Below are 103,673 nucleotides of genomic sequence, written 5' to 3' on the forward strand. Positions count from 1 at the left end.
ATCACCTTCGGTGACCGCTGGCCGGCCGCCGAAACCTACTAACCGAAAGCCGAAAACACCGATCTTGGTACGGACCCGCATCCGGCCGGCACTCATCCACGTGATCGAGGGGGCATGACGTGGATGGGCGCCGGCTGGGAACGCAGGCCGTGGGCAGGGCGCCGGGCGGTCAGGGCAGCGCGGAGCGGATGGCTTCGGCGGTGACCTCGGTGGTCACCGCGCGCAGAAGGTCCAGGTCCGCATCGGCGCCGGACTCGCCGGTGGCGAGGGCCACCACGGCATCGCCGTCGAAACGGGAGTGGGCGGGATGCAGGGCGCGGGCGTAGCCGGTGTGGCCGCTCTGCGCCAGCAGGAAGCAGTCGTTCTTGGTGAGCCCGGCGTCGGTGAGGACCACGGCGATCGTGGTGTTCTCCATTCCGGACGGCTTGCTGAATGTCGCGGGCACCCCGTCCGACGGAACCCCGGGCCGGACTGACCGGTCTGGCCCGTCGCCGGTCAGGGGACGGCCGTCCGGGCCGAGCACGTCGCCCCAGGCGTTGACGACGGCGACCACCGCGACCTGGGCGCCGCCGGCGCTGCCGGTGGCCCAGCCGAGCCCGCCGCCCGCGCTCAGGCCGCGCCATTTGCCGGTGGTGGCGCCGGTGCCGGCACCGACCGTACCCCGGAAGAAAAGATCTCCCCGCAGCGCAGCGAGGGCTGCCTGGCGCCCGGCCTCGGCACCGGGCGGGGTCGTGGCCACCGACCCGTCGAAGATCGACATCCCGACGACGATCGGTACCGGACCGGCCGGTGTCGGAAAGCCGAGGCCGCGTTCGCGCAGCAGGGTCATCACGCCGTCGGCCGCGGAGAGCCCGAAGGCGGAGCCGCCGGAGAGCACCACCGCGTCCACCCGGTCGACCAGCCGCACCGGGTCGAGAAGCGCGAACTCGCGGGTGGCCGGGGCGCCGCCGCGGACCTCCCCCGACCCGACCGTCCCCGGGGGCGGGAGGATCACGGTCACTCCGGTGCCCGCACCGGTCCAGTGCCCGGCGTAGGCCGACAGCAGTTGCGGCGTGCTCATGCCCGAAACGCTACGCGCGCCTTCCGGACCGCCCGTTCCCACCACAACCAACCGCTTGCGTGGGGACTTCGGGCGCGAACCGCACCCGAACTCCCCACCCTCGGGCTGCACAGGAACTGCGTGGGGACTTCGGGCGCGCACCGCACCCGAAGTCCCCACGCTGGGGTAGGAGCCGGCGCGGCGGGGCTGCGCCGCGCCGGCTGTGCGGGCGAGGGGTTTCCGGTCAGGCGGCGAGGGCGGTCTTGTCGGACGACGAGCTGCCCTCGATCACGGGCGCACCGCCCGTGGTGATCTCGATGCGGCGCGGCTTGGCGGCCTCGGCGACCGGGATGGTCAGCGTCAGCACGCCGTCCTGCCAGGTGGCGGCTATGCGGTCCAGGTCGAGGCCGTCGCCGAGGGTGAGGCGCCGTTCGAAGGTTCCGGTGAGGCGCTCACGCCGGACCCACTGGACGTCGGCGTCGGTGCGGGCGGAGCGCTCGGCCCGGATGGTCAGCACGCGGCCGTCGACGTCGACGTTGACCGAGCCCGGGTCGATACCGGCCAGGTCGCAGTGCAGCACGAAGTGGTCACCGGACCGGTACAGGTCCATCGGCATCGCCGTGGTGGCGGCGCCGGCGGCGCCGGGGGCGGCGAACATCTGACCGGCCAGGCGGTCGAATTCGCGGAAAGGATCGAAAGTCAGCACCACGGATGCACCTCCTCCAAGCAGCCACCGGCCTTTCCGGCGGCTCGTGGCGCTCGGCTCACAATCTCGCCGAGGTCGCTCCCCAGAGCTCTGAACTGGGGAGACACTTGTTTATTTAGCACTGTCGGCGGGCGAGTGCCAGCCCTTTCGCCAAGATTTTTCGGGCGTCGCGAGGACGTCATCGCCGGTAGTCACAGCCGTCCGGGAGCATGCGACCGGATGCGCGCGTCCCCCGGTCGTGTGCACCCTCTTACGTATGTGAGGATGCACGATTGGATGCACGTGCAGACGGGTACCGCCCCAGTTGAGTCGACTGCCATGACCGGGAGGACTCTTGACGCCGGCCTTCTCCGACGACCGCGGTGGCCCCACTGCCCTACGCATGCGGGTCGGAGCACACCTGCGCCGGTACCGGGTCGCCCGGCAGGTCACCCGCGAGGACGCCGGCTGGCACATCAGGGCGTCCGAATCCAAGATCAGCCGGATGGAGCTGGGGCGGGTCCCCTTCAAGGAACGCGACATCGCCGACCTGCTCACCCTCTACGGCGTGGACAGTGACGAGCGGCAGAGTCTGCTGGCCCTGGTCCGGGAGGCGAACACCCCCGCGTGGTGGCAGCCGCTGTCCGACGTCGTACCGCCGTGGCTGACTTCGTATCTCGGGCTCGAGCAGGCCGCCTCGATGATCCGCACGTACGACCTGCACTTCGTCCCGGACCTGCTGCAGATCCCCGACTACACCCGGGCGCTGCTGGAACTCTCCAGCACCTCGTCCCCGGCGGAGCTGGACCGGCGCGTCCAGCTGCGGCAGGGCCGGCAGCGCGTGCTGCACGGCGAGAGCCCGCCGATGCTGTGGGCCGTGGTGGACGAGACGGCACTGCATCGTGAGCTGGGCGGCCCGGAGGTCATGCGCCGCCAGCTGGAGGCGCTCGCCGACGCCAGCCGGTCACCGAACGTCCGCCTGCACATCGGCTCGTTCCAGCCGGACGCACTGGCCACGGCCGGGCTGCCGTTCACCATCCTGCGCTTCGCCGAGCCGGAGCTGCCGGACATGGTCTACGCCGAGCAGCCGACCGGTGCCACCTATCTCGACCGGCCGTTCGACGTCGAGCAGTACACCCTCGCCCTGGACCGCGCGAGTGCCGCGGCCGCGCCTCCGGGGCGCGCGGCTTCGGTGATACGGGACGTCATGCGGTCGTACGCCGTCGCGTAGTCGTCATGAAGTGGCGGAGCGGCCGCGGGAGTGCCGCCGAGGCGTAGCTGGAGCGGGGTCAGCCGATCGGCGGTCCGCCACATCCGATCTTCCAATTCGGGCCCGTCGTGCATATGCACGTGCATGAGCACTTGATTCCGCTAGTGCAGACGCACATTCTGGGGAGCAGCAGAAGCCGGCTCGACGATGGGATACGGCCATGGACAGAAACCGCGGTCCCGAGCGGCCGGTCAGCCAGTTCGACGAGGAGGACTACTGCTTCGGCAGCGGACCGCTCCGGCTACGCGTCGAACGCGTCCGCTGGGACAGCCCGGTCGACTACCACGACGACCTCTGGTACGAGGTCGACGGCGTCGAGGTCAGCTCCACCGGCCAGGAGATCGGGCGCCGGCGCGTGCTGATCCGCGCCCGCTGCCTGACGCGGTTGCCGTCCAACCGCCGGACCTGACCGGCCGCGGCCGATGAAGATCGCCCGATGGCGAGGATCATGGGTCTGCACTGGTACGCACCCTGATCAGCGCATCGCGCAGGTCGATGAGCATGGACTTCTCGTCCTCGTTGCCGGTGGCCTTGTCGTACTCCACAAGGTTGAGCGCCCTGTTCGCGAGCGCATGGATGGCGGTGGCGATGTCGCGCCTGCCGCGGAACAGCGGCTCGTCGACCGGCCACTCGCTGTGGTCGTTTTCCTCGCCGCCGAAGTTGAACACCACGGTGGGGGCGAACATCTGGCCGGCCAGCCCGTGAGCATTCGCCACCAGGTCGACCAGGAGCTGTCGCAGCGTGCGCCCGTCGGCCTTCTTCGCCTCGGGGCGGCCGCCGTGCGGATGCGCTCGAAGGTGAGCGGCGGGTCGTGCTCGGCACAGATCTTGGAGATGGTGCGCCCGGGCTGTAGGCAGAATCATGCCGCGGCCAGTGGCAACAATGACCGACTCAGCGTCAAGGCTGGGCGATCCTCGGTTCACCCTTTGCCTGCCTCGTTTCCCCGAACCCCAGGCACCTCGCGCCGCGCCGCGACCGATCCTTGTGAGGCCTTCCCACCCCGAAGCCCTCCGAACACTGCGAAGGCCGCCACAACAACGCTGATCACGTTCAGAGCCATCTCAGCGGCGCCTGCCATCCCGGGCGGCAGGAAACGGATAGCAACAAACACGCCAGTGACCAAACCCATCGCCACACCGACAAGTAGAGCGAAGTAGCGGTGCTTGGCGGACGCCCGAGCCAGCTGGCGCCCTCCTCGCGCGACGATGCCCCGCAGCCGGATGTTACCGACCCGGCCGACTGCACCTAGGAAGAAGCGGCCGGCCGCGAACAGCTTGGTTAGCTTGCCGGGAGCATCATCTACAACGGCCTGCCACTCCTCTGCATATGTGGCTTCCACATCGGGATCCCCTACCGACCAAAGGCCTGCTGCCCGTCGGACGAGACGCTTGGCCAGCCATGGAGCAACTTCGCAGGTCTCGTTCACGATCAGCCCGAAGACCACCGAGACCGTGACGCCGATCCAGAAGTCCTTCACAGGTGCCCGCCGCCGAACGCCGGTCGTATACGACGAGCAGGCTCCAGGGTGGCCGCAGGACGCCGGTCCGCGAGAACGGTCTTTGCTCGGCTCATGCCATCGGCAGTCAGCCGGTAGTAGCGCCTTCGCGGCTTATTCGGTTCCGCCGGCGCGTCGTCCCACCTCGCAGTCGCCCAACCCATTTCCGTCAGGCGCTCAAGGATCTTGTAAACGGTTGGCCCGCCCCGCTTCGATCTGCTGATAATTGCCCAACCGTGGAGCTCGTCTCGTGGGGAGTCCAGGAACACCTCAAGAACATCAAGGAAGGGCGCTGTGATTCGCTTCGGCCCGTCGGTCATCTCGTAATGTACTAGGTCAGATAAATCTAGGTGAAATAAGGTCACGCGGTGAATGGCGCCCGTGGCGCACCGGCGCACCGAGCTGGGCGTGACGCCCTGGCTGACGTGCTCGGCCACCTCGGCCGCAGTGCCCCACCACTCCCCCGCTACTCGATCGCGCCGCGGTGCTCCTCACCGCCGCGGTCCAGGCCCACGCCTCGCCGCAGCTGGTGCACTCCACCACCCTGCGCTCCAGCGGTGGCGCGAGCCGCAGGACCAGGGCGACCGCATCGCACGCCGGGCACGGGGCGCACGGGACCAGCTGGCGGTCCGGGGCGAGCTTCAGCAGCCGGCGGTCGAGCCTGATGGGGAGTCCTGGTTGCCCCAGCGTTTCCCCGAATCCGGCCGGGACAAGTCAGTCCCAGGACCCGAGGGGTAGTCGGCGGCGGGGATGGCGGCTCGGGCCGGTGTTCGGCCGATGAAGATCACCCAATGGCCGGGACCGGATCGCCGAGTCGATAGATTAAGGCGCATGAGCATGCGTTTCGGGGTTTTCGTGCCGCAGGGCTGGCGGATGGATCTGACCGAGATCGCCGACCCGGTCGAACAGTATGAGGCGATGACCGCGGTGGCGCGGCTGGCGGACGCCGGGCCGTGGGACTCGGTCTGGGTGTACGACCACTTCCACACCACGCCCGAGCCGACGATGAACACGACCTTCGAGGCGTGGACGGTCTCGGCGACGCTGGCCCGGGACACCACGCGGGTCAACATCGGGCAGATGGTCGGATGCAACGGCTACCGGCACCCGTCGCTGTACGCCAAGATCGCCTCCACGGTGGACGTGGCGAGCAACGGCCGGCTCTACGCGGGCATCGGCGCCGGGTGGTACGAGCACGAGTGGAAGGCGTACGGCTACGAGTGGGCCGAGGTCCCGGAGCGGATGGCGGCGTTCCGCGAGGGTGTCCAGATCGTGCACAAGATGTGGACCGAGGACCGGCCCGTCTTCGAGGGCCGGCACTACCGGATCGACCAGCCGATCAACGAGCCCAAGGGCGTACGCAAGCCGCATCCGTCGTTCTGGATCGGCGGCGGTGGCGAGAAGGTGACGCTGAAGCTGGTCGCGCAGTACGCGGACGGCGCCAACTTCGGCAACGGCGATCCGGCCGTCATCCGGGAGAAGCTGGCGATTCTGCGGGCGCACTGCGAGCGGCAGGAGCGCGACTACGACCCGATCATCAAGTCGACCAGCTTCAACGTCGACCTGGCCGATCCGACCGCGACCAACATCGCCAAGCTGGAGCGGATCGCCGAGGCGGGGGCCGACTACGCGATCGTCTACTTCCCGCGGGTGGCCTACGACCACGAGCCGCTGCTGCGCTTCCAGCAGGAGGTCATTCCCCAGTTCTCCTGATCGGGCCGGGACGTGGCATGATTTCGATGCCGGGCCCGAAACTTCCGATCAGCCGGCCCGGCGGTAAGGAGCGCTCCCATGGCCGTGGCCAGGCAACGCGTGACGATCGCGGCCATCGCGGAGGCGGCCGGCGTGTCCGTCCCCACGGTGTCCCGGGTGCTCAACGGACGTTCCGACGTGTCACCCGGCACGCGGGAGTTGATCGAGCGGCTGCTGCGTGAGCACGACTATCGGCCCCGCAACTCTCGGCATTCCGGGCGGGCCCGCCTGGTCGACCTGGTTTTCAACGACCTGGACAGCCCCTGGGCGCTCGAGCTGATCAGGGGTGTCGAGGACGTGGCGCACGCGTCCGGGGTGGGCACCGTGGTCTCGCAGGTGCACCGGCGGACCACGGCCACCCGGCAGTGGCTGCAGAATCTGCGGGCCCGGGCCTCCGACGGGGTCATCTTCGTGACCTCGGACGTGGCCGAGCCGGTGCACAACGAGCTGCACCGGCTCAAGGTCCCGGTGGTGATCATCGATCCGGCCGGCGGCGCCGCGTCCGACGTGCCGACGATCGGCGCGACGAACTGGTCCGGCGGCCGGACCGCGACCGACCATCTGCTGTCGCTGGGGCACCGGCGGATCGGGTTCATCGCCGGGCCGAAGAACCTGCTGTGCAGCCGGGCGCGGCTGGACGGTTACCGGGCGGCGCTGGAGGCGGCCGGCATGCGGGCCGAGGACGCGCTGATCGAGACCGGCGACTTCCGGCACGAGTCCGGGTTCGTGGCCGGGTGCCGGCTGCTCGACCTGCCGGACCCGCCGACCGCGATCTTCGCCTCCAGCGACCTGATGGCGCTCGGCGCGTGCGAGGCGGCCCGGCGGCGCGGCATGCGGGTGCCGGAGCAGCTGAGCGTGGTCGGTTTCGACGACCTGCCGGAGTCGCGGTGGGCCTCTCCCCCGCTGACCACCGTGCGCCAGCCGCTCGCCGAGATGGGGGCGCTCGCCGCCCGGACCGTGCTGCGGCTGTCGCGTGGCGAGACCATCGAAACACCCCGGGTGGAGCTGGTCACCAAGCTGATGGTGCGGGAGAGCACCGCACCGGCGTGACACCGTGCGTGGGGATTTCGGGTGCGCTGCGCACCTCAAGTCCCCACGCGAGCAGAGCACGACGCAACCGTGCGTGGTGACCTGGGACGCGCTGGGCGCCCGGAGTCACCACGCACGGGTTGGCGTTACTTGCTGAAGCCGGCGGTCAGGCCGCTGACCAGCTGACGGCGGCCGATCGCATAGAGCAGCACGATCGGGACCGTGGTGAGCGTGACCGACGCGGCGACCGCCGGCACGTTCACCCCGAACTGGGTCTGGAACGACGCCAGCGCCAGCGGGATGGTCGCCTGTTCGGGGCTCTGGGTGAGGATCAGCGGCAGCAGGAAGCCGTTCCAGATGCCCACCGCGTTGTAGATCACGACGGTGACCAGGGCCGGCCGGGTGAGCGGGAAGGCCAGCCGCCACAGCGTCCCCCACTCGGTGGCGCCGTCCATCCGCATCGACTCGAAGAGCTCCTTCGGGACGTCGCGGATGAAGTTGGCCAGCACCAGCACCGACAGCGGGATGGCGAACGCGATGGAGGGCAGGATGATCGCCTGGAGCGTGTCGTACAGCTCCATCTTGATGATGATCAGATAGACCGGGATGATCACCGCCTGGAGCGGGATCGCCAGGCCCATCAGGAAGATCCCGTTGACCGTCTTGAGGAACCGGTTGCCGGCGCCGCGGACGATCGCGTAGGCCGCCATGAACGAGATCAGCGTGGCCGGCAGGATCGCGCCGACGGTGACGATGACGCTGTTCATGAAGAACCGGACGAAGTTGCTCTCGATCACCAGCTGGTAGTTCTCCAGGGTGAACTCCGCCGGCGGCTTCAGCGGGTTGCTGAGGAAGTAGTTCGCCTGGGTCTTGAAGCTGGTGATGACCAGCCAGTAGAGCGGCACCATCACCACGATCAGCCAGAGCCAGCCGAAGCCGCCGCCGATCAGGTTGAGCTCGCGCAGCCGGCGGCCGGCCGACGGACGCCGGGCGTGCGACGCCGGTGGCCGGTCGGCCTGCTTGCGGGCCGTGGTGGGAGTCATCGTCGCCATCTCAGGCTCCTTCCAGCTGACTCTCGTCGGCCCGCCCGCCCAGCCGCCGCAGCAGCAGGGAGAGGCCGAGTCCGACAAGGACCAGGATGACCGCGATGGCACTCGCCGGGCCCATCAGGCTGCCCTGGAAGCCGAGCTGGTACATCTGGACCGCGAGGGCGCGGGTGGCGTCGCCGGGACCGCCGGCGGTCAGCACCCAGATCAGGTCGAAGAAGGTCAGCGATCCGACCACCATCAGCGTCGACGACGTGATGATCGTGTACTTGAGCTGCGGCAGCGTGATGCCGAAGAACTGCCGGATCCGCCCGGCGCCGTCGATCTGGGCCGCCTCGTACATCGAGCGCGGGATCTGCCGGACCGCGCCCTGGTAGATCAGCGAGTGGAACGGGATGAACTGCCAGGACACCACGAAGATCAGGGTGCCGATGGCCAGGCCGGCCCTACCGAGCCAGTCCTGGTTCAGCGCCTCGATCCCGAGGCCGGCGCCGAGCCCGAAGTTCGGGTCCAGCAGCGATTTGTACGTGATCGCGATGGCCGCGGAGCTGAGCAGCAGGGGGATGAAGTAGAGCACCGCGAGGAAGCTGCGGTACCGGGTCTGTGCGGCCATGAAGACGCCGAGCAGGATCGAGATCGGGGTCTGCACCAGCCAGGAGAGAGCCATGATCAGGAAGGTGACCCACAGCGCGTTGGGCAGGCCCGGGTCGGTGAGGGCCGCGCGCCAGCTGGTCAGGCCGGAGTACGTGATCTCCGGCGAGATGCCGTTCCAGGTGGCGAAGCTGAGCGCGATGACGCCGAGCAACGGGATGATCCCGAAGAACACGAACATCACGAACGCGGGCAGGGCCATCCAGACGACGGAGCCGCTCCGCCCGCCGCTGGATCGGGTGGGCTCCTGACCTCGGATGACGGGCGGAGCGAGCGTCGTCATTTACCGATGACCCCGTTCATGGCGTCGACCCACTGCTGCGGGCTGACCTGCAGCTGGAAGAGCTTGGCGATGTTGTCCAGCAGGACCTCGGCCGCGGTCGGGCTCAGCGCCTGGTCCCACGACTGCGCGAAGGTCTTGGCGTTGGACGCGATGGTCGACATGTCCTTGAGGAACTGCGCCTCGTCGCCGGAGTAGAGGCTCTCGCTGTCCTTCAGCACCGGCACACCACCGGACTTGACCCAGTTGGCCTTCTCCTCCTCGTCCACCAGCGTGGTGGAGAAGAACTTCTTCGCGGTCTCCTTGGCCTCGGGCGTCGCCTTGGAGGAGATCGACAGGTACTGGCCGGGGTTGCCGACGGTGTTGGTCGGGTCGCCCTTGCCGCCCTCGATCGGCGGGAAGTTCATCCAGCCCAGGCCGCCGTCGGCGACGAACTTGCCGCCGTTGGCCTTCTGGATGCCGTACGACCAGGAGCCGTGCAGCATCATCGCGGCCTTGCCGGTGTAGAGCAGGGCCTGGTCGGCGTTGGTGTCGGCCGACGTGGAGGCGAAGCCCTTCTGGAAGGCGTTGCCCTTCACCAGGTCCTGGACCTTCGTCAGCATGTCCAGCACGGCCGGGTCGGACCAGGCGCCCGCCTTGCCGGCGAACACGTTGTCGAAGACCTCGGAGCCGGCGTTGCGGTCGAGCATGAACTCGAGCCACATCATGTTCGTCCACCGGGACTGGCCGGCGAGCGAGAACGGCGCGATGCCCTTGGCGTTGAACTTGGGGATCAGCGCGAGGATGTCGCCGTAGCTCTGCGGGGGCTGCACGCCGACCTGGTCGAAGACCTTCTTGTTGTAGTACAGCACGATCGGCTGGACCGTCTCGACCGGCATCGCGTAGATCTTGCCGTTGACCGTGGCGGCACCGAACGAGGACGGCAGGATCTTGTCCTTGGCCGCGGAGTTCTGGGCGAAGAAGTCGGTCAGGTCCTCGACCAGACCGGCATCGACGTAGCTCTTCAGACCGCCGCCGCCCCAGCCCCAGATCATGGTCGGGGCCTGGTTGGCGCCCATCGCCGTCTTGATCTTCTGCTTGTACGCGTCGTTCTGGAACAGCGTCGGAGTGATCTTGCTGTCCGGGTTGGCCTTGTTGAACCGGTCGACGGCCGCCTTGCGGGGCGGCTCGCCCGGCGCGCCGCTGAGCGACCAGTAGCTGGCCGCGCCGGCACCGCTGCCGCTCCCGCCGCCACTCTCGGAGCCGCCGGGGCCTTCGTTGCCGCAGGCGGCGAGCGCGGCGCCGGCACCCACGCCGGCGGAGAGGGTGAGGAAACTCCTGCGTTTCACGCTGATCTCCGTACTCGAAGAAGCCGCCGGGGCGGCTTGAGATATGGCAAAGTGTCCCGTCGCCGATCTTCCCGAACCGGTTAAGTTCTCGAAAGTTTCGATCGGCGGCTGCAAATTAACGCGAGGTTTCGTAAACGTAGGGTTTCGCTGTGACGAGTGTCAAGACCCTTGCCGTAACAGTGCTCAGGGCGCGAGAGTAAGCGCAGCAAAACGCCTGTAACCGCACTCCGGGTGGCCCCGGAAGTTTCGGAAACTATCGGAGGTACCGTTGACCACAGAACACGCGCCCCGCCCGTGGCGCGACCCGAGCCTTCCGGTACCTGACCGGGTCGAGTCACTGCTCGCCGAGATGACCCTCGAGGAGAAGGTGGCCCAGCTCGGGAGCCGTTGGCTCGGCAAGGACAAGGGTGCCACCGGCGCCGCCGGCCCGGAGCCGGAGGAGAGTCACAACGTCGCGCCGATGGAGGACGAGTTCTCCGGCGCGCCGGCCCTCGAGGAGGCGAGCCGGCACGGCCTCGGGCACCTGACCCGGGTGTACGGCAGTTACCCGCTGACCGTGGCCGAGGGTGCCGCCGAGCTGGTCCGCCAGCAGCGGATCGTGATGGCCTCGTCACGGCTCGGCATCCCCGCGATCGTGCACGAGGAGTGCCTGACCGGTTTCACCGCCCATGGCGCGACGGTATACCCGTCGGCGACCGCCTGGGGCGCTACCTTCGATCCCGACCTGATCGAGCGGATGGCCGCCGCGATCGGCCGCGACATGGCGGCGCTCGGCGTGCACCAGGGCCTGTCCCCGGTGCTGGACGTGGTGCGCGACTACCGGTGGGGGCGCGTCGAGGAGGCGATCGGCGAGGACCCGTACCTGGTGTCGCGGATCGCCGCCGCCTACGTGCGGGGGCTGCAGAGCGCCGGGGTGATCGCCACCCTCAAGCACTTCGCGGGATATTCGGCCTCCCGCGGCGCGCGCAACCACGGCCCGGTCCCGATGGGCCACCGGGAGATGCTCGACGTGATCCTGCCGCCGTTCGAGACCGCGGTCCTGGAGGCCGGGGCCCGCTCGGTGATGAACTCGTACGCCGACGTGGACGGCGTCCCGGCCGGCGCCGACCCGTGGCTGCTCACCGAGCTGCTGCGCGACGAGTGGGGCTTCACCGGCACGGTGGTCTCGGACTACTGGGCGGTGCCGTTCCTGGCCGGCAACCACGGGGTGGCCGCCGACGCCGGTGACGCCGGCGCCCTGGCCCTGGTCGCGGGCATCGACGTCGAGCTGCCGGACACCATCGGCTTCGGCGAGAACCTGGTCGGCCGGGTGCGCCGCGGCGAGGTGGACGAGGCGTACGTGGACCGCGCGGCGCGCCGGCTGCTCACCCAGAAGGCCGAGCTGGGCCTGCTCGACGAGGGCTGGACCCCGGAGGGCACGGTGACCGGGGCGGCCGAGGTCGACCTGGACTCCGCCGGCAACCGGGCGCTCGCCCGGGAGATGGCCGAGCGCTCGGTCGTGCTGCTCGACGCCGGCACCGCGCTCCCGCTGTCCGGCGCGGGCCGGATCGCGGTGGTCGGCCCGTGCGCGGCCGACGCCCGCACGTTCCTCGGCTGCTACGCCTTCCCCAACCACGTGCTGCCCCGTTACCCGGGCATCGACGACGGCATCGAGCTGCCGGACGCGGTCACCGCGCTGCGCGCCGAGCTGCCCGGCACCGAGATCGTCCACGAGGCCGGCTGCGAGGTCAGCGGCGCCGACCGCTCCGGGTTCGCCGCCGCGGTGGCCGCCGCCGAGTCCGCGGACGTGTGCCTGGCCTTCGTCGGCGACCTGGCCGGGCTGTTCGGCAAGGGCACCTCGGGCGAGGGCTGCGACGCCGAGGACCTGCGCCTGCCCGGTGTGCAGGCGGAGCTCGTCGAAGCGCTTCTCGCGACCGGCAAACCGGTCGTCGTGGTGGTGGTCTCCGGCCGCCCGTACGCGCTGGGCGACATCGCCGGCCGCGCGGCCGGGCTGGTGCAGGCCTTCATGCCGGGCGAGGAGGGCGGTGCCGCGATCGCCGGCGTGCTCTCCGGACGGGTCCAGCCCTCCGGCCGCCTACCGGTGCAGATCCCCCGGCACCCGGGCGGGCAGCCGGGCACGTACCTTCAGCCCCGGCTCGGCGCCGTGCACCTCGGGGTCAGCAACCTCGACCCCACCGCGCTGTACGCGTTCGGCCACGGCCGCTCGTACACCACGTTCGCCATCGAGGACCTGCGTCTGAGTGCGACGTCGGTGCCGACCGACGGCGAGTTCACCGCCACCGTGCGGGTCACCAACACCGGCGGCCGGGACGGCGCCGAGGTGGTCCAGCTCTACCTGAGCGATCCGGTCGCCGAGGTCACCCGTCCGGTGATTCAGCTGACCGGATTCCACCGGGTGGAGCTCGCCGCGGGCGCCGCCGCGGACGTGACATTCCGGGTGCACACCGACCGCGCCGCCTACACCGGCCGCCGGATGCGCCGCATCGTCGAGCCCGGCGAGCTGCGGATATCCGTCGGTTCGTCGGCCGCCGACCTGCCGTGCACCGGCTCGGTCACCCTCATCGGCCCGGTCCGCGAGGCCGGTTCCACCCGGACGCTGGTCACCCCGGTGGAGGTGAGTGCGGCAGGCTCCGGCCACTAGGCTCGGACCGTGCCCGGCATCAATGACGACGAGCGCCTGCGCAGGCTCGAAGCGATCAGTGATGCCGCGTTGTCCCGTCTCGACGTCTCCGTTCTCCTCGACGAGTTGCTCGATCTTGTCGAGGAGACGGCCGGGGCCGCCGGGCGGGCCCGCTCCGACCGGGTCGGCCAGGCGGCCGCGCTGGCGCTGCAGCGGAGTCTGCTGCCGGCGCGGCTGCCCGAGGTCCCCGGGGTCGAGCTGGCCGCCCGGTACGTGCCCGGGCACGCGGTCGGCATCGGCGGCGACTGGTACGACGTCTTCGCGCTGCCGTCCGGTTGGCTCGGCGTGGTGATCGGCGACGTGGCGGGACACGGGCTCGCCTCGGCCGTCGTGATGGGGCGGGTCCGCAGCGCGCTCCGGGCGTACGCCATCATCTGCGACGACCCGGCGCAGGCCCTCACGATGTTGGACCGCAAGGTCCGGCATTTCGAGGCCGGCAGCATGACCACCGCCCTCTACGCCATGATCAGCCCGGATCGCCGCCGCGTGCTGCTCTCCTCGGCCGGTCACCTGCGGCCGGTGCTGGCCGAGCCGGGCCGCCCGGCGGGCCTGGCCGGGTGCGCGGTGGACCCGCCACTCGGCACCGGCCCGGCGATCGGGTTGCGGCGCACCACGGCGCTGTCGTTCCCGCCCGGCTCGGTGCTGCTCTGTTACACCGACGGGCTGGTGGAGCGCCGCGCCCAGATCATCGACGTGGGCCTGACCCGTCTGATCAACGCGGTGCGCCCGGGCCCGGCGGAGGCCGTCTGCGTCACCGTGATGGCGGGCGCGGGCGTGGAGCAGCCCGCCGACGACGTGGCGGTGCTGGCGGTCCGGGGATCCTGAACCGCGTTACAGCTGCGGAAAATCGTCCCTGCCCTCTTGTTCGCCACGGATTCAGCGGAAAAGATGAGCCCGCAGGTACTGATCCCATGGCTGGAGGCCGGATGACCGCCAAGACGGCACTGCACAACTTCGTCGACGGCGAGGCGGTCGCGCCCGCCGGCGGACGCTACGCGGACCTGATCGACCCGGCCACCGGCGAGGTGTTCGCCACCGCGCCGGTCTCCGGCGCCGAGGACGTCGACCGCGCCATGCGGGCCGCCGCCGGCGCGTTCGAGCAGTGGCGCGACACCACCCCGGGCGACCGGCAGCGCGCCCTGCTGAAGTTCGCCGACGCGATCGAGGCCCGCTCGGACGAGCTGGTCGCCGCCGAGTCGCAGAACACCGGCAAGCCGCTGGGCCTCACCGCCAGCGAGGAGCTGCCGCCCGCCATCGACCATCTGCGCTTCTTCGCCGGCGCCGCCCGGGTCCTGGAGGGCCGCTCGGCGGGGCAGTACATGAACGGCTACGAGAGCTACGTGCGGCGCGAGCCGATCGGCGTGTGCGCCCAGGTCACGCCGTGGAACTATCCCCTGCTGATGGCGATGTGGAAGATCGCCCCGGCGCTCGCCGCGGGCAACGCCGTGGTGCTCAAGCCGTCGGACACCACCCCGGTCACCAGCGTGCTGCTCGCCGAGATCGCCGCCGAGTTCCTGCCGGCCGGCCTGTTCAACGTGGTCCTCGGCGACCGGGACACCGGACGCGCCCTGGTCACGCACCCCACCCCGCGGATGGTGTCGATCACCGGCTCGGTGCGCGCCGGCATGGAGGTGGCCGGCAGCGCCGCGGCCGACCTCAAGCGCACCCACCTCGAGCTGGGCGGCAAGGCGCCGGTCGTGGTCTTCGACGACGCCGACGTGGAGGCGGCGGCCGCCGCGATCGCCGAGGCCGGTTACTTCAACGCGGGGCAGGACTGCACGGCCGCGACCCGGGTCCTCGCCGCGCCCGGCATTCACGACGACTTCGTGGCCGCCCTGGCCGAGCAGGCCCGCAACACGCGGACCGGCGCGCCGGACGACGAGGACGTGCTCTACGGCCCGGTGAACAACGCCGGCCAGCTGGCCCGGGTCAGTGGCTTCATCGATCGGCTCCCCGACCACGCCGTGCTCCAGGCGGGTGGCGCCCGGGTCGGCGACCGCGGCTACTTCTACTCCCCCACCGTCGTCTCCGGCCTCCGCCAGGACGACGAGATCATCCAGAACGAGGTGTTCGGCCCGGTCATCACCGTGCAGAGGTTCACCGACGAGGACGAGGCGGTCCGCTACGCCAACGGCGTGGAGTACGCGCTCGCCTCCAGCGTCTGGACCCGCGACCACGGCACCGCGATGCGGATGACCCAGCGCCTCGACTTCGGCTGCGTCTGGGTGAACTGCCACATCCCGCTGGTGGCGGAGATGCCGCACGGCGGTTTCAAGCACTCCGGGCACGGCAAGGACCTGTCGGTGTACGGGTTCGAGGACTACACCCGGATCAAGCACGTCATGCACCACGTGGGCGCCTGATGACGTCGTCGGAGGAACTGCACAAGCGCCGGGTGGCCGCTGTCGCCCGGGGCGTCGGCTCGACCATCTCGTCGTACGTGGGACACGCGAGCGGCGGCACCCTGACCGACGTCGACGGCCGGGAGTGGATCGACTTCGCCTCCGGCATCGCGGTCACCAACGTGGGCAACTCCGCGCCGCGAGTCGTGGCGGCGGTCCGGGCCCAGGTGGAGAAGTTCACCCACACCTGCTTCATGGTCGCGCCGTACGAGAGCTACGTCGCCGTCTGCGAGCAGCTGATCGAGCTGACCCCCGGCACGTACGAGAAGCGGGCGGCCCTGTTCAACTCCGGCGCCGAGGCGGTGGAGAACGCGGTCAAGATTGCGCGACACGCCACCGGGCGGCCGGCGGTCGTGGTGTTCGACCACGCGTACCACGGCCGGACCAACCTGACCATGGCGCTGACCGCGAAGAACATGCCGTACAAGCACCGGTTCGGGCCGTTCGCGCCGGAGGTCTACCGGGTGCCTATGTCGTACCCGCTGCGCGACGGCGGGCTCAGCGGCGACGAGGCGGCCCGCCGGGCGATCGACGTGATCGAGAAGCAGGTCGGCGCCGGCAACGTGGCGGCCGTGCTGATCGAGCCGATCCAGGGTGAGGGCGGCTTCATCGTGCCGGCGCCGGGATTCCTGCCGGCGATCGCGGCGTGGGCCGCGGAAGCCGGTGCGGTGTTCGTCGCGGACGAGATCCAGACCGGGTTCTGCCGCACCGGGCAGTGGTTCGCCACCGAGCACGAGCACCTCGAGCCGGACCTGATCACCACGGCCAAGGGGATGGGCGGCGGGCTGCCGATCGCCGGGGTCGTCGGGCGGGCCGAGCTGATGGACGCCGTGCACGCGGGCGGGCTCGGGGGGACCTACGGCGGCAATCCGGTGGCCTGCGCCGCCGCCCTCGCCGCCGTCGAGACCATGCGGGAGCTGGACCTGGCCGCCGCCGCGCGGCACATCGAAGGCATCCTGAAGCCGGCTCTGTCGCAGATGGCGGAGGGGGCCGAGGTCCGCGGGCGCGGCGCCATGCTCGCCGTCGAGATCAACAAACCGGGCGGCCTCGACCCCGACCCGGTCCGGACGGCCGCGATCTCCAAGGCCTGCCACGACCGGGGACTCCTCACGCTGACCTGCGGCACCTACGGCAACGTGCTGCGCCTGCTCCCGCCACTGGTCATCTCCGACGAGGACCTCCACCGGGGCGTCGCCCTCCTGCGTGCTGCGTTCCAGTGACGACGTGGGGAAGAATCGCGGCGTGACGGAAACGGCGCTGGACGAGGTCAACAAGCAGATCATCGATCACCTGCAACGGGACGGCCGGATGTCGTACGCGACGCTGGCCAAGACGATCGGGCTGTCCGAGGCGGCGGTGCGCCAGCGCGTGCAGCGCCTCCTCGACAACGGCCTGATGCAGATCGTCGCCGTGACCGACCCGCTGACCCTGGGCTTCGCCCGGCAGGCCATGGTCGGCCTGCGGGTCAACGGTGACCTCCGGGGGATCGCCGACGAGATCGCGGCGATCCCCGAGGTCGACTACGTGGTGATCTGCGCCGGCCGGTACGACCTGCTGGTGGAGCTGGTCTGCACCGACGACGAGCACCTGCTGGACCTGCTCAACGAGAAGGTCCGCTCGGTGCCGGGGGTCACCGCCACCGACACCTTCATGTACCTCAAGCTCGCCAAACAGACCTACGCCTGGGGAACCCGATAACGATGAACGCGCCGTCCTTCTGGCTGTCCGCCCTCGGCCCGATCGACAGGCGCCCCCCGCTGCCCGGTGACACCCTCACGGACGTGGCGATCGTGGGCGGCGGCTACACCGGCCTCTGGACCGCGTACTACCTGGCCGAGGCGGCACCCGAGCTGCGGATCGTGGTGCTGGAGGCGGAGTACTGCGGGTACGGCGCCTCCGGCCGCAACGGCGGCTGGGCGTCCGGCCTCTTCCCCGTCCCCGAGGCCACCCTCACCCGGCGGTACGGCGCGGAGCGTGCCGCCGCCATGCACCGTGCCCTGGAGGGGGCGGTCGACGAGGTGGGCCGGGCGGCCGCCGCCGAGGGCATCGACTGCGACTACGCCAAGGGCGGCACCATCTCGCTGGTCCGCTCCCCCGCCCAGCTGCGCCGGGTCCGATCCGCTCCGGGCTTCCTGGACGCGCCCGCCGCGACGGCCGTCTGCAACGCGGCCGGCGTCCTCGGCGGCCTCTACAGCGAGCACTGCGCCGCCCTGCACCCGGCCAAACTGGTCCGCGGCCTCGCCGGCGCGGTCGAGCGCCGCGGTGTCACCGTCCACGAGGGCACCCGCGTCCGGCGCCTGGAGCGCGGCCGGGTGGTCACCGACCACGGCACGGTGCGGGCCACCACGGTCGTGCGGGCGCTCGAGGGCTACACCGCCGGCCTGCCCGGCCATCGCCGCGTCCTGGCGCCCGTCTACTCACTGATGATCGCCACCGAGCCGCTGCCGGCCGACGTCTGGGAGCGGATCGGGCTGGCCCGCCGGGAGACCTTCACCGACGAGCGCCGCATGATCATTTACGGCCAGCGGACCGCCGACGACCGGCTCGCCTTCGGTGGCCGGGGCGCGCCCTATCACTTCGGCTCCCGCGTCCGCCCGGAGTACGACCTGGTGCCGGGGGTTTTCGAGGCGTTGCGTCGTACCCTCATCGAGCTCTTCGGCATCGACCCGCCGATCGCGCACCGCTGGGGTGGCCCGCTCGGCATCCCCCGCGACTGGATGCCGTCGGTCGGCCTGGCCGACGGGGTGGCCTGGGCCGGCGGGTACGTGGGCGACGGCGTGGCCGCGGCCAACCTGGCCGGGCGCACCCTTGCCGATCTGATCACGGCCCGGGAGTCCGGGCTGACCGGCCTGCCCTGGGTCGGCCACCGGTCCCGCCGCTGGGAGCCGGAGCCGGCCCGCTGGCTCGGCATCAACACCGCGCTGCGCGGCACCGCCCTCCTGGACGCCTGGGACCGGCGCCGCTCCGCATGACGCCCCCGCGACCGCCGGGACCGGGAAGGGCGTCAGGGGATCTGCGGCGGCGGGCCGGCCAGCGGCAGGCGCACGCACACGACGGTCCCGGTGGGCCGGTTCTCGTCGAGGCGGATCGTGCCGCCGTGCAGCAGCACGATCGCCCGGGCCAGGCTCAGGCCCAGCCCGCTGCCGTTCATACCCTGGTGGCGGATGTTGCTGCCGCGGAAGAAGCGGTCGAAGACCCGGGCCCGTTCGGTCTCCGGCGTGCCGATGCCGCAGTCGGCGATGGCGAGCTCGGCGAACGCCTCGTCCGCCCGGAGGGTGAGGTGGACCGGGGCGCCCGGCGGGCTGTAGCGGATCGCGTTGGACAGCAGATCGTCGATCACCTGGCGCAACCGGCCGGCGTCGGCGGGCAGGTGCAGCTCGGCCGGAAGCTCGGTGACCAGGGTGAGCCGGTCGCCGGAGCGGCGGGCCGCGGCGGCCGCCTCCGCGACGAGGCCGGCCAGGTCGACCCGGCGGACGTCCAGCACCAGATGGCCGGAATCCAGGCCGGCGAGGTCCAGCAGGGTGTCGGCCAGGCTCTGCAGAGCGGTCGCGTTGCGCGCGATCGTGCGGGCCATCGCGCGGCAGTCCGGGTCGAGGTCGGCGGTCTCCTCGGCGAGGAGGGTGGCGTTCGCGGTGATCGAGGTGAGCGGGGTGCGCAGCTCGTGGCCGATCAGGTCGACGAAGTCGCCCTGGGCGCGGGCCAGCTGACGGGCGAGCTCCTCGCAGCGGCGCTGGGCGACGAAGACGCCGATCTGCGCGGCCACCCCGTCCAGCAGCACGGTGAGCAGCTCCGGCTCGTACTCCTGGGTGCCGGCGTAGCAGGTGAGCACACCGAGCAGGGTGTTGCCGTCGCGGACCGGGACGGCCAGGGCGGTGCGCACGCCCCGGCGCAGGCAGACCTCGACGCGCTCGCGTTCGTGTGCGGTGCGCAGGTCGCGGCTGAGCGTGAGGTCGGGCACCCAGATCGCCCGGCCGGTGTCCCAGACCCGCCCGGTGATGCCCTGCCCGCGGACCGGGGTGTGCCCGAAGAAGCCGTCCGGGTCGAGCCCGGAGGCGTCCCAGTGGCCGACCGACTGCAGCCCACCGGTCGCCTCGTCGATCAGGAACAGCTCCGCGGACGGCCAGCCGAGCGTGCCGGTGACCGCCCGGAGCACCTGCGGCGACGCCTCGGCCGCCGAGCTCGCGGTCTTCAGCACGTGCTCGACGGCGATGTGGCAGGCGCGGAAGCGCTCCGCCCGGCGCAGCGCGGTGACCTCGTGCCCGACCGCCACCGCGCCGAGCAGGCGGCCGCCGGAGCCGTGGATGGGGCGCGCCGTGGTGTCGAAGACCCGGCTCCGGTGGCCGGGAACCTGCACGTACACGTCTTCCACCAGGATGTGCCCGCCGCGCAGGGCCCGGATCAGCGGTGTCTCCTCCCAGCGCAGCGGCCGCTGGTCGGGGCCACGCAGGACGACGCCGCCGTGCCGCTCGTAATCGGCCGGGATCGGTTCGTCGGGCGTCAGGCCGCGGGCCTCCCGCAGCGCCCGGTTGATGAACACCACGCGCCCGGACTCGTCGCAGGCGACCACCCCGGCCTCCATGCTCTCCAGCAGCGCCGCGAGGAACGCGCCGTTGTCCGCGGGGAGCGGTGTCGAGAGCTTCGGCGGGTCGGTGGTGGGCGACGGCGCGAGCAGGGTGTCCGCGACGGTGCCGAGGGTGGCGGCCTGCGTGTCGGTCCAGTCCCGGGGCCGCCGGTCCAGCACGGTGAGCGCGCCGAGCGGCCGGTCGTCGCCGTCGCGGACCGGGACGCCGAGGAAGGACCGGATGCCGTGTTCCACGACGAGCGGGTGCCGCCCGACAGCCTCGTCGGGATGGCTGCTCATGTCACCGCAGTGCACCGGGCGGCCGGCACAGACCACGAACGTGCCGGCCGAGTACGCCAGCGCGGTCCGGCCGGCTCCGGCCAGGCGCTCCGGCAGGGCGTGCGAGCCGAGCAGGAACTCCTCCTCGTCGCCGACCAGGGTCACGGCCGCCATCGGGGACTCCAGCAGCCGGGCCGCGAGCGTGGCCGCCCGGTCGCACCCGCCGGCCCGCCCGGGGAGGGTGCGTAAAGCTCCGTGGACGGCCTCCAGGCGGACGGGGTTGCCGAGCACCGCCCGGTCCAGCACCACCATGACGCGCCCCGATTCTCCCGGCCGCTGCCCGCGGCGACGGGCACGCGACCGCATTACCCCGTTTCTGTAGATTTCATCCAGATACCGGGATCAGCGCGATGCAGGAATCGGGAACGTCGTGCCCGTGCGGCCCGGCCTCCAGCAGGCTCTGCACGGTCGCGAGGAGGCGGTCGTTGGGACACGGTTTGAGCAGGGTCGCGCAGACCTTCGCCGATCCGGGCTGCGGGTCGCCCGGCCGCAGGTGACCGCTGAGGATGGCGATCGGCGTGTTCCGTACTGCCGGATCGGGGTGGGCGCGCACCGCCTCGATCAGCTGCCAGCCGTCCATCCGGGGCATGCCGAGGTCGGTCAGCACCGCGTCGGGGCGCGCCTCGGCGATCAGGTCGACGGCCGCCTGCCCGTCGCAGGCCCGCAGCACCGTCATCCCGGCTCGCTTGAACACCCTGATCAGGACCAGGGCGATGTCCTCGTCGTCTTCGGCGATCAGCAGAACGGCCATTGTCAGCTCCGTCGGAAGGCTCACTCCCAGGATGCCTCCCGGGACGGTTTTCGTCAGGCACACTCGCAGGATCGGCGCCCGGCGGAGAGGGCGCGGTACGGGGGGCGGAAACGGGATGAGGCGCTGGCCGGGACTTCTGGCAGTCGCGATGGTCGCCGCGCTGCTGCCCGTCCCCGCGACCGGCCCCGGGCAGACCGGCCGGACCACCGGGCGGGCGCTCTACCTCGACGCCGGGCAGCCGGTCGAGCGCCGGGTCGACGACCTGCTGCGCCGGATGACCCTGGACGACAAGGTCGGGCAGATGACGCAGGCCGAGCGCAAAGCGGTCGCCCCCGACCCGGGCCGGGTGACCGCCTGGCGGCTCGGATCGGTGCTCTCCGGTGGCGGCTCGGTGCCCGACCCGAACACCCCGCGGGCCTGGGTCGACCTGGTGAACACGCTGCAGCGGGCGGCCCTGGCGACCCCGCTGCGGATCCCGCTGCTCTACGGGATCGACGCGGTGCACGGGCACGGCAACGTGCACGGGGCGACCGTCTTCCCGCACAACGTCGGCCTCGGCGCGAGCCGGGACCCCGCCCTGGTGCGACGGGTCTACCGGGCCACCGGCGACGAGATGCGGGCCACCGGCATCCGGTGGGACTTCGCGCCCTGCGTCTGCGTGACCCGCGACGACCGGTGGGGGCGCACCTTCGAGAGCTTCGGCGAGGACCCGGCACTGGTGACCCGGATGACCACCGCGGCCGGCGGGCTGCGCGACGCCGGCGTGCTGGCCACCGCCAAGCACTTCGGCGGCGACGGCGACACCGAGTACGGCACCGGGGACAGCGGCTTCACGATCGACCAGGGCGTGACCGTCACCGACCGGGCCACGCTGGACCGGATCGACCTGGCGCCGTACGTCGCCGCGATCGACGAGCACGGCGTGCGCAGCGTGATGCCCTCCTACTCCAGCATCGACTGGACCGAGGACGGCCCGGGCGGCGCGACCAAGGTGCACGCCAGCGCGGAACTGATCACCGGGCGGCTCAAGGACGACCTGGGTTTCGACGGGTTCGTGATCAGCGACTTCGCGGCGATCCACCAGATCCCGGACCCGGACGCGCCCACCGGCGCCGTCCCGCCGACCGCCGGCCAGGTCCGCCTGGGGGTCAACGCGGGCGTGGACATGTTCATGGAACCGGCCACCGCGCCCGCGTTCCAGGCGCTGCTGAAGGCGGAGGTGGCCGCCGGGCGGGTCAGCCGGTCCCGGATCGACGACGCGGTGCGCCGGATCCTGCGGGTGAAGTTCGCGCTGGGACTGTTCGAGAACCCGTATGCCCCGGCCGACCGTCTGGGTGAGGTGGGCAGCACCGCGCACCGGGCCCTGGCGCGCGAGGCCGTCGCCCGCTCCCAGGTGCTGTTGAAGAACGCCGGCGGCGTGCTGCCGCTGCGGCCCGGCGCGCGGCTCTACGTGGCCGGGCGCACCGCCGACGACATCGGCAACCAGGCCGGCGGCTGGACCATCGACTGGCAGGGCCGGTCCGGCGACGTCATCCCCGGCACGACGATCCTGGACGGGCTCCGGTCGGCCGCCTCCTCGGTGGTCTTCAGCGCCGACGCGTCCGCCCCTGTCTCCCCCGGCGACGTCGGCGTGGTGGTCGTCGGCGAGACGCCCTACGCCGAGGGCTACGGTGACGTGGGCAGCCCGGTCTGCCCGTGGTGCCCGGCCACGCAGAAGGAGCCGAAGTCGCTGACCCTGCGCCCGGCCGACCGCGCCGTGGTCGGCAAGGTCTGCGCGGCGGCGGCGACCTGCGTGGTCCTGCTGGTCTCCGGCCGCCCGCAGGTGATCACCGACCAGCTCGGCGGGATCGACGCGCTGGTGGCGTCCTGGCTGCCGGGCAGCGAGGGCACGGGCGTCGCGGACGTGCTGTTCGGCCGGCAGCCGTTCACCGGGCGCCTGCCGCTGAGCTGGCCGGCCACGGTCACCCAGGTGCCGATCAACGTCGGTGACACCGCATACCGACCCCTGTTCCCGTACGGCTGGGGCCTGCGCACAACAGCCGGGCCGGGTCCGCTCGCCGAGGCCCGGGCGGCCGCGCACACCACAGCGGCCTCCGGGGCGGCCCCGGGATGGCAGAAGTCGATCGCCGAGGCGTCGCTCGCCGAGGAGGCCGGCCGCACCGAGCAGGCGACCACGCTCTACCGCCGCGTGACCCCCGCCTGAACCACCGTGTGAACTTCCGGCTCGATCCGCACCCCAACTTCACACACAAGAACCGGCGCCGAGACCAGCGTGTGAAGTTGCGGTCCGATTCGCACCGCAACTTCACACACAGTGGTGTCGCGCGGGCGGGGCGGGCGCGCGGGTCGGAGGCGGCGGGTGCGGGAGCGGCGCCGGGGTCAGAGGTGGTTGGCCGCCTCGGTCAGCACCCCGCGCAGGATCTGCTCGATCTCGGCGAACTGGGTCTCCGTCGCGGTCAGCGGCGGCGCCAGCTGGATCACCGGGTCGCCACGGTCGTCGGCGCGGCAGTAGAGCCCGGCCTCGAACAGGGCACCGGAGAGGAAGCCGCGCAGCAGGCGCTCCGACTCGTCCTCGTTGAACGTCTCGCGGGTGGCCTTGTCCTTGACCAGCTCGATGCCGAAGAAATAGCCGTCGCCGCGGACGTCGCCGACGATCGGCAGGTCGAGGAGCCGCTCCAGGTAGGACCGGAACAGCGGGCTGTTGTCGCGGACGTGCTGGTTGAGGTTCTCCCGCTCCATGATGTCGATGTTGGCCATCGCGACCGCGGCGCCGACCGGGTGGCCGCCGTAGGTGATGCCGTGGGCGAACCAGTTGGTGCCGGTGAGGAACGGCTCGGCCAGGCGCTCGGAGGCGATCATCGCGCCGAGCGGGACGTACCCGGAGGTGAGGCCCTTCGCGACGGTGATGATGTCGGGCTGGTAGCCGTACCGGTCGGCGCCGAAGAACTCGCCGAGCCGGCCGAAGGCGCAGATCACCTCGTCGGAGACGAGCAGCACGTCGTGGCGGTCGCAGATCTCGCGGACGCGCTGGAAGTACCCGGGCGGCGGCGGGAAGCAGCCGCCGGCGTTCTGCACCGGCTCGAGGTAGACGGCGGCGACGGTGTCCGGGCCTTCGAAGAGGATGGCCTCCTCGATCCGGTCGGCGGCCCAGACACCGAACTGCTCGGGCGTCATGTTCTGGTCGGGCCGGCGGTAGTAGTTGGTGTTGGGCACCCGCACGGTGCTCGGCACGAGCGGCTCGAAGTCCTGTTTGAGTGCCGGGATGCCGGTGATGGACAGGGCGCCCATCGAGGTGCCGTGGTACGCGATGGCGCGGGAGATCACCTTTGTCTTGAGCGGCTTGCCGGTGCGCCGGTAGAAGGAGCGGGCCAGTTTCCACGCGGACTCGACGGCCTCGGAGCCGCCGGTGGTGAAGAAGACCCGGTTCAGGTCGCCGGGGGCCAGATCGGACAGCCGGCCGGCCAGCTCGATCGCCTTGGGGTGCGCGTACGACCAGATCGGGAAGTACGCCAGCTCGCCGGCCTGTTTGGCGGCCGCCTCGGCGAGTTCCTGCCGGCCGTGACCGGTCTGGACGACGAACAACGCGGAGAGACCGTCGAGGTAGCGGCGTCCGGTGGAGTCCCAGATGTAGCAGCCGTCGCCCCGGGTGATCACCGGAACGGGAGCGTCCTGATAGGCCGAGAGCCGGGTGAAGTGCATCCACAGGTGGTCACGGGCGGTCGCGGAGAGGGCGTCCACGTCGGCGGGCTGATGGTCGGTCACGGCTATCTCTCCTACGAGTTCTGCGGTTGATCCTGATCCTGCCCACGGATTCCGTTGCTGACAACCCCAGCAGCAACTATTTCCTCATGAATCAAATCCCACGCCGAGCGCGTCGAGGAGCTTGAGCCAGAGGTTGCGGCGCCCCTGACGGGCGTCGGCGCGGGCGATCGACCAGCGGGTCAGCTGGACGACCGCGGACCGCAGCGGCTCGGGTGGGAACGGCACCGGTTTGCGGCGCACCAGCTTCAGCCGGGTCAGCTCGGTGGGCCGGCCGCCGAGCAGGTCCAGCATCACCTCGGCCCCGAAGCGGGAGGCGCCCACGCCCAGGCCGGTGTATCCGGCCGCGTAGGCCAGACGGCCCCGGTAGGCCGTACCGAAGAAGGCGCTGAACCGGCTGCACGTGTCGATCACGCCGCCCCATTTGTGGGTGAATCGCACCCGCGTCAACTGGGGGAACGTGGTGAAGAAGTGATCAGCCAGGAGATCGAAGGTCTCCTCCCGGAGGTCGTTCTTCGCCTCGATCCGCCCGCCGCGGTGATAGACGGCGTCGTAACCGCCCCAGAGGATCCGGTTGTCGGCGGTGAGCCGGTAGTAGTGGAACTGGTTGCCGGCGTCCCCGACGCCCTGCCGGTTGCGCCAGCCGATCTCGGCCAGCCGCTCCGCGCTGAGCGGCTCGGTGACCAGCACGTAGTCGTAGACCGGGATGACCCGGTGCCGGAGCCGGCGCAGCAGCCGCCCGTGTGCGCCGGTGGCCAGCGCGACCCCCGCTGCCTCGACCCGCCCGCCCGCGCTGTGCAGCACCAGCCCGGTCGCGCCGCGGCTGATCCGGTCGACCGGGGTGTTCTCATGGATCCGGACGCCGAGCTCCAGGCAGGCCCGGCGCAGACCCCGGACGAGGCCGGCCGGGTCGAGGATCGCCGCGCCGCCCGGCTCCCAGATGCCACCCAGATAGGTGGGCGAGTCGATCTCGGCACGGACCGCTTCGCGGTCCAGCAGACGCACGTCCAGACCACGGACAAGAGCCTCCCGGTGGTACGACCTGAGCTCCCGCCACTGCCACTCCTCGGTGGCGACGATCAGTTCGCCGCTCCGCCGGAAGTCGCAGTCGATGCCGTACCGGTGGACCGCCCGTTCGATCGCGTCGAGGTTGTCCCGGCCGAGCCGCTCCAGCAGGTCGATCTCGTCCGGGAAGCGGCTGCGGCCGTTGTCGTACCCGTGGGTGAGGCTGGCGTCGCAGAACCCGCCGTTGCGCCCGGAGGCGGCCCAGCCGGCGGTGTTCGCCTCCAGCACGACCACGTCCCGGCCGGGCTCGCGTTCCTTGGCCAGCAGGGCGGTCCAGAGGCCGCTGTAACCGGCACCGATCACCGCCAGATCGGTTGTCGTGTCGCTGGTCAGCGGGGGTTCGGGTGGCGGGGCGCCGTCCTGGCCGAGCCAGAACGGCACCGGTATGGCGTGGGCTGTCGAGGGGTCGCCCATGAGTTATCAGTCCCGTGTCTTGCGTGGCCTTGCCCGGAGGTTGGCGAGCACCGCGATCAGCACGCCCACCGCGAAGATCAGCGTGCCCATGACGTTGACCTGCGGCGGCAGGCCGACGCGGGTGGAGCCCCAGATCCACAGCGGGAACGTCTGCACGTTGCCGGCGGTGAAGTTGGTGATCACGAAGTCGTCGATGGAGAGCGCGAACGCCAGCATCACGCCGGAGAAGATCGCCGGGAACAGGATCGGGAAGGTGATCTTCCAGAATGCCGTCCAGGCGGTGGCGCCGAGGTCGGCGGCGGCCTCCTCGACGGACCGGTCCAGGGTGAGCACCCGGGCCCGGACCACGATCGCGACGAATGAGATGGAGAACATCACGTGAGCGATGGTGAGGGTCGCCCAGCCGGGGCCGACGCCCATCGAGACGAAGAGGGTGAGCAGCGAGGCGCCCATCACCAGCTCCGGCGAGGAGATCGCGGCGAACATGATCAGGTTGGTGCCGCCGGCGCCGCGGAAGCGGTACCGGCCGAGCGCGTACCCGATGCCGGTGCCGAGCGCGCCGGAGAGCAGCGAGCTGACCACCGCGACCACCAGCGAGGCGATCAGGGCGTCGGTCAGGTCGGGGATCGCGAACAGCTCGCGGTAGTTGCGCAGGGTGAAGCCCTGCCAGGTCTGGTTGTACCGGCCCTGCGTGTCGTTGAAACCGAACAGGATCATGACCGCGATCGGCAGGATCAGCCAGGCGATGAGCAGCCAGGTGCAGAAGTGCAGCGTCCGGGATCTCTTCATCGGGCCGCCACCTTCATGACGTCCTCGGTGCCCAGTGCCCGGGCGTAGGAGAAGACGCCGATCAGCAGCACCGCCATCAGGGTGAAGGCGAGCGCCGAGGCGGTCGGATAGTCGGAGCTGGTCAGGAACTTGCTCTGCACGACCTGGCCGATCATCGTGGTCCCGGTGCCGCCGAGCAGCTCCGAGTTCACGTAGTCCGAGCTGGCCGGCACGAAGGTCATCAGCACGCCGGCGAAGACCCCGGGCAGCGCCAGCGGGAAGATCACCCGCCGGAACGCGGTGGCCGGCGTGGCGTAGAGGTCGCGGGCGGCCTCGACCACCCGCGGGTCGATGCGCTCCAGCGCCACGTAGATCGGCAGCACCATGAACGGCAAGAAGTTGTAGACCAGGCCGCCGATCACCGCGACCGGGGTGCCGAGGATGTGGAAGCCGGCCGAGAGCAGGCCGGCCTCCTTCAGCGGGTGCAGCAGGATGCCGTCGTCGGTCAGGATCATCCGCCACGAGATGGTGCGCAGGACGAACGAGACGAAGAACGGCAGCAGGATCAGGAACAGGTAGATCGTCTTCTTCCGGCCGCCGTAGAAGGCGATCCAGTACGCGACCGGGAACGCCAGCACGATCAGGATCAGCGACGTGACGGCGCCGTACACCAGCGAGCGGATCAACTGGGTCCGGTAATCCGAGATCGCCTCCACGTAGGTCTGCCAGTGACCCGTGAAGACGTACCCGTTGACGATGTCGCCCTCCTGCAGCGACAGCGACAGCATGGCCGCCATCGGCACCACGAAGAACAGCAGGAGCCACAGCCCGCCGGGCAGGACCAGCAGGTAGGGCGCGAGGGTACGTTTCACCCGGTTCATCGCATCGACCTCAGCCCAGGACGATCGGCTCGAACACGCGGGTGAAGTCCTGCTGCTCCTCGGCGGTGCTGAAGTCCACGTAGTAGTGCAGCTTGGCGTAGTCGGCCTCGCCCGGGAACACCAGCGGGCTGGCGGCGATCGAGGTCAGCAGCTCCTTGTCGTCGCCGCTGAGCGCGGCGGCCCGCTTGGTCATGTCGGCCTGCGCGGCCGGCACCGGGCAGACGTAGTTGATGTACTCGGCGAGCGTGCTGGCGTTCTCCACCTCGTAGAAGAAGTCCATCAACATGATCGCGTCGACCGGGTTGGCCGCGGTGACCGGGATGCTCATGTTGTCGGTCCAGATCGTGCCGCCCTCCTCCGGGATCACGAACTTGAAGTTCGTGCCTTCGGAGACGTTCTTCTGGAAGATGTCGCCGGACCAGGCCTGGGTGATCCAGACCTCGCCCTTGCCGAGCGCGTCGACGTAGCTCTGGTCGTAGTAGTTGCGGACGATGCCCGCGTCCTTCTGCTCCTTGAGCTTGGCGGCGCCCTTCTTCCAGTCCGCCTCCGCCGACTCGCCCGGCACCAGGCCGGCCGCGAGCAGGCCGAAGTTGCCGAGCTCCTGCACGTCGCGGAACATGCCGACCTTGCCCTTGAACGCCGGGTCCCACAGATCGGCGAGCTTGGTGATCGGCCGGCCGGTCTTCGACTCGTCGTAGGCGATGCCGGTGATGCCGGACGCCCACGGGATGCTGAAGACGTTACCGGGGTCGTAGGCCGACCGGGCGTACGACTTGGCGGCGTTGGCGGCGTAGTTGGGCAGCTTGGAGTGGTCCAGCGGCGCCAGGAAGTTGGAGTCCCGGAACTGGCCGAACTGGATCGAGTTGGTGATGACCATCAGGTCGTACCCGATCGACTGCCCCGCCGACAGCTGCGGCTGGACCTTGGCGAACCAGGGCCCCATCTCCTGGATGACCTCGTCGTACTTGACGGCGATGCCGGTCTTGGAGGTGAACTTCGCGAGCTCCGGCTTCTTCGGGTCCATGTAGAGCGGCCAGTTCGCGAAATCGAGCCGGCCGTTCTTGGCCTTGCCGGCCCAGAACTTGGCGACCGCGTCGGGGGCCACGGAGGCCGACGGCTTGCCCTTGCCCTCCACGCCGCAGGCGGCGAGGAACGCGCCCATCACCGGCAACCCACCGAGGCGCAGGGCGTCACGACGGCCGAGGCGGCGCTGCGTCATGCCGCGGAGGAGGGAGGGGTCCGGCTTATCGGTGGAGAACAACTTCAGACTCCGATCGGGTACGAGTGCTGGGGGGCCCAGGTGAGGAAGACGCGCTCGCCACGGGAGGCGACGTCCTCGGCGTCGTGCGCGTTCTGATCGAACACCACGAAGTCCGATCCGGCGGAGGTCCGCACGGTGTAGTTGGTCGATGTCCCGTGGTAGACGACCTCGGTCACCACCCCGGAGAGCACGCTGATCCCGCTCGACTCCGGCGTCGTACGATGCAGGTCGATCTTCTCCGGCCGGACCGACACCTCGAGCTCGCGCCCGGGCTGGACGGCGCCGGTGACCGGCACCAGGACCCGCTCGCCGGGCGCCGGCTCGAGCACGGCCACGCCGCCGTCGACGAAGCCGACCCGCCCCTCGACCAGGTTCGAGGTGCCGATGAAGCCGGCCACGAACCGGCTCGCCGGCCGCTCGTAGATCTCCCGCGGCGAGCCGAGCTGCTCCATCCGCCCGGCGTTCATCACGGCGATCCGGTCCGACATGGTCAGCGCCTCACCCTGGTCGTGGGTGACGTAGACGAACGTGATGCCGACCTCGCGCTGGATCCGCTTCAGCTCGACCTGCATCTGCTGGCGCAGCTTGAGGTCCAGGGCGCCGAGCGGCTCGTCCAGCAGCAGCGCGCGCGGGTGGTTGACCAGCGCCCGGGCCAGCGCGACCCGCTGCTGCTGGCCGCCGGACATCTCCCTCGGCTGCCGCTTCTCCATGCCGGTCAGCGAGACGATCTCCAGCATCTCGGCCACCCGCCGCTTGATCTCGTTCTTCGCGATCCGCTTGCGCTCCAGCCCGAAGGCGACGTTCTGCGCGACGTTCAGGTGCGGGAACAGCGCGTACGACTGGAAGACCATGTTGACGTCACGCTTGTTCGGGGTGACGCCGGTGACGTCCTTGCCGGCGAGGTGGACCTTGCCGGCGGTGGGGTCCTCGAAGCCGGCGATCATCCGCATCGTGGTGGTCTTGCCGCAGCCCGAGGGCCCGAGCAGCGAGAAGAACTCGCCCTGTCCGATCGCCAGGTCCAGCGTCTTGACGGCGGGCACCGTCTCGCCGTGCGAGAGGTAGTCCTTGCGCACACCGACGAGTTCGATCGCCGGATGTGCGTCCGCGGCTGTGGTCATCTATCACCTCGTTGTCGACGGATCAGCCGTTGTAGCTCATGACGTGCTTGATCCGGGTGTACTCCTCGAACCCGTAAATCGAAAGGTCCTTGCCGTAGCCGGAGTGACCGTAGCCGCCGTGCGGCATCTCGGACACGAACGGCAGGTGCGTATTGATCCACACCGCACCGAAATCGAGGCGGCGGGAGACCCGCATGGCACGCCCGTGGTTCTGTGTCCAGACGCTGGCGCTGAGCCCGTACCGGACGTCGTTGGCGTGCCGGACCGCCTCGGCCTCGTCGCCGAACGTCTGCACCGTGATGACCGGGCCGAAGATCTCGTCCTGGATCATCTCGTCCTGCTGGCGCAGGCCGCTGACCACGGTCGGCTCGAAGAAGTAGCCGCGGTCACCGATCCGGTGGCCGCCGGCGACCACCTCGGCGTGGCCGGGCGCCCGCCGCAGGAAACCGGCCACCCGGTCCAGCTGGCCGGCGTTGTTGACCGGCCCGAAGTACGCGCCGGGGTCGGACGGCGCGCCGACCCGGGTGCCCTTGGCGGCCTCGGCGAGCGCCGCGGTGAGATCGGCGGCGATCCGCTCGTGCACCAGCACCCGGGTCGCCGCGGTGCAGTCCTGCCCGGCGTTGAAGTAACCGGCGCCGGCGATCGCGGCCGCGGTCGCCGCCACGTCCACGTCGTCGAAGACCACGGCCGGCGCTTTGCCGCCCAGCTCCAGGTGCACCCGCTTGAGGTCGGGAGCGGCGGCCGCGGCCACCTCCGCCCCGGCCCGGGTGGACCCGGTGATCGAGACGAGCTGCGGGACCGGGTGCGCGACCAGGGAGCGGCCGGTGTCCCGGTCCCCGCAGACCACGTTGAGCACGCCCGGCGGCAGGAACTCCGCGGCGATCTCGGCGAGCAGCAGGCTGGTCACCGGCGTGGTGTCCGACGGCTTGAGCACGACCGCGTTGCCGGCCGCGATCGCCGGGGCGAGCTTCCAGACGCCCATCACCATCGGGTAGTTCCACGGCGTGATCTGGGCGCAGACGCCGATCGGCTCGCGCCGGACGAACGAGGTGTGGTCCCGCAGGTACTCCCCGGCGGAGCGGCCCTCGAGGATCCGCGCGGCGCCGGCGAAGAAGCGCAGCTCGTCGAGGATCGGGCCGAGTTCCTCCTGGCGGGTCGCCTCGACCGGCTTGCCGGTGTTGCGGCACTCGGCGGCCACCAGCTCCTCGCCGCGCGCCTCGACGGCGTCGGCGATCCGCAGCAACGCCCGCTGCCGCTCGGCCGGGGTGCTGTCCCGCCAGACCTCGAACCCGTCGGCGGCGGCCGCCACCGCCGCCTCGACGTCGGTCGCTGAAGAGACCGGCGCCTGCGCGTAGGCCTCCCCGGTGCTGGGGTCGACGACCGGCGCGGTGATTCCGTCCACGGTGCCGGTGTACGACCCGTTGACGAAGTTGCGCAGCACGTTCACGTGTCGGCCTTCCGGTCGGGGCTGGGTGGGAGGTTGTCACACGATCGACAAGACGGGCAAGGGAATCCGAAGTAATTTCCAAGCACGAAACGGAATCAGAACTTCAGCACCGGTTCAGACGACGCAATCCAAGGTTTCACCCGGTGTAATAGCTGTCCGCGACAGTCAGCGCCTCGTCCAGGATCGACAGGCCCGCACGCACCTCGTAGACCGAGATCGTGCAGGGCGGCGCCACGTGCACCCGGTTGAAGTGCGTGAACGGCCAGAGGCCCCGCTCCTTGCAGGCCGCGGCCACCCGGTTCATCGGCGCGGCGGCCGCGCCGGCGGCGTTGAACGGCACGAGCGGCTCCTTCGAGGCCCGGTCGGTGACCAGCTCGACCGCCCAGAAGACGCCCAGGCCGCGCACCTCCCCCACGCTCGGGTGGCGGTCGGCCAGCTCGGCGAGCGCCGGACCGATCACGTCGTCGCCGAGCATCCGGGCGTGCTCGACGATGCCCTCCTCCTTGAAGATCCGCATCGACGCCACCGCGGAGGCGCAGGCGAGCGGGTGCCCGGAATAGGTCAGCCCACCCGGGTACGGCCGCTCGCCGAACGTCGCCGCGATGCCGTCGGAGATGATCACACCGCCCAGCGGCAGATAACCGGAGTTGACGCCCTTGGCGAAGGTGATCAGGTCGGGCGCGACCCCCCAGCGGTCGACGGCGAACCACTCGCCGCACCGGCCGAACCCGGCCATCACCTCGTCGGCGATGAACACGATGCCGAACTCGTCGCAGATCTCCCGGACACCGGCCAGATAGCCGGGCGGCGGGACCAGGATCCCGTTGGTGCCGACCACGGTCTCCAGGAGCACCGCGGCGATCGTCCCGGCCCCCTCGAAGACGATGGTGTCCCGCAGGTGCCGCAACGCCCGCTGCGCCTCCTGCTCCGGGCTGTCCGAGTGGAACGGCGACCGGTACGGGTACGGCCCCCAGAAGTGCACCACCCCGACGGCTACCGGCTCGTTCGGCCAGCGGCGCGGGTCGCCGGTCGCGGTGATCGCGGTGGCGGTCGAGCCGTGGTAGCTGCGGTAGGTGGACAGCACCTTGTGCCGGCCGGTGTGCAGGCGGGCCATCCGGATCGCGTTCTCGTTGGCCTCGGCGCCGCCGTTGGTGAAGAACACCTTGTTCAGCGGTGCGGGCGCGAGCTCGGCGATCATCCGGGCCGCCTCGCCGCGCTTGTCGTTGGCGAAGGCCGGCTGGATCGTACACAGCTTGGCGGCCTGTTCCTGGATCGCGGCGATCATGCCCGGGTGCTGGTGCCCGATGTTGACGTTGACCAGCTGCGAGGCGAAGTCCAGATATCTCCGGTCCTGGTCGTCCCAGAACCAGCTGCCCAGCGCGCGCTCGACCGGCAGCGAGTCGATCAGGTCCTGGGCGGACCAGGAGTGGAAGACGTGGGCGCGGTCGTCCGCGCGGACCTGGCTCATCGGGTCGGCGTCGCTCATCGGGTCGGCGTCGCTCATCGGGTCTGGGGGAAGCCCAGGTCGACCGACGACGTGCCGGGATCCGGCCATCGCGAGGTGACGACCTTGCTGCGGGTGTAGAAGTGGATGCCGTCCGGGCCGTACATGTGCGTGTCGCCGAACAGCGACGCCTTCCATCCGCCGAACGAGTAGTAGGCGACCGGCACCGGGATCGGCACGTTCACGCCGACCATGCCGGCGTTCACGTCGAACTGGAACTGCCGCGCCGCCCCGCCGTCCCGGGTGAAGATCGCGGTGCCGTTGCCGTACTCGTTGTCGTTGACCAGGGCGAGGGCCTCCTGGTAGGTCTCCACCCGGACCACCGACAGCACCGGCCCGAAGATCTCGTCGGTGTACACAGTCATCGACGGCGTCACGTTGTCGAGCAACGTGGCCCCCAGGAAGAACCCCCGCTCGGGAAGATTGCCCGTTCTACGACCGTCGGCAACGACGGTCGCGCCCGCCTTCTCGCCCGCGGTGACATAGTCCGCCACCTTGTCGCGGTGCTGCGCGCTGATCAGCGGCCCCATCTCCGACGCCGGATCCGACCCGTCCCCGATCCGCACCTTCGGCAGCCGCGCCGCGATGGCCTCGACCAGCGGGTCCGCGACGTCGCCCACGGCCACCACCACGGAGATCGCCATGCACCGCTCGCCCGCGGCCCCGTACCCCGCGCTGATCGCGGCGTCCGCCGCCGCATCCAGCTCGGCGTCCGGCAGCACGATCATGTGGTTCTTGGCCCCGCCGAGAGCCTGCACCCGCTTGCCGTGCGAGGTGCCGGTCTCGTAGATGTAGCGCGCGATCGGCGTCGAGCCGACGAAGCTGACCGCCGCCACGTCGGGGTGGGCCAGGATCGCGTCGACCGCCTCCTTGTCGCCGTGCACGACGTTGAAGACACCGTCCGGCAGGCCGGCCTCCTGCCACAGCCGTGCCAGGAACAGCGAGGCCGACGGGTCCTTCTCGCTGGGCTTCAGGATGAACGTGTTGCCGGCGGCGATCGCGGTGGCGCACATCCAGAGCGGCACCATCGCCGGGAAGTTGAACGGGGTGATCCCGGCGACCACGCCGAGCGGCTGGCGGATCGAGTACACGTCCACGCCGGTCGCGGCCTGCTCCGAGTAGGAGCCCTTCATCAGGTTCGGGATGCCGGTGGCGAACTCGACGTTCTCCAGGCCGCGAGCCACCTCACCGGCCGCGTCGGCAAGCACCTTGCCGTGCTCGGTGGTGACGATCGCGGCCAGCTCGCCGGACCGCTCGGCGAGCAGCTCGCGGAACTTGAAGAGCACCGCGGCGCGCCGGGACAGTGAGGCGGAACGCCACTCGCGGGCGGCGCCGGCCGCGACCGCGACGGCCTCGCCCACCTCGGCGGCCGACGCCAGGCCGACGGAGGCGATCTGCTCGCCGGTGGCGGGGTTGAAGACCGGGCCCACCCGGCCGGAGGTGCCGGCGCGCTCGGCGCCGCCGATCCAGTGCGCAAGGGATCTCATGCCGCCGACATTATGTGACACCTATGGACCGAACAATGCCATCATTGTACTGTCACAAAATGCTGGACCCGGTTCGCGAGCGACTCCTCGACCCCAGCGCGCGGGGCCTCGCCGAGGCGGTCAGCCGGGCGGTCGGCGACGGCCGCCTCCCCGGCGGCGCGAAACTCCCGCCGGTCCGGCGGGTCGCCACCGAGCTGCGACTTTCCCCCAGCACCGTCAACGCAGCCTGGCAGCTCCTGCGCCGCGCCGGCACCATCCGCACGGACGGCAGACGCGGCACGGTCGTCGCCACCCCCGGCGCCGGCGGCCCCGGGCGGTACCGCGCGGCCCTGCGCCGCACCGCCGGCTTCCGGCTCGACCTCTCCACCGGCGTCCCCGACCCACGCCTGCTGCCACCCGTCCCGGCGCTGCACGGCCTCTCGCCGACCCCGACCAGCTACCTCGACGAGCCGGTCCTGCCGGCGCTCGCCCAGCTCCTGCGCGCCCAATGGCCGTACCCGACCGAGCGCCTGGCGGTCTTCGACGGCGCGATGGACGCGATCGACCAGGTCTCCTCCGCCCTGCTGCGCCTCGGCGACCTGGCGATCGTCGAGAACCCGTGTTTCCCGCCGCTGCTCGACCTCCTCGAGGTGCTCGGCGTGTCGGTGATCGGCGTCGGCACCGACGCCGACGGCATGCTGCCGGACCAGCTCGCCGCGGCCCTCGCCCGGCGGCCCGCCGCCGTCTTCCTGCAACCCCGCGCCCTCAACCCCACCGGCGCGTCGTGGTCACCCGGCCGGGCCCACGCCCTCTCCCAGGTCCTCCAGGACCACCCGCAGGTGTACGTCCTGGAAGACGACTCCGCAGGCGAACTGGCCGTGGGCCCGCGGTGCTCGCTGGGCGCCCACCTGCCACGGCAGGTGGTGCACGTCCGCAGCTTCTCCAAGTCCCACGGTCCCGACCTGCGACTGGCCGCGGTCAGCGGGCCGGCGACGATCCTCGACCCGATCCTGGAACGGCGTCTCCTCGGCCAGGGCTGGACCAGCCGCCTCCTGCAACACCTGCTGCTCACCCTGCTGACCGACCCGGCGTCGGTCGCCGCGGTCGCCGCCGCGCGCGACGAGTACGCCCGCCGCCGCCGTCTGATCACCTCCGGACTGGCGGCGGCGGGCATCGTCCTGCCGCCGGGCGAGGGCCTGAACATCTGGCTCCCGGTCGCCGACGAGCAGGCCGCGCTGCTGAGCCTGGCCAGCGCCGGCATCGGCGCGGCGGCCGGAACCGCGTTCGCGGTGGGCCCGGGCACGGCACCGCACCTGCGGCTCACGGTCGGCCTGGTGGCCGACGACCACGCCGCCGTCGCGGACCGGCTGGCCACCGCGGCCCGAGCCGCCGCGGCACCCATCCCCCGTTGACCATGACAGGTAGGCATGCGACGGCGGGCACATGGGCGCATCCGGCACTCTGACCATGACCAAGGCCTCCCTCGAGGATCACTCCGGTCCCTGGACCGAGGACGAGTTCCTCGCGCTCGATGAATCCGGACATCGCATCGAGCTGTTCGAGGGAGGGTTTTGGGCGACCCCGAAACCCATCGCACCACGTCAAGATCCACGCGAACCAGTTGCTCGACATCCGGCAGAAGGGTTCGGCCTGATCAGCTTGCGGGGCGGAAGCTCTTGAAGATCAGATCAAGGTCCTTGCGGGCGGCGTCCCACTCGGAGTCGCGGGTCTGCCAGTAAAAGCCGTACGCCTTGCGGTCGGACACCACCACACCGCGGTTGTTGACGTGCTGGCGCCCGTTGCGGTTGAAGGTGAACTCCCAGTCCGCGGCCTTGCGGTAGTAATCCACCGACTCGATCTTGATCTCGTCGTAAGCGGGGAAGTCGCCCCTGGACACCCGGTAATCGGCCTGGCTGCGCCAGTCGGCCACCGGGTTCGACTTCGGCCGGTTGGTCTGGTCGATACCGAGGACCCGACCGTCACCGCGGAAGTAGACCATCGTCCCCTCCCGGCTGCGTTCCCAGTCGGACGGCACATAGACCGAGAACCCGGTCGAGTCCCGGTAATCCCGCCACCCGGGCGGCAACGCCGGCCGCGCACCGGAAGCCGGACTGCTCGGCGGCGGGTTGCTGGGCGCGGCGCTGGACGGCGCCGCACTGCTCGGCGCGGCACTGCCGGGTGCGGCGGCCGGATCGGTGGCCGGGGGCACCTGGCCGCCGGCCGCGGGCTGCGACCCGGTCCCGCTGGACGGCGTACTCCCGGTCGAGACTGGCTTCGGGTTCTCCGCCTGCGGATCCGTCCGGTCGCGCGACGACATCAGCCAGGCCACACCGGTAGCGATCAGTACGAGCAGCACCACGGCGCCGACGAGCAGCCGCCGCCGGGCGTTGCCGGCGACCGCCACCTCCCTGGAGCCGGTCGGCACCGCGGCGACCCCGGCGTGCTCACCGGGCCGGCGATCCGGCACCGCAACGGGGTCCGCATCCACGGCGAGGTCCGGCTCCACACGCGTTTGCGAAGGCTCGGCTCGTGGCCCCACCGCGCCCGCCGGCCCGGCGACCTCCTTCGCCGGCTCCTCGGCCTCGGCGACCTCGGACCCGGCGGACTCATCGCGCCGGGAATCCGCCTCAACCTCGGGGGCCTCTGCCTCGGCAGGCGCAACAACCTCAGCAGGGGCAGCGGCTCCCACGGACTCGGCGGCCGAGCCGGCTTCCGGGGAGTCGCCGGCCTTTTCGCCGGCTTCCTGGTCGGCGTTGTTGCCAGCCTTGTCGTCGGCGTTGCTGCCCGCCTTGTCGTCGGCGTTGTTGCCAGCCTTGTCGTCGGCGTTGCTGCCCGCCTTGTCGTCGGCGTTGTTGGCAGCCTTGTCGTCGGCGTTGTTGTCAGCCTTGTTCGCCGCGCCGAAGCCGAGCCCCGCCTTCGCGGAGGCGATCCAGCCGGCGCCGAAGGTGCGGGACGGCTTGTCGGCACCCGGTCCGGTGCGCTGGCGTGGTATCCGCGCCGGGCCCCCGGCGCCGTCGGCCAGGTCGGCGACGACCAGCCGGAGCTGGGCCTCCGCGTCCTCGGCACCGAGCCGTCGCGCCGGGTCCTTCTGCAGCAGCCCGTCCAGCACCGGGCGCAGTTCGCCGGCCTGCTTCGGCGGCGGCACGTCCTCGGTGGTCAGCGCCGTGAGGGTGGCCATCGTCGAGGTGCGCTCGAACGGCGGGTGCCCCTCGACGGCCGCATAGAGGGTGGCGCCCAGCGACCAGAGGTCACCCTCCACGCCGGTGGCGCCCGTCTTCGCCCGTTCCGGCGCCATGAACTGCGGCGAGCCGACCACCACGTCGGACCGGCTGATCACGCCGTCGTCGTCCACCGCCGCGATGCCGAAGTCGGTGAGCAGCACCCGCCCGTCGTCGGCGAGCAGCACGTTCGCCGGTTTGACGTCCCGGTGCTGCACGCCCGCCCGGTGCGCGGCCTGCAGCGCCCCGAGGAGGTCCAGGCCGATCCGGGCGACACGCTCGATCGGCAGCGTCCCCTCCTCGATGATCGCCTGGCGCAGCGAGCGGGACGGCACGTACTCCATGACGATCCAGGTGCGCCCGTCCACTTGCAGGACGTCGTAGACCTGCACCACGTTGGGGTGGTTGAGCCGCGCGGACGCCCGGGCCTCCCGCAGCGTGCGCCGGGCCGCGGCGTCGTCCTCGGCGCCCGGGGGCGGGTCGATCGCCTTGATCGCGACGTCCCGTTGCAGGACCTCGTCGCGGGCCAGTCGCACCTCACCCATGCCGCCGCGGCCGAGCGAGACGCCCAGCCGGTAGCGTTCGGCGAGCAGCGGCGGCGCATCGGGCATGGGCACCGTTATACCCGTCTGACTCAACCGTCACTCCGACCCGGTGCCTCATACTCGCGCCAACCGATCAGCTATGGCGCAGCGTGTGAACTTCGGGCGCGCTCGGCACCCCAACTCCCCACACAACGTTCCGCCCGCCGGGGGAAGTCGGGCCGCGAAACCAGTGTGTGAAGTTAGGGCGCGCTCCGCACCGCAACTTCACACACTGGTTCGGGCGGCCTGGGACTTGGGGTGCGCGCGGCACCTCAAGTCCCACGCGGGGTCAGCGGGCGGCGGCCGGTGAGCGGATCAGGCGCAGGGCGGGCAGCGCCGCCGCACCGACCGCGAGCACCAGGCAGGCCAGGACCGTGCCCCCGGTGACCGGCCAGGAGATCAGGACCGGTACGTGCGCCCCGACCTGCGCCCCCAGCGACCGGGCCGAGCCCGCCACCGCGACCAGCCCCGCCGCACCGCCCAGCAGCGACCCGATCACCACGGCCAGCCCGGATTCGAGCGCCGCCGCGCGGATCACCTGCCCGCCGGTCGCACCGGACAGCCGCAGCACCCGATAGTCGGTGCGCCGCCCCCGCGCGGTCATCAGCAGCGTGTTGACCACCGCCAGCGCGCCGGCCCCGGCCGACACCACGAGCAGCAGAAGGGTGAACGTCGCGACCAGCCGGTCGTCCTCGGCGTCGGCCTGCCGGGCGAGGTCGGCCGGGTCCGCTTTGCGGGCGCCGATCCCGGCCGCACCGTCGGGGGCCGGGTAGACGCCGGGGGCCAGCGCGGACGGGTCGTGCTGCCGCACGGTGTCGCGGGCGAGCATCAGGTCGGCGGCGAACGGCCCGCCGGCTGCCGCGCCGGTCACCCGCAGCTGTTCGGTCGCGCCGTCGGCGAACGTCACGGTCACCGTGGGACCGAACCGCTCGGCGGCCGCGGCGGAGACCTCGGCGGTGCCCGGTGCGACCTGCCCGGCGCCGATCGCCAGCAGCGCCGCTCCGCCGACGTAGACGGTGCTGTCCAGCGCCGCCCCGGCGGCCACCGCGTCGTGCAGGCCCGGCGTCCGGTCCGGGACCAGCACCTGCCCCGGCGGCACGGCGGCGGTGCGCCGGGCGTCGAAGGCGGCGGTCGAGGTGCGGACGGTGCCGGTGACGAAGACCGCGAACGCGACGGTGAACAGCACCGGCGCGGCGGTGGAGGCGGTCCGGCGCACGGCCGCACGGGCGCTCTCCCGGGCCAGCATCGAGGTGATCCCGGTGAACGGCGCGAGCAACACCCGGATCAGGGCGGGCACCACCGCCGGGGCGAGCAGGGCCGCGGCCACGATCAGCGCCATCGCACCGAGGAGGGCGTACGACCCGAGGCCGCGTACCCCCTCGGCAGCCGCGGCCGCGACGCCGGCAGCCACCGCGCCGGCCACCGCGACCAGGCCGGTCACCCACCGCGCGCGGCTCATCGCGCGCGGCTCGACCTCGGCCGTGCGCAGCGCCTCCATCGGGCCGATCCGGGTCACCCGGCGGGCTGCCGTGACCGCGCCGGCGAGCGCCACCAGCGGCCCGGCCACGAACGCCGCGACCAGCACCCACGGCTCCCAGTGCACACCGAAGCCGGCCGGTTCCAGTCCGGCCCGCACCATCGCCGGGGCCAGGACCAGCGCGGCGAGGGCGCCGAGGGCCACCCCGGCCACGGCGGCCCGCGCGCCGAGCAGCAGCGCCGACCGGTAGAGCATCCCTCGGACCTGACGCGGCGCGGCGCCGACCGCCCGCAGCAGACCGATCTCGCGGCGTGCCTGGTCGACCGCGTAGGCAGAGGTGGTCGCCACCAGGAACAGGCAGCCGAACACGGCGACCGCGGCGGTGGCGCTGAGCACCTGCATGCCGATCCAGCGGACCCGGGCGTCAGCGCGCGGCTCCGCGAGCCCCCGATCGGTTCCGGTCAGCACGGTTCCGGCGGCACCGACCGCGGCCCGCAGCGCGTCCGGGTCGGCGGTTCCGGTCACGCCGAGCGCGCGGACGCCCGGAGACAGCCGGGCGGCGTCCTTCTCCGGCAGGTGCACGCCGGCCCACCCGGTGTGCCCGCTGACCCGCCGGGTCTCCGGACCGGCGCCGGTGAGCAGCGTGACCGAGGCGCCGACCGGGATGCCGAGGCCGCGGTCCACCACCATCTCGCCGGGGCCGGGCGCGACCCCGGCGGCGAGCGGGGCGCCGGCCGGCCACGCATGTCCGGCGATGGCCTCCTCGACCGGGCCGCCGTCGTACACCGGCTGGGCGTAGAAGGTGCGGTCGACCACCACGGACGACACCCCCGCGACGGTACGAAGACGCGCGGCCAGTGACTCGGCGGTCTCCGCGGTCCACGGCACCGGCTCGGCGAAATCGTCCGCCCCGTTGCCCGCGGCCGGGCTCTGCACGATCGCGGCATGGCTCGCCAGCCGCTCCGGGACCCGGGGCCGTGCCGACGTCAGCAGCACCAGGAACGTGGTGACCAGGGCGGTGCCGACCAGCACCGCGACGAACGTGCCGATCCGGTCGCGGCTCAGCACGACCGCTCCAGCGAGGTCATCCGGTCGGCGACGCCGGCCGCGTCCACGCCGGTCAGCTCGTCGATGACGCGGCCGTCGACCAGCAGCACCACCCGGTCGGCCACGGCGGCCGCCACCGGGTCGTGGGTGACCATCACGACGGTTCGGCCGTGCCGGTCCACCAGCCCGCGGAGCAGGGCGAGAACCTGCTGCGACGTCCGGTTGTCGAGCGCGCCGGTCGGCTCGTCGGCGAACAGCACGTCCGGCCGGCTGAACAGCGCGCGGGCGATCGCGACCCGTTGCTGCTGCCCGCCGGAGAGCTCCCGCGGGCGGTGCCCGGCCCGGTCTGCGAGGTCCACCTCGGACAGCGCGGCCAGCACTTCGGACCGGTTCGCCCGGCGCCCGGCCAGTCGCAGCGGCAGCGCCACGTTCTGCTCGGCGGTCAGCGACGACACCAGGTTGAAGTCCTGGAAGACGAATCCGAGACGGTCGCGCCGCAGCCGGGTCAGGGCGGTCTCGTTCAGGTCGCCGACACGGGTCCCGGCGATCGTCACGGTGCCGCTGGTCGCCGGCTCGAGCCCGGCGGCGCAGTGCAGCAGGGTCGACTTGCCCGAGCCGGACGGTCCCATCACCGCGGTGAAGGTGGCCTCGGGGAACCCCACGGTCAGGCCGTCCAGGGCGGTCACCTCCCCGGCCCCGCCGGCATAGCGTTTGGTCACGTCGTGCAGCTCGACTGTCATGCGGTGCGTCCTCCTCGGCGGGCCCTCGGTGCGGCGCCCGGTGCTGCCATCACGATCTCGTTCCGGCACCCCGCCCGTCGTCGCGCCGGGGGATGCTTTCCGGCGTCGGCTCCGGGGCCGACGGGCGGGCGCCGCGTCATCCCCGGGGATGACGGCGCGGCACCACCCGTGGGCTGACGCACGAGGACGCCGGGCATCGATACGCTCGCCGGGTGCCCGTACCATCGCTGTTCGTTGATCGGCTCGGCCCTGCCTCGCGCCGGGTCATCGACCTGCTGCTGGCCGCCGCGGCCGCCCTGCTGTGCGGATACGCGGCCGCGGAGACGCAGCCCGTCGTGCTCCCCGAGCCGGCCTGGCTGAGCGTGATCGCCGCGGCCTTCGCCGGTGTCCCCCTGCTCGTCCGCCGGCACCGGCCGGTGCTCAGCGCCGTCACCGTCGGGGTGGTGTCCGGCGTGCTGCTGGCCACCGGCATCGTCCCCGACTACGCCTCACCCGCCCTGGTGAGCGTCGTGGCCGTCGCGCTCTACCCGGTGGGCCGGCTGGTCCCCGGCCGGCGCGGCGTGATCGCGGCGCTCGCGGCCACCGTGCCGCTGCTCGCCGGTCCGGGCATCGCCGCGCTCGCCGGGACCGGGTCCGGTGTCTCCGGTGACGCGCCCGGCCCGGCCGGGACCGCTTTCGCCGCGCTGGTGTGCGGGGCGGCGTGGGCGGTCGGCTGGGCGCTGCGCGAGCGGCGCCGGCATGCCGAGCTGACCGCGGCGGAGAGCACCGCGCGGGCGGTGACCGAGGAACGGCTGCGGATCGCGCGGGAGATGCACGACGCGGTCGGGCACAGTCTGAGTCTGATCACGGTGCAGGCGTCCGTCGCGCATCACGTCGCCCAGCAGCGCCCGGAGGAGGCCGTCGCGGCGCTCGCGGTGATCGAGGAGGCGGGCCGCGCCGCCCTCACCGAGCTGCGGCGTGCGGTGGGTGCCCTGCGCACCGAGCCGGATTATCAGGTGCCGCCCACGCTGGGCGATCTCGGGCGGCTCACCGGCCAGGCAGAGGCTGCCGGGGTGGCGGTGCGACTCGACGTCCGCGGCGGCGAGGGCGTGCCGGAGGGCGTCGCGCTGGCGGCGTACCGGATCGTGCAGGAATCGCTGACCAACGTGGTGCGGCACGCCGCACCGGCCGCCTGCCGGGTGGCCGTCGAGCGGGTGGCGGGAGAGTTGCGCATCGAGGTCACCGACGACGGCACCCGCCGGCCGGCACCGGCCGCGGACGGCACCGGGCTCGCCGGCATGCGCGAGCGGGTGGCCGCGTTCGGCGGCACGTTCAGCGCCGGGCCGCGCGACGGCGGGGGCTTCGCGGTCGTGGCCACGCTGCCCTGCGGAGCGTCGCGATGAGCGAGGCCGAGCGCCCCGTGCGGGTGCTGATCGCGGACGACCAGGCGCTGCTGCGGGCCAGCTTCCGCCTGCTGATCGACACCACCCCGAATCTGGTCGCCGTCGGCGAGGCGGGCACCGGCGTGGAGGCCGTCACCCTCGCCCGGCGGGAGCAGCCGGACGTCATCCTGATGGACATCCGGATGCCGGAGATGGACGGCATCGAGGCCACCCGGCGGATCTGCGGCGCGGCCGAGACGCCGGACACCCGGGTGCTGATCCTGACCACGTTCGACTACGACGAGTACGTGTTCGCCGCCCTGCGCGCCGGCGCCAGCGGCTTCCTGCTCAAGGACGCCGGTGCCGGGGATCTGATCGCCGCGGTGCGGGTGGTGGCCGGCGGCGACGCGCTGCTCGCCCCGCCGATCACCCGTCGGCTGATCGCCCACTTCGCCACCCGGCCGGAACCGGCCACGAGCCCGGCCCGCGGCCTGGAGAACGTCACCGAGCGGGAGCGGGAGGTGCTGACCCTGATCGCCTCCGGGCTCTCCAACACCGAGATCGCCGATCACCTGCACGTCAGCCTGGCCACCGCGAAGACCCACGTCGGGCGGCTGCTGGCCAAGCTGCACGCCCGGGACCGCGCCCAGCTGGTGATCGTCGCGTACGAGACCGGCCTGGTGGCGCCGGCTCGGTAAGGTGCCGCACATGCAAGATCATGAATTGGCGATCGAGGCCGCACGGGCCGGCGCCACGGTGGTCCGGGAACGGTACGGGACCGCGCTCGGCCGGGTGGACAAGGGCGGCGGGGACTTCGCCACCGAGGCCGACATCGCCGCGGAACGGGCGATCGTCGAGGTGCTCCGGCGGCACCGGCCGCAGGACGCGGTGATCGGTGAGGAGTCCGGCACCACCGGGCCGGCCGGCTCGCGACGGCGGTGGCTGGTCGATCCGCTGTGCGGGACGCTGAACTACGCCGTGCGTACCCCACTGGTCGCCACGAACGTAGCTCTGCAGATCGGCGACGAGGTCGCGGCAGCCGCCGCGGCCGACCCCTTCGCCCGCGAGATCTTCTGGACCGACGGCGTGGTCGCCCGCGTCCGCCGCGAGGGCGGGGCCGACGAGCCGCTCGTCCCGTCCGCCGCGTCCGCGCTGGTCGACGTCAACCTCGATCCGCCGTACCCCCGGCACCCCGCGCTGCTGATCGCCGCGCCCGGTTTCACCGAGCGGTTCCGGCCGCGCGTGCTCTCCACGACGCTGGCCCTGCTGTGGGTCGCCGACGGGCGACGGGCGGCCTATGTGACGTACGGCGATCTGCGGGACAGCGTGCATTTCACGGCCGGCATCGCCATCTGCCGGGCGGCCGGATGCGTGGTCACGGGCATCGATGGACAACCTCTGCACACCGGCGCCCTCGGGTTGATCGCCGCGGCTGACCAGGAGAGTCACACCGCGCTTTGCGCGATTAGTCAGGTTTGACAGGGGTACGTGTTCCTCCGGACACCCGTGCAGAACGGAGGGGACGATGACCCATACAGACGCACGCGCCGATCAGGATTCGACCGCGCACCTGGTCAGCCGGCTCAGTGAGCAGGTGACCACGCTCGTCCGGGACGAGCTGGCCCTGGCCCGCATCGAGATGATGGAGAAGGGCAAGAAAGCCGGGAAGGGCGCCGGGCTGCTGGGCGGGGCCGGTGTGATCGCCCTGTACGGCCTGGGCGCCCTGTTCGTCACCATCGGCGCAGCCCTGTCGCTGGTCATGCCCGTGTGGGCGGCGGCGCTGATCGTGACAGTGGTGCTGTTCGCCGCGGCCGGCATCGCCGCGCTGATCGGCAAGAAGCAGGTCAAGCAGGCCGTGCCGCCCGCGCCCGAGGCCGCCATGGCCAGCGGCCGGCGTGACGTCGACACGCTGATGACCGCCGCCAAGCGCGGGAGGCAGTCGTGAGCGACAGCGCCACCCCGAAGCCCGGCCCCGGACCGCAGAAGCGGGCCGCCGGCCAGGCGGCCCCGGACCGGGCCCGGACCGAGGCGAAACCGGCGCCGCCGGGCCGCAACCGCACCGACTCGCGGCCCTCGCCGTCCGGCCAGAAGAGTTCCGGCCCGGGCCCGGCGAAACCGAACCGCGACCAGGCCGCCCGGACGTCGCCCGCCAACGACCCGGCACAGGGCGCGAAGCCGGCCACGTCGACCCCGACGACCCACGTGACGGTGGGGGGCACCGGGCAGGCGCCCACCAACACGCCGCCGCACACCTCGACGTCGTCGACCACGCAGGGCGCCACGCCGACCGCCTCGTCGTCGACCAGGGCCGGCACCCCGATCGGCAGCTCGACCCCGACCGGGGCTCTGAGTTCGGCCGGCACGTCGGCGGCCACCAAGGCCTCCTCGTCGACCGGGAGCCACGCGGCACCGGGCACCGCCTCGCACACCGGCGACCACGCTCCCCAGCACATCGCGCCCGGGACGGCCGGCAGCCACACCACGCCGGCGAGCGGCCTGAGCGGTCCGGCGCCGCGTCACGTCGGCGGCGTTCCGAACAACGAGGCTTCGGCCGGCGCCACGACGACGTCGAACACCAGGCCTACGCCGAGCACCACGCCTACGCCCAGCACCACGTCTACGCCCAGCACCAGGTCTACGCCCAGCACCACGCCGACGCCCAGCGTCGCACCGGCGCTGAAGAGCACCGGCACGACCGGCATCACTGCGGCCACCACCGCTGCGAAGACGGCCGGCGCGACGTCCAGCAGTTCCAGCTCGCCCTCTCCGGCCACCGGCAAGGTCACGCCGAGCACGCCGCCGCCGGGGTCGGCCGAGAGCCGCACGGCCCAGGCCGACCCGGCTCTCAAGCGCAGCCCCGACGTCACCAGCACCACGCCGGCCCAGACCCGGAGCACCACGAGCCAGAGCAGCGCCACCCGGAGCGCCGCGAGCGAGAGCAGCACGGACCAGGGCAGCACGAACCGGGATTCCGCGGTGCGGGCCGGCACGGATCACACTCCCCCGGACAACGCCGAGGCTCTGAAGGCGGAGATCGCCCAGACCCGTCAGGAGATGGGCGAAACGGTGGCCGCGCTGGCCGCCAAGGCCGACGTTCCCGGCCGCATCAAGCAGTCCGCCGCGCAGACCAGGACGCGCCTCGCCGAGTCGGCGGCCGACACCGCCGGGCGCGCCGGCCAGGCGGTCAGTTCGCTGCCGCGCCGCGTCTCCGACGACCCCCGGCGCTACGCCATGATCGGGGCCGCGCTGGCTGCCGCAGCGGCCGGCGTCGTCTTCATCCGCCGCCGGCGCTGAGAACCCGGCCTATCACCCTCAGCCGCGGGGGTACGGCCGGACGGCCTCACCGGGAGCACACGATCAACTGATCGTGTGCTCCTTTTTCGGCCCATTCCGTTGAAACGTCTCACTCACCATCGCACCCTCATCAGGCGCACGGCAGGACGAGGCTGAACGACAGCTAAGACTCACCTCTTGACCCTGCGCTAATGGGATCGTAACGTGAGTCACACCCCCTATAGAACGTTTCAAGAGACCCTTAACAGGAGGCGTCATGCGCCCTCGCTTCGCTGCCGCCGTCGCGCTCACCGCGACGGCCGCCATAGCTCTCACCGGCTGCACCAAGAAGAACGACACCGACACCGCTGCCGGTGGCGGTGACACCGGCAGCAAGACCTACAAGGTGGCCTTCGTCCCGAAGCTGCAGGGCGTCCCCTACTTCGAGGCGATGAACGCCGGCGGCAAGGAGGCGGCCGCCGCCCTCGGCAACGTCGAGTGGCTCTACCAGGGCCCGACCCAGGCCGACGCCGCCGCGCAGGCCGACATCGTCCGTTCCTACATCCAGCAGAAGGTCGACGCGCTGATCGTCGCGCCGAACGACCCGGACAGCATGGCCCCGTTGCTCCAGCAGGCCAAGGACGCCGGCATCCACGTGGCCACCGCCGACACCGACGCGCCGAGCAGCGTGCGTGAGGTCTTCGTCAACCAGGCCACCGCCGAGGGCATCGGCCAGGGCCTGACCGACGCTCTGCTGGGCGCGATGGGCGGCAAGGGGAAGTACGCGATCGTCTCCTGCGGCCAGACCGCCGAGAACCTCAACTCCTGGATCGAGGTGCAGAAGTCGTACACCGAGGAGAAGTACCCGGACGCCGAGATCGTCGACATCGTCTACGCCGGTGAGGACCAGGCCCGGGCGACCCAGATGGCGACCGACCTGATGAACGCCCACCCGGATCTGACCGGTCTGGTCGGCGAGTGCACGTCGAGCGCGCCCGGTGTCGCGCAGGCGGTCAAGGACGCCGGCAAGATCGGCAAGGTCTTCACCGTCGGCCTCGGCACGCCGCAGGCCATGAAGCCGTACCTGCAGGACAAGTCGTCGACCGCGGCGATCCTCTGGGACGTGGAGAATCTGGGTTACCTGACCGCGTGGGCGGGCGCCCAGATCGCGCAGGGCAAGCCGTTCTCGGCCACCAACAACGTCTCCTCCGAGCTGTCGGCCGTCACCTACGACGACGCGAGCAAGATGCTGCTGCTCGGCCCGGCGCTCGCGATCACCGACCAGAACGTCGACCAGTTCAACTACTGATGACCATTGATGACGAAGCCCCGCGGCTGCGCCTGACCGCTGTCTCCAAGCGGTTCGGCGCGGTCCGGGCCATCCAGCACGGCGACTTCACCGTCCGGGCGGGCCGGGTGCACGCCCTGGTCGGGGAGAACGGCGCCGGCAAGTCCACCATGATCAAGATCGTGGCCGGGGCGGAGCAGGCCGACAGCGGCGCGATCGAGTGGGAGGGCCGGCCGGTCCGGATCGGCTCCACCACCGACGCCATCGCGCTCGGCATCGCCACCGTCTATCAGGAGCCTCAGCTCTTCGCCGAGCTCACCGTCGCGGAGAACATCTTCCTCGGCCGCGAGATGAGGAAGCGGGGAACTGTCGACTGGACCGCGCAGAACGAGCGCGTCGTCGAGCTGCTCGAGCTGCTCGGCCTGCCGGCGAAGTACGCGACCGCCGCGGTCGGTGACCTCTCGATCGCCGAGCAGCAGCAGGTCTCGATCGCCAAGGCCCTGGCGGGTGACGCGAAGGTGCTGATTCTCGACGAGCCGTCGGCGATCCTGACCGACGCCGAGATCGAGGTGCTGTTCGAGGTCGTGCGGCGGCTCACCGCCTCCGGCGTCTCCGTCGTCTACATCTCGCACCGTCTCGACGAGCTCTTCCGGATCGCGGACGAGGTCACCGTCATGCGCGACGGCAGGACGATCGGAACGTACCCGATGAAGGATCTGAGCGTGCGGCAGATCGCTCACCTGATGGTCGGCGAGGACCTCTCCGACACCCGGCCGCACCGGGAGGTCCCGCAGGGGCCGGCCGTGCTGGAACTGCGCGGCCTGAGCCGGGCCGGAAAGTTCCAGGACGTCGACGTGCGGGTCCGGGCCGGCGAGATCGTCGCGCTGTACGGCCTGGTCGGCAGCGGCGTCTCGGAGATCGCCGCCTGCGTCTACGGCATCGACCGCAGCACCGGCGGGGAGCTGCTGCTCAACGACCGGCGCGTCCAGGTCCGCAGCCCGCAGCACGCCCAGCGGCTGGGCATCGCGCTGCTGCCGGCGAACCGCAAGGTGGAGGGCATGTTCGGCTTCCAGTCGATCGCCTTCAACATCTCGGCAGGCCACCTGCGGCTGCTGTCCCGGCTGGGCGTCTTCGTCGACCGGGCGCGGGAGAGCACGGTCGCCGGCGGGCTGATCAAGCGGCTCGCGGTGAAGACCCCGAGCGAGCGGCAGCCGGTCAACGCGATGTCCGGCGGCAACGCGCAGAAGGTGGTGCTGGCCCGGCAGCTGGTGGAGCGCCCGAAGGTGCTGGTGCTCGCCGAGCCGACCCAGGGCGTCGACGTGGGCGCCAAGGAGGAGATCCATCGGATCATCACCGAGCTGGCCGAGGAGGGCACCGCGGTGCTGGTGGTGACCTCGGACCTGCCGGAGGCGCTGCGCATCGCCGACCGCATCCAGGTGGTGCGGGGCGGGACGACGACCGACGAGTTCGGTCCGGACGCCAGCCAGGTCGATCTCCTGGCGGCGGCCGCGGGAGGCAGAGAATGACCGCGGTGGCGCAGAAGCTCCGGAGCCGGGTCCTTCCGGCGCCGGTCACCGGGCAGGAGATCGTGCTGATCGGCGTGATCGCGGTGGTCTGGGCCGTGCTCGCGGTGAGCACCCCGGCGTTCCTGACCGCCGGCTCGATCCAGCCGCTGCTGGTGGCCACCGCGCCGATCGCGCTGGTGGGCGTCGGCATGACCATCGTGATCATCACCGGTGGCATCGACGTCTCGGTCGGCGGCGCCATCATGGTCTGCTCGGTGATCACCGCGAAACTGCTGGTCGACGCCGAGGTCAACCTCGGTGTCGCGGTGCTGGTGCCGGTCGCGGTGGGCGGCCTGCTCGGGCTGGTCAACGGCGTGCTCATCGCGTACGGGCGGGTGCACGCGATCATCATCACCTTCGGTACGGCGAACCTGTTCCTCTTCGCCGGCCTGCAGATCTTCGGTTCCGGCACGGTCAACGGGATCCCCGGCACCCTGGGTTTCTTCGGGCGCGGGCCGGACGGGCGCACCCTGGGCATCCCGCACGCCTTCCTGATCACGGTGCTGATCACCGCGCTGGCCTGGTGGTACCTGCGGCACACCGCGGGTGGCCGGCACTTCTTCGCGATCGGCGGGGACGCGCAGGCGGCCCGGCTGGCAGGCGTCCGCGTGCAGCGCCGGGTCCTGCTCGCCTACGTGCTCACCGGCCTGCTCGTCGGCCTGGCGTCCTGTTTCGTGATCGCCCAGGGCACCTCGACGCTGGACCAGTCGGTCGGCTCCGGCAAGGAGCTGGCGGTCATCGCGGCCGTGGTCATCGGCGGCACCTCGATCATGGGCGGCCGGGGCTCGGTGCTCGGCACCCTGCTCGGCGCGCTGCTGGTCCAGTCGGTGGCGTCCGGCGTGACCCAGCTGGGCTGGCGTTCGCAGCTCTCCGACCTGTTCGTCGGCATCTTCATCATCGTGGCGGTCGGCGCCGACCTGCTGCGGGCCCGTTCCCGGAGGTCCCGATGACCGTCACGGAAGCTCCGAAGCGCGAGCGGACGGATTTCGTCCGGGTTCTGCTGACCCAGCGCATCGCCCTGCTCGCCGTCCTGATCGTCCTCGTCGTCGTCACGTTCTTCATCAACGACGCGGGCGGTTACCTCACCGCGCCCTACGACTTCGACTACATGTCCGCGTCGCTGATCAACGCGGTTCCGCTGGCCATGCTGGGCCTGGCGGAGCTGCTGGTCATCCTCTCCGGGCGGGGCGGCATCGACCTGTCGGTCGGCGCGATCGTCTCGCTGGCCGGCATGGTGTTCGGCTTCGCCTACGGCGAATGGGGCTGGCCGCTCTGGCCGGCGATCCTGGCCACGGCCGGGTTCGGCGCGCTGTGCGGTGCGGTCAACGGGGTCCTGGTGTCGTACATCGGCTTCCCGGCCCTGATCGCCACCCTGGCGACCTATTACGCCTTCAAGTCGGTCGCCATCGTGATCAACAACCAGCAGCCGATCAGCACCCCGCCGATCCAGGACCTCTACTCGCTGAGCAAGTCGGTGGAGCTGCCGCTGTTCGGGCAGTACGTCCCGGACGTGCCGCTGGGCATCTTCACCTTCCTGCTGCCCACGGTCGTCCTGGTGTGGCTGCTGCTGGCCCGCACCGCCTACGGGCGGCGGCTCTACGCGATCGGCACCAACGACGTGGCGGCGCGCTGGTCCGGGCTGCCGGTCCGGGACACGCGCTTCAAGGCGTACGTCTATGCGGGATTGATCTCCGGTCTGGTGGCCGTGGTGACCGTCGCGCAGTTCGCCTCCGCCCGCCCCGACGCGGGCGTCTCGGGCAGCGGCATGGCCCTGCCCGCCATCACCATCGCCGTGCTCGGCGGGGTGGCGATCACCGGCGGCATCGGCAGGGTGGCCGGTGTCGTCCTCGCCACGCTGCTGATCGTCTGGTTGAACGCGGGCATCCTGCTGGCGTTCGTCGGCAACGAGGGCTCGCAGTACCAACTGCTCGCGCTCGGCACGGTGCTCGTCTTCGCCGCCCTCCTGAACGGGCTGACCAACCGACGGTACGGAGGTACTACTTCATGACCAGCCTCGACGATCTGGACGACTTCACTGTCGAGGTGCCCAGCTGGGCGTACGGCAACTCGGGTACCCGGTTCAAGGTCTTCGCCCGTCCCGGCGTGCCGCGTGACCCGTACGAGAAGCTCGCCGACGCCGCCCAGGTGCACCGCCTCACCGGCCTCGCCCCGCGGGTCTCGCTGCACATCCCGTGGGACGTCGTGGACGACTGGGCCGGCCTGAAGGCGCACGCCGACAAGCTGGGCGTGACCATCGGCGCGATCAACTCGAACCTGTTCCAGGAGGACGACTACCGGCTCGGCTCGCTCTGCCACCCCGACCCGGCGATCCGGCGCAAGGCTGTCGACCACCACCTGCGCTGCCTGGACGTGATGCGCGAGACCGGCTCGACCGATCTGAAGATCTGGCTGCCGGACGGCCTCAACTATCCGGGGCAGGACTCGCTGCGCGGCCGGCAGGACCGGCTCGCCGAGTCGCTGCGGGAGATCTACGCCGCGCTCGGCGACGACCACCGGATCCTGCTGGAGTACAAGTTCTTCGAACCGCACTTCTACAGCATGGACATCCCGGACTGGGGCACCTCGCTGCTGCACTGCCTGGCGCTCGGCGACAAGGCGACGGTCGTGCTGGACACCGGCCACCACGCGCCGGGCACCAACATCGAGTTCATCGTGATGCAGCTGCTGCGGGTGGGCAAGCTGGGGGCGTTCGACTTCAACTCCCGGTTCTACGCCGACGACGACCTGATCGTCGGGTCGGCCGACCCGTTCCAGCTGTTCCGGATCATGACGGAGATCGTCTCGGTGGGCGCGCACCGGCCCTCGTCGAAGGTCAACTTCATGCTCGACCAGTGCCACAACATCGAGGAGAAGATCCCCGGCCAGATCCGCTCGGTGCTCAACGTCGAGCAGGCCCTGGCGAAGGCACTGCTGGTCGACCAGGACGCGCTGGCCCGCACCCAGCGGGACGGCGACGTGCTGGGCGCGCACGCGGTGCTGATGGACGCGTACGAGACCGACGTCCGCAAGACCCTCGCGGACCGGCGGGAGGAGCGCGGGCTGCCGCGCGACCCGGTCGCCGCGTTCCAGCAGTCGGGGTACGCGCAGACGGTCGCGGCCGCCCGGGTCGGTGGCACCCAGGCCGGCTGGGGGGCCTGAGCCCTCCTTCGTGTGGTGACTTCAGGTGCGCGGAGCGCCCGAAGTCACCACACCGGCCGGACCGATCACGCACCATGTGACGCATGGAGAGCGTGACCGACGGCGTTCGCGCCCGTCTCGCCGATCTGGTCGGCGAACAGCCATCACCCGCCGAGACAGCGTTGCTCGGCCGGCTGCTGCGCTCGTTCATGGAGAACGCGCCGGCCTCCGCCGACCTGCTGGTCGGCCTGCTCCACGAGGGCGACCCGGGGCGCGTCCGCGACCAGGCGCACGCGCTCAAGGGATCGGCCGCCAACATCGGTGCGACCGCCCTGGCCGAGCTGTGCGCCGGCGTCGAGGAACAGGCCCGCGCCGGCGTGGTCGCCGGCCCGGCGACCACTGCGGACCGGATCCGCCGGGAGCTGGCCGGAGCGGTGCGTGCGGTCGCCGAGGTGGCGGATGACTACCGGGAGCGCTGAGTCAGCGGCTGCCGGCCAGCGCGCCACGCCGGTCCGGCACCGCCGCCAGCACCGACTCGACCAGCTCGACGGCGCGGGCGAAGGTGGTGAGCCGGTCCAGCATGATTTCGGTGATCACGGTGTCCTTGCCGATCAGCACCAGGCCGTTGGTGGCCACCACGTCCTCGACCAGGCGCATGCCCACCTCGAGCTCGACCACCCGGACGGTACGGATGCAGTCCTGCAGCGCCCGGACGCCCTTGAGCCGGCGCAGCGCCGCGATCACATGGGGAGCCTGATCGTTCCGCTCCTCGAGCGCGTTGATCGCGATGACGTCGTTCAGGCCCCGGCTCTCCAGGATCTCGAAGCCGATGGCCGTCCGCAGCACGGCGATCGCGTCCTCGACCACCGCCGAGCGCCCCTCCGCCGGCGCGGCGCCGTCGGCCAGGCCCCGCACGATGTGGACCACGTCGTCCAGCATCGGGATGTCGCCGAGCAGCCGCAACGCGATCCTCGGCATGGCGTCGACCGAGGCCTGCTCGTCGGCGTTCAGCGGCAGCCCGCGGTCCAGCTTCGCCAGTGTGGCGGCCGGCACGGTCACCGCGCCCAGCTGCGAGGCCATGGCGGCGACCTCGATCTCCCAGATGCCGTCGAGCTTCAGGATGTGGCACAGCTCGCCGGTCAGCGTGCTGATGCGGCCGGCCCGCTTGTACGCCGGCGGGTTGGACAGTTCCAGCACCCCGAAGAGCGCCCGCACGCTGGTCCGCAGCGTACGGTCGAGGAGCTGGTGTTGCTCGTTGGCCTCTTCGTTCTTCTGCACCGACTCGCGGATCGCCGCGCGCAGCGTCTCGGTCGCGGCCGGCTTCGGCAGGTACCGGTAGACCCCGCCGGAGTTGATCGCGGCGACCGCCGTGGCCATGTCGCCGTACCCGGTGTGCAGCACCCGGGTGGTCGACGGGTACTCCATCTGCACCCGGTGCAGCAGCTCGATGCCGTTCATCCCGGGCATCCGCATGTCGCTGATCACCGCGGCCGCCGGGCCCTGCTCGCGGAGCAGCTTCAGGGCCTGCTCGCCGTCGGTGGCGGACAGCAGCCGATACGCCCGGCCCAGTTGCAGGGCGAGTGTCTCCAGCACCGCCTCCTCGTCATCGACGAGCAACACCAGTGGTTTGTGGTTGTCGGCGGTCGCCGAACGGTACAGGTCGGTGCGCATGGTGCAGGTCCCCTCGGCGAGCCGGCAGTCGTGGTACGCAAGGACCTATCGCCACCGGCACAGAGCGCTTGAGTGATCGCCGCACCCGTTATTCGTATGCGCCGAACTTCTCAACCCGCACCGGGTGAACGCCGAATGGCCGTCCACGTCCGGCGGAGGCACCGCCGGACGCCCGGGAGAAACGGATGCAGATGTGAGCGCAGTAGGGGAAGACGCCCGCCTCGCCGCGGTGCACAGCTACCACCTGCTCGACGCCCCGCGCCCGGTGGTGCTCGACGAGCTGACCCGGCTCGCCGGTTCGGTGCTGGACACCCCGATGTCCACGGTCACGCTGATCGACCGGGACCGGCAGTGGTTCGCCGGGAGCACCGGCATGCCCGGCCCCGGCGCCGGCCCGCTCGGCTCCTCGTTCTGCGGGCGGGTGGTCGACCGCCGGCGCCCGCTGGTGATCACCGACGCCTGCACCGACCCGGAGTACCGCGACTGGTCCACCGTCGTGGGCGCCCCGTACATCCGGTTCTACGCCGGTGTGCCGCTGATCGACGAGGACGGGCACGTGCTCGGCGCGATGACCGTCCTGGACGCCCGGTCACGCGAGATCAGCGACCGGGAGCTGGACCTGCTCACCACGATGGCCGGGCAGGCCGCCGGGCACCTCGCCGCGATCCGCAACCGGTTCCTGCTGGCCGAGGTCGGCGACGAGCTGTCCCGGGCGATCAGCCGTGAGGAGGACTTCGTGGCCACCGTGTCGCACGAGCTGCGCACCCCGGTGACGACCATCCAGGGCTACCTGGAGCTGCTCGTGGACAACGAGGATCTCACCCCGTACCGCAAGCTGATCGATCCGATCCAGCGCAACGGCGAGCGCCTGGTCCGCATGGTCGACCACCTCCTCGCCGGCACCCGCCCGGCCGGCACGCCGCTGCCGCTGCTGCGCGCCCGCACCAGCCTGGTCGCCGTCGCCGAGGCGGCGATCGCCGCCTGCCGGCCGCAGTCCACGCCGCGCGACGTCAAGGTGCTCGTCGAGGCGGCCGCCGAGCCGACCACGGTGCCCGGCGACTTCACCCGGCTCAGTCAGGCCGCCGAGCAGCTGATCCGCAACGCGGTCCTGTTCAGCGTCACCGGCGGGACGGTAGTGGTCCGGGTCGCCGGGACGGAGCTGACGGTCGTCGACACCGGCGCGGGCATCCCGGCCGGCGAGCTGCCGCACGTGGCGGAGCGCTTCTATCGCGGGCAGTTCGCCCGTGAACAGGCCGTACCGGGCGTGGGCCTGGGTCTGAGCATCGCCGACCGGATCGCGCGGGCGCACGACGGCACGGTCACGGTGGACTCCGCCGGGCCCGGGCAGGGCACGACCGCCGCCATCACGCTGCCGTCGGCCTGATCACGGTCCGTACGACTCACCGCCGCGGGAACTGGACGAGTCGCCGACCCGGGCGCCCGGACACGGCGGCAGATCCACCAGCACCCGCTTGCCGCCCTCGTGGTTCTGCACCTTCCAGCCGAGCGACATCGCCTCGATCAGCGCGATCCCCCGGCCGCCCACGCCGTCCGGGTCACGCCGCCGCGGCACCACCGACGACCCGTCGGCGACGGAGACCACCACCTGCTCCTGGTGCGCCTCCACGTGCAGGGCGATGCAGCCGCCGCCGTGCCGGACCGCGTTGGTCACCAGCTCGCTGACCACGATCGCGGCGCCGTCCAGCCAGTCCGGGTCCTTGAAGCCCCAGCCCCGCAGGACCGCGGTCACCGCCCGCCGGGCCGCGGCGGGCGCCGCCCGGTCCAGAGGGACGTCCAGGTGGGCCGTCAGCGCGCTCATGCACAAGAACCTCAAATGTCACCGATATGCGGGCGCAGATTACCCCGAGGCCCGAGCCACCGAAACGTCACCGGCCGCAATGTCGCCTTTCATATAGTTCTAGGATGGCAGCGGTTCTCGTCGTGGAGGACAACCCGGAACACCAGGCGGTCATCGCCGAGGTGGTACGGCGGCTGGGCCACGACGTGACCGTGGCCGGCGACGGGCTGGCCGGGCTCGCCGCCGCGCTCGCGCACCGCCCCGACCTGGTGATCGCCGACGTCGACATGCCACACATGGACGGGATCCGGATGTGCCGCGCGCTGCGCGACGATCCCCGCACCACGGGCGTGCCGGTCGTGCTGATCACCGCGTACCTGGCGCCCGGCGACACCCTGCTGGCCGAGGCCCGGGCCGCGGCCGTGGTGCCGAAACCGTTCCGGGTCAAGGAGCTGACCGAGACGCTGCGCGCGTGCCTGACGGCGCCCGCGCCGGGCCCGCCCGCCGGCCCGCCCCCCACCGCGTTCGTCGAGGCGATGCTGCACAGCCTGGACACCGGCGTGGTCGCCTGCGACCTGCGGGGTCACCCGGTGGTGGTCAACCAGGCGGTCCGGGAGTTCTTCGGCGACCAGGCCGGGACCGTGCCGATCCACGAGTGGGTGAGCCGGTTCGGCCTGCGCCGCCACGACGGCGGCCCGCTGCGGCCCGACGAGCTGCCGATGCTGCGCGCGCTGGCCGGCGAGGAGGTCCGGCACGCCGGGGTACTCGCGCACGACCGCCGGCAGCGGCCCGCCTGGCTCTCGGTCAACGCCCGCCCGGTCCGGGACGCCGCCGGCGCGATGCTCGGCGCGGTCGCCGCCGTGCACGACGTCACCGCCGACCACCACCAGCACCGCTACCAGCGCTGCACGAGCCGGGTCCTGAAGGCGCTGGTCCGCGCCCCGGACACCACCCGGGCCTCGGCGGCCGTGCTCGGCGCCATCGCCGGCGAGCTGGGCTGGCCGCTGCTGCGGATGTGGCTGGTCGACGAGGTGACCGACCGGCTCCGGCCGGCCGCCACGTACGGCGGGCCCGGCGCCCCCGACATGTTCGTGCCGCCCACCATCGAGCGCGGCGCCGGCCTGGCCGGCACCTGCTGGGCGCGCGGCGAGCTGATCTTCGTGCCGGACATCCACGCCACCGGCTCGCCGGTCCTCGCCGAGGTCGCCGCGTCCGGCGACTACCGGGCCGGCGGCGCTGTGCCGGTCCGCAGCGGCGACCGGGTGACCGGTGTGCTCACCTTCTTCACCTACGAGCACCAGGAGCCGGAACCTGCCCTCGCCGTCCTGCTCTCCGGCATCGCCGGCCACATCGGCGCCTACCTGGAACGGCGCCGCGCCGAGGAGCTCGCCAACCAGCTGGCCGCCAGCATCGGCGAGTACGTCGCGCTGGTCGGCCACGAACTGCGCACCCCGCTCACCTCGATCGGCACCTACACCGACCTGATCGCCGAGTCCGGTGACGACACCACCATCGGCGAGGTCCGCGACCTGCTCGCCGTGATCGAACGCAACAACGCCCGCCTGCGTTCCCTCGTCGACCGCCTGCTCGACCTGGCCGCGCTCGAATCCGGCCACACCCAGCTGACCGTCGCCACCGTCGACCTGACCACCGTGCTGACCGAGGCCACCACCGTCGTGCTGGCCGACGCCCCCGCCCGGCGTCCCGAGGTCCGCCTCGACCTCCCCGCGCAGCTGACCGTCCCCGGCGACCCGCACCGCCTCCGTCAGGTGGCCGAGAACCTGATCGGCAACGCCGTCAAGTACAGCCCGGCCGAGGGCACCGTCCAGGTCACCCTGACCACCGAGGACGACGCCGCGGTGCTGACCGTCTCCGACACCGGCATCGGGATCCCCGCCGGCGAACGCGGCCGCCTCTTCGCCCGCCTGTACCGCGCGACGAACGCCCGCCACAGCGGCATCCCCGGCATCGGCCTGGGCCTGGCCCTCACCCGCGCGATCGTGGACCTGCACCGGGGCGCGGTCACCCTGCGCGAAGGGCCGGAGGGCGGCACCACGGCCGTGGTGCGGCTCCCCCGCCACACACCTTGAGGTTCGCACCGCACCGGCGAATCACCACGCTCAGTGCTGGGAAGGGTGGTCCCCGAGCAGCTTGGTCGCCAGCACCGCCGCCTGGGTGCGCCGCTCCAGACCCAACTTCGCCAGCAGGCTGGACACGTAGTTCTTGACCGTCTTCTCGGCCAGGAACATCCGCCCGGCGATCTCCCGGTTCGTCAGCCCCTCCGCGACGAACTCCAGGATGCGCCGTTCCTGATCGGTCAGCGAGGCAAGCTCACGCGGCTGCTCGACCCCGTTGCGAATGCGCTCCAGCACCCGCTGCGTGACAGCCGGGTCCAGCAGCGACTGCCCGGCCGCCACCCGCCGCACCGCGTCCACCAGGTCGGTACCGCGGATCTGCTTCAGCACGTACCCCGAAGCCCCCGCCATGATCGCGGCGAACAGCGCCTCGTCGTCCTCGTACGACGTCAGGATCAACCCCTTGATCGTCGAGTCCACCGCGCGCACGTCCCGGCACACGTCGATGCCGTTGCCGTCCGGCAGGCGCGCGTCGAGGACGGCGACGTCGGGGCGCAGGGCCGGGATGCGCCGCGCCGCCTCCTGGGCGGAACCGGACTCGCCGACCACCTCGATGTCGCCGCCGGCCTGCAGCAGATCGACGAGGCCGCGGCGGACGACCTCGTGGTCGTCGAGGAGAAAGACTCGGATCATGTGTTCTTTCTATCGCCGGGCGACCCGGACACCAAGGGCCGAAGGTCCCGCGCCGCCGCGCGGCGTCAGCGATAGCCTCGACGTGTGCCCGAATCGACGCCCTCGCTGGGTCTGACGCCGCTGTCCCGGGTCCGTCTCGACGAGCTGCTGCAGGAGATGCAGAACCGGGTCGGTGACATCGTGGCCAGCCGGGAGCGGCTTCGCGCGCTGCTGGACGCGGTCGTCGGCATCGGCTCGGACCTGGATCTGCGTAGCACCCTGCAACGAATCGTGGAGGCGGCCTGCGCACTGGTCGGCGCCCGGTACGGCGCGCTCGGCGTCCTCGCCCCCGGCCACGACAGCCTGTCCGATTTCGTCACGCACGGCATCGACCCGGCCGCGCACGCCAGGATCGGTGACCTGCCGCACGGGCGGGGTGTGCTCGGACTGCTGATCACCGATCCGCGGCCGGTGCGGTTCCCGGACATCACCAAGCACCCCAAGTCGTACGGGTTCCCGCCCCACCACCCGCCGATGCACACGTTCCTCGGCGTGCCGGTGCGCACCCGCGACCACATCTTCGGCAACCTCTATCTGGCCGAGAAGCAGGGTTCGGCACAGTTCAGCGAGGACGACGAGGAGATCGTGGTGGCGCTGGCCGCCGCGGCCGGCGTCGCCATCGACAACGCCCGGCTCTACGAGCTGGCCCAGCGGCGGCAGCGGTGGCTGGAGGCGGCCGCTGAGATCACCGGTGTGCTGCTGGGCACCGTGCGGCGGACCGAGGCGCTGCGCCTGATCGCCCGCCGGGCCCGGGAGGTGGCCGACTCCGCGCTGGTGCTGGTGCTGCTCTACGAGGAGGAGAACGCCCGGTACCGGATCGAGGTGTCCGAGGGCGCCGATCTGGCCGGCCGCTACCTCACCGCCGACTCGTTCGGCGACGGGCCGTTCCAGCTGGTCGAGGATCTGCCGGCGGCCGCCGAGTGGCCGGGGCCGGTCCCGGACGGCCCGGCCCTGGTGGCACCGCTGGCCGGCGGCGACCTGCGGCAGGGTGTGCTGGTCGTCAGCGGCCCGGCCGGCACCGAAGACGCCGCGCTGCTCTCCACGTTCGCCGGGCAGGCCGCCCTCGCCCTGGAACGTGCCCGCGCCCAGGAGGAACGCGAGCTGCTGGTGGTGCTGGAGGACCGGGAGCGGATCGCCCGGGACCTGCACGACGTGGTGATCCAGCGCCTGTTCGCCACCGGCATGCAGCTGCAGGGCGCCGCAGCTCCGGCCGGCACCCGGCCCGAGGTGATCAAGCGGATCAACGCCGCCGTCGACGACCTGGACGCCACCATCCGCGACATCCGCCGGTCGATCTTCGAGCTGCGCGCCCCGGTCGGCGCGACCCTGCGCACCGAACTGCGCGACACCTGCGACGCCGCGCTGGACACGCTCGGCTTCCGGCCGGTCCTGGAGACCGTCGGCCCGGTGGAGAGCGCCGTCCCCGACGACATCGTGCCCGAGCTGGTCGCCGTTCTGCGGGAGGCGCTGGCGAACGTGGCCCGGCACGCGGGCGCCGGCAGCGTCCGCGTCTCGGTGCGGGTCGCCGGCGACGAGGTGATCCTGCAGATCGAGGACGACGGGGTCGGCTTCGACCCGGCGCTGGCCCGCGGCGGCGTGATCAACATGGGCGAGCGGGCCGGCGATCTCGGCGGCTCGTTCGAGGCGGGCCCGCGCCCGGACGGCACCGGCACGCTGGTCACCTGGCGCGTCCCGCTGAGCTGACCGGCCCGCCCACATCCCGCAACACCAAGCGTGTGAACTTACGGCGCGATCCGAACCTGAACTTCACACACCGAGCTCAGCCCGGCGGTCGCGGCAAAGGCCGGACCAGCCGCCCGGATCGCGCGGCACTGGCGGGACGGCCTGGGGTGGCCGGGACGGTTGCTCACCCGTACCAAAACGTGGGGTGAGGCGTGCGAGATCCCGCCCGGCCGGGACCTTCGGCCCTTATCCGCGACGCGGCGCGCGGGCACCGTGGAGGGACCACCCGTTGAAGGAGAACCGCCGTGACCTGCTACGACGAGTCCGACCTGCGGCGCGCCGCCGCGGCCGGCATCCAGGCGCCCTCCATGCACAACAGCCAGCCGTGGGCGTTCCGGCTGCGTGACGGAGCCATCGAGGTGCTCACCGCCCCGGACCGGCAGCTCGCCGTCGCCGACGGCAGCGGCTGGGCGATGCGGCTGGCCTGCGGCTCGGCCACCTTCAACGCCCGGCTCGCGCTGGCCCGGGCGGGCACCCCGGCGCAGGTGCGGCTGCTGCCGGACCCGGACCGCCCGGAGATCATCGCCCGGTTGACCGCGGGGCGCCGGCGCCCTCCGACGTACGCCGAACGCGACCTGTTCTCCGCGATCGAGCGCCGGCACAGCCACCGGGACCCGTTCTGGGCCGACCCGGTGCCCACCGACACCCGGGTCCGCCTGATCGACGCCGCCCGCGCCGAGAACGCCTGGCTGGACCTGCTCGTCGGGATGACCGCGCTGACCGGCTTCTCGGAGATCGCGCACAGCGCCGACCGGGTGCTGCGCCGCGACCACCGGTACCAGGCCGAGCTGATCACCTGGACGGACACCGAGCTGGCCTCGGACGGCATCCCGGTGGCCGCCGCGGCCGCGATCGGTGAGCCGCAGGACCTGATCCCGCAGCGCGCCTTCGGGCACCGGCGCCGGGGTGTGGGCCGCGACTACGAGCCGGAGCCCTTGGTCGGCGTCCTCGGCACGGCGGGAGACCGCCGGCTGGACCAGGTGATGGCCGGCCAGGCGCTGCAGCGGGTGCTGCTGACCGTGACCGACGCCGGGCTGGCCAGCTCGATGATCTCCCAGCCGATCGAGGTGCCGGCCGCCCGCGACCAGTTGCGGCGCTCGCTCGGCCGGTCCGGGTTCCCGCAGATCGCGTTCCGGGTCGGCTACGGCCGGCCCGGGCATCCCACGCCGCGGCGTGACGTGGAGGCGGTAATAGGCTGAGCGCATGGCGACGCTTCACCTCGACCGGGACAGCCTCGTCCACCGGCTCTCCGGAGAGGTGAAGATCGTCTCGACGATCCTGTTCACGATCATCGTGGTGGCCACGCCGCGCACCGAGTTCCTGGCCTTCGCCGGTTACGCGGTGCTGCTGGCGGTGGTCGCCGCCGTCGCCCGGGTGCCGGCCGGCTGGCTGCTGAAACGGGCCACGATCGAGCTGCCGTTCGTGCTGCTCGCGGTGACCCTGCCGATCTTCGGGGCGGGCGAGCGGGTGGACTGGCTGGGGCTGTCGCTGTCGGTGGACGGGCTGTACGGCGCGTGGAACATCTTCGCCAAGGGCACCCTGGGCGTCCTCGCCTCGCTGCTGCTCGCCGCCAGCACCACGATGCGTGACCTGATCCTGGGGCTGGACCGGCTGCGCTGCCCGACCGTCTTCACCCAGATCGCCACCTTCATGCTGCGCTACCTCGACGTGCTCGCCGACGACGCGCGGCGGATGCGGATCGCCCGGCTGGCCCGCGGTTACGACCCGCGTTTCCTGTGGCAGGCGAAGGCGTTCGCGACCGGTGTCGGCGCGCTCTTCCTGCGCTCGTACGAGCGGGGTGAGCGGGTCTATCTCGCGATGCTGTCCCGCGGCTACTCCGGCCGGCTGCCGCAGCCGTCGTCGGCGCGGGCGCCGCTGCGGGAGTGGGCGGTCTCCGCGACGCTGCCGGTGGCCTCCGCCGGGATCGCCCTGGCCGCCCTGGTCCGAGGCCCTGTTTCGTAGAGGATGGCTGGGCTGCGGCTCCTGCCCCCTCTACGAACCAGGGCCTAGCATGATCGGCATGACGCCGGCACTGATGATCAGCGGGTTGCACTATGCGTACCCGGACGGGCGCGCGGCGCTGAACGGGGTGGACCTGACGGTCGCGCCCGGTGAGCGGGTCGCGCTGCTCGGCCCGAACGGGGCCGGCAAGACGACGCTGGTGCTGCACCTCAACGGCATCCTGCACGGCGGGGCGGGCCGGGTGGAGATCTCCGGACTGCCGGTCACGCCCGGCGACCGCCCGGCGATCACCGAGATCCGCCGCCGGGTCGGCGTCGTCTTCCAGGATCCTGACGATCAGCTCTTCATGCCTTCGGTCGCGGAGGACGTCGCTTTCGGACCGCACAATCTGGGGGTACGCGGAACCGAGCTCGACGATCGGGTCGATGCGGCCCTGGCTGCCGTGGGGATGTCGGAGCACCGCGACCAGGTGCCGCATCACCTCTCGTTCGGGCAGCGGCGGCGGGTGGCGGTCGCGACCGTGCTGGCGATGCAGCCGGAGATCCTGGTCCTCGACGAGCCGTCGTCCAACCTGGACCCGGCCAGCCGCCGCGAGCTGGCCGAGATCATCGAGTCACTGCCGGTGACCGTGCTGATGGTGACCCACGACCTGCCGTACGCGCTGGAGCTCTGCCCCCGCTCGGTGATCCTGGACGCCGGCCGGATCATGGCGGACGGGCCGACCGCGCAACTGTTGTCCGACCGGGAGCTGATGCGCCGGCACCGGCTGGAGCTCCCGTTCGGCTTCGACCCGGCCTCGGTCTCCCCCCGCCACTCCTGACCCGGCCCGGCTCCCCGCCCTTCACTGTGTGGGGACTTCGGGTGCGATACGCACCCGAAGTCCCCACACAAGAAGGTCAGGCGGCCTGGCTCAGCTCGGCCGGCGTCCCGGCGGCGAGCGCCCGCCACGTCAGTGGCCCGACCACCCCGTCGACCGCCAGTTCGGCGTCCCGCGTGTGCAACCGCTCCTGGAAGGACCGCACCGCCCGCTCCGTCACCGGCCCGAAGAACCCGTCGGGCTCGACGCCGACCTCCTCCTGCACACCCGCCACGGCGCTGCCCCGCGCACCCGGCCGCAGCTCCACGACCAGCGCCTGCCAGGTCCGCGGGCCGACCACGCCGTCCTCGGGAAGACCTTTGACCTGCTGGTACGCGCGTACCGCGTCACCGGTCTGCGCGCCGTAGACGCCGTCGACGGTGACTGTGTGCCCATGGGCCAGCAACAAGTACTGCAGCGTGGTGACGGAGTGGTCCTTGGAGCCCGGCCGGGTCGTCGGCCAGGGATTCATGGTGGCGGCCATACGGGGGTTCCCCTTCCTCATCATCGAGCGACGGGTATGTGCTTCCCTCACTTTCGCTGCCCGTGCCGTCGATTGAAAGGGTGAGACTGGTCTCGGCAACGGATTCGTCAGGCCCTATTTCCGAAGCAGACCGATTTGCACGCGTCAGCTCGTGTTCACCCGCGCGATCGTGTGCCCTCCTGCGCCGAACGGCGCACACGCACGAGCGGGCGAACAGGAGCGAGCGGGCGGCCGGCGCCCCGGAGCGGGCGCCGGCCACCGGTCAGTGCTCGGCCCAGTCCCCGAGCGACCAGTCCCGCACCTCCGGCATGTCCTCCAGGTGCTCCACCACGTACTTCTCGTGCTTGGCCAGCTGCGCCTCGCACCACGCCTTCAGCTCGGTGGCGCCCACCGGCAGCCGCTTCGCGTTGTTGATCGCGTCCATCACCAGGTGGTACCGCGACGCCCGGTTACGCACCGTCATGTCGAACGGCGTCGTGGTGGTGCCCTGCTCGATGAAGCCGCGCACCCGGAACCGGTCGGCGTCCGGCCGGCCGTGCACCAGCTGGTGGATGGCGCCCGGGTAGCCGTGGAAGGCGAACACCACGTCGACGTGGTCGGTGAACAGCTCGCGGAACATGGTCTCGCTCATGCCGTGCGGGTGGTCCTTGGGCCGCGGCAGCGTCATCAGGTTGACCACGTTGACCACGCGGACCTTCATCTGCGGCAGCTTCTCCATCAGGATCCGGGCGGCCGCCACGGTCTCCATGGTGACCACGTCGCCGGCGCACGCCAGCACGATGTCCGGGTCGCTGTTGCCGTCATCGGTGCCGGCCCACTCCCAGACCCCGGCGCCCTTGGCGGTGTGCTCGATCGCCTGGTCCATGTCGAGCCACTGCAGCTGCGGCTGCTTGTCGATGACGATGAGATTGATGTACGACCGGGAGCGGAAGCAGTGGTCGGCGACCGAGAGCAGCGTGTTCGCGTCCGGCGGCAGGTAGACCCTGGCCACGTCGCCGCGCTGGGTCAGCACCACCTGGATCAGGCCGGGCCCCTGGTGCGAGAAACCGTTGTGGTCGTTGCGCCACGCGGTCGAGGTGAGCAGCACGTTCAGGCTGGGCACCTTGGCCCGCCACGGCAGGTGTGACGCCTCCTGCAGCCACTTGCCGTGCTGCACCGTCTGGGACGCGCTGACCATGGCGAACGCCTCGTACGTGGCGAACATGCCGTGCCGGCCGGTGAGGTTGTAGCCCTCGAGCCAGCCGTGGCAGTTGTGCTCGGAGAGCACCTCCATGACCCGGCCGTTGCGGCTGAGCTTCACGTCGTCGTCGTTGACCGACTCCATGAACGCGCGGTCGGAGACCTCGAAGACGGCGCCGAGCCGGTTGCTGTTGGTCTCGTCCGGGCAGAACAGCCGGAACCGGTCGCCGTTGCGCGCGTAGATGTCGCGCATCAGCTCGCCGAGCTTGCGGGTCGACTCGGCCCGCAACGCGGCCGGCTGCTTCACGTCGATCGCGTAGTCCCGGAAGTCGGGCATGTCCAGGTCGCGGGTGAGCCGGCCGCCGTTGGCGTGCGGGGTGGCGCTCATCCGCAGGTCGCCGTCGGGCGCCAGGGACCGCACCAGTTCGGCCGGCGCGCCGGTGGTGTCGAACAGCTCCTCCGGCCGGTACGACCGCAGCCACTTCTCCAGCTCGCGAAGGTGGTCCTCGTTGCCCTTGACGCCGGAGAGCGGCACCTGGTGCGAACGCCAGGACCCGGTCACCGTGATGCCGTCGATCTTCTCCGGCCCGGTCCAGCCCTTCGGTGTCCGCATGACGATCAGCGGCCAGCGCGGCCGGGTGCCGTCCCAGCTGCCGTCGCGGGCGGCGATCTGAATCGCCCGGATCTTGCGCCACGCCTCGGCCAGCACCGCGGCGAACCGGTGGTGCATGCCCGGCAGGTCGTCACCCCCGACCTCGATCACGTCGTAGCCGTGGCCCTCGAGGAGTTTGCGCACCTCGGCCGGGTCCTTGCGGGCCAGCACGGTCGGCCCGGCGATCTTCGCGCCGTTGAGGTGCAGGATCGGCAGGACCGCGCCGTCGTGCTCCGGGTTCAGGAACGAGATGCCCTTCCAGGAACCCTCCAGGGGCCCGGTCTCGGCCTCGCCGTCGCCGACCACCGCGATGGCGAGCAGGTCGGGGTTGTCCATCACCGCGCCGAACGCGTGCACCAGGACATAACCCAGCTCGCCGCCCTCGTGGATCGAGCCGGGCGTGGTCACCGACACGTGGCTGGGGATGCCGCCGGGGCTGGAGAACTGACGGAACAGCCGCAGCATGCCGTCCTCGTCGAGGCTCACCTTCGGGTAGACCTCGGAGTACGTGCCCTCCAGATAACCGGCCGCCACCAGCGCGGGCCCGCCGTGTCCCGGCCCGGCGAGGTAGATGGCCTGCTGCCCGGTCTGCTTGATCAGGCGGGACACATGGGCGTAGACGAAGGACAGGCCCGGGCTGGTGCCCCAGTGGCCGAGCAGGCGCGGCTTGATGTGCTCGTTGGTGAGCGGCTCACGCAGCAGCGGGTTGCCCTGCAGATAGATCTGACCGACGGTGAGGTAGTTGTTCGCCCGCCACCAGGCGTCCAGGGCGGCGACCTCGGTGTCGTCCGGGGCGGCCAGCCTCCGGACGGTCTCCTCGTCGAGCGTGGCGGCCGGGTTGTCCGAAACGGCGGTCACGGTCATTCCTCTCGATGGGCTTCGAGTGTTCTGTCCTGACTGGTCAAGGTCAACGTATCGGGCGCCTCCAGACGCCACAGGGGTCTTTGGACCCCTCCCGACGGGACGTTACCCCTGCCTCTCCGCCACATGCCTCGATCGCGGAGATGCCCGGTGACCCGATCGGGTCACCGGGCATCTCGGCGCTCTCAGCCCAGGGTGAGGGTGCAGCTGTCCTCGTCGGCGCCCACCTCGGTCACCGCGTTGCCGAGCTGGACCCGCCACGGCAGTGCCTCGCCTGCCCGTCCCACCCGGATCCCGGTGCCCTCCCGGGTCACCGTGAAGACGGTGTCCGAGCCGGCCGGCCCGGGCACCACCACCGCGGTCCGGCCCTCGGCGATCTCGAACAGCCGCAGGGTGACGCCGTCCCGGTAGTCGTAGTCCGGCTTGTCCTGCCGCGCGCCCACCGGGATGACCGCGCCCGGGCGGACGAGCAGCGGCGCGCTGTCGAAGCCGTGGGTCTCGGTCACCCAGACCGGTCCCTCGACGACCTCACCGGTGACGTACCGGGTCCACCGGCCGGCCGGCACGTAGTAGGAGACCTCGCCGCCGGCGCTGAAGACCGGGGCGACCAGCAGATCGTTGCCGAGCAGGTACTGCCGGTCCAGGTGGGTGACGGCCGGGTCGCCGGGGAAGGCGAAGGCCATCGGGCGCATCACCGGCAGGCCGTCCAGGTGCGCTTCGCGGGCGGCGCCGAACAGGTACGGCATGAGCCGGTACTTGAGGCGGGTGAAGGTCCGCAGGACGTCCACCGCCTCCTCGTCGAACTCCCACGGCACCCGGTACGACGTGCTGCCGTGCAGCCGGCTGTGCGAGCTGAGCAGCCCGAAGGCGATCCACCGCTTGAACACGGCCGGGTCCGGCATCCCCTCGAAGCCGCCGATGTCGTGGCTCCAGAAGCCGAAGCCGGAGGACATCAGCGACAGCCCGCCGCGCAGGCTCTCCGCCATCGACTCGAAGGTGCTGGAGTTGTCGCCGCCCCAGTGCACCGGGAACTGCTGCCCGCCGACCGTCGCCGACCGGGCGAACAGCACCGCCTCGCCCTCGCCCCGCACCTGTTTCAGGACGTCGAAGACGACCTGGTTGTAGAGCTGCGTGTAGTAGTTGTGCATCCGCTCCGGGTCGGAGCCGTCGTGCCACACCACGTCGGTCGGGATGCGCTCGCCGAAGTCCGACTTGAACGCGTCGACACCCATCTCGGCCAGGGCCCGCAGCTTGTCCGCGTACCACTCGCGGGCGGCCGGGTTGGTGAAGTCGACCAGGCCCATGCCGGCCTGCCACAGGTCCCATTGGAAGACGTCGCCGTTCGCCTTCTTCACCAGGTAGCCGTGGGCCCGGCCCTCGGCGAACAGCGGTGAGCGCTGCGCGATGTACGGGTTGATCCACAGGCAGATCCGCAGGCCCTTGCCGGCGAGCCGCTTGAGCATGCCCGGCGGGTCGGGGAAGACGCGGGTGTCCCACTCGAAGTCGCACCAGGAGAACTCGCGCATCCAGAAGGTGTCGAAGTGGAAGACGCTCAACGGCAGGTCCCGGTCGGCCATCCCGTCGATGAACTTGTTGACCGTCTCCTCGTCGTACGACGTGGTGAACGACGTGGTCAGCCAGAGGCCGAACGACCACGCCGGGGGCAGCGCCGGCCGCCCGGTCAGCGCGGTGTACTTGCGGATCACCTCGGCCGGTGTCGGCCCGTAGATCACCAGGTAGGACAGGCTCTGCCCGGCGACGCTGAACTGGGTGCGCGACACCATCTCCGAGGCGACCTCGAAGGACACCTTGCCGGGGTGGTCGACCAGTACGCCGTACCCGGCGTTGGTGAAGTAGAACGGAACGTTCTTGTAGGCCTGCTCGCTGCTGGTGCCGCCGTCCTCGTTCCAGATGTCGACGCTCTGGCCGTTCTTCACCAGCGGGCCGAAGCGCTCGCCGAGACCGTACACCGCCTCGCCGACACCGAGGTCGAGCTGCTCGTGGACGTAGTGGCGCCCGTCGAGGGTGTCGACGACGCCCATGCCCTTCCAGCCGCTGCCGGTGATCCGCCGCCCGTCGGCGAGGAAGTCCAGGCCCCACTTCTCCCCGGCGGTGAACCGCGCGGTCAGCGCGCCCGAGGTGAGCGTCAGGTCGTCCACAGTGACGTCGACCGGCTGTGTGTCGATGGTGAACGCCGGCAGGCGCGGCTCCTCGCCCTGGAAGTGCTCGACGGTGACCCGGATGACGTCCGGTGCCGGCGCGGTGCAGGTGACCGTGATGAGCGGCGCGTTCAGCGTGTCACCGCGGTGCCGGACCGGCCTGGTGGCGGCGTAGACGGTCAGGGAGTCCGGCCCGGTCCGGCTGTCCAGCAGGTGTGCCGGGTGCAGCACGGTGAGGCCGTCGCGTTTGCGCCAATAGCCGTCGGTGAACTTCATGCGAGTCCTTTACTTGATGGCGCCGGCGGCGATGCCGCGCGTGAGGGTCCGCTGGAAGATGAGGAAGAAGAGCATCGCGGGCAGGATGCCGATCAGGGCCGAGGCGCTGGTCGTGGTGGCGTCCATCAACCGGTCGCCCTGCAGGACGCCGAGCGCCACCGGGACGGTCTGGTTGTCGTTGGAGATCAGGAAGACCAGCGGCAGGAAGAACTCGTTCCATGTCCAGATGAAGAAGAACGTGAACAGCACGCCGAGGGTCGGCCGGCTGACCGGGACCACCACCCGCCACAGGGTCAGCCATTTGCCGGCGCCGTCCACCGAGGCGGCGTCCAGCAGCTCGCGGGGGAACTCGCTGTAGACCGAGGTGAGCAGGTACGTGCCGAAGGCGCTCTGGATGACGGTGAAGATGATGATGATCGCGATCAGGTTGTCGTAGAGGCCCGCCTCCTTGGAGATGTAGTACAGCGGGTAGACCAGCACCTCCTGCGGCAACAGGTTCGCGACCAGGAAGAACACCAGGAACCAGACACGGCCTTTGACCCGGCCGATACCGAGGGCGTACGCGTTCAGGATGGACAGCACGACGCCGAGCACCGCGACGGTGAGGCTGGTGACGAAGCTGTTCCAGAGTTTCTGCCCGAAGTTCACCCGGTTCCAGAAGTCGACGATCCCGTCCCAGTACAGGCTCGTCGGAATCGAGAGCGGGCCGCTGCCCGCGTAATCCGCCGGGCTCTTCACCGCGTTCAGCGCGACCACCAGCAGCGGGCCGACCAGCAGCAGGAACAGCACCAGCAGGCCGGCCAGCACAAAGAACCGGGCCGGGTTGCGATGCCGCATCGCGGTCGGCGCCTCGCCGGACGGGATCCGCGCGGACGACTTCTCCACCACAGCGGTCATGAGTTCTCCTCCGCACGGTGCTGCAGCCGCAGGAAGACGAAGGCGAGCACGACGATCAGGACAGTGAGCACAGTGGAGATCGCCGAGCCGTACCCCACCTGGGCCTTCTCGAAGAAGTTGCGGTAGGCGAAGTAGGACGGCACCAGCGTCGCGTTGCTCGGGCCGCCGCCGGTGAGCACGAACACCTGCCCGAAGATCTTCAGCGCGGCGATCGTGGTGGTGATCAGCACGACGTAGAACTCCGGCCGGATCATGTACACCGTGATCTTGCGGAACCGCTGGAACCAGGTGGCGCCGTCCAGGTCCGCGGCCTCGTAGATGGACGGGTCGATGCGCTGCAGGCCGGACATGAACATGACGATCGGGTAGCCGAGCTGGAACCAGACCATCACGGCCATCACGCTGTACAGCGCCCAGTCCGGGTCGCCGAGCCAGTTCTTCGCCAGCCCGTCCAGGCCCACGGCCTCCAGGATCCGGTTGAGAGCCCCGTAACCCGGGTGCAGGATCCAGCTCCACACGATGCCGGTGACGGCGACCGGGATGACCTGCGGCAGGTAGTAGCCGGACCGGAAGAAGCCGGCCCAGCGGTCCCCGAAGTGCTTGGCCACGTAATCGAAGAGCACCGCCGCGAGCACCAGGCCCAGCAGCGTGGGGATCACCGCCATCGCGATGATCAGCAGCAGGATGTTGCTGAACGACTGCCAGAACAGCGCGTCGGCGAAGAGCCGGGTGTAGTTGTCGAGGCCGACCCACCGGGGGCTGCCGACGCCGGTCCACCGGGTGAAACTGACGTAGACCGTCATGACCAGCGGAACGATGATCACCGCGATCGAGGCGAGGACCCCGGGGATCAGATAGACCGCGTACCCGCGGTTCTTGAGATTGCTGCCGGCCATGCCGGGCCCCTTTCCGCGCGGTGCGGGCGGCGGGTCACCCCACCGCCCGCGCCCGCTCACTTGCCCAGGTCGGCGAGGTTCTCGTCGTACGGCTTGGCGATCTCGTCGAGGAAGGCGTCCGGCGTCTTCGAGCCGTTGATCAGGCCCTGCACGCCGGCGACCAGCACGTCGTAGTAGCCCGGCGCCGGCCAGTCCGGGTAGAAGGCGAGGCCGTCACCGGTCGAGATCTTGTTGAAGGTCTCCACCAGCTCCTTGTTCTTCGGGTCGGTGATCTGCGCCGGGTCGGCCGCCACCGGCAGGCCGCCGCTGTTGCCGAGCAGCGCCTGGACCTCCGGCGACATGGTGATGTCGATGAAGTCGTACGCCAGCGCCTTGGCCTTGCTCTTCTCCGGCACCACCCACAGGTTGCCGCTGGAGCCCGGGTGCAGGGTGTTGCCCGGGAACAGGAAGGTGCCCCAGTCGAAGTCCTTGATCTCGGTGGCGAACCGGCCGTACCACCAGCTGCCGGAGATCAGGATCGGGAACTTGCCCTGGGTGAACGAGACACCCATGTCCTCGGCCTTGATGCCGGCCGAGTCCTTGCTGATGTAGCCCTTGGACACCCAGTCCGCGAACGTCTGCGCGGCATAGGTGAGCTGCGGCCCCTTGAAGTCGACCTTGTTCTTGTAGAGCTGGTAGTCGTCGACGAACGCCCGGTCCGCCTTGGAGAGCGCCAGCTCGTAGAAGATCTGCTGTGCCGGGTACTCCGCGCCGCCGACGGCCAGCGGCGTCACCTTGTTCTGGACGAACGTGTCCATCACCTTGGTGAACTCGTCCAGCGTGGTGGGGACGGCCAGCTGGTACTTGTCGAACAGTTCCTTGTTGTAGTACACGGTCACGAACTCGCCGTAGTTGGGCACCCCGAAGAAGTTGCCGGAGCCCATGATGCCGTCCTGGTCGTACCGCGCGGTGGTCTGCAGGCTCGGGCTCAGCTTCTTGTCCCACCCGCGCGAGGTCATCTGCTCCGAGAGGTCGGTCAGCAGGCCCTGCTTGGAGAGCAGGCCGGCGGTCGCGTTGCCCTTGTTGTACTCCATGATGTCGGGCGCGCTGTCCGAGTTGAGGATCATCTGGGCGTTCTGCTGGATCTGCTCGAAGCCCTTCTCCTCGAACTTCACCTCGACGCCGGGGTGGCCGGCCTTGAACAGCTCGATCGCCTTGTTCCAGGCGATGCCCATGGCGCTGGTCGGGCCTTCGTAGTGCCAGAGGGTCAGGGTCTTGGCGTCGGCGCCCGGCTCGTTGCCGCCGTCGTCACCACCGCAGGCGGTGAGGCCGAGCGACGCTGTCAGGAACAACGCGGCGGCCGCGATCCCGGTTCGTGATCGGAACATGCCGTCCTCCCAGGGGGACTGGATTCGTCGAAGCGTTTCGACAACATCGCTGCGCCTGTCGAGCCCCAGCTGTTCGCAACCAGTTGTCGAAGCGCTTCGACGATGTGCCTTGCCGAGAAACTAAGGAACGAGCGGTATTCGTGTCAACGGTGTGACGCAGAGATTTCGCGGCAGCTGGCACGCTCGACCAGGCTCGGCGCGAGCAGGCGGGTGTACTCCACGCGGCGCCCGTCGAGCAGGCGCATGGCGGTCTCGACCGCGAGGGTGCCGACGTCGTGCGCCGGGATGTCGATCGACGTGAGGTGCACCGGCATGGCGGTCGCCACATCCCGCGGGCAGATCGCGACGATCGAGATGTCCTCCGGCACCCGCCGGCCGGTGGCCTGCAACAGGTCCAGCAGCGGCCGCAGCGCCTCCTCGTTGTGCACCACGAGCGCGGTCAGACCGGGCAGCTCGGTGTCGAGGTCGGCCAGGCTCGCCCGGACCCCCTCGGCGCCCGGCTCGCACGGGTGCGTGACTGTGCGCAGGCCCAGCTCCGCCGAGGCCTCCAGGAAGCCGGTGAGGAACCGGTCCGCGTACGTCGTCTGCCGCCGGTAGACGGCCGGCGACGGGCCGACCAGGCCGATCCGCCGGTGGCCGTGGCCGGCCAGATGCTCCAGCGCCGTCCGCGCCGCCGCACCGAAGTCCAGGTCCACGCAGGCGATGCCGGTGTGGTCGGCGGGCAGGCCGATCAGCACCGACGGCTGCTTCAGCCGGCGCAGCGCCGGGATCCGCAGGTCGTCGCGTTCCAGGTCCATCAGGATCAGCGCGTCGACCATGGTGCTGTGCGCGACCCGCTCCAGCCCCGCGGTGCCCTCGTCCTTGGTCAACAGCAGCACGTCATGGTTGTACGACCTGGCGGCGGTGACCACCGCGGTGGCGAACTGCATGATGACCGGCACGTTGACGTCCACCCGCAGCGGCGCGACCAGCGCGAGCACGTTGGTCTTGCTGCTGGCCAGGGCGCGGGCGCCGGCATGCGGATGGAAGCCGAGCTCGGCGATGGCGGCCTGCACCCGGGCCCGGGTCTCGGCCGAGATCGGGCGGCGGCCACTCAGAACGTACGACACGGTGCTGGGCGACACGCCGGCCGCTCGGGCGACGTCGTTGATCGTCGGCACCGCACCTCCCCAAGTCACCCGGTCTTTCCCCAAGACCTCTCCCCTCGTCGGATCCTACTGATCTGTTGTTCACCACATCCGCCGCAGCCCACCGCGTGGACTTCCGGCTCGAATCGAGCCCGAACTTCACACGCCGGAGCGGGGTCAGCGGAGGGTGAAGGTGGCCAGGCGCAGGCCGGGGCTGAGCACCAGATAGACGTCCTGGCGGCCGGAGGCGCGGGACAGGGGCGCGGACACATCGGCGTAGGAGTAGACCCCGCCGGTTTCGTCGAGCGTCGCGGTCCCGAGCAGCCGCCCGGTCGGCGACGCGAGCCGGACCTGCACGGTCCCGGCCCCCGAAGCGCGACCGGTGAACGTGGTGGCGCCCCGCAGAGCGACATCACGGAAGGCGAGCCAGTCGCCGGCCGCCGCGGCCCCCACCACGGTGCCGCGCGCCTTGCTCTCGTCGAGCAACCTCACTCCGGCGTACGCGTCAAAGGTCTCGGCCCGCGTCGGCTTCGCCAGGTCCCGGGCCGGGATGGTCTCCCCGCGCACGGCAAGGGCCGCCCGCTGCCGGATGTCCGCCGACGACGATCCGAGCAGCACGTCGTGCACCGAGGTCTCCACCACCCAGCGTTGCCGGGTCTGGTCCCACCGGGCCAGGTCGGCCGGCCGGAGACGGAACGTGACCGTCGTGGACTGCCCCGGCCGCAGCGCCACCTTCCGGAAGTCGCGGAGCTGCCGGTTCGGGGTCACGTCCCGGGAGGTGCGCTGGTGGGTGTAGAGCTGGACCACCTCGTCACCGGCACGCCGGCCGGTGTTGGTCACCGTGAGCCTGACCTTGCCGTCACGCACGACGGGACGGCCGTATGCGAACGACGTGTACGACAGCCCGTGCCCGAACGCGTAGAGCGGCTTCGCGTCGCTGTACAGGTACGTCTGCCCGGTGCTGATGATGTCGTACTGGTTGAGGTCGGCCGGCAGGTCCCGGTCCGAGGAGTACCAGGTCTGGGTGACCCGGCCGGACGGGTTCACGTCACCCCAGAGCACGTCGGCCACCGCGTTCCCGGTCTCCGCACCGGCGTGCGTGGTCCACAGGATGCCCGGCACGTGCCGCTGTGCCCAGGTGATCGTCTGCGGGTAGCTGCTCTGCAGCACCACCACGGTCCGCGGGTTGGCCGCCCGGACCGCCTTGATCAGCGCCTCCTGCCGCTCGCCCAGCCCGGTCGTGGTGCGGTCGTGCACCTCGCGGCCGGCCACGAACGGGTCGGTGCCGACCACGACCACCGCGGTGTCCGCCTTGCGGGCCTGCGCGGCCGCCGTGGCCACGCCGTCGACGAGCAGCTCACGGGTGAACCGGGCCGCGCCGGCCAGGTCCTGGGAGCCGAGCGCCAGTTTGCCGTCGGCGTCGACGGTGACGTAGCGGTTCGGGCCGAACCAGGACTCCTGCGTCTCGTACCCGGCGTAGCGCAGCGCCACCGTGCCGTCCGCCTGCTCCTCGATCTCGAACTGCTGCTGGACGAACCAGCCGGTCGGGGTGTTCTCGGCGGTGACGAACGGCCCCCAGTTGTAGCCGAGCATCCGGCCGTTCCCGACGTTGCGCAGGGTGGAGACGCCGTCGCCCCAGTCCACGCTGTCGAACTGGGCGGCCGGCCCGGCCGCGGTCCCGGTCGCGGTCACGGCATCGGCGCCGGTGGTGCCGGTCGCGGTCACGTAATTGCCGGTGGACACGGACTTCAGCGCGATCCGGTCGGCCCCGAAGCTGCTGGTCACCGACGAGGCGCGGGAACGGATGCCGTCGAGCGCCGTCACCTTGTACGGGAGCTGTCCCCCGTACCAGTCGGTGTAGAGCTCGTCGGCGAGCGGACCGCTGACCGCGACCGACCCGCCCGGCCGCAGCGGCAGGATCCCCTTGTTCTTCAGCAGCACCGATGCCTCGCCGGCGGTCTCCCGGGCCAGCGCGCGATGCTTCGGGCTGTCGATCACCGAGGGCGGGATGTCCGCGTGCGGGCCGCCGTCCGGGTCGAACTCGCCGAGCCGGAACCGGATGCTCAGCGCGTTGCCGACCGCGGTGTCCACATCGGCCTCGGTGAGCAGTCCCGCGGCCAGCGCCGCCCGGATCGCGGTGACGGTGGGCTCGGCGTTGGTGTCGTTGACCGTGAAGCTGTCCACGCCGGCCTTGATCGTCGCGGCGTTCGCCTCGGCCTGGGTGGCGAAGTAGGCCTGCGAGCCGGTCAGGTTGGTCGGCGCCCAGGCGTCGCTGACGTTGAACAGCCGCCGGTCGCTCCAGTCGCGGACCAGGCTGTTCAGGTCCGGGTCCACGGTGGCGGGCCGGCCGTTGATCAGGTTGTAGGAGGCCATCACGCCGGTGGCCGCGTCGTTGTTGAGCGCGATCCGGAACGGTGCCCGCTCGTACTCGTTGAGCACCCGCTGCGGCACGTTGGACGAGGTCACGTCCCGCCGGGTCTCGTTGTTGTACGCCGCGTAGTGCTTGAGGGTCGGCGCCACCTTCAGATGATCGGGGTCGTCGCCCTGGAGCCCGTGCCCGTACGCGGTGGCGATCGCCCCGGTCAGCAGCGGGTCCTCGGAGTAGCCCTCCTCGTTGCGGCCCCACCGAGGGTCGCGCAGCAGGTTGACCACCGGCGCCCAGGCGTTCAGCCCCCAGACCACCGGGTCGCGGGCATGGAAGCCACGCAGCTCGTCGCCGACCGCCGAGCCGACCCGCTCGATCAGCTCCGGGTCCCACGTGCTGGCCAGGCCGACAGCCTGCGGGAAGACCGTCGCGGTGGCGTCCACCTTGCTGTTGGTGCGGTAGTCGTTGGACCAGGCGACGCCGTGCAGCGCCTCGGTGCCGGTCTTGAACACCTGGATACCGAGCCGGGGGATCGCCGGCTGGTACTGGTGGAGCAGGGAGATCTTCTCGTCCAGGGTGAGCCGGCCGACGAGGTCGTCGACCCGGGTCGCCAGGGGCAGGCGGGGGTCACGGAACGCCCACGCCGGGTCGGCGTGGGCCACCGCCGGCACGAGGGGCGTGACCAGAAGGGCGGCGGCGAGCAGCGCGAAGCCGCGTCTGCGCATGTCGTTTCTCCTGAGGAAGAGGATTCGTCGAAGCGCTTCGACGGACAGCCGGACGGAAACGTCGGGAACAAGGGTGCGGTGCGGTCACCATAGATCGGCGCTGATGCGCCGGGCAACACCCTCCGCCGCTTTGCCGGGATCCGGCGGTAACACGTCCGGCAGAATGGGCCGGGTGCGACTCATCGTGATCGGGGGCGACGCGGCCGGGATGTCCGCCGCCTCACAGGCCCGCAAACGCCGTCCCGGCAAGGACCTCGAGGTCCTCGCGTTCGAACGCGGCGACTTCACGTCGTACTCGGCGTGCGGCATCCCGTACTGGATCGGCGGCCTCGTCGACGGGCCGGACGCGCTCGTCGCCCGCGACCCGGCGACGTTCCGCGAGGCCGGCATCGAGGTGCGCACCCGGCACGAGGTGACCGAAATCGATCTGGCCGCGCGCACCGTGACGGTCCGCGACCTGAACGCCGGCCGGGACGCGACGGAGGGCTTCGACGAGCTGGTCTACGCCACCGGAGCCACCCCGGTGCGGCCACCCTGGGCGCGGACTGCGGCGCAGGGGGTGTTCGGGGTGCAGACCCTGGGGGACGGCGCGACGCTGAACGCCTGGCTGGACGCCGAGCCCCGGCCGGAGACCGCCGTGGTGATCGGCGCCGGCTACATCGGCGTGGAGATGGCCGAGGCCCTGCAACGCCGCGGCCTGCGGGTGTCGCTCGTGGAGAAGGCCGCGCAGCCGATGTCCACCGTGGATCCGGACATGGGCGGGCTGATCGGCGATTCGATCCACAAGCTCGGCATCGACCTGCGCACCGGGGTCACGGTCGAGGGCCTGGAGACCTCCGGGGACCGGATCCGGGCGGTGGTCACCGACCACGGGACGCTGCCGGCCGACGTCGTGGTCCTGGGTCTGGGGGTACGGCCGAACAGCGCGCTCGCCGAGGCGGCCGGCATCACCCTGGGCGCGACCGGGGCGCTCGCCACCGACCTGCGCCAGCGGGTCCGCCACGCCGAGGGCGTCTGGGCGGCCGGCGACTGCACCGAGGTGCTCAACCTGGTCAGCGGGCGGCCGGTGCACGTGCCGCTGGGCACCCACGCGAACAAGCAGGGCCGGGTCGCCGGGATCAACATCGGCGGCGGGTACGCCACGTTCCCCGGCATCGTCGGCACCGGCATCACCAAGATCTGCGACCTGGAGGTGGCCCGGACCGGGCTCACCTCGGCCGAGGCCGAGGCCGCCGGCTTCCGCGTGGTGACCGCCACGGTCGAGTCGACGAACCGCGCCGGGTACATGCCCGGCGCCGTCCCGATGACCGTCAAGGTAATAGCCGAGCAGGACACCGGGCTGCTGCTCGGCGCCCAGATCGTGGGGAAGACCGAGGCGGCCAAGCGCATCGACGCGTTCGCGGTGGCCGTGTGGAACAGGATGACGGTCACCGGGATGACCGCTCTTGATCTGGGTTACGCCCCGCCGTACGCCCCGGTCTGGGACCCGGTGCTGATCGCCGCCCGCAAGGCCGGCGAAGCGCTGGGCTAGGCGCTCCGCACGAGATGCACCAGCACGACCGGGGTCTCCTGGCCGGCCCAGCAGCCGGTCAGGACGCCCTCGTCGGCCGGGTCGATCGCCACCGTCGGCACCCGGTTGATCTGCACCTGCACCGGGCCGGTCGACTCGACGCCGCTGCCGGTCAGCTTGAGGTCGGGCTCCCGGGGCACGCGCGCGCCGTCGTCCTCCACCTCCTCAGGGGCCTCGTGGCCGGCTTCGCGAATGACGTTCGCGACCACGGCCAGATAGACCGGGTCGCCGGCGGCGTCATAGACCCACCGCTCCCCCAGCACCGAGTGCTGCACGGTGCCGACGAGAAACGCCTCGGCCCCGGCCAGCGGCGCGCCCCGATAGGTGAGCGGCACATGCAGCGCCGGCCCGTCCCCGGCGCGAATCAGCATGGTCTCGATACCCACCTCCCCGTCCGGGTCATCGAACCGGGCGGCAGCGACGCGGGTCACCGTGGGCTCCGCCGACCCGTCGTACCACGGCTGGTCCGGCAGCCACCCGGCCAGCAGTTCGGGCTTGCTCGGGGTGATCTGCGCCTTGTGGAGAATCGCCATGCCGGGAAGCCTAGGGGGTGTGCGACAGCATCCGCTGGTCTGGTCCATACCTGTCATGTTTCTGCTCGTTCTGCTCGCCATGCCGTTCAACGAGGCCTTCTACGTGCAGCTCGTCAACTACGATCCGCAGGGCGACGGCCAGCAGTGGGAGTGGAACCACACCACCCAAGTGTTCCGGCACACCTCGGGCATCCTGCTCGGCCAGTTGCTGTCGCTGGTCGTGGGCGTCGCGCTGGCCCGCCGCCATCCGGGCCGCGCCGCGGTCAAGCTGGCGATCCCGCTCAGCGTGGTGCTCGGCGTCATCGGCCTCACCGTGGCGCAGCTCCTCGGCGGCGAGCCGGCGGCGGTCTACGACTTCACCCTGCCGTGGGCAGTGATCGCGGCGGAACTGGTCGCCTATCCTCTCGCAGCAACGTTCGGCGCCGGGCTCGGTACTCTCCTGGTCCACCGGGAAGTCCCGCGCCGCTTCGTGATGGTCGCCGCCGTCCTCGCCGCCGGGCTGTGGCTGATCATGACGGTGGCCGGGCTGACGGAGTACGGCATGTACGCCCCGGTCTGGCTGCTCGTCGCCCTCCCCCCGCTCGCCGCCGCGGCGGCCATCAGCGGGTCAGCCCTCTCACTCGACGAGTGGGAGGACTCGGTGCTCCCCCAAGGCGACTGGGGCCACGCGGCGTCGATCGCGCTTCTCGCCGGCCTGACCGCCTGGTGCGTCGCACTCCACCTGCTCCAGCGCGTCTCCTCACGCACGCGCACGCGTGCGCTCGGGTCCTAGGCTGCCGGCATGGCGCGCGGGGATCTCGGTCCGGTCAGCGCTGCCAGACTGCTGCGCGCCGAGCTACGGCGCGCCCGGGAAAGGGCAAACCTGACGCAGTCGGAGCTCGCGAAATCAATGGACTGGAATGTCTCCAAAGTAACGCGCATCGAGCGCGGCGAGGTCGGCGTCACCAATGTGGACCTTCGCGCGCTCTGCAAGACCTTGGCTGTGGGACCGCTGGCCACCGATGAGCTGGTGCGGCGGAACCGCATCGCGCGGCGGCGCGGATGGTGGCATGACCTGACCGCTGACTTCTCGCCGTCGTACATCACATTGATCAGCCTCGAGTCCGAAGCTGTTCGTCTCCTCGAATACACGGGCAACGTCGTGCCCGGCCTCCTCCAGACACGCGCTTACGCCGAAGCGTTCTTCGCCGGTGCGAAACACATTCCCGCCGACCAAGCGGCGCGCAGCGTCGACCTGCGCATGCGACGGCAACAGGAGTTGCTGCGCTCCGGCGACCCACCGAACCTCACCGTCCTCGTGGACGAGGCTGTTCTCCACCGGCCGGCGGGCACGCCCACCAACATGGCGGAGCAGATCAGAGTCATCGCCGAGATGAGCCGGCGCTCCTTCGTCGAACTGCGTGTCCTCCCCTTCGAAGCGGCGCTGAACGCTGAGTCGAACTTCACGCTCGTCGAGAATCGCAACCTCGGCACGACGGCCTACCTCGAGGGCTTCACCGACGACATCGTCGACGACAACAGGGGCGTCGAGTTTCTCCAGCAACACTTCGCACGGCTTTGGGGCGCAGCGCTGGACGAGGCGCGGACGGGCCAGCTGCTGAGTCGTGTCGCCGCGTTCTACGAATCCGGCCGCAACCCCCGGCCCTGGCTGTGGGACTGAGCTCAGCGTAATTCCAGCCAGGGCGGTTCGCCGGGCGTCTCCAGCGACCCGGTCCCGCGCACGGCGGCCCTCAGACTGTCCCGCGCATCGCCGCCCAAACCCGCGTCCCACAACCGGGACATGGCCCGCCACCAGGTTGCCGGATCGGCGTCCGGCGGGCTCAGCCCATCGATCGTCAGCGGTTCGCGGGCGAGCAGCACAGCCAGGATCACCAGGTTGGCCGTGAACGCGGCACACGCGGTCACCACATCGGGCGGTGCCGGCTGATAGGCGGCGTACCGGCCGAACGCCCGGGACCTCGCCCGCGCCAGGAGCGACCGGACCGCCCGCACCATGTCCTGTTGCTCGACATCCGGCAGATCGCCGGCCAGACTGCGGCCGAAGTGCAGGATCGGCCGACGCAGCGTGAACGGCTGGTACGAGAGCAGAGCGCGCAGAAGGCTGTCGTCCGGCGCGTCGTGGACCGACGGATCGGACTCGTGCATCCGGTACGCCCGGGCGTATCCCCCGAGCAGCAGTAACGCTCGCTCGGCGATCAGGAACTCGCCGAACGTGGCATGCAGGAACTCGTACGTGCGCCGGGCATGGTCGGTGTGCTCGTCGACGCGGGCGACGTGCACGAAAAAGAACCCGGCGACCGTACGGTGTGCCTGCCCGGCCACCGCGTCGAACTCAGAGGTGTCCAGGTGCGGGCGGCCGAGGAACACTTCGAGGTCGCGTTCCAGATCCTGTTCGAGCACGTGCTGCCGTTGGCGGTTGAACATGCCGAACGCTGCGATGCTCAACCGCCAGCGCAGGTCTCCGGCCGCCCGGGCGATCTGCTCGGGTGCCGGCGGCCGGTCCGGCTTGTCGGCCACCTGGCGATGGATGAAGTGCCCGAGGAGCGTGCGATAGAGGTCGGCCGTGGAGAGCACCTCGCCGCGGGTGAGCCGCGCGGCGGACGGGTCGGCGTGATAGACGGCGAGCAGGGTCAGCAGCAGCGGTTGCCGGGCGAGGTCGCCGTGCCGCAGCGCGGCCGCCGTGGTGAACGCGCGAAAACCGCGATTGCGGGTGTTGGCCCGGTTCCAGGCCGCGAGCCAGAGGCCGATCTGCTCGTCGGAGAAGTCCTCCAGCTTGACGACGACCGAGCCGTCCGGGATCTGCGCCCGGTCGACCACTATCGTCCGCGAGGTGACGACGACCGCGACCGACCGGCCCAGCGCCAGCTCCTGCTCCTGGAAGCCGGCCACCTCGTCGAGGTATCCGGTCTGAACGGTGCCGGTCGCCTGAACGAGCTCGTCGAAGCCGTCCAGCACGACCACCCGGGTGAGATCCCCGCACTCGTCGGCCAGCCGTCCCCATGACACCTGTTCGTGCAGCGTGTCTCGCAGCGCCGTCTCCAGCTGGGTCAGCAGGCGGTCGCCCGCGCCGACCCGCCGCAGCTGGACCGCGACCACGGCGTACTGCCCGACTGGCAGGCGGGCCGCGAGGATGTCGGCCAGCAGTGACTTCCCGGCACCGGGATGCCCGAGGACTACGAGCGGACGGCGGGCGGCGTCCGGGTGCGCGAGATGGGCGGCGAGGACGCGATCGAGTCCGTCGCGCACCGGCCGATCGCTCCACCACTGCTCCTGCGAGAGCCGGGCAGCGATTTCCGGCGCGGCAACGGCGGTCCGGAACCGTGGTGTCACGAACCCCTCGGCAACCGTGGGGAAGGTGACTCCCCGCGGCAGGCCGGACGACCGCAGCAGCGGCTTGTCCAGGACCGCGGCCGCGGCACGGGCCAGTTTGGCGCGCAGCGAGTCCCGATGTGCCGGTATCGCCGGGCCGTGCGCCGCCAGGACATCGTGCAGCTGGCCCATCGCCGCCGAGGCGCCGTCCAGCACCTCCAGCAGCCGGGCGTTGTGCCGCCGCAACGCGGTGCGGGTCGCCGCGTGCTCGCCGAGCGACGCCCAGACGAGGAATTCCGGGGCGTCCGTGGCCAGCCGCAGGTACGCGTCCCGGTACGACGCACGCCACCGGCCGGTGACCCGCACGACGATCGCCGCTGAGTCGAATCGGTGACCGTCCCAGGCCTGCAACCCCTCGAAGAAGGCTATCGCGGCGCCGGCCAGCTCGGACACGCGCGGTTCGAGCGCGCCCGCCAGATTCTCCTCGAATCCGGCCGCCGGGCCGGGCAGCGGGAGGTCGGCGGCGGCCAGCTGCGCTGTCCACGCGCTCTGAGTGATGATCACGCCCGGCGCGGAGGCGAGCTGCAACTTCTCCCGGTCGGTGACCTCCAGCGCCGCGAAAGACGGGCCGACCTCGGCGTGCAAGGCATCGAAGAGGGCCGACAGCACGACCGTGGTGTGCGCCGCAGCCACCAACTCGTGCCGGTCGTGGCCGTGGGTACCCCGGATCCGGGCGGTCGCGGCCCCGGTGAGTTCGCGCAGCAGCCGCCCCGCTTCCTGCTTGCCGTCGACCAGCCCGAGAGCGCCGGGCACGGCGATCGCGCCGAGCAGAATGCCCGCGCCGGCCACCCGGTCCAGCACCTCGATCGCTACGGGCGAGTGCCTCCCGAGCAGCGACAGCGCGCCCTCATAGGTCAACGGCGATGCTTTGGCCACAGGGGCACCGTACGTCGTCACCGCCCCTGGAGGGGGCGCGAGCCGGTCAGCCGCGCGGCCAGACCGTCCACGAACATCGTGAGCGCGAACTCGAAGCTGTCGCGATCCACCGCTTCCGCGTGTTCCCGCAACCGGTGCGCGTCGCCCAGCGCCGGATAACGATCCAGATAGACCTGGGCGTCATCGGAGAACCCTCGCGAGAACGACCCCATCGCCGCCCCCACCACCAGGTACTTCGTCGACGCCCCGATCATCGTCGCCTCCCGGGCCGGCCAACCGGCCGCCACCAGGCCGCCGTGCACCGCGTCCGCCCGGCGCAGCGACGCGTCGCGCTGGCCCGGGCCGTGTGCGAGGAAGGGCACGATGTTCGGGTGTGCGGCCAGCGCCGCGCGGTACGACCGGGCCCAGCCGAGCAGCCCGTCCCGCCACCCGGCCGCGAACCCGCTCACGTCAACCCGCTCGATGATCTCGCTGGCCACGTCGTCGAGCAGCTGCTCCTTGGTCGGGTAGTGGAAGTACAGCGCCGGCGCGCTCACCCCGAGCGCCGCGGCAAGCTTGCGCATGGTCAGCCCGTCCAGGCCGTCGCGGTCGATTATCTCGAGCGCGGCCGCCCGGATCCCGGCCTGGCTCAGCAACGGCGTCGAGGGCCGAGGCATCAGCGAACTCCCATGCTTGGCTTGTCTAACGCTGTTAAGTTAGCATCCGCAGAGAAACCTGACAGCGTTCAGTTTACGACCGGGGGAGCCCCCATGGACCTCAGCCTCACCGAGGAGCAGGAGCAGTTCCAGGCCCTCGCCCGCGAGTGGGTGGACCGCGAGGTCGTCCCGCACGCGACCGAGTGGGACCGCGCCGAACAGGTCGACCCGAAGATCGTGGGGAAGCTCGCCGATCTGGGCTTCCTCGGTCTCGGCATCGCCGAGGATCTCGGCGGCTCGGGCGGCGACTTCCTCTCCTACGCGCTGATGATGGAGGAGCTGGGCCGCGGCGACACCTCGGTGCGCGGCATCGTCTCGGTCTCCCTGGGCCTGGTCGCCAAGAGCGTTCAGGCCTACGGCTCCGATGATCAGAAACAGCAGTGGCTGCCGGGCATGTGCGCCGGCGAGACGCTCGGCTGCTTCGCGCTGACCGAGCCGGGCACCGGCTCCGACGCGGCCTCGCTGACCACCCGGGCAGTACGCGACGGGGGCGACTGGGTGATCACCGGGGAGAAGATCTTCATCACCAACGGGACCTGGGCGAAGGTGGCGCTGGTCTTCGCGCGGACCGGCGGGCCCGGCCCGAAAGGGATCACCGCGTTCCTGGTGCCGACCGACGCCGCCGGCTTCGGCCGGCGAGAGATCAAGGGGAAGCTGGGCCTGCGTGGCCAGGCGACGGCCGAGATCGTTCTCGACGGGGTACGCGTCAGCGACGCGAACCGCCTGGGTGACGAGGGCTCCGGGTTCCGGATCGCGATGTCCGCCCTGGACAAGGGGCGCATCGCCGTCGCCGCCGGCTCGGTCGGCCTGGCCCGCGGCTGCCTCGAGGCCGCCGTCGCGTACGCGAAGGACCGCACCCAGTTCGGCAAGCCGATCGCCGGCTTCCAGCTGGTGCAGGAGATGATCGCGGACATCGCGGTGGAGACCGACGCCGCCCGCCTGCTCGTCTGGCGCGCCGCCGACCTGGTCGACCGCGGCCGGCCGTTCGGCACCGAGGCCTCGATGGCCAAGCTCTTCGCCACCGAGGCCGCCGTGAAGGCCGCAAACCAGGCGATCCAGATCTTCGGAGGGTACGGCTACGTCGACGAGTTCCCGGTCGGCAAGGCCATGCGCGACGCCCGCGTCACGACCCTGTACGAGGGCACCAGCCAGATCCAGAAACTGCTCATCGGCCGAGCGCTGACCGGGATCAGCGCGTTCTGAGGGAGAGTCCACATGAGTCGAGTCGCCGTCGTGACCGGCGCCGCACGGGGCATCGGCGCCGCCACCGCGCTGCAGTTCGCCGGTGAGGGGGCCGCGGTCGCCGTGCTCGATCTCGACGAGTCGGCGTGCGCCGGCGTCGTCGAGCAGATCAGGTCGGCCGGTGGCACCGCCGTCGCCCTCGGCTGCGACGTCGCGGACGAGGCGCAGGTCGACGCCGTGATCGACAAGGTCGCCGCCGAGCTGGGCGGGGTGGACGTGCTGGTCAACAACGCCGGTGTGCTCCGCGACAACCTGCTGCACAAGATGTCCGGCGCGGACTGGGACATCGTGATGAACGTGCACCTGCGCGGCGCGTTCCTGTGCAGCCGGGCCGCACAGCGGCACATGGTCCCCCGGCGCTCCGGCAAGATCGTGAACACCTCCAGCGTGTCCGCGCTCGGCAACCGCGGGCAGGCCAACTACGCCGCCGCCAAGGCCGGGATCCAGGGCTTCACGCGTACGCTCGCGATGGAGCTGGGACCGTTCGGCATCAACGTGAACGCGGTGGCGCCCGGCTTCATCGTCACCGAGATGACCGACGCGACCGCCGCCCGGGTCGGGATCTCCGCCGAGGAGATGCAGGCCAAGGCGGCTGAGATCACCCCGCTGCGGCGGGTGGGCCGGCCCGAGGACGTCGCCCGGGTGGTCGCTTTCCTGGCCAGTGACGCCGCCTCCTTCGTCACCGGCCAGACCCTGTACGTCGACGGCGGCCGCCGTCTCTGAGAGGAAACCTGATGCGTCGCACCGTCTTCAACGAAGACCACGAAGCCTTCCGGCAGACCCTGCGCGAGTTCATCGCCTCCGAGGTCGTCCCCTACTACGACCAGTGGTTCGCGGCCGGCGAGGTGCCCCGCGACTTCTACAAGCAGCTCGGTGAGCTGGGCCTGTTCGGCATCGAGGTGCCCGAGGAGTACGGCGGCGCCGGTATCGACAGCTTCAAGTTCGCCGCCGTGCAGACCGAGGAGACCACCCGGGCGGCGGTCTCGTTCGGGGCGTCCGGGGCGCATGTCGCGCTGTGCCTGCCGTACATCCTGCAGCTGGCGACCGAGGAGCAGAAGCAGCGCTGGCTGCCGTCGTTCGTCTCCGGCGACATGATGTTCGCGATCGCCATGACGGAGCCGGGCACCGGCAGCGACCTGGCCGGCATGAGCACCACCGCCAAGCTGTCCGAAGACGGCACCCATTACGTGCTCAACGGCGCCAAGACCTTCATCACCGGCGGCGTGCACGCCGACCGGGTGATCGTCTGCGCCCGCACGTCGCCGCCCAAGCAGGACGACCGCCGGTACGGCATCTCGCTGCTCGTGGTCGACACCAAGCTGCCGGGTTACTCGGTCGGCCGCAAGCTGGACAAGCTGGGCCTGCGCACCTCGGACACCGCCGAGCTGGCGTTCGTCGACGTCAAGGTGCCGGTGGAGGACCTGCTGGGCGAGGAGAACAAGGGCTTCTCGTACCTCGGTAAGAACCTCCCCAAGGAGCGTCTGAGCATCGCCTACGGGGCGTACGCCCAGGCCGCCGCCGCGGTGCGGTTCGCCAAGGAGTACGTGCAGGAGCGCAAGGTGTTCGGCCAGACCGTGGCCTCGTTCCAGAACACCAAGTTCGAGCTGGCCGCCTGCCAGGCCGAGGTGGACGCCGCCCAGGCCGTCGCAGACCGCGCCCTGGAGGCGCTGGACGGCGGTGAGCTCACCGCCGCCGAGGCCGCGTCCGCCAAGCTGTTCTGCACCGAGGTGGCGCACCGCGTCATCGACCGGTGCCTGCAGTTGCACGGCGGGTACGGCTTCATCAACGAGTACCCGATCGCCCGCCTCTACGCCGACAACCGGGTCAACCGGATCTACGGCGGCACCTCCGAGGTGATGAAAATGATCATCGCCAAGGACATGGGCCTCTGACCCACTGTGTGAAGTTCGGGTGCGCTGCGCGCCCGAACTTCACACACGAGCGCGGCACGCATGAGTGTGTGAAGTTGCGGTGCGTTACGCACCTGAACTTCACACGGTCCGGGTCCAGCCGAGGGCCGGGCCGAGGTGGGTGGCCATGTCGGTGAGGATCTGCACGTAGTCCTCGTGTTCGAAGGTGAACGGCAACGCGAACGCCACCTCCTCCACCTCCCGGAACGCGGCGTGCGCCGCGAGCCGTTCGGCGATCTCCGCGGACGTGCCCACGATGTCCGGTGCGAACATCATCCGGGCCGGTCCCTGCGGCGACAGCGTCCGCGGCAGGCGCTTCTCCGCGTAGGCCCGGTACTTCGCGACCTGCGCGGGCGACGCCGAGTCGGTCGGGATCACCACGAGGCCCTGCGAGACCCGGCCCCGCGGATGCTCGGCACGGAACGCCCGGATGTGGGACAACTGCACGTCCTCGAAACTGCCGGCCGGCTCCTCCGCCTTCACCACGCTGCTGGTCAGGAAGTTCATCCCGTGCGCGCCGGCCCACTGCGCCGACCGCAGGCTGGCGCCGCCGTACCACATCCGGGAGGCCAGGCCCGGCGAGTACGGCTGCACCCGGTCGGAGAACTCCTCGAACCCGACCGTGCCCCGGAACCCGGTGACCGGCTCGCCCCGGACACAGGCGAGCAGCCGCTCGACCCGCGCATAGCTGAAGTCCGGCGACGCGTCCGGATAGAGCGCGTCCCGGACGTGCTCATAGTGCATCGGCGGCCCCACGCTGATCCCCGGGTTGAGCCGGCCGCCGCAGAGGATGTCCACGGTCGCCAGGTCCTCGGCGAGACGGAGCGGGTTCTCCCAGCCCAACGGGGTCACCGCCGTGCCCAGCTCGATCCGGGAGGTGCGCTGGCCGGCCGCCGCGAGCACCGCGACCGGCGACGAGATGCCGAACTGCAGATGCCGGTGCCGCAGCCAGGCGCTGTCGAAACCGAGCCGCTCCCCCAGCGAGATGATCTCCAGGGTGGCCTCGTGCCCGCGGCGCGGGTCCGCCTCGTCGAACAGGCCGATCGTGAGAAAGCCCAGCTTGCGCAGCATGAGACGAACCCTAGCCAGGAATTGTTACGGGACCACCAGGACCGGGGTGCCCGCCCCGATCTCGTCGAGCAGCACGCGCTGGGCGCTCGCCGGCATCCGCACGCAACCGTTCGACACGTTCCGGCCGAACGCGCCCCGGTCCGACCACGCGTGGATCGCGGTGTGCGCGCCACGCAGGCTGGCCGGCAGAGTCTCCTTGTCCTCCGGGACCGTGCTGAGGACCAGGGCGTTCAATCCCGCGTACACCGAGCCGCTGGTTCTGGTCTGCCCCATCACGAACTGCCGGCCGGGCGGTGTCGGGGTCTGCTCGGTGCCGACCGCGACCGTCCAGTCCCGCTGCTCCTCGCCGTTGCGCAGCCAGGTCAGGCGCCGCTCGCTGAGGTCGACGACGAGATGGTCGACGAGCGGCTCCGGGTCCCAGCCCTTCTCCGGCACCCAGCCGATCCGCCGGTTCGCCGAGGGCGCCAGCACCGCGGCCCAGCCGTCCCGCCGGGCCACGATCGGCGCCACCACGGGCAGCCCGCTGATCCGCGGCGGCAGGAACGCCCGCGGCCGGCCACCCGGCGCGTCGTAGAGTGCCACCCGCTCCGCCGGGCGGAACGCCTCGGTCGGCACGGTCGGCGACTGCGCCCCCGGGTCCGCCGGCAGGCCACGCGGCCCTTTCGCATAGGTGATCTCCGGCAGGTTGCCGGGCGGCGGCACGGCACGCGGGGGCGGCGCGGCACTGCTCGCCACGGGCGCCGGCGAGGACGCGGCCGGGCTCACCCAATCGGCGGCGCCGGGGTCGTCCGGCCCGATGCCGCGCGCCAGGCCCACCGCGGCGCCGGAGGCCACCAGCACGGCGGCCACGGCCGCGATCACATAGGCCCGGGTCCGGGACGGATCAGTCACAGCGTCGCTCGGCACCCGCGGAGGGTAACGGGCGCCGCATCGGGCGACATGAGCATCGTTCGCCCCCTGGTCAACAGCCGTGCCGATGACCGCGGGCCACCCGCCGTCCGCCGGCGGGCCGACGCGGCTCCCACGGCACACCGCACCTGCGGCCCGGCGCCCACGCCGCCGCCGCTGCGGCGCGTCACGAACTGCGACGTCGCGGGCAGCACCACACCGGCGCGGACCCGCGGCGCCGCCGCCTGGCGCAGCAGCTCACGGCGCACCTCGTCGAGCAGCTCCGGCAGCGGCAGCCCGAGCGCCCGGCAGATCGCCGCCAGCACCTCGGACGACGCCTCCTTGGTGCCGCGCTCCACCTCCGACAGGTACGGCAGGGAGACCCCGGCCGTGTCCGCGACATCCCGCAGCGTCCGGCCCTGATGCTGGCGAACCCGCCGCAGGACGGCCCCGATCACCCGGCGCAACAGTGGCATGCCAGCCTCCCCAAGAGTCCAAGCCCGGAGGCCATCATCGCCCGTGCTGGCCCGACACGCCCAACCGGTGTACCGTTGGCGGCACCGGATCCCGGACGCAGGCGCTTCCCGCCTCCCGCTGATCCCCTTTCCACCAGCCGTCCACCGGCTTCTCCGCATCAGCATCTCCGCACCAGCATCTCCGCACCCGTGCACGGCTGACCACCTGCCGTCGACGCCGGTGCGCACGTCCACACCCCAGGAGTCCTTCCGTGACCGATGTCGTCACCCGCACCACCAAGAAGCCCCATCCCGCATCCACCGCGACCGTCGCCGTCGACGCCCTGCTGGACGTGGCCGACGACCGCGCCTGGCTGCGGCCCGTCGCCGCCGCCGACGGCGGCTGTCTGCCGCACCGCGACGATCTTCCGGTCGCGCTCGCCGAACTCCGCCGCCTGCACCTGCGCCGCGGCGACCACGTCACCGGCCTGGCCGAGGTCGCCGGCACCCGCCCGGCCCGCCTCCAGGTGGCCACCGTCAACGGCCGCAAGCCCGGGCCGCGCGGCGACTTCTACCAGCTGACCCCGGTGCACCCGCACGAACGGCTCCGCCTGGCGACCGAGCCCGGCCTGCTCGCCACCCGGGTCATCGACCTGATGATGCCGATCGGCAAGGGTCAGCGGGCGCTGATCGTCGCCCCGCCGAAAGCCGGCAAGACCACGATCCTGAAGCAGATCGCCCAGGCGATCGGCCGCAACCACCCCGAGTGCCACCTGATGACCGTGCTGGTCGACGAACGCCCCGAAGAGGTGACCGACATGCGGCGCACCGTCGGCGGCGAGGTCGTCGCGGCCACCTTCGACCGGCCGCCGGCCGAGCACACCGCGCTCGCCGAGCTCGCCGTCGAGCGCGCCAAGCGCCTGGCCGAACAGGGCGCCGACGTGGTGCTGCTGCTCGACTCGATCACCCGGCTGGGCCGGGCCTACAACCTGATCGCGCCGGCCCGCGGGCGGACCCTCTCCGGCGGACTGGACTCCACCGCCCTGTACCCGCCGAAGCGCCTGCTCGGCGCGGCCCGCGCGCTGGAGAACGGCGGCTCGCTCACCGTCATCGCGACCGCGCTCGTGGAGAACGGCTCCCAGATGGACACGCTGATCTTCGAGGAGCTCAAGGGCACCGGCAACGCCGAGCTGAAGCTGGACCGGTCGCTCGCCGAGGCGCGCGTCTTCCCGGCCATCGACGTGGCATCCACCGGCACCCGGCACGACGAGGCGCTGCTGTCCCCCGGCGAGCTGGCCGTCGTCGCTCAGGTGCGGCGGGCGCTCTCCGGCCAGGACCGGCGCGAGAGCATGGCCCAGCTGCTCAAGCAGCTGCGCACGACCCCGGACAACAGCGCTTTCCTGCGCCGGACGGCGACTTCGATGTCGTACGCCTGAGAAGTGCCCTTCAGAGGCCCTGCCGGCGGGCGATCTGCTCGACCGCCTCCTTGGCCTCCGCCAGGCCCACGCCGGTCTCCTCGCGGTACGCCTTGATCGCCGCTATCTTGTTGCCCTGCCGCAGGTGCTGCAGCACGGCGGGCCGGTCGTCCGGCTGCTCCTCGATCTCCAGGCGCCGCATCACCGCGTCCAGCTTGCGCTCGATGGCGGCCAGCCGCGCGTTGATCCGGGCCTGTTCCCGGGCGCGCGTGCCGCTGAACACCATCAGGAAACCGATCGCCACGATCAGGAAGAGCACTCCGGTCAGACCGTCCATGCCGTCATGGAAACACATCCGCGCATCGACCGGCCGTGGTGTCGGGCGGCGGCGCACGGCAGCGCCGATAGGCTGGCGGGATGGCGGACGAGGCCGTGGTCCGGGAACTGCTCGCCGCGATCCCGGCGGGCTGCACCTGGTTGCTGCCGGTGCACGGGCCGGACGGCGCGGTGGCCGACTACCGCGTCGCCGCGACCAGCGACAAGATCCGCGACATCTACGGCCGCGGCGCCGGGCGGGTCGGCGGCCGGCTCAGCGCGCTCTATCCGTCCATGGTGGGCGGCCCGCTCTGGACGCTGTACGGCGAGGTGCTGCGCACCGGCGAACCCGGCCGGCTGGACGAGTTCCGCTACGCGGAGCGGCGTCCCGGGGTGGTCGCCGACGCCCGCTTCGAGGTGACCGTGCACCGGGTGCTCGGCGGGCTGCTGGTCTGGTGGCAGCGCAGCGACGAATATCAGCGCCGTCTCGAACACACCGAGGTGCTGGGCAGTCTCGGCTGGTCGGAGTTGAGCCTGGCGGACGGTGTCGTGGACTGGTCGCCGGGGATGTACCGGATCTTCGAACGGGAGCCGCGGCTCGGCCCGCTGTCCCGCACCGAGCAGGCGCGGGCCATGCTCGCCGAGGACCGGGGTCTCGCCGAGACCGCGTGGCAGACCCTGGACAGCGGCGCCACCTCCGACGTCACGGTGCGCTTCCGCATCGGCGAAAGGATCAAGCACCTGCGCATCCTCTCCGACGTGGCCCGGGACGCCGAGGGCCGGCCCGTCAAGGTCTACGGCGTGGTGCAGGACGTGACGTCGCGGATCGACTCGCGGACCGAGATCGAGCTGCTCAGCGACAAGCTGCGCACCCGGGAGATGACCGCCCTGGCCGAGCATCGTCTCGCCGGGCAGCTGCAGCGGATGATCCAGCCGGTGCCCACCGCGCCGTTCCCGCTGGCCGGCCTGGAAGCGATGGTCAGCTACCTGCCCGCGGAGAGCACCGTCCAGGTGGGCGGCGACTGGTACCACGCGCAGACCCTCCCCGACGGTTCGGTGGTGCTGGCCCTCGGCGACGTGGCCGGCCATGGCCTGGACGCCGCCAGCGGCATGGCCCACCTCCGGTTCGCGCTGGTCGCGTGGCTGTCGATCGGCATCCGTGAGCCCGGTGAGCTGCTCGGCCACCTGAACCGGCTCTGCGTCCAGCTCGCCGTCACCGGCACCGCGGTGATCGCCGTGCACGACCCCGCGACCGGGCTGCTCTCCTGGTCCCGGGCGGGTCACCCGGCCCCGCTGCTGGGCCGCGACGGCGCCTGCACCGAGCTGAAGCGCCCGCCCGGCCTGCTGCTCGGCGCGGGGCCGGACGAGTCGTACCCGGTGGCCGTCACCCGTCTCGACCCCGGCGACCTGGTCCTGTTCTACACCGACGGGCTGACCGAACGCCGCACCGGCGAGCCGGCCCGGGCCGCGGAGGTGCGCTCGCACGTGGCCGCGGTGTCCGCCGACGCCGGACCAGGGTCGCTGTCCCGTCTGCACCGGCTGCTGCACGCCCCCAGCCCGCACGACGACACCTGCACGCTGACGGTCCGGGTGGTCCCGCCGGTCAGAGATTGAGGCAGATGCGGACCAGCGTCCCGCCGGGGACCGCTGTGGTGTAGACGGCGTCGCAGATGCGCTCCACGATGGCCAGGCCACGGCCGCGGATCGCCTCGGCGGCCGGCATCGCCCGCCCGAACGGCCGGTCCGGCCCGCCGTCCACGATGTCGCAGACCAGGCGGCCGTTCTCGGCCCAGACGCGGATGTGACCGCCGCCCGTGGTGTGCTGCAAAGTGTTGGTGGTCAGCTCGCTGACCGCGAGCGTGAGCACGTCGACGCGCCCCTGTGACAGGCCGAGCGCCAGCGCCCGCTCGGTCACGAAGGCCCGCACCGCCCGCAGGTCGTCGGGCTCCGAGTACGACATCGCGTCGCCCCCGGGCGCCCCGTTCGGCGTGCGGTCCTGGGCGGGGAACCCTCCGGTGGCCTCAGGCATGGCGGTGCCCGTCGGCCGGGGCCCGCAGGAGCACGTCGAGGCCGGTGAGCTCGAGCACGAGGGCGACCGGCCCGGTCGCGTTGACCACATAGACCCGGGCGTCCCGGCGTTTGGCGGCGTGATGGGCGGTCACCAGGCTGTGCACCCCGCTGGAGTCGAGGAAGGTGAGGCTCGTCAGATCGACGAAGACCGCCGTCGCCCGCTCGAGGGCGTCGAGCAGGATGGCGGTGAGATGCTCGCGGGCGGACAGGTCGCACTCCCCGGCGAGGGTCACGGTGATCCGCCCGGGTTCGGCGGACGTCCGCGCCTCGAAGTTCGCCATCGACTGCCGCGCCTTTCGCTCAGGTGACAGTCTGCCCGGCCCATCATGTCATCCGGTCGCCCGGAGCGCCGCCACCCACTGCGTCGACCAGTGCGCCGAGCGCGTCGGCCGGCCGTGTCCATCCGGGCCGGAGCCGGCCTCCCGGCTCTGTCATGTAGACGTCCCGCCGGATCTCCACCATCAGCGAGGCGACCGCGGTCTCGGTGCCCCAGTAGCGCAGCGGCACGTAACACCCGGCGAACGGGCTGTTCAGCCCCACCTCGCCGAGGCCCGCGAACGCGGCCCGCGCCGCGCCGGCCAGCGCACCGGGCGTGTGCACCCGATCGGTGCCCAGGCAGATCGGCGGCCGTGGCCCGTCGCCGTGCAACTCGTAGGGCAGGCGCACCGCCGGGTAGGAGTGGACGTCCACGATCACCGCCCGGCCGGTGGCCGCGAGCCGCGCCGCCACCAGGTCGGTCATCGCCGCCGCGTACGGCTCGAAGTGCTCTTTCAGCAGGGCCGCGTCCCGCCCCGGGTCGTCGGCGCGCAGCCGCCGCCCGGCATGACCTCGCGTGTAGACCGGGCCCATCCCGGCGGCGAGCATCTCCTCGCTCTCGTCCGGCAGGCGCTCCGGGTCGACGACCAGCCGGGACAACCTGTTGACGAACATCCACGGCCGCCGCCCCGCCACCTCGGCGGCGCGGGCCGCCAGGACGTCGGTCCACGCGTCGGTCAGGTGGTCCAGCTCCTCGGCGAGCGCCGCCGGGCCGAGGAGCAGACCGGACTCCACCACCACCCGCGACGAGTGCGGCACGTGCAGGATCACCGGCGACCCGGCGTCGCCGGTGATCACGTCGATCATCACGTCCGGGACGCTACGCCCCGGGAGGTTCAGGAGGCCAGCGCCGAGCAGCAGGTGTCGATGATCAGGCGGGTCACCACGTACGGGTCGCAGTTCGCGTTCGGCCGCCGGTCCTCGATGTACCCCTTGCCGTCCTTCTCCACCTGCCACGGGATCCGCACCGAGGCACCCCGGTCCGAAACCCCGTAGCTGTACTCGGTCCACGGCGCCGTCTCGTGCAGCCCGGTCAGGCGGTGCTCGATGTCCGCCCCGTAGCCCTCGACGTGCTCCTGGCGCTTCTTGCCGAGTGCCTCGCACGCCGTGATGATCGCGTCGTACCCGGACCGCATCGCGTTCGTCGAGAAGTTGGTGTGCGCGCCGGCGCCGTTCCAGTCGCCCTTCACCGGCTTCGGGTCCAGGGTGGCGGAGATGCCGTAGTCCTCGGCGATGCGGTACAGCAGCCAGCGGGCCACCCACAGCTCGTCGGCGACCTGCGGCGCGGCGACCGGCCCGATCTGGAACTCCCACTGCCCCGGCATGACCTCGGCGTTGATGCCGGACAGGTGCAGGCCGGCCTCCAGGCAGGCGTCCATGTGCGCCTCGACGATCTCCCGGCCGAAGACCTCGTCCGCGCCGACACCGCAGTAGTAGCCACCCTGCGGGGCGGGGAAGCCGCCGCCGACCGGGAAGCCGAGCGGGCGGCCGTCCTTGAAGAAGGTGTACTCCTGCTCGATACCGAAGATCGGCTCCTGGTCGCCGTACGTGGCGGCGGTCTCCGCGCAGGCGGCGCGGGTGTTGGTCGGGTGCGGGGTGCCGTCGATCAGCAGCACCTCGCAGAGCACGATGATGTTGTCGCCCCCGCGCAGCGGGTCGGGACAGGTGAACACCGGCTGAAGCACACAGTCCGACTTGTCGCCGGGCGCCTGGTTGGTGCTGGAGCCGTCGAAGCCCCAGATCGGCGGCTCGGCCGCGTCGGCCAGGATCCTGGTCTTGGAGCGGAGCTTGGCGGTGGGCTGGGTGCCGTCGATCCACAGGTATTCGGCCTTGACAGCCATGTATGTCTCCTCGAGCGCCGGTGCGGGGTGAAAGGGCGCCGAGAGGCTAACCAGCGAAGATCAAATCCACGTTTCCGATCCCGCACTCCGGACGGGTGATCCCGGTAACGCGGCGGGCACTTCAGCAACCGGACCGTACGGCCGATGAAACAACCGTGAGCGCGGACGAGTCGTTCGCCCGCTCGCCGGGCGGCCGGGAACTGGGTTACCTGGCGCTCCAGGCCGGCCGGCTGGTGCAGGCCGCGGTGGAGAGCGTCGCCGCCGGGACCGGGATGCCGGCGTCCGACCTGCTGGCGCTCTACGTCCTCGGCGAGCACGGCGGCCTGACCGGCAGCGCGCTGGCCCGGATGCTGTCCCTCCAGCAGTCCTCGATCACCCCCCTCGCCGACCGCCTGCAAGCGGCCGGCCTGATCGAACGGTCCCGCGACGGCGCCGACCGGCGGCGGGTCTGGCTCTGCCCGACCGCCCGGGGCGAGAAGGTGTGCGGCGAGGCCACCGCCCTGGCCCGCGACGCGCTGCGGGACGCGTTCGCCCCGCTCTCCCGCGGCTCGGCGACGGCCCTGGCCGCGCTGCTGGGTGACGTCGTCGAACCGTGGCTGGCCGAGATCACCGGTCCGGCCGGCCGGGCCGAGCTCACCAGAGACGACCCTGCCTGAGCAGCGCCTCCCAGGCGGCCGCCACGTGCGGCTGGTGCCGCATCACCGTCCGGCAGGCCAGGTAGATCGTGTTGATCGGCGGGTCGGGCGTCGGCCGTACCTCCACCAGCGTCCCGGCGGCCAGATCCCCGGCGACCAGATATCGCGGCAGCACAGTGACCCCGATCCCCGCCCGGGCGGCCGCCCGCAATCCGCGCAGATCCGGCACGACGAGCACCGCGGACCGCGCGACCGGTGCGCCGAGCACGTGCCGCCACCACCGCCGGACGATCGGCAGCTCCTCCGCATAGGCCAGCAGCGGCGCCTCCGCGAGCACCGGCACGTCCAGCCCCGGCGCCGCCACCAGCAGGAACTCCTCGTCGCACAACGGCTCGGCCACCAGGCCGGACCGCCGCGGCCGGACCGCGCTGACCACCAGGTCCAGCCGGCCCGCGGTCAGCTCGGCCAGCAGGTCGTCGGCCAGCCCGAGCCGAACCCGCACCGTCACGCCACCGGCGATGGTCTCCGCCAGCGCCGGCAGCACCCGTGCCGTCATCAGCTCGGCCGGCCCACCCAGATGCAGCGTCCGCCCCGGCGTGGACCCGAGCCCGGCGGCCACCGCGGCCAGCGCGTCCAGCGGCCCGTCCAGGCGCCGGGCCAGGTCGTCGGCCGCCGCCGTCGGGGTCACGCCGCGTGCTCCGCGCACGAACAACGGCTGTCCGATCCGCTCTTCCAGCGCCCGCAGCTGTGCGGTGACTGTCGGCTGGGACAGGCGCAGCACCTCCGCGGCCCGGGTCAGGGTGCCGGCCCGGTGCACGGCGAGGAAGGTCTGCAGCAGGTCCAGCGACACCATCCCATCAGTATCCCGATGGCTGACCCCGGGGATTCCTGTTGGTCGCCGGGGTACCGGGCGGACCATCATCGGGACATGACCAACAAGATCCTGATCGCTCTCTCCAGCCACAGCGACCTCGGCGGCGTCCGCGGCACCGGCTACTACCTGCCGGAGGCCGCCCACCCGTGGAAGGTGTTCACCGACGCCGGCTACACCGTGGACCTGGTCAGCATCGCCGGCGGCGAGCCCCCGGTCGACGGCGCCGACCTGGACGACCCGGTGCAGCGCGCGTTCCTCGACCTGCCTGCGGTCAAACAGACCCGGCGGTTCGCCGACGTCGACCCGGCCGGCTACGACGCGGTGCTCTTCGCCGGCGGCCACGGCGCCATGTTCGACTTCCCCGGCGACGCGGACCTCGCCGCCTTCACCCGTGACCTGTACGAGCGGGGCGGCGTCGTCGCGGCGGTCTGCCACGGCCCGGCCGCGCTGGTCGGCGTCACGCTCGCCGACGGCAGCCCGCTGGTCGCCGGCAAGCGGGTGGCCGGCTTCACCAACAGTGAGGAGGCCGCGGTCGGCCTCACCGAGGTGGTGCCGTTCCTGCTGCAGAACCGGCTGGAGGAACTCGGCGCGCAGCATTCCGGTGCCGGCGACTGGCAGCCGCACGTGGTCACCGACGGGCGGCTGGTCACCGGTCAGAACCCGGCGTCGTCGACAGCGGTGGCCGAGGCGGTGCTGGAGACCCTGAAGAGCTGACCGCGCGGCCCTTGCCGACGGGGCGCCGACGCACGACGATCAGGGCAGGATGTGAGGAGGCTCACCGTGCCCAGCGAGAAGGTGCCCAGCGAGAAGGTGCCCAGCCAGAAGATCGTCGTGGGTTTCGACGGCTCTCCGGACGCACGTAAGGCCGCCCGCTGGGCCCTGGACGAGGCCCGGCGCACGGGCGCGCCGGTCGAGCTGCTCTACGCGTACGAGTGGCCCAGCTACGTTCCGGCGGCGGCGATGATGCCCGCGGCCGCGGTCTACCCCGACGCGGAGACCGACGACGCGGTCGGGGACATGCTCGGCAAGGCGATCGCGGCGGCCGGCGAGACGCACCCCTGCGTCCGGGTCCGGGCCCGGGTGGAACACGGGACCGCGGCGGTGGCGCTGACCCAGCGGGGCGCGGACGCCGGCCTGCTCGTGGTGGGCGGTCCGCGCCACTCCGCGGTCCGCAACCTGCTCGGCTCCACCAGCGCCTCGGTCAGCGCGCACGCCCGCTGTCCGGTCGTGGTGGTTCGCGGCGAGCCCCGGACGACCGACCCGGTCGTCGCCGGCGTCAGCGACTCGCCGACCGCGGACCGGGTGCTGGGCTTCGCGTTCCAGCAGGCGGCGGAGCGCGGCGTCGGGCTGCGCGCGGTGCACGGTTGGCCGCTCCCGGACGGCGGCCGTGACCTGCTGTCGGACGCGAACCTGGCGGCCGTCGCCGCGGAACGCCGCCGGCTGGACGGCATCGTCGAGTGCTGGCGCCGCCGCTTCCCGCACGTGCCGGTCTCCACCGAGGTCCTGGTCGGCCAGCCCGGCGAGGTCCTCGCCGAGGCGGCCGCCGGCGCCCAGCTGGTGGTCGCCGGCGCCCGGGTCCGCCGGGCGCTGCAGCTGACGCTGCGCCCGTCGATCGGCCGCCACCTGCTGCACCGGGCGCGGTGCAGCATCGCCCTGGTGCACGGCGGGCCGACGCCTCCGTCACCGAACCCACCCAGGTAGCCGGCGAGCTGCGCGAGGTGGTGCGGCGTTTCCGCGTCTGACGGCGCGGTGAGTCGCGCTGGTTCAGTGGCCGGCCGGGGCGAGACGCTCGACGCTGCGCAGCAGCGCGGCCGGGTCGACCGGCTTGACGAGGTAATCCTCCGCACCGACCATGCGCACCAGGTCCATCTCGGACTTCGTGCCGCGGCTGCTGATCAGGATCACCGGGATGTGCGCGGTCTGCGGCGACGAGTGCAGCTGATAGCAGAGCCCCAGGCCGTCGAGGCCGGGCATGGACATGTCGAGGATCACCAGCTGTGGGTGCTCGGTGACGGCGAGCGCCATCGCGGCATGCCCGTTGTCGGTCACGATCGTGCGGTACCCGGCCGCCTGGAGCTCCTCGGTGAGCATCTCGCGCACCTGCTCGTCATTTTCCGCGATGATCACAGTGGGCGGCTGAAGCGCCGCGTGCCAGTCCTCGGCCGGCCAGGACAGCACGCCCCCGGTGGCGTCACTGAACTTGATGGCGGTGGTCGAGGTCTGCGACATGTCGGCTCCTTCGGTGGCGCGGACCCGTATCGATCGGACACTTCACCGCCGACTGAAGACCGCGTCCGGTGCAGTCCGGGTGCAGAACTCCCGGCATGGTTAGGTTAGGGTTGCCTAAACAAGTGCGGGAGGCGAAACCGTGACCCAGACCGTCGTGCCCACCACCGAGGCGCCGCCGTTCCGGTTCTTCCCGGTCGAGGTGGCCCGGGTGACCCGGCTGAGCCCCCATTTCGTGCGGATGACCTTCACCGGCGATGACCTCGACCGGTTCGCCGACAACGGATGGGACCAGCGGATCAAGCTGATCCCGCCGCTGCCGGGCTCCGGCCACGACCACCTGCCGGTCACCCCCGACTGGTACGCGCAGTGGCGTGACCTGCCCGAGCACCGGCGCAACCCGATCCGGACCTACACCGTCCGCCGGGTCCGCGCGGGGGTGCGCGAGGTCGACGTCGACATGGTGCTGCACGGGGTCGACGGACCGGCGTCGCGCTGGGCCGTCGCCGCCGCCCCCGGCTCGACCGCCGTCCTGCTCGGCCCGAACGCCGACTTCACCGGCCCGGTCGGCGGCATCGACTTCCACCCGCCGGCTGACACCCGCCGCATCCTGCTCGGCGGCGACGAGACCGCCGTCCCGGCGATCGCCGCGATCCTGGAGCGGCTGCCCGCCGACGCGACCGGCGAGGCGCTGCTCGAGGTCCCCGAGGGCGCCGATGTCCTCCACCTCACCGCGCCCGCCGGTTTCCGGGTGACCTGGCTGGCCCGTGACGGCGCCCCGCACGGCACCCACCTCGTCCCCGCCGTCGAGGCCGCGGCCGCCCGCCTGCTCGGCGATTGCACCACCCCGGTGACCCAGGTCCTCGAGGACGTGAACGTCGACGAGGACATCCTGTGGGAGGTCCCCGAGGAGACCGCCACCAGCATCAACGGTTTCTACGCCTGGCTCGCCGGCGAGGCCGCCGTGATCAAGACGCTGCGCCGCCACCTGGTCTCCGGCTGCGGCGTGGACCGTCGCGCCGTCGCTTTCATGGGCTACTGGCGCCTCGGCAAAGCCGAAGGCTGACCCCCGCCCGACCCGGCCCCGGCCGGCTGTCAGGGCTGTCCCGCGGGCTCGGGGCAGCCCCGGGATCCGGGGTGGGAAGCCAGGGCGGCTGTCCGCCGTTGCATCTGGCGTGGAACCGCGAATCGTCTCCTGTACAGCCTGCGGCAAGCGCAACCGCGTCCCGGCGAAGGCCACCGGCACCCCCTCCTGCGGTGCCTGCCGCGCCGCGCTCCCGTGGATCACCGACGCCGACGACCGGACGTTCGCCGCGATCGCCGACGAGTCGTCCACACCGGTCCTGGTCGACCTCTGGGCCCCGTGGTGCATGCCGTGCCGCCTGGTCGGCCCCGCCCTGGAGCAGGTGGCCCGGGACCTGGCCGGCAAGGTGAAGCTGGTGAAGGTCAACGTCGACGTCGCGCCGGGGCTGCACCGCCGGTTCGCGGTCCAGGCGGTGCCCACCCTGCTGCTGATGCGCGACGGCCAGGTCATCGCCCGGCAGGCCGGCGCCGCCCCGTCCGCGGTGCTCCGCCGCTGGGTCGAGCAGGGCCTGACGCAGTCCGTCTGACCCGCCGGCACCCTGCCGCCGCCGACAGGCCCCGACGCCACCCTGCCGCCGCCCACGGGCCCCGCCTGCGCCCTGCCGCCGCCGACAGGCCCCGGCGCCACCCTGCCGCCGCCCACGGGCCCCGCCTGCGCCCTGTCGCCGCCGACGGGCCCGGCGTCGCCGTGCCGGGTGAGCGCCGTCGCTGCCCGTCTGACCGTTTTCCTCGCCGCGGTGCCGGGAGACCTTCGCCATAGCGCCCGCCTGAGCTGCGGATACAGCCGAAACGTGCGACGCGGCAGTGGTGTCGGCGGTGCAAGAATCACCGGCTCAGATCACCAGGAACGTCCGCGAGGGCGTACGGGGAAGGCAGCCGGCATGACCATCTATGGACGATCCGCGCGACTCTTACGCCGCTACGGACCGTGGACGCTTGTGGTCACCGCCGCCACGGTCGCCGCCGCTTTCGGGGTCAACCGGTCGCTGCCGCCGGAGTACCGCTCGCAGGCGAGCATCCTGGTCGAGGCGCGGCCCGGCGCCGGCACCACGCCGGTCCCGCCGAGCCTGGCGACCGAACGGGCCGTCCTGTTCTCCGACGCCGTCACGCTGCCGGCGGCCCAGCGGCTCGGGGTGAGCCGGGAGGCGCTGCTGGACGGGCTGGAGGTCGAACCGGTCCCGGGCGCGAACGTGCTCCACCTGGTCTATGCGGCCGGGGAGCGGTTCAGCGCGCGGGTGCGCGCCACCGCGCTCGCCGAGACCTACCTGGCCTATCGCAACGGGGACACCGCCGGGGCCGGCCCGATCGTGGTTCGCGTGATCAGCCCGGCGAGCCTGCCCACCGCGCCCGACACCCGGCCCCTCGCCCCGGACCTGGGCGCCGGGCTGGCCGCCGGCCTGCTGCTGGGGGCCGGGACCGCCCTGATCCGGGCGCGCAGCCGGGGACGGATCCGTGGCCGTGAGGACTTCGAACGGCTGGCCGGCGCCACCGTGCTGGCCACCGTTCCGCCTAGCCGCCGTCACCCGGACCGGACGCCCGTGGTGCTGCACAGTCCCGGATCGGCAGCCGCCGAGTCGTACCGATATCTGCGCTCCCGCCTCCAGCCCGCGCTCCACGCCGACACCGCCACCACGATCCTGGTGACCAGCCCCGGCGACCGGCAGGGGCGTACGACCGTCGCGTCCAACCTGGCCGTCGCCCTCGCCCAGGCCGGCCGGGCCGTCGTGCTGGTCGACGCCGACCTGCGCCGCCCCGTCCTGCACCAGGCGTTCCAAGTTCCCGGCGAGCAGGGCCTGACCACCCTCCTCGACGGCGACGCCACCGTCTCCGAGGTGCTCGAGGACACCGCGGTGCCACGGCTGCGGCTCCTGCCCGCCGGCCACCGCACCGCCGAGCACGTCGACCTGCTGGAGGGCCCGCAGCTGGACCGGGTGCTGCGCGCCGTGCAGAAGCACTGCGACGTCGTGGTCCTCGACGCGGCCGCCGTGCTCAGCGCGTCCGACGCGATCGCGCTGGCCGCGCACAGCGACCAGGTCCTGCTGGTCGGCGACTTCCGGCGGACCAGCAGGATCTCCGTACGCCGGGCGCTGTCCGAGCTGGCCGAGGTGCTCGACGGCAACCTCAGCACGGTGCTGCTCGATCTGCCGAAGAGCGCGGGCGGACTGACGCCCCGGGCCCGCGAGCTCTCCGCCGCGCCTCTGACCCCCGCCTCCCGGCTCTCCCGCAGCGACGAGGACGCCGCACCCCCGGGGATCACCTCGCACACCTACCTCGGCGAGGAGGAGGACGAGCAGCAGACGTACGCCGTGCCGGTCGTCTACGGCTCCCCGATCTCGTCGACCGTCTACAGCTCCGCGTCGGCCGCGGCGGCGCAGGACGAGTCGCCGGTGGCACAGTCCGCCGACGCCCGGCCGGAGGACGACGTCCTGGGGTTCGCCTTCACCGAAGAGGCAACCGCCGAGCCCGAAGAGCCCGCCGAGTCACGGGAGACCGCCGTCGACGACACGAACGTCGAGGCGGAAGCGGCCGAATCACCCCTCGGGGAGGAGACGGACTCCCGATCCGCTGAGAAGGATCGGGAAAGCACCGCGGTCCTGAAGGCTCGCAGCTGACCCGTCGTCCTGTCAGTTCATGGACACCGTCAGACGTTGTGTCGGATTAGCGTCGGTCCTGAAGCGTGAATGAACCGCATCGCAAGGTTGGCCACCGGGGCACGAAGGGCATAGAGGGCAAAACCCCGAACGAGCGCATCCATAGAGAGGTTGAGCGATGACCACGGAGCAGACCACGACCGGCACGTTCTCCGACGAGCTGGGCACCGGCCAGACCGAGACCACCGGCAAGGCGCGGCAGGCGGTCACCGCCGCCCAGGAGAAGGCCAAGGCAGCCGGCGCGACCGTACGACGTAATCCAGCCCCCGTCTCCGCCGTCCTCCTGAGCGTGGCCGGCGCCGTCGCCGCCGCCGTCTACTACTCCCGTCGCCGCGCCGCCAACGCCAGCCCCACCCGCCGCCAGAAGTTGGCTGCCATGCTGCACCGCTGACCCCCCGGTCAGGACGCCACCGCCCACCGCCCGGGCGGTGGCGTCTGCATCTCCCGACGCTGCGTTCCCGGCCCTGAGGCCGGCCTTTCGGGCGGCAATTTCGTGGATCTTTCCACGAACAGCATGTTCCGCCTCCATCTGGCGCACTTCGTCTTGACAGTCCCCTGCCGGTTCGGCATAGAGAGGGGTACGCAGGCCGACTCCAAGGAGGAACGATGCGGATCAGTGACATTCTCCGGGTCAAGGGCGAGCAGGTTGTCACGGTGCCACCGGACACCCCGATGGAGCGGCTCCTGGCCGTCCTGGCCGAACACAGGATCGGCGCCGTCGTCGTCTCGCGGGACGGCACCGTCGTCGAGGGAATCGTCAGCGAGCGGGACATCGTCCGGGCGCTGGCCGCCCGCGGCGCCTCGGTGCTCGCCGAACCGGTGAGCACCATCCAGACCACCCAGGTCCGCACGGTCTCCCCGGACGCCCAGCTGGAGGACGTGGAACGCCTGATGACCGAGCGGCGGTTCCGGCACGTCCCGGTGGTGGTCGACGACGCCCTGCGCGGCGTGGTCAGCATCGGCGACGTGGTGAAGTTCCGCATCGACGAGCTGGAGACCGAACGGACCACGCTCGCCGACTACATAACCGGCGACCGCACCTAACACCGAACCCTGTGTGTGAAGTTGTGGTCGGATTCGCACCTCAACTTCACACACAGGGTTGGCGCCCTGGGGAATGCAGAAAGGCCCA

93 protein-coding genes are annotated in these 103,673 nt (G+C 71.6%); 45 read left to right on the forward strand and 48 right to left on the reverse strand.

Annotated elements, in window-relative coordinates; translation table 11 throughout:
- Positions 1–169: 169 nt before the first annotated feature.
- Together AC0NH5_RS35760 and AC0NH5_RS35765 are read right to left on the reverse strand one after the other, a co-directional pair.
- Entirely contained in the window at positions 170–1,060 is an 891-nt protein-coding gene (locus AC0NH5_RS35760; protein ID WP_474411530.1) for a P1 family peptidase, read from the reverse strand.
- A 223-nt stretch (positions 1,061–1,283) separates the two neighbouring features.
- The gene (locus tag AC0NH5_RS35765) at positions 1,284–1,748 is read right to left on the reverse strand and encodes an Hsp20/alpha crystallin family protein (RefSeq protein WP_474411531.1); all 465 of its coding nucleotides are present in this window, start codon (positions 1,746–1,748) and stop codon (positions 1,284–1,286) included.
- Between the two features lie 379 nt (positions 1,749–2,127).
- Between AC0NH5_RS35765 and AC0NH5_RS35770 the strand changes: the two genes are divergently transcribed.
- Positions 2,128–2,955: a helix-turn-helix domain-containing protein gene (locus tag AC0NH5_RS35770; RefSeq protein WP_474411533.1), complete on the forward strand. Its 828-nt coding sequence runs from the start codon at positions 2,128–2,130 to the stop codon at positions 2,953–2,955.
- A 199-nt stretch (positions 2,956–3,154) separates the two neighbouring features.
- Positions 3,155–3,403 (forward strand): hypothetical protein, encoded by a 249-nt coding sequence (locus tag AC0NH5_RS35775; RefSeq protein ID WP_474411535.1) that lies wholly within the window; start codon positions 3,155–3,157, stop codon positions 3,401–3,403.
- A 37-nt stretch (positions 3,404–3,440) separates the two neighbouring features.
- On the opposite strand, the gene AC0NH5_RS35780 is transcribed toward AC0NH5_RS35775, so the two are convergent.
- Genes AC0NH5_RS35780 through AC0NH5_RS35790 form a run of 3 tightly spaced genes read right to left on the reverse strand, consistent with a single transcriptional unit; the run spans position 3,441 to position 4,809 of the window.
- Positions 3,441–3,917: a hypothetical protein gene (locus AC0NH5_RS35780; RefSeq protein WP_474411537.1), complete on the reverse strand. Its 477-nt coding sequence runs from the start codon at positions 3,915–3,917 to the stop codon at positions 3,441–3,443.
- A complete protein-coding gene (locus tag AC0NH5_RS35785; RefSeq protein ID WP_474411539.1) occupies positions 3,914–4,471 on the reverse strand; it encodes an acetoacetate decarboxylase family protein in 558 nt (185 codons plus the stop codon). Before AC0NH5_RS35785 ends, AC0NH5_RS35780 begins: the two co-directional genes overlap by 4 nt.
- On the reverse strand, positions 4,468–4,809 hold the full coding sequence (locus tag AC0NH5_RS35790; protein WP_474411707.1) for a PadR family transcriptional regulator: 342 nt from the start codon (positions 4,807–4,809) through the stop codon (positions 4,468–4,470). Before AC0NH5_RS35790 ends, AC0NH5_RS35785 begins: the two co-directional genes overlap by 4 nt.
- A 511-nt stretch (positions 4,810–5,320) precedes the next feature.
- On the opposite strand from AC0NH5_RS35790, the gene AC0NH5_RS35795 reads away from it, so the two are divergent.
- Both AC0NH5_RS35795 and AC0NH5_RS35800 read left to right on the forward strand, forming a co-directional pair.
- Positions 5,321–6,202, forward strand: a complete 882-nt coding sequence (locus AC0NH5_RS35795; protein ID WP_474411541.1) for an LLM class F420-dependent oxidoreductase — start codon at positions 5,321–5,323, stop codon at positions 6,200–6,202.
- A gap of 78 nt (positions 6,203–6,280) precedes the next feature.
- Positions 6,281–7,291, forward strand: coding sequence for a LacI family DNA-binding transcriptional regulator (locus AC0NH5_RS35800; RefSeq protein WP_474411543.1), 1,011 nt, complete (start codon positions 6,281–6,283; stop codon positions 7,289–7,291).
- 125 nt (positions 7,292–7,416) lie between these two features.
- Here AC0NH5_RS35800 and AC0NH5_RS35805 read toward each other — a convergent pair whose 3' ends face one another.
- Genes AC0NH5_RS35805 through AC0NH5_RS35815 form a run of 3 tightly spaced genes read right to left on the reverse strand, consistent with a single transcriptional unit; the run spans position 7,417 to position 10,575 of the window.
- Complete coding sequence (locus tag AC0NH5_RS35805) at positions 7,417–8,322, reverse strand: carbohydrate ABC transporter permease (RefSeq protein WP_474411545.1); 906 nt, start codon at positions 8,320–8,322, stop codon at positions 7,417–7,419.
- 1 nt (position 8,323) lies between these two features.
- Complete coding sequence (locus AC0NH5_RS35810) at positions 8,324–9,250, reverse strand: carbohydrate ABC transporter permease (protein WP_474411547.1); 927 nt, start codon at positions 9,248–9,250, stop codon at positions 8,324–8,326.
- Entirely contained in the window at positions 9,247–10,575 is a 1,329-nt protein-coding gene (locus tag AC0NH5_RS35815; protein ID WP_474411549.1) for an extracellular solute-binding protein, read from the reverse strand. Before AC0NH5_RS35815 ends, AC0NH5_RS35810 begins: the two co-directional genes overlap by 4 nt.
- Positions 10,576–10,843: 268 nt before the next feature.
- On the opposite strand from AC0NH5_RS35815, the gene AC0NH5_RS35820 reads away from it, so the two are divergent.
- The 6 genes from AC0NH5_RS35820 (at position 10,844) to AC0NH5_RS35845 (ending at position 18,629) form a co-directional block, all read left to right on the forward strand.
- Positions 10,844–13,216, forward strand: a complete 2,373-nt coding sequence (locus AC0NH5_RS35820; RefSeq protein WP_474411551.1) for a glycoside hydrolase family 3 N-terminal domain-containing protein — start codon at positions 10,844–10,846, stop codon at positions 13,214–13,216.
- A gap of 9 nt (positions 13,217–13,225) precedes the next feature.
- Entirely contained in the window at positions 13,226–14,080 is an 855-nt protein-coding gene (locus AC0NH5_RS35825; protein WP_474411553.1) for a PP2C family protein-serine/threonine phosphatase, read from the forward strand.
- A 101-nt stretch (positions 14,081–14,181) separates the two neighbouring features.
- Positions 14,182–15,618 carry a gamma-aminobutyraldehyde dehydrogenase gene (locus AC0NH5_RS35830; RefSeq protein ID WP_474411555.1) on the forward strand — a complete coding sequence of 479 codons (1,437 nt, stop codon included), beginning with the start codon at positions 14,182–14,184 and terminating at the stop codon, positions 15,616–15,618.
- Positions 15,618–16,877 carry a 4-aminobutyrate--2-oxoglutarate transaminase gene (gene gabT / locus AC0NH5_RS35835; RefSeq protein ID WP_474411557.1) on the forward strand — a complete coding sequence of 420 codons (1,260 nt, stop codon included), beginning with the start codon at positions 15,618–15,620 and terminating at the stop codon, positions 16,875–16,877. The genes AC0NH5_RS35830 and gabT overlap by 1 nt, the downstream gene beginning before the upstream one ends.
- A 22-nt stretch (positions 16,878–16,899) precedes the next feature.
- Entirely contained in the window at positions 16,900–17,355 is a 456-nt protein-coding gene (locus AC0NH5_RS35840; protein ID WP_474411559.1) for an Lrp/AsnC family transcriptional regulator, read from the forward strand.
- 2 nt (positions 17,356–17,357) lie between these two features.
- Complete coding sequence (locus AC0NH5_RS35845; RefSeq protein ID WP_474411561.1) at positions 17,358–18,629, forward strand: NAD(P)/FAD-dependent oxidoreductase; 1,272 nt, start codon at positions 17,358–17,360, stop codon at positions 18,627–18,629.
- 32 nt (positions 18,630–18,661) lie between these two features.
- On the opposite strand, the gene AC0NH5_RS35850 is transcribed toward AC0NH5_RS35845, so the two are convergent.
- Together AC0NH5_RS35850 and AC0NH5_RS35855 are read right to left on the reverse strand one after the other, a co-directional pair.
- Complete coding sequence (locus AC0NH5_RS35850) at positions 18,662–20,809, reverse strand: sensor histidine kinase (protein WP_474411563.1); 2,148 nt, start codon at positions 20,807–20,809, stop codon at positions 18,662–18,664.
- 73 nt (positions 20,810–20,882) lie between these two features.
- On the reverse strand, positions 20,883–21,308 hold the full coding sequence (locus tag AC0NH5_RS35855) for a response regulator (protein ID WP_474411565.1): 426 nt from the start codon (positions 21,306–21,308) through the stop codon (positions 20,883–20,885).
- A gap of 115 nt (positions 21,309–21,423) precedes the next feature.
- Between AC0NH5_RS35855 and AC0NH5_RS35860 the strand changes: the two genes are divergently transcribed.
- Positions 21,424–23,511: a glycoside hydrolase family 3 protein gene (locus AC0NH5_RS35860; RefSeq protein ID WP_474411567.1), complete on the forward strand. Its 2,088-nt coding sequence runs from the start codon at positions 21,424–21,426 to the stop codon at positions 23,509–23,511.
- Between the two features lie 176 nt (positions 23,512–23,687).
- Here the strand turns inward: AC0NH5_RS35860 and AC0NH5_RS35865 are convergent, their stop codons facing one another.
- From AC0NH5_RS35865 to AC0NH5_RS35905, 9 genes are all read right to left on the reverse strand, one after another.
- Positions 23,688–25,070 carry an aspartate aminotransferase family protein gene (locus AC0NH5_RS35865; protein ID WP_474411569.1) on the reverse strand — a complete coding sequence of 461 codons (1,383 nt, stop codon included), beginning with the start codon at positions 25,068–25,070 and terminating at the stop codon, positions 23,688–23,690.
- Positions 25,071–25,154: 84 nt separating this feature from the next.
- On the reverse strand, positions 25,155–26,546 hold the full coding sequence (locus AC0NH5_RS35870) for an NAD(P)/FAD-dependent oxidoreductase (RefSeq protein WP_474411571.1): 1,392 nt from the start codon (positions 26,544–26,546) through the stop codon (positions 25,155–25,157).
- A gap of 6 nt (positions 26,547–26,552) precedes the next feature.
- Complete coding sequence (locus AC0NH5_RS35875) at positions 26,553–27,335, reverse strand: ABC transporter permease (protein ID WP_474411573.1); 783 nt, start codon at positions 27,333–27,335, stop codon at positions 26,553–26,555.
- The gene (locus AC0NH5_RS35880) at positions 27,332–28,195 is read right to left on the reverse strand and encodes an ABC transporter permease (protein ID WP_474411575.1); all 864 of its coding nucleotides are present in this window, start codon (positions 28,193–28,195) and stop codon (positions 27,332–27,334) included. Before AC0NH5_RS35880 ends, AC0NH5_RS35875 begins: the two co-directional genes overlap by 4 nt.
- 10 nt (positions 28,196–28,205) lie before the next feature.
- Positions 28,206–29,414, reverse strand: a complete 1,209-nt coding sequence (locus tag AC0NH5_RS35885; protein ID WP_474411577.1) for a polyamine ABC transporter substrate-binding protein — start codon at positions 29,412–29,414, stop codon at positions 28,206–28,208.
- A 44-nt stretch (positions 29,415–29,458) separates the two neighbouring features.
- Positions 29,459–30,574 carry an ABC transporter ATP-binding protein gene (locus AC0NH5_RS35890; RefSeq protein ID WP_474411579.1) on the reverse strand — a complete coding sequence of 372 codons (1,116 nt, stop codon included), beginning with the start codon at positions 30,572–30,574 and terminating at the stop codon, positions 29,459–29,461.
- 22 nt (positions 30,575–30,596) lie between these two features.
- Positions 30,597–32,021, reverse strand: a complete 1,425-nt coding sequence (locus AC0NH5_RS35895; RefSeq protein ID WP_474411580.1) for an aminobutyraldehyde dehydrogenase — start codon at positions 32,019–32,021, stop codon at positions 30,597–30,599.
- Between the two features lie 136 nt (positions 32,022–32,157).
- Positions 32,158–33,525: an aminotransferase class III-fold pyridoxal phosphate-dependent enzyme gene (locus AC0NH5_RS35900; protein WP_474411582.1), complete on the reverse strand. Its 1,368-nt coding sequence runs from the start codon at positions 33,523–33,525 to the stop codon at positions 32,158–32,160.
- Positions 33,522–35,012, reverse strand: coding sequence for a CoA-acylating methylmalonate-semialdehyde dehydrogenase (locus AC0NH5_RS35905; protein ID WP_474411584.1), 1,491 nt, complete (start codon positions 35,010–35,012; stop codon positions 33,522–33,524). The genes AC0NH5_RS35900 and AC0NH5_RS35905 overlap by 4 nt, the downstream gene beginning before the upstream one ends.
- A gap of 59 nt (positions 35,013–35,071) precedes the next feature.
- Here AC0NH5_RS35905 and AC0NH5_RS35910 point away from each other — a divergent pair, with 59 nt between their 5' ends.
- On the forward strand, positions 35,072–36,403 hold the full coding sequence (locus AC0NH5_RS35910) for an aminotransferase class I/II-fold pyridoxal phosphate-dependent enzyme (RefSeq protein ID WP_474411586.1): 1,332 nt from the start codon (positions 35,072–35,074) through the stop codon (positions 36,401–36,403).
- Positions 36,404–36,645: 242 nt separating this feature from the next.
- Here the strand turns inward: AC0NH5_RS35910 and AC0NH5_RS35915 are convergent, their stop codons facing one another.
- The 3 genes from AC0NH5_RS35915 to AC0NH5_RS35925 form a co-directional block, all read right to left on the reverse strand.
- Positions 36,646–38,820, reverse strand: a complete 2,175-nt coding sequence (locus AC0NH5_RS35915) for a serine/threonine-protein kinase (protein ID WP_474411588.1) — start codon at positions 38,818–38,820, stop codon at positions 36,646–36,648.
- 262 nt (positions 38,821–39,082) lie between these two features.
- Positions 39,083–41,338 (reverse strand): FtsX-like permease family protein, encoded by a 2,256-nt coding sequence (locus tag AC0NH5_RS35920; protein WP_474411590.1) that lies wholly within the window; start codon positions 41,336–41,338, stop codon positions 39,083–39,085.
- Entirely contained in the window at positions 41,332–42,057 is a 726-nt protein-coding gene (locus AC0NH5_RS35925) for an ABC transporter ATP-binding protein (protein ID WP_474411592.1), read from the reverse strand. The genes AC0NH5_RS35920 and AC0NH5_RS35925 overlap by 7 nt, the downstream gene beginning before the upstream one ends.
- A 212-nt stretch (positions 42,058–42,269) precedes the next feature.
- On the opposite strand from AC0NH5_RS35925, the gene AC0NH5_RS35930 reads away from it, so the two are divergent.
- The 4 genes from AC0NH5_RS35930 to AC0NH5_RS35945 are packed head-to-tail and all read left to right on the forward strand — an operon-like array spanning position 42,270 to position 45,363.
- Complete coding sequence (locus AC0NH5_RS35930; RefSeq protein WP_474411594.1) at positions 42,270–43,439, forward strand: sensor histidine kinase; 1,170 nt, start codon at positions 42,270–42,272, stop codon at positions 43,437–43,439.
- On the forward strand, positions 43,436–44,116 hold the full coding sequence (locus AC0NH5_RS35935) for a response regulator (RefSeq protein ID WP_474411596.1): 681 nt from the start codon (positions 43,436–43,438) through the stop codon (positions 44,114–44,116). The genes AC0NH5_RS35930 and AC0NH5_RS35935 overlap by 4 nt, the downstream gene beginning before the upstream one ends.
- Positions 44,117–44,126: 10 nt before the next feature.
- A complete protein-coding gene (locus tag AC0NH5_RS35940) occupies positions 44,127–44,897 on the forward strand; it encodes an inositol monophosphatase family protein (protein ID WP_474411598.1) in 771 nt (256 codons plus the stop codon).
- Positions 44,898–44,943: 46 nt separating this feature from the next.
- Positions 44,944–45,363 (forward strand): phage holin family protein, encoded by a 420-nt coding sequence (locus AC0NH5_RS35945; protein ID WP_474411600.1) that lies wholly within the window; start codon positions 44,944–44,946, stop codon positions 45,361–45,363.
- Here the strand turns inward: AC0NH5_RS35945 and AC0NH5_RS35950 are convergent.
- Complete coding sequence (locus AC0NH5_RS35950; protein ID WP_474411602.1) at positions 45,263–45,901, reverse strand: hypothetical protein; 639 nt, start codon at positions 45,899–45,901, stop codon at positions 45,263–45,265. The two genes, AC0NH5_RS35945 and AC0NH5_RS35950, sit on opposite strands and share 101 nt — an antisense overlap.
- Positions 45,902–45,934: 33 nt before the next feature.
- Entirely contained in the window at positions 45,935–46,408 is a 474-nt protein-coding gene (locus AC0NH5_RS35955) for a hypothetical protein (protein ID WP_474411604.1), read from the reverse strand.
- Here AC0NH5_RS35955 and AC0NH5_RS35960 point away from each other — a divergent pair.
- The 7 genes from AC0NH5_RS35960 (at position 46,395) to AC0NH5_RS35990 (ending at position 53,161) form a co-directional block, all read left to right on the forward strand.
- On the forward strand, positions 46,395–46,712 hold the full coding sequence (locus tag AC0NH5_RS35960; RefSeq protein WP_474411606.1) for a DUF3618 domain-containing protein: 318 nt from the start codon (positions 46,395–46,397) through the stop codon (positions 46,710–46,712). The genes AC0NH5_RS35955 and AC0NH5_RS35960 overlap by 14 nt on opposite strands.
- 256 nt (positions 46,713–46,968) lie before the next feature.
- Positions 46,969–48,000, forward strand: coding sequence for an autoinducer 2 ABC transporter substrate-binding protein (locus AC0NH5_RS35965; RefSeq protein ID WP_474411608.1), 1,032 nt, complete (start codon positions 46,969–46,971; stop codon positions 47,998–48,000).
- Positions 48,000–49,505, forward strand: a complete 1,506-nt coding sequence (locus tag AC0NH5_RS35970) for a sugar ABC transporter ATP-binding protein (RefSeq protein WP_474411610.1) — start codon at positions 48,000–48,002, stop codon at positions 49,503–49,505. Before AC0NH5_RS35965 ends, AC0NH5_RS35970 begins: the two co-directional genes overlap by 1 nt.
- A 5-nt stretch (positions 49,506–49,510) precedes the next feature.
- On the forward strand, positions 49,511–50,494 hold the full coding sequence (locus AC0NH5_RS35975; protein ID WP_474411612.1) for an ABC transporter permease: 984 nt from the start codon (positions 49,511–49,513) through the stop codon (positions 50,492–50,494).
- Positions 50,491–51,552, forward strand: coding sequence for an ABC transporter permease (locus tag AC0NH5_RS35980; RefSeq protein ID WP_474411614.1), 1,062 nt, complete (start codon positions 50,491–50,493; stop codon positions 51,550–51,552). The genes AC0NH5_RS35975 and AC0NH5_RS35980 overlap by 4 nt, the downstream gene beginning before the upstream one ends.
- Positions 51,549–52,703: an L-rhamnose isomerase gene (rhaI, locus tag AC0NH5_RS35985; RefSeq protein WP_474411616.1), complete on the forward strand. Its 1,155-nt coding sequence runs from the start codon at positions 51,549–51,551 to the stop codon at positions 52,701–52,703. Before AC0NH5_RS35980 ends, rhaI begins: the two co-directional genes overlap by 4 nt.
- 83 nt (positions 52,704–52,786) lie before the next feature.
- Positions 52,787–53,161 (forward strand): Hpt domain-containing protein, encoded by a 375-nt coding sequence (locus tag AC0NH5_RS35990; RefSeq protein ID WP_474411618.1) that lies wholly within the window; start codon positions 52,787–52,789, stop codon positions 53,159–53,161.
- A gap of 1 nt (position 53,162) precedes the next feature.
- On the opposite strand, the gene AC0NH5_RS35995 is transcribed toward AC0NH5_RS35990, so the two are convergent.
- Positions 53,163–54,353: a response regulator gene (locus AC0NH5_RS35995; RefSeq protein WP_474411620.1), complete on the reverse strand. Its 1,191-nt coding sequence runs from the start codon at positions 54,351–54,353 to the stop codon at positions 53,163–53,165.
- A gap of 193 nt (positions 54,354–54,546) precedes the next feature.
- On the opposite strand from AC0NH5_RS35995, the gene AC0NH5_RS36000 reads away from it, so the two are divergent.
- Positions 54,547–55,737, forward strand: coding sequence for a GAF domain-containing sensor histidine kinase (locus tag AC0NH5_RS36000; protein WP_474411622.1), 1,191 nt, complete (start codon positions 54,547–54,549; stop codon positions 55,735–55,737).
- Here the strand turns inward: AC0NH5_RS36000 and AC0NH5_RS36005 are convergent, their stop codons facing one another.
- Positions 55,738–56,172: an ATP-binding protein gene (locus AC0NH5_RS36005; protein ID WP_474411624.1), complete on the reverse strand. Its 435-nt coding sequence runs from the start codon at positions 56,170–56,172 to the stop codon at positions 55,738–55,740.
- Positions 56,173–56,276: 104 nt separating this feature from the next.
- Between AC0NH5_RS36005 and AC0NH5_RS36010 the strand changes: the two genes are divergently transcribed.
- The gene (locus AC0NH5_RS36010) at positions 56,277–58,241 is read left to right on the forward strand and encodes a hybrid sensor histidine kinase/response regulator (protein ID WP_474411626.1); all 1,965 of its coding nucleotides are present in this window, start codon (positions 56,277–56,279) and stop codon (positions 58,239–58,241) included.
- Positions 58,242–58,271: 30 nt separating this feature from the next.
- Here the strand turns inward: AC0NH5_RS36010 and AC0NH5_RS36015 are convergent, their stop codons facing one another.
- A complete protein-coding gene (locus AC0NH5_RS36015; protein ID WP_474411628.1) occupies positions 58,272–58,919 on the reverse strand; it encodes a response regulator in 648 nt (215 codons plus the stop codon).
- An 84-nt stretch (positions 58,920–59,003) separates the two neighbouring features.
- On the opposite strand from AC0NH5_RS36015, the gene AC0NH5_RS36020 reads away from it, so the two are divergent.
- The 4 genes from AC0NH5_RS36020 to AC0NH5_RS36035 all read left to right on the forward strand — a co-directional run bounded on the left by AC0NH5_RS36020 (position 59,004) and on the right by AC0NH5_RS36035 (position 63,483).
- Entirely contained in the window at positions 59,004–60,662 is a 1,659-nt protein-coding gene (locus tag AC0NH5_RS36020; protein ID WP_474411630.1) for a GAF domain-containing sensor histidine kinase, read from the forward strand.
- A 284-nt stretch (positions 60,663–60,946) separates the two neighbouring features.
- Entirely contained in the window at positions 60,947–61,900 is a 954-nt protein-coding gene (locus tag AC0NH5_RS36025; RefSeq protein WP_474411632.1) for an Acg family FMN-binding oxidoreductase, read from the forward strand.
- Between the two features lie 4 nt (positions 61,901–61,904).
- A complete protein-coding gene (gene cbiQ, locus AC0NH5_RS36030; protein WP_474411634.1) occupies positions 61,905–62,663 on the forward strand; it encodes a cobalt ECF transporter T component CbiQ in 759 nt (252 codons plus the stop codon).
- 58 nt (positions 62,664–62,721) lie between these two features.
- Complete coding sequence (locus AC0NH5_RS36035; RefSeq protein ID WP_474411636.1) at positions 62,722–63,483, forward strand: energy-coupling factor ABC transporter ATP-binding protein; 762 nt, start codon at positions 62,722–62,724, stop codon at positions 63,481–63,483.
- Between the two features lie 76 nt (positions 63,484–63,559).
- Here AC0NH5_RS36035 and AC0NH5_RS36040 read toward each other — a convergent pair whose 3' ends face one another.
- The 8 genes from AC0NH5_RS36040 to AC0NH5_RS36075 form a co-directional block, all read right to left on the reverse strand.
- Positions 63,560–63,991 (reverse strand): peptidoglycan-binding domain-containing protein, encoded by a 432-nt coding sequence (locus tag AC0NH5_RS36040; protein WP_474411638.1) that lies wholly within the window; start codon positions 63,989–63,991, stop codon positions 63,560–63,562.
- A gap of 274 nt (positions 63,992–64,265) precedes the next feature.
- The gene (locus AC0NH5_RS36045; RefSeq protein ID WP_474411640.1) at positions 64,266–66,698 is read right to left on the reverse strand and encodes a phosphoketolase family protein; all 2,433 of its coding nucleotides are present in this window, start codon (positions 66,696–66,698) and stop codon (positions 64,266–64,268) included.
- A 182-nt stretch (positions 66,699–66,880) separates the two neighbouring features.
- Positions 66,881–69,130: an alpha-xylosidase gene (gene yicI, locus AC0NH5_RS36050; protein WP_474411642.1), complete on the reverse strand. Its 2,250-nt coding sequence runs from the start codon at positions 69,128–69,130 to the stop codon at positions 66,881–66,883.
- Positions 69,131–69,139: 9 nt separating this feature from the next.
- Positions 69,140–70,027 carry a carbohydrate ABC transporter permease gene (locus AC0NH5_RS36055; RefSeq protein WP_474411644.1) on the reverse strand — a complete coding sequence of 296 codons (888 nt, stop codon included), beginning with the start codon at positions 70,025–70,027 and terminating at the stop codon, positions 69,140–69,142.
- Positions 70,024–70,923, reverse strand: a complete 900-nt coding sequence (locus tag AC0NH5_RS36060) for a carbohydrate ABC transporter permease (protein WP_474411646.1) — start codon at positions 70,921–70,923, stop codon at positions 70,024–70,026. The genes AC0NH5_RS36055 and AC0NH5_RS36060 overlap by 4 nt, the downstream gene beginning before the upstream one ends.
- 56 nt (positions 70,924–70,979) lie before the next feature.
- Complete coding sequence (locus AC0NH5_RS36065) at positions 70,980–72,290, reverse strand: ABC transporter substrate-binding protein (RefSeq protein WP_474411648.1); 1,311 nt, start codon at positions 72,288–72,290, stop codon at positions 70,980–70,982.
- Between the two features lie 143 nt (positions 72,291–72,433).
- Positions 72,434–73,450: a LacI family DNA-binding transcriptional regulator gene (locus AC0NH5_RS36070; protein ID WP_474411650.1), complete on the reverse strand. Its 1,017-nt coding sequence runs from the start codon at positions 73,448–73,450 to the stop codon at positions 72,434–72,436.
- Positions 73,451–73,594: 144 nt separating this feature from the next.
- On the reverse strand, positions 73,595–76,507 hold the full coding sequence (locus tag AC0NH5_RS36075; protein ID WP_474411652.1) for a glycoside hydrolase family 3 protein: 2,913 nt from the start codon (positions 76,505–76,507) through the stop codon (positions 73,595–73,597).
- A gap of 172 nt (positions 76,508–76,679) precedes the next feature.
- On the opposite strand from AC0NH5_RS36075, the gene AC0NH5_RS36080 reads away from it, so the two are divergent.
- Positions 76,680–78,038, forward strand: coding sequence for an FAD-dependent oxidoreductase (locus AC0NH5_RS36080; protein ID WP_474411654.1), 1,359 nt, complete (start codon positions 76,680–76,682; stop codon positions 78,036–78,038).
- Here AC0NH5_RS36080 and AC0NH5_RS36085 read toward each other — a convergent pair.
- Positions 78,035–78,610 carry a CG0192-related protein gene (locus AC0NH5_RS36085; RefSeq protein ID WP_474411656.1) on the reverse strand — a complete coding sequence of 192 codons (576 nt, stop codon included), beginning with the start codon at positions 78,608–78,610 and terminating at the stop codon, positions 78,035–78,037. The two genes, AC0NH5_RS36080 and AC0NH5_RS36085, sit on opposite strands and share 4 nt — an antisense overlap.
- A 55-nt stretch (positions 78,611–78,665) precedes the next feature.
- Here AC0NH5_RS36085 and AC0NH5_RS36090 point away from each other — a divergent pair, with 55 nt between their 5' ends.
- Positions 78,666–79,382 carry a hypothetical protein gene (locus AC0NH5_RS36090; RefSeq protein WP_474411658.1) on the forward strand — a complete coding sequence of 239 codons (717 nt, stop codon included), beginning with the start codon at positions 78,666–78,668 and terminating at the stop codon, positions 79,380–79,382.
- A 9-nt stretch (positions 79,383–79,391) separates the two neighbouring features.
- Positions 79,392–80,270, forward strand: a complete 879-nt coding sequence (locus AC0NH5_RS36095; protein ID WP_474411660.1) for a helix-turn-helix domain-containing protein — start codon at positions 79,392–79,394, stop codon at positions 80,268–80,270.
- Between the two features lie 2 nt (positions 80,271–80,272).
- On the opposite strand, the gene AC0NH5_RS36100 is transcribed toward AC0NH5_RS36095, so the two are convergent.
- Both AC0NH5_RS36100 and AC0NH5_RS36105 read right to left on the reverse strand, forming a co-directional pair.
- Positions 80,273–82,855 (reverse strand): NACHT domain-containing protein, encoded by a 2,583-nt coding sequence (locus AC0NH5_RS36100; protein ID WP_474411662.1) that lies wholly within the window; start codon positions 82,853–82,855, stop codon positions 80,273–80,275.
- Positions 82,856–82,872: 17 nt separating this feature from the next.
- Positions 82,873–83,511: a TetR family transcriptional regulator gene (locus AC0NH5_RS36105; protein ID WP_474411664.1), complete on the reverse strand. Its 639-nt coding sequence runs from the start codon at positions 83,509–83,511 to the stop codon at positions 82,873–82,875.
- Positions 83,512–83,604: 93 nt separating this feature from the next.
- Here AC0NH5_RS36105 and AC0NH5_RS36110 point away from each other — a divergent pair, with 93 nt between their 5' ends.
- Genes AC0NH5_RS36110 through AC0NH5_RS36120 form a run of 3 tightly spaced genes read left to right on the forward strand, consistent with a single transcriptional unit; the run spans position 83,605 to position 86,684 of the window.
- Positions 83,605–84,753 (forward strand): acyl-CoA dehydrogenase family protein, encoded by a 1,149-nt coding sequence (locus AC0NH5_RS36110; protein WP_474411666.1) that lies wholly within the window; start codon positions 83,605–83,607, stop codon positions 84,751–84,753.
- A gap of 12 nt (positions 84,754–84,765) precedes the next feature.
- Positions 84,766–85,515, forward strand: coding sequence for a 3-oxoacyl-ACP reductase FabG (fabG, locus tag AC0NH5_RS36115; RefSeq protein WP_474411668.1), 750 nt, complete (start codon positions 84,766–84,768; stop codon positions 85,513–85,515).
- An 11-nt stretch (positions 85,516–85,526) separates the two neighbouring features.
- The gene (locus AC0NH5_RS36120) at positions 85,527–86,684 is read left to right on the forward strand and encodes an acyl-CoA dehydrogenase family protein (protein ID WP_474411669.1); all 1,158 of its coding nucleotides are present in this window, start codon (positions 85,527–85,529) and stop codon (positions 86,682–86,684) included.
- A gap of 99 nt (positions 86,685–86,783) precedes the next feature.
- Here AC0NH5_RS36120 and AC0NH5_RS36125 read toward each other — a convergent pair whose 3' ends face one another.
- From AC0NH5_RS36125 to AC0NH5_RS36135, 3 genes are read right to left on the reverse strand one after another with little or no spacing between them, the layout of a single operon-like run.
- Positions 86,784–87,773, reverse strand: a complete 990-nt coding sequence (locus AC0NH5_RS36125) for an LLM class flavin-dependent oxidoreductase (RefSeq protein ID WP_474411671.1) — start codon at positions 87,771–87,773, stop codon at positions 86,784–86,786.
- Positions 87,774–87,797: 24 nt separating this feature from the next.
- The gene (locus tag AC0NH5_RS36130) at positions 87,798–88,679 is read right to left on the reverse strand and encodes a L,D-transpeptidase (RefSeq protein ID WP_474411673.1); all 882 of its coding nucleotides are present in this window, start codon (positions 88,677–88,679) and stop codon (positions 87,798–87,800) included.
- Positions 88,661–89,137 carry a helix-turn-helix domain-containing protein gene (locus AC0NH5_RS36135; protein ID WP_474411674.1) on the reverse strand — a complete coding sequence of 159 codons (477 nt, stop codon included), beginning with the start codon at positions 89,135–89,137 and terminating at the stop codon, positions 88,661–88,663. The genes AC0NH5_RS36130 and AC0NH5_RS36135 overlap by 19 nt, the downstream gene beginning before the upstream one ends.
- Before the next feature lie 251 nt (positions 89,138–89,388).
- Between AC0NH5_RS36135 and rho the strand changes: the two genes are divergently transcribed.
- Complete coding sequence (rho, locus tag AC0NH5_RS36140; RefSeq protein WP_474411676.1) at positions 89,389–90,552, forward strand: transcription termination factor Rho; 1,164 nt, start codon at positions 89,389–89,391, stop codon at positions 90,550–90,552.
- A 10-nt stretch (positions 90,553–90,562) separates the two neighbouring features.
- On the opposite strand, the gene AC0NH5_RS36145 is transcribed toward rho, so the two are convergent.
- The gene (locus AC0NH5_RS36145; RefSeq protein WP_474411678.1) at positions 90,563–90,868 is read right to left on the reverse strand and encodes a ribosomal protein L7/L12; all 306 of its coding nucleotides are present in this window, start codon (positions 90,866–90,868) and stop codon (positions 90,563–90,565) included.
- Between the two features lie 80 nt (positions 90,869–90,948).
- On the opposite strand from AC0NH5_RS36145, the gene AC0NH5_RS36150 reads away from it, so the two are divergent.
- Positions 90,949–92,460 (forward strand): PP2C family protein-serine/threonine phosphatase, encoded by a 1,512-nt coding sequence (locus AC0NH5_RS36150; RefSeq protein WP_474411679.1) that lies wholly within the window; start codon positions 90,949–90,951, stop codon positions 92,458–92,460.
- Here the strand turns inward: AC0NH5_RS36150 and AC0NH5_RS36155 are convergent.
- The 4 genes from AC0NH5_RS36155 to glnII are packed head-to-tail and all read right to left on the reverse strand — an operon-like array spanning position 92,450 to position 95,072.
- Positions 92,450–92,875 (reverse strand): ATP-binding protein, encoded by a 426-nt coding sequence (locus tag AC0NH5_RS36155; RefSeq protein WP_474411681.1) that lies wholly within the window; start codon positions 92,873–92,875, stop codon positions 92,450–92,452. The two genes, AC0NH5_RS36150 and AC0NH5_RS36155, sit on opposite strands and share 11 nt — an antisense overlap.
- Positions 92,868–93,197 (reverse strand): STAS domain-containing protein, encoded by a 330-nt coding sequence (locus AC0NH5_RS36160; protein WP_474411683.1) that lies wholly within the window; start codon positions 93,195–93,197, stop codon positions 92,868–92,870. Before AC0NH5_RS36160 ends, AC0NH5_RS36155 begins: the two co-directional genes overlap by 8 nt.
- Before the next feature lie 43 nt (positions 93,198–93,240).
- Positions 93,241–94,038, reverse strand: coding sequence for an N-formylglutamate amidohydrolase (locus tag AC0NH5_RS36165; RefSeq protein WP_474411709.1), 798 nt, complete (start codon positions 94,036–94,038; stop codon positions 93,241–93,243).
- A gap of 29 nt (positions 94,039–94,067) precedes the next feature.
- Positions 94,068–95,072: a glutamine synthetase gene (gene glnII / locus AC0NH5_RS36170; protein WP_474411685.1), complete on the reverse strand. Its 1,005-nt coding sequence runs from the start codon at positions 95,070–95,072 to the stop codon at positions 94,068–94,070.
- Between the two features lie 155 nt (positions 95,073–95,227).
- On the opposite strand from glnII, the gene AC0NH5_RS36175 reads away from it, so the two are divergent.
- Complete coding sequence (locus AC0NH5_RS36175) at positions 95,228–95,728, forward strand: MarR family winged helix-turn-helix transcriptional regulator (RefSeq protein WP_474411687.1); 501 nt, start codon at positions 95,228–95,230, stop codon at positions 95,726–95,728.
- On the opposite strand, the gene AC0NH5_RS36180 is transcribed toward AC0NH5_RS36175, so the two are convergent.
- A complete protein-coding gene (locus AC0NH5_RS36180) occupies positions 95,706–96,560 on the reverse strand; it encodes a LysR family transcriptional regulator (RefSeq protein WP_474411689.1) in 855 nt (284 codons plus the stop codon). The genes AC0NH5_RS36175 and AC0NH5_RS36180 overlap by 23 nt on opposite strands.
- A gap of 75 nt (positions 96,561–96,635) precedes the next feature.
- Here AC0NH5_RS36180 and AC0NH5_RS36185 point away from each other — a divergent pair, with 75 nt between their 5' ends.
- Both AC0NH5_RS36185 and AC0NH5_RS36190 read left to right on the forward strand, forming a co-directional pair.
- On the forward strand, positions 96,636–97,295 hold the full coding sequence (locus tag AC0NH5_RS36185) for a type 1 glutamine amidotransferase domain-containing protein (protein WP_474411691.1): 660 nt from the start codon (positions 96,636–96,638) through the stop codon (positions 97,293–97,295).
- 66 nt (positions 97,296–97,361) lie between these two features.
- Complete coding sequence (locus AC0NH5_RS36190) at positions 97,362–98,282, forward strand: universal stress protein (protein ID WP_474411693.1); 921 nt, start codon at positions 97,362–97,364, stop codon at positions 98,280–98,282.
- Positions 98,283–98,345: 63 nt separating this feature from the next.
- Here AC0NH5_RS36190 and AC0NH5_RS36195 read toward each other — a convergent pair whose 3' ends face one another.
- Entirely contained in the window at positions 98,346–98,810 is a 465-nt protein-coding gene (locus AC0NH5_RS36195) for a response regulator (RefSeq protein ID WP_474411695.1), read from the reverse strand.
- A 139-nt stretch (positions 98,811–98,949) separates the two neighbouring features.
- Here AC0NH5_RS36195 and AC0NH5_RS36200 point away from each other — a divergent pair, with 139 nt between their 5' ends.
- The 5 genes from AC0NH5_RS36200 (at position 98,950) to AC0NH5_RS36220 (ending at position 103,585) form a co-directional block, all read left to right on the forward strand.
- Positions 98,950–99,873: a siderophore-interacting protein gene (locus tag AC0NH5_RS36200; RefSeq protein WP_474411697.1), complete on the forward strand. Its 924-nt coding sequence runs from the start codon at positions 98,950–98,952 to the stop codon at positions 99,871–99,873.
- Positions 99,874–99,982: 109 nt separating this feature from the next.
- Entirely contained in the window at positions 99,983–100,417 is a 435-nt protein-coding gene (gene trxA / locus AC0NH5_RS36205) for a thioredoxin (RefSeq protein WP_474411699.1), read from the forward strand.
- 354 nt (positions 100,418–100,771) lie between these two features.
- Positions 100,772–102,502 (forward strand): polysaccharide biosynthesis tyrosine autokinase, encoded by a 1,731-nt coding sequence (locus AC0NH5_RS36210; protein ID WP_474411701.1) that lies wholly within the window; start codon positions 100,772–100,774, stop codon positions 102,500–102,502.
- Between the two features lie 157 nt (positions 102,503–102,659).
- The gene (locus tag AC0NH5_RS36215; protein ID WP_474411703.1) at positions 102,660–102,932 is read left to right on the forward strand and encodes a hypothetical protein; all 273 of its coding nucleotides are present in this window, start codon (positions 102,660–102,662) and stop codon (positions 102,930–102,932) included.
- Positions 102,933–103,147: 215 nt separating this feature from the next.
- Positions 103,148–103,585: a CBS domain-containing protein gene (locus tag AC0NH5_RS36220; RefSeq protein ID WP_474411705.1), complete on the forward strand. Its 438-nt coding sequence runs from the start codon at positions 103,148–103,150 to the stop codon at positions 103,583–103,585.
- Positions 103,586–103,673: the final 88 nt, after the last annotated feature.

It is taken from the genome of Actinoplanes sp. 13 (assembly GCF_056134165.1).

Coding starts and splice junctions, on each gene's coding strand:
- AC0NH5_RS36010 (WP_474411626.1), top strand. CDS start 56,277: ATGGCAGCGGTTCTCGTCGTGGAGGACAACCCGGAACACCAGGCGGTC.
- fabG (WP_474411668.1), top strand. CDS start 84,766: ATGAGTCGAGTCGCCGTCGTGACCGGCGCCGCACGGGGCATCGGCGCC.
- AC0NH5_RS35910 (WP_474411586.1), top strand. CDS start 35,072: ATGCTGGACCCGGTTCGCGAGCGACTCCTCGACCCCAGCGCGCGGGGC.
- AC0NH5_RS35885 (WP_474411577.1), bottom strand. CDS start 29,414: ATGACGCAGCGCCGCCTCGGCCGTCGTGACGCCCTGCGCCTCGGTGGG.
- AC0NH5_RS35805 (WP_474411545.1), bottom strand. CDS start 8,322: ATGGCGACGATGACTCCCACCACGGCCCGCAAGCAGGCCGACCGGCCA.
- AC0NH5_RS36065 (WP_474411648.1), bottom strand. CDS start 72,290: ATGTTCCGATCACGAACCGGGATCGCGGCCGCCGCGTTGTTCCTGACA.
- AC0NH5_RS35855 (WP_474411565.1), bottom strand. CDS start 21,308: ATGGCCGTTCTGCTGATCGCCGAAGACGACGAGGACATCGCCCTGGTC.
- yicI (WP_474411642.1), bottom strand. CDS start 69,130: ATGAAGTTCACCGACGGCTATTGGCGCAAACGCGACGGCCTCACCGTG.
- AC0NH5_RS35795 (WP_474411541.1), top strand. CDS start 5,321: ATGAGCATGCGTTTCGGGGTTTTCGTGCCGCAGGGCTGGCGGATGGAT.
- AC0NH5_RS36215 (WP_474411703.1), top strand. CDS start 102,660: ATGACCACGGAGCAGACCACGACCGGCACGTTCTCCGACGAGCTGGGC.
- gabT (WP_474411557.1), top strand. CDS start 15,618: ATGACGTCGTCGGAGGAACTGCACAAGCGCCGGGTGGCCGCTGTCGCC.
- AC0NH5_RS36120 (WP_474411669.1), top strand. CDS start 85,527: ATGCGTCGCACCGTCTTCAACGAAGACCACGAAGCCTTCCGGCAGACC.
- AC0NH5_RS35890 (WP_474411579.1), bottom strand. CDS start 30,574: ATGACCACAGCCGCGGACGCACATCCGGCGATCGAACTCGTCGGTGTG.
- AC0NH5_RS36015 (WP_474411628.1), bottom strand. CDS start 58,919: ATGATCCGAGTCTTTCTCCTCGACGACCACGAGGTCGTCCGCCGCGGC.
- AC0NH5_RS35935 (WP_474411596.1), top strand. CDS start 43,436: ATGAGCGAGGCCGAGCGCCCCGTGCGGGTGCTGATCGCGGACGACCAG.
- AC0NH5_RS35990 (WP_474411618.1), top strand. CDS start 52,787: ATGGAGAGCGTGACCGACGGCGTTCGCGCCCGTCTCGCCGATCTGGTC.
- AC0NH5_RS36045 (WP_474411640.1), bottom strand. CDS start 66,698: ATGACCGTGACCGCCGTTTCGGACAACCCGGCCGCCACGCTCGACGAG.
- AC0NH5_RS35980 (WP_474411614.1), top strand. CDS start 50,491: ATGACCGTCACGGAAGCTCCGAAGCGCGAGCGGACGGATTTCGTCCGG.
- rhaI (WP_474411616.1), top strand. CDS start 51,549: ATGACCAGCCTCGACGATCTGGACGACTTCACTGTCGAGGTGCCCAGC.
- AC0NH5_RS36160 (WP_474411683.1), bottom strand. CDS start 93,197: ATGGCGAACTTCGAGGCGCGGACGTCCGCCGAACCCGGGCGGATCACC.
- AC0NH5_RS35870 (WP_474411571.1), bottom strand. CDS start 26,546: ATGGGCGACCCCTCGACAGCCCACGCCATACCGGTGCCGTTCTGGCTC.
- AC0NH5_RS36040 (WP_474411638.1), bottom strand. CDS start 63,991: ATGAATCCCTGGCCGACGACCCGGCCGGGCTCCAAGGACCACTCCGTC.
- AC0NH5_RS36150 (WP_474411679.1), top strand. CDS start 90,949: ATGGCGGACGAGGCCGTGGTCCGGGAACTGCTCGCCGCGATCCCGGCG.
- AC0NH5_RS36180 (WP_474411689.1), bottom strand. CDS start 96,560: ATGGTGTCGCTGGACCTGCTGCAGACCTTCCTCGCCGTGCACCGGGCC.
- AC0NH5_RS36085 (WP_474411656.1), bottom strand. CDS start 78,610: ATGGCGATTCTCCACAAGGCGCAGATCACCCCGAGCAAGCCCGAACTG.
- AC0NH5_RS35830 (WP_474411555.1), top strand. CDS start 14,182: ATGACCGCCAAGACGGCACTGCACAACTTCGTCGACGGCGAGGCGGTC.
- AC0NH5_RS36105 (WP_474411664.1), bottom strand. CDS start 83,511: ATGCCTCGGCCCTCGACGCCGTTGCTGAGCCAGGCCGGGATCCGGGCG.
- AC0NH5_RS36195 (WP_474411695.1), bottom strand. CDS start 98,810: ATGTCGCAGACCTCGACCACCGCCATCAAGTTCAGTGACGCCACCGGG.
- AC0NH5_RS35965 (WP_474411608.1), top strand. CDS start 46,969: ATGCGCCCTCGCTTCGCTGCCGCCGTCGCGCTCACCGCGACGGCCGCC.
- AC0NH5_RS36155 (WP_474411681.1), bottom strand. CDS start 92,875: ATGCCTGAGGCCACCGGAGGGTTCCCCGCCCAGGACCGCACGCCGAAC.
- AC0NH5_RS36055 (WP_474411644.1), bottom strand. CDS start 70,027: ATGACCGCTGTGGTGGAGAAGTCGTCCGCGCGGATCCCGTCCGGCGAG.
- AC0NH5_RS35850 (WP_474411563.1), bottom strand. CDS start 20,809: ATGGTGGTGCTGGACCGGGCGGTGCTCGGCAACCCCGTCCGCCTGGAG.
- AC0NH5_RS35810 (WP_474411547.1), bottom strand. CDS start 9,250: ATGACGACGCTCGCTCCGCCCGTCATCCGAGGTCAGGAGCCCACCCGA.
- AC0NH5_RS35760 (WP_474411530.1), bottom strand. CDS start 1,060: ATGAGCACGCCGCAACTGCTGTCGGCCTACGCCGGGCACTGGACCGGT.
- AC0NH5_RS36185 (WP_474411691.1), top strand. CDS start 96,636: ATGACCAACAAGATCCTGATCGCTCTCTCCAGCCACAGCGACCTCGGC.
- AC0NH5_RS36145 (WP_474411678.1), bottom strand. CDS start 90,868: ATGGACGGTCTGACCGGAGTGCTCTTCCTGATCGTGGCGATCGGTTTC.
- AC0NH5_RS35775 (WP_474411535.1), top strand. CDS start 3,155: ATGGACAGAAACCGCGGTCCCGAGCGGCCGGTCAGCCAGTTCGACGAG.
- AC0NH5_RS35915 (WP_474411588.1), bottom strand. CDS start 38,820: ATGCCCGATGCGCCGCCGCTGCTCGCCGAACGCTACCGGCTGGGCGTC.
- AC0NH5_RS35875 (WP_474411573.1), bottom strand. CDS start 27,335: ATGAAGAGATCCCGGACGCTGCACTTCTGCACCTGGCTGCTCATCGCC.
- AC0NH5_RS35790 (WP_474411707.1), bottom strand. CDS start 4,809: ATGACCGACGGGCCGAAGCGAATCACAGCGCCCTTCCTTGATGTTCTT.
- AC0NH5_RS36035 (WP_474411636.1), top strand. CDS start 62,722: ATGACGCCGGCACTGATGATCAGCGGGTTGCACTATGCGTACCCGGAC.
- AC0NH5_RS36125 (WP_474411671.1), bottom strand. CDS start 87,773: ATGCTGCGCAAGCTGGGCTTTCTCACGATCGGCCTGTTCGACGAGGCG.
- AC0NH5_RS36090 (WP_474411658.1), top strand. CDS start 78,666: ATGTTTCTGCTCGTTCTGCTCGCCATGCCGTTCAACGAGGCCTTCTAC.
- AC0NH5_RS35770 (WP_474411533.1), top strand. CDS start 2,128: ATGCGGGTCGGAGCACACCTGCGCCGGTACCGGGTCGCCCGGCAGGTC.
- AC0NH5_RS35880 (WP_474411575.1), bottom strand. CDS start 28,195: ATGAACCGGGTGAAACGTACCCTCGCGCCCTACCTGCTGGTCCTGCCC.
- AC0NH5_RS36165 (WP_474411709.1), bottom strand. CDS start 94,038: ATGATCGACGTGATCACCGGCGACGCCGGGTCGCCGGTGATCCTGCAC.
- AC0NH5_RS35925 (WP_474411592.1), bottom strand. CDS start 42,057: ATGACAGTCGAGCTGCACGACGTGACCAAACGCTATGCCGGCGGGGCC.
- AC0NH5_RS36210 (WP_474411701.1), top strand. CDS start 100,772: ATGACCATCTATGGACGATCCGCGCGACTCTTACGCCGCTACGGACCG.
- AC0NH5_RS35800 (WP_474411543.1), top strand. CDS start 6,281: ATGGCCGTGGCCAGGCAACGCGTGACGATCGCGGCCATCGCGGAGGCG.
- AC0NH5_RS36110 (WP_474411666.1), top strand. CDS start 83,605: ATGGACCTCAGCCTCACCGAGGAGCAGGAGCAGTTCCAGGCCCTCGCC.
- cbiQ (WP_474411634.1), top strand. CDS start 61,905: ATGGCGACGCTTCACCTCGACCGGGACAGCCTCGTCCACCGGCTCTCC.
- AC0NH5_RS36060 (WP_474411646.1), bottom strand. CDS start 70,923: ATGGCCGGCAGCAATCTCAAGAACCGCGGGTACGCGGTCTATCTGATC.
- AC0NH5_RS35905 (WP_474411584.1), bottom strand. CDS start 35,012: ATGAGATCCCTTGCGCACTGGATCGGCGGCGCCGAGCGCGCCGGCACC.
- AC0NH5_RS35970 (WP_474411610.1), top strand. CDS start 48,000: ATGACCATTGATGACGAAGCCCCGCGGCTGCGCCTGACCGCTGTCTCC.
- AC0NH5_RS35995 (WP_474411620.1), bottom strand. CDS start 54,353: ATGCGCACCGACCTGTACCGTTCGGCGACCGCCGACAACCACAAACCA.
- AC0NH5_RS36075 (WP_474411652.1), bottom strand. CDS start 76,507: ATGCGCAGACGCGGCTTCGCGCTGCTCGCCGCCGCCCTTCTGGTCACG.
- AC0NH5_RS36005 (WP_474411624.1), bottom strand. CDS start 56,172: ATGAGCGCGCTGACGGCCCACCTGGACGTCCCTCTGGACCGGGCGGCG.
- AC0NH5_RS35845 (WP_474411561.1), top strand. CDS start 17,358: ATGAACGCGCCGTCCTTCTGGCTGTCCGCCCTCGGCCCGATCGACAGG.
- AC0NH5_RS35860 (WP_474411567.1), top strand. CDS start 21,424: ATGAGGCGCTGGCCGGGACTTCTGGCAGTCGCGATGGTCGCCGCGCTG.
- AC0NH5_RS35900 (WP_474411582.1), bottom strand. CDS start 33,525: ATGAGCGACGCCGACCCGATGAGCGACGCCGACCCGATGAGCCAGGTC.
- AC0NH5_RS36095 (WP_474411660.1), top strand. CDS start 79,392: ATGGCGCGCGGGGATCTCGGTCCGGTCAGCGCTGCCAGACTGCTGCGC.
- AC0NH5_RS36220 (WP_474411705.1), top strand. CDS start 103,148: ATGCGGATCAGTGACATTCTCCGGGTCAAGGGCGAGCAGGTTGTCACG.
- AC0NH5_RS35940 (WP_474411598.1), top strand. CDS start 44,127: ATGCAAGATCATGAATTGGCGATCGAGGCCGCACGGGCCGGCGCCACG.
- glnII (WP_474411685.1), bottom strand. CDS start 95,072: ATGGCTGTCAAGGCCGAATACCTGTGGATCGACGGCACCCAGCCCACC.
- AC0NH5_RS35945 (WP_474411600.1), top strand. CDS start 44,944: ATGACCCATACAGACGCACGCGCCGATCAGGATTCGACCGCGCACCTG.
- AC0NH5_RS36135 (WP_474411674.1), bottom strand. CDS start 89,137: ATGCCACTGTTGCGCCGGGTGATCGGGGCCGTCCTGCGGCGGGTTCGC.